This window comes from Pseudomonas sp. PB3P13 (assembly GCF_054897735.1).
Genome location: NZ_CM142702.1, coordinates 1,716,442 through 1,831,784 on the forward strand (window position 1 = coordinate 1,716,442; position 115,343 = coordinate 1,831,784).

At 51.5% G+C, this 115,343-nt stretch carries 103 protein-coding genes and 4 pseudogenes (1 of these 107 running past the window's edge); 55 read left to right on the forward strand and 52 right to left on the reverse strand.

What is annotated here, in order from left to right; genetic code table 11:
* The 13 genes and pseudogenes from ACYZT1_RS07750 to ACYZT1_RS07810 form a co-directional block, all read left to right on the forward strand.
* On the forward strand, positions 1 to 695 hold the 3' portion of the coding sequence (locus tag ACYZT1_RS07750) for an MFS transporter (protein ID WP_462018402.1). 484 nt of this gene lie to the left of the window's left edge; 695 of the gene's 1,179 nt are visible here — the last part of the coding sequence; its start codon lies beyond the left edge, outside the window; the stop codon is at positions 693 to 695.
* A gap of 37 nt (positions 696 to 732) precedes the next feature.
* On the forward strand, positions 733 to 2,124 hold the full coding sequence (locus ACYZT1_RS07755) for an NAD(P)/FAD-dependent oxidoreductase (RefSeq protein ID WP_462018403.1): 1,392 nt from the start codon (positions 733 to 735) through the stop codon (positions 2,122 to 2,124).
* Between the two features lie 57 nt (positions 2,125 to 2,181).
* Positions 2,182 to 3,621, forward strand: coding sequence for an aldehyde dehydrogenase family protein (locus tag ACYZT1_RS07760; protein WP_462018404.1), 1,440 nt, complete (start codon positions 2,182 to 2,184; stop codon positions 3,619 to 3,621).
* Between the two features lie 192 nt (positions 3,622 to 3,813).
* Positions 3,814 to 4,545, forward strand: a complete 732-nt coding sequence (locus ACYZT1_RS07765) for a TorF family putative porin (protein WP_462018405.1) — start codon at positions 3,814 to 3,816, stop codon at positions 4,543 to 4,545.
* A gap of 39 nt (positions 4,546 to 4,584) precedes the next feature.
* Complete coding sequence (speB, locus tag ACYZT1_RS07770) at positions 4,585 to 5,550, forward strand: agmatinase (protein WP_462018406.1); 966 nt, start codon at positions 4,585 to 4,587, stop codon at positions 5,548 to 5,550.
* Between the two features lie 17 nt (positions 5,551 to 5,567).
* Positions 5,568 to 5,975 (forward strand): YybH family protein, encoded by a 408-nt coding sequence (locus tag ACYZT1_RS07775; protein ID WP_462018407.1) that lies wholly within the window; start codon positions 5,568 to 5,570, stop codon positions 5,973 to 5,975.
* A 245-nt stretch (positions 5,976 to 6,220) separates the two neighbouring features.
* Positions 6,221 to 6,577, forward strand: a complete 357-nt coding sequence (locus tag ACYZT1_RS07780; RefSeq protein WP_462018408.1) for a cupin domain-containing protein — start codon at positions 6,221 to 6,223, stop codon at positions 6,575 to 6,577.
* Between the two features lie 67 nt (positions 6,578 to 6,644).
* Positions 6,645 to 7,973, forward strand: a complete 1,329-nt coding sequence (locus ACYZT1_RS07785) for an FAD-dependent oxidoreductase (RefSeq protein WP_462018409.1) — start codon at positions 6,645 to 6,647, stop codon at positions 7,971 to 7,973.
* A 589-nt stretch (positions 7,974 to 8,562) separates the two neighbouring features.
* A pseudogene (locus ACYZT1_RS07790) lies at positions 8,563 to 9,789 on the forward strand (cache domain-containing protein); the annotation flags it as partial.
* 102 nt (positions 9,790 to 9,891) lie between these two features.
* Positions 9,892 to 10,647 carry a methyl-accepting chemotaxis protein gene (locus ACYZT1_RS07795; RefSeq protein WP_462019206.1) on the forward strand — a complete coding sequence of 252 codons (756 nt, stop codon included), beginning with the start codon at positions 9,892 to 9,894 and terminating at the stop codon, positions 10,645 to 10,647.
* Positions 10,648 to 10,808: 161 nt separating this feature from the next.
* The gene (locus ACYZT1_RS07800) at positions 10,809 to 11,849 is read left to right on the forward strand and encodes a histone deacetylase family protein (RefSeq protein WP_462018410.1); all 1,041 of its coding nucleotides are present in this window, start codon (positions 10,809 to 10,811) and stop codon (positions 11,847 to 11,849) included.
* Positions 11,850 to 11,908: 59 nt separating this feature from the next.
* Entirely contained in the window at positions 11,909 to 13,327 is a 1,419-nt protein-coding gene (locus tag ACYZT1_RS07805) for an aldehyde dehydrogenase family protein (RefSeq protein ID WP_462018411.1), read from the forward strand.
* Between the two features lie 14 nt (positions 13,328 to 13,341).
* Positions 13,342 to 14,865: a class I adenylate-forming enzyme family protein gene (locus tag ACYZT1_RS07810; RefSeq protein WP_462018412.1), complete on the forward strand. Its 1,524-nt coding sequence runs from the start codon at positions 13,342 to 13,344 to the stop codon at positions 14,863 to 14,865.
* A gap of 482 nt (positions 14,866 to 15,347) precedes the next feature.
* On the opposite strand, the gene ACYZT1_RS07815 is transcribed toward ACYZT1_RS07810, so the two are convergent.
* The 3 genes from ACYZT1_RS07815 to ACYZT1_RS07825 form a co-directional block, all read right to left on the reverse strand.
* Positions 15,348 to 16,169 (reverse strand): HpcH/HpaI aldolase/citrate lyase family protein, encoded by an 822-nt coding sequence (locus ACYZT1_RS07815; RefSeq protein ID WP_462018413.1) that lies wholly within the window; start codon positions 16,167 to 16,169, stop codon positions 15,348 to 15,350.
* Positions 16,166 to 17,371 (reverse strand): CaiB/BaiF CoA transferase family protein, encoded by a 1,206-nt coding sequence (locus ACYZT1_RS07820; RefSeq protein WP_462018414.1) that lies wholly within the window; start codon positions 17,369 to 17,371, stop codon positions 16,166 to 16,168. The genes ACYZT1_RS07815 and ACYZT1_RS07820 overlap by 4 nt, the downstream gene beginning before the upstream one ends.
* A 174-nt stretch (positions 17,372 to 17,545) precedes the next feature.
* Positions 17,546 to 18,667, reverse strand: coding sequence for an aromatic ring-hydroxylating oxygenase subunit alpha (locus ACYZT1_RS07825; protein ID WP_462018415.1), 1,122 nt, complete (start codon positions 18,665 to 18,667; stop codon positions 17,546 to 17,548).
* A 589-nt stretch (positions 18,668 to 19,256) separates the two neighbouring features.
* Between ACYZT1_RS07825 and ACYZT1_RS07830 the strand changes: the two genes are divergently transcribed.
* From ACYZT1_RS07830 to ACYZT1_RS07840, 3 genes are all read left to right on the forward strand, one after another.
* On the forward strand, positions 19,257 to 20,429 hold the full coding sequence (locus ACYZT1_RS07830) for an MFS transporter (RefSeq protein WP_462018416.1): 1,173 nt from the start codon (positions 19,257 to 19,259) through the stop codon (positions 20,427 to 20,429).
* Positions 20,430 to 20,459: 30 nt separating this feature from the next.
* A complete protein-coding gene (locus tag ACYZT1_RS07835) occupies positions 20,460 to 21,851 on the forward strand; it encodes an NAD(P)/FAD-dependent oxidoreductase (protein WP_462018417.1) in 1,392 nt (463 codons plus the stop codon).
* A gap of 242 nt (positions 21,852 to 22,093) precedes the next feature.
* On the forward strand, positions 22,094 to 22,684 hold the full coding sequence (locus ACYZT1_RS07840; protein ID WP_462018418.1) for a TetR/AcrR family transcriptional regulator: 591 nt from the start codon (positions 22,094 to 22,096) through the stop codon (positions 22,682 to 22,684).
* A 117-nt stretch (positions 22,685 to 22,801) separates the two neighbouring features.
* Here ACYZT1_RS07840 and ACYZT1_RS07845 read toward each other — a convergent pair whose 3' ends face one another.
* From ACYZT1_RS07845 to ACYZT1_RS07885, 9 genes are all read right to left on the reverse strand, one after another.
* The gene (locus ACYZT1_RS07845; RefSeq protein ID WP_462018419.1) at positions 22,802 to 23,605 is read right to left on the reverse strand and encodes a coniferyl-alcohol dehydrogenase; all 804 of its coding nucleotides are present in this window, start codon (positions 23,603 to 23,605) and stop codon (positions 22,802 to 22,804) included.
* 10 nt (positions 23,606 to 23,615) lie between these two features.
* Complete coding sequence (locus ACYZT1_RS07850) at positions 23,616 to 24,845, reverse strand: cytochrome P450 (RefSeq protein ID WP_462018420.1); 1,230 nt, start codon at positions 24,843 to 24,845, stop codon at positions 23,616 to 23,618.
* Between the two features lie 27 nt (positions 24,846 to 24,872).
* Positions 24,873 to 25,823 carry an agmatinase gene (gene speB, locus ACYZT1_RS07855; RefSeq protein WP_462018421.1) on the reverse strand — a complete coding sequence of 317 codons (951 nt, stop codon included), beginning with the start codon at positions 25,821 to 25,823 and terminating at the stop codon, positions 24,873 to 24,875.
* Between the two features lie 31 nt (positions 25,824 to 25,854).
* Entirely contained in the window at positions 25,855 to 26,175 is a 321-nt protein-coding gene (locus tag ACYZT1_RS07860) for a 2Fe-2S iron-sulfur cluster-binding protein (RefSeq protein WP_462018422.1), read from the reverse strand.
* A 25-nt stretch (positions 26,176 to 26,200) separates the two neighbouring features.
* On the reverse strand, positions 26,201 to 27,472 hold the full coding sequence (locus ACYZT1_RS07865) for an aspartate aminotransferase family protein (protein ID WP_462018423.1): 1,272 nt from the start codon (positions 27,470 to 27,472) through the stop codon (positions 26,201 to 26,203).
* A 9-nt stretch (positions 27,473 to 27,481) separates the two neighbouring features.
* On the reverse strand, positions 27,482 to 28,882 hold the full coding sequence (locus ACYZT1_RS07870) for an aldehyde dehydrogenase family protein (RefSeq protein ID WP_462018424.1): 1,401 nt from the start codon (positions 28,880 to 28,882) through the stop codon (positions 27,482 to 27,484).
* A 27-nt stretch (positions 28,883 to 28,909) separates the two neighbouring features.
* Positions 28,910 to 30,136, reverse strand: a complete 1,227-nt coding sequence (locus ACYZT1_RS07875; protein WP_462018425.1) for an NAD(P)/FAD-dependent oxidoreductase — start codon at positions 30,134 to 30,136, stop codon at positions 28,910 to 28,912.
* Between the two features lie 9 nt (positions 30,137 to 30,145).
* The gene (locus ACYZT1_RS07880; RefSeq protein WP_462018426.1) at positions 30,146 to 31,630 is read right to left on the reverse strand and encodes an aldehyde dehydrogenase; all 1,485 of its coding nucleotides are present in this window, start codon (positions 31,628 to 31,630) and stop codon (positions 30,146 to 30,148) included.
* A gap of 139 nt (positions 31,631 to 31,769) precedes the next feature.
* Positions 31,770 to 33,902, reverse strand: a complete 2,133-nt coding sequence (locus ACYZT1_RS07885) for a methyl-accepting chemotaxis protein (RefSeq protein WP_462018427.1) — start codon at positions 33,900 to 33,902, stop codon at positions 31,770 to 31,772.
* 547 nt (positions 33,903 to 34,449) lie between these two features.
* Here ACYZT1_RS07885 and ACYZT1_RS07890 point away from each other — a divergent pair.
* The 5 genes from ACYZT1_RS07890 (at position 34,450) to ACYZT1_RS07910 (ending at position 40,293) form a co-directional block, all read left to right on the forward strand.
* Positions 34,450 to 35,463 (forward strand): AraC family transcriptional regulator, encoded by a 1,014-nt coding sequence (locus ACYZT1_RS07890; protein ID WP_462018428.1) that lies wholly within the window; start codon positions 34,450 to 34,452, stop codon positions 35,461 to 35,463.
* Positions 35,464 to 35,580: 117 nt separating this feature from the next.
* Positions 35,581 to 36,624, forward strand: a complete 1,044-nt coding sequence (locus ACYZT1_RS07895) for a histone deacetylase family protein (protein WP_462018429.1) — start codon at positions 35,581 to 35,583, stop codon at positions 36,622 to 36,624.
* A gap of 144 nt (positions 36,625 to 36,768) precedes the next feature.
* Complete coding sequence (locus ACYZT1_RS07900) at positions 36,769 to 37,941, forward strand: MFS transporter (RefSeq protein ID WP_462018430.1); 1,173 nt, start codon at positions 36,769 to 36,771, stop codon at positions 37,939 to 37,941.
* A gap of 90 nt (positions 37,942 to 38,031) precedes the next feature.
* Positions 38,032 to 39,465 carry an aldehyde dehydrogenase family protein gene (locus ACYZT1_RS07905; protein ID WP_462018431.1) on the forward strand — a complete coding sequence of 478 codons (1,434 nt, stop codon included), beginning with the start codon at positions 38,032 to 38,034 and terminating at the stop codon, positions 39,463 to 39,465.
* A 99-nt stretch (positions 39,466 to 39,564) separates the two neighbouring features.
* Positions 39,565 to 40,293: a TorF family putative porin gene (locus ACYZT1_RS07910; protein WP_462018432.1), complete on the forward strand. Its 729-nt coding sequence runs from the start codon at positions 39,565 to 39,567 to the stop codon at positions 40,291 to 40,293.
* A gap of 43 nt (positions 40,294 to 40,336) precedes the next feature.
* Here ACYZT1_RS07910 and ACYZT1_RS07915 read toward each other — a convergent pair whose 3' ends face one another.
* Both ACYZT1_RS07915 and ACYZT1_RS07920 read right to left on the reverse strand, forming a co-directional pair.
* On the reverse strand, positions 40,337 to 41,197 hold the full coding sequence (locus ACYZT1_RS07915; RefSeq protein WP_462018433.1) for a LysR family transcriptional regulator: 861 nt from the start codon (positions 41,195 to 41,197) through the stop codon (positions 40,337 to 40,339).
* A 117-nt stretch (positions 41,198 to 41,314) separates the two neighbouring features.
* A complete protein-coding gene (locus ACYZT1_RS07920) occupies positions 41,315 to 41,764 on the reverse strand; it encodes a PACE efflux transporter (RefSeq protein ID WP_462018434.1) in 450 nt (149 codons plus the stop codon).
* Between the two features lie 233 nt (positions 41,765 to 41,997).
* Between ACYZT1_RS07920 and ACYZT1_RS07925 the strand changes: the two genes are divergently transcribed.
* Complete coding sequence (locus ACYZT1_RS07925) at positions 41,998 to 42,366, forward strand: cupin domain-containing protein (RefSeq protein ID WP_462018435.1); 369 nt, start codon at positions 41,998 to 42,000, stop codon at positions 42,364 to 42,366.
* A gap of 527 nt (positions 42,367 to 42,893) precedes the next feature.
* Here the strand turns inward: ACYZT1_RS07925 and ACYZT1_RS07930 are convergent.
* From ACYZT1_RS07930 to ACYZT1_RS07965, 8 genes are all read right to left on the reverse strand, one after another.
* Complete coding sequence (locus ACYZT1_RS07930) at positions 42,894 to 44,075, reverse strand: YbfB/YjiJ family MFS transporter (RefSeq protein ID WP_462018436.1); 1,182 nt, start codon at positions 44,073 to 44,075, stop codon at positions 42,894 to 42,896.
* Positions 44,069 to 44,971, reverse strand: coding sequence for a LysR substrate-binding domain-containing protein (locus ACYZT1_RS07935; protein WP_462018437.1), 903 nt, complete (start codon positions 44,969 to 44,971; stop codon positions 44,069 to 44,071). Before ACYZT1_RS07935 ends, ACYZT1_RS07930 begins: the two co-directional genes overlap by 7 nt.
* A gap of 185 nt (positions 44,972 to 45,156) precedes the next feature.
* Positions 45,157 to 45,651: a hypothetical protein gene (locus ACYZT1_RS07940; protein WP_462018438.1), complete on the reverse strand. Its 495-nt coding sequence runs from the start codon at positions 45,649 to 45,651 to the stop codon at positions 45,157 to 45,159.
* Positions 45,652 to 45,876: 225 nt separating this feature from the next.
* A complete protein-coding gene (locus ACYZT1_RS07945; RefSeq protein WP_462018439.1) occupies positions 45,877 to 46,341 on the reverse strand; it encodes a nuclear transport factor 2 family protein in 465 nt (154 codons plus the stop codon).
* Positions 46,342 to 46,437: 96 nt separating this feature from the next.
* On the reverse strand, positions 46,438 to 46,827 hold the full coding sequence (locus tag ACYZT1_RS07950) for a tautomerase family protein (RefSeq protein ID WP_462018440.1): 390 nt from the start codon (positions 46,825 to 46,827) through the stop codon (positions 46,438 to 46,440).
* A gap of 24 nt (positions 46,828 to 46,851) precedes the next feature.
* Positions 46,852 to 47,922 carry an NAD(P)H-dependent flavin oxidoreductase gene (locus tag ACYZT1_RS07955; protein ID WP_462018441.1) on the reverse strand — a complete coding sequence of 357 codons (1,071 nt, stop codon included), beginning with the start codon at positions 47,920 to 47,922 and terminating at the stop codon, positions 46,852 to 46,854.
* Positions 47,923 to 48,074: 152 nt separating this feature from the next.
* A complete protein-coding gene (hmpA, locus tag ACYZT1_RS07960; protein WP_462018442.1) occupies positions 48,075 to 49,262 on the reverse strand; it encodes an NO-inducible flavohemoprotein in 1,188 nt (395 codons plus the stop codon).
* A gap of 569 nt (positions 49,263 to 49,831) precedes the next feature.
* The gene (locus tag ACYZT1_RS07965; RefSeq protein ID WP_462019207.1) at positions 49,832 to 50,737 is read right to left on the reverse strand and encodes a LysR substrate-binding domain-containing protein; all 906 of its coding nucleotides are present in this window, start codon (positions 50,735 to 50,737) and stop codon (positions 49,832 to 49,834) included.
* Between the two features lie 119 nt (positions 50,738 to 50,856).
* On the opposite strand from ACYZT1_RS07965, the gene ACYZT1_RS07970 reads away from it, so the two are divergent.
* Positions 50,857 to 52,179, forward strand: a complete 1,323-nt coding sequence (locus ACYZT1_RS07970; RefSeq protein ID WP_462018443.1) for a serine hydrolase domain-containing protein — start codon at positions 50,857 to 50,859, stop codon at positions 52,177 to 52,179.
* 110 nt (positions 52,180 to 52,289) lie between these two features.
* Here ACYZT1_RS07970 and ACYZT1_RS07975 read toward each other — a convergent pair whose 3' ends face one another.
* Both ACYZT1_RS07975 and ACYZT1_RS07980 read right to left on the reverse strand, forming a co-directional pair.
* Entirely contained in the window at positions 52,290 to 53,420 is a 1,131-nt protein-coding gene (locus tag ACYZT1_RS07975) for a sensor histidine kinase (RefSeq protein ID WP_462018444.1), read from the reverse strand.
* Between the two features lie 295 nt (positions 53,421 to 53,715).
* On the reverse strand, positions 53,716 to 53,925 hold the full coding sequence (locus ACYZT1_RS07980; protein WP_462018445.1) for a hypothetical protein: 210 nt from the start codon (positions 53,923 to 53,925) through the stop codon (positions 53,716 to 53,718).
* A 187-nt stretch (positions 53,926 to 54,112) separates the two neighbouring features.
* On the opposite strand from ACYZT1_RS07980, the gene ACYZT1_RS07985 reads away from it, so the two are divergent.
* Both ACYZT1_RS07985 and ACYZT1_RS07990 read left to right on the forward strand, forming a co-directional pair.
* On the forward strand, positions 54,113 to 54,361 hold the full coding sequence (locus ACYZT1_RS07985) for a CsbD family protein (RefSeq protein WP_462018446.1): 249 nt from the start codon (positions 54,113 to 54,115) through the stop codon (positions 54,359 to 54,361).
* Positions 54,362 to 54,439: 78 nt separating this feature from the next.
* A complete protein-coding gene (locus tag ACYZT1_RS07990) occupies positions 54,440 to 54,919 on the forward strand; it encodes a hypothetical protein (protein WP_462018447.1) in 480 nt (159 codons plus the stop codon).
* Positions 54,920 to 55,032: 113 nt separating this feature from the next.
* Here ACYZT1_RS07990 and ACYZT1_RS07995 read toward each other — a convergent pair whose 3' ends face one another.
* The 9 genes from ACYZT1_RS07995 to ACYZT1_RS08035 all read right to left on the reverse strand — a co-directional run bounded on the left by ACYZT1_RS07995 (position 55,033) and on the right by ACYZT1_RS08035 (position 65,750).
* Positions 55,033 to 55,833, reverse strand: coding sequence for a hypothetical protein (locus tag ACYZT1_RS07995; protein WP_462018448.1), 801 nt, complete (start codon positions 55,831 to 55,833; stop codon positions 55,033 to 55,035).
* Entirely contained in the window at positions 55,833 to 56,930 is a 1,098-nt protein-coding gene (locus ACYZT1_RS08000; protein ID WP_462018449.1) for an AAA family ATPase, read from the reverse strand. The genes ACYZT1_RS07995 and ACYZT1_RS08000 overlap by 1 nt, the downstream gene beginning before the upstream one ends.
* Positions 56,927 to 57,946, reverse strand: a complete 1,020-nt coding sequence (locus ACYZT1_RS08005) for a hypothetical protein (RefSeq protein ID WP_462018450.1) — start codon at positions 57,944 to 57,946, stop codon at positions 56,927 to 56,929. Before ACYZT1_RS08005 ends, ACYZT1_RS08000 begins: the two co-directional genes overlap by 4 nt.
* A gap of 480 nt (positions 57,947 to 58,426) precedes the next feature.
* Positions 58,427 to 60,367: a DUF3732 domain-containing protein gene (locus tag ACYZT1_RS08010; RefSeq protein ID WP_462018451.1), complete on the reverse strand. Its 1,941-nt coding sequence runs from the start codon at positions 60,365 to 60,367 to the stop codon at positions 58,427 to 58,429.
* Entirely contained in the window at positions 60,364 to 60,849 is a 486-nt protein-coding gene (locus ACYZT1_RS08015) for a three component ABC system middle component (RefSeq protein WP_462018452.1), read from the reverse strand. Before ACYZT1_RS08015 ends, ACYZT1_RS08010 begins: the two co-directional genes overlap by 4 nt.
* A complete protein-coding gene (locus tag ACYZT1_RS08020; RefSeq protein WP_462018453.1) occupies positions 60,846 to 62,057 on the reverse strand; it encodes an ABC-three component system protein in 1,212 nt (403 codons plus the stop codon). Before ACYZT1_RS08020 ends, ACYZT1_RS08015 begins: the two co-directional genes overlap by 4 nt.
* Positions 62,058 to 62,257: 200 nt before the next feature.
* Positions 62,258 to 63,187 carry a restriction endonuclease gene (locus tag ACYZT1_RS08025; protein WP_462018454.1) on the reverse strand — a complete coding sequence of 310 codons (930 nt, stop codon included), beginning with the start codon at positions 63,185 to 63,187 and terminating at the stop codon, positions 62,258 to 62,260.
* A gap of 472 nt (positions 63,188 to 63,659) precedes the next feature.
* On the reverse strand, positions 63,660 to 64,985 hold the full coding sequence (gene mauJ / locus ACYZT1_RS08030) for a methylamine utilization protein MauJ (RefSeq protein ID WP_462018455.1): 1,326 nt from the start codon (positions 64,983 to 64,985) through the stop codon (positions 63,660 to 63,662).
* A gap of 282 nt (positions 64,986 to 65,267) precedes the next feature.
* Positions 65,268 to 65,750 carry a hypothetical protein gene (locus tag ACYZT1_RS08035; RefSeq protein ID WP_462018456.1) on the reverse strand — a complete coding sequence of 161 codons (483 nt, stop codon included), beginning with the start codon at positions 65,748 to 65,750 and terminating at the stop codon, positions 65,268 to 65,270.
* 33 nt (positions 65,751 to 65,783) lie between these two features.
* Here ACYZT1_RS08035 and tnpA point away from each other — a divergent pair, with 33 nt between their 5' ends.
* The 4 genes from tnpA to ACYZT1_RS08055 are packed head-to-tail and all read left to right on the forward strand — an operon-like array spanning position 65,784 to position 68,625.
* Positions 65,784 to 66,158 (forward strand): IS66-like element accessory protein TnpA, encoded by a 375-nt coding sequence (gene tnpA / locus ACYZT1_RS08040; protein WP_462018457.1) that lies wholly within the window; start codon positions 65,784 to 65,786, stop codon positions 66,156 to 66,158.
* A complete protein-coding gene (gene tnpB / locus ACYZT1_RS08045; protein WP_341965725.1) occupies positions 66,155 to 66,499 on the forward strand; it encodes an IS66 family insertion sequence element accessory protein TnpB in 345 nt (114 codons plus the stop codon). Before tnpA ends, tnpB (ACYZT1_RS08045) begins: the two co-directional genes overlap by 4 nt.
* Before the next feature lie 35 nt (positions 66,500 to 66,534).
* The gene (tnpC, locus tag ACYZT1_RS08050; protein ID WP_462018458.1) at positions 66,535 to 68,040 is read left to right on the forward strand and encodes an IS66 family transposase; all 1,506 of its coding nucleotides are present in this window, start codon (positions 66,535 to 66,537) and stop codon (positions 68,038 to 68,040) included.
* A gap of 3 nt (positions 68,041 to 68,043) precedes the next feature.
* Positions 68,044 to 68,625, forward strand: coding sequence for a plasmid pRiA4b ORF-3 family protein (locus ACYZT1_RS08055; protein ID WP_462018459.1), 582 nt, complete (start codon positions 68,044 to 68,046; stop codon positions 68,623 to 68,625).
* A gap of 381 nt (positions 68,626 to 69,006) precedes the next feature.
* On the opposite strand, the gene ACYZT1_RS08060 is transcribed toward ACYZT1_RS08055, so the two are convergent.
* Positions 69,007 to 69,114 (reverse strand): DUF7693 family protein, encoded by a 108-nt coding sequence (locus tag ACYZT1_RS08060; RefSeq protein ID WP_462018460.1) that lies wholly within the window; start codon positions 69,112 to 69,114, stop codon positions 69,007 to 69,009.
* 122 nt (positions 69,115 to 69,236) lie between these two features.
* Between ACYZT1_RS08060 and ACYZT1_RS08065 the strand changes: the two genes are divergently transcribed.
* Positions 69,237 to 69,995 (forward strand): hypothetical protein, encoded by a 759-nt coding sequence (locus ACYZT1_RS08065; protein WP_462018461.1) that lies wholly within the window; start codon positions 69,237 to 69,239, stop codon positions 69,993 to 69,995.
* A gap of 9 nt (positions 69,996 to 70,004) precedes the next feature.
* On the opposite strand, the gene ACYZT1_RS08070 is transcribed toward ACYZT1_RS08065, so the two are convergent.
* From ACYZT1_RS08070 to ACYZT1_RS08090, 5 genes are all read right to left on the reverse strand, one after another.
* On the reverse strand, positions 70,005 to 70,814 hold the full coding sequence (locus ACYZT1_RS08070) for a DUF5677 domain-containing protein (protein WP_462018462.1): 810 nt from the start codon (positions 70,812 to 70,814) through the stop codon (positions 70,005 to 70,007).
* 404 nt (positions 70,815 to 71,218) lie between these two features.
* Positions 71,219 to 71,569: a hypothetical protein gene (locus ACYZT1_RS08075; RefSeq protein WP_462018463.1), complete on the reverse strand. Its 351-nt coding sequence runs from the start codon at positions 71,567 to 71,569 to the stop codon at positions 71,219 to 71,221.
* Positions 71,570 to 71,952: 383 nt separating this feature from the next.
* Positions 71,953 to 72,501 carry a hypothetical protein gene (locus ACYZT1_RS08080; RefSeq protein ID WP_462018464.1) on the reverse strand — a complete coding sequence of 183 codons (549 nt, stop codon included), beginning with the start codon at positions 72,499 to 72,501 and terminating at the stop codon, positions 71,953 to 71,955.
* An 83-nt stretch (positions 72,502 to 72,584) separates the two neighbouring features.
* The gene (locus tag ACYZT1_RS08085) at positions 72,585 to 72,719 is read right to left on the reverse strand and encodes a hypothetical protein (RefSeq protein WP_258347475.1); all 135 of its coding nucleotides are present in this window, start codon (positions 72,717 to 72,719) and stop codon (positions 72,585 to 72,587) included.
* Positions 72,720 to 72,946: 227 nt separating this feature from the next.
* Entirely contained in the window at positions 72,947 to 73,228 is a 282-nt protein-coding gene (locus ACYZT1_RS08090; protein ID WP_462018465.1) for a hypothetical protein, read from the reverse strand.
* A 268-nt stretch (positions 73,229 to 73,496) separates the two neighbouring features.
* On the opposite strand from ACYZT1_RS08090, the gene ACYZT1_RS08095 reads away from it, so the two are divergent.
* Positions 73,497 to 73,742 carry a hypothetical protein gene (locus tag ACYZT1_RS08095; RefSeq protein WP_462018466.1) on the forward strand — a complete coding sequence of 82 codons (246 nt, stop codon included), beginning with the start codon at positions 73,497 to 73,499 and terminating at the stop codon, positions 73,740 to 73,742.
* Between the two features lie 134 nt (positions 73,743 to 73,876).
* On the opposite strand, the gene ACYZT1_RS08100 is transcribed toward ACYZT1_RS08095, so the two are convergent.
* Positions 73,877 to 74,095 carry a hypothetical protein gene (locus ACYZT1_RS08100; RefSeq protein WP_462018467.1) on the reverse strand — a complete coding sequence of 73 codons (219 nt, stop codon included), beginning with the start codon at positions 74,093 to 74,095 and terminating at the stop codon, positions 73,877 to 73,879.
* A gap of 52 nt (positions 74,096 to 74,147) precedes the next feature.
* Here ACYZT1_RS08100 and ACYZT1_RS08105 point away from each other — a divergent pair, with 52 nt between their 5' ends.
* Complete coding sequence (locus tag ACYZT1_RS08105) at positions 74,148 to 74,984, forward strand: hypothetical protein (protein WP_462018468.1); 837 nt, start codon at positions 74,148 to 74,150, stop codon at positions 74,982 to 74,984.
* Positions 74,985 to 75,820: 836 nt separating this feature from the next.
* Here ACYZT1_RS08105 and ACYZT1_RS08110 read toward each other — a convergent pair.
* The gene (locus ACYZT1_RS08110; protein ID WP_462018469.1) at positions 75,821 to 76,570 is read right to left on the reverse strand and encodes a Fic family protein; all 750 of its coding nucleotides are present in this window, start codon (positions 76,568 to 76,570) and stop codon (positions 75,821 to 75,823) included.
* 1,753 nt (positions 76,571 to 78,323) lie between these two features.
* Here ACYZT1_RS08110 and ACYZT1_RS08115 point away from each other — a divergent pair.
* Positions 78,324 to 78,773, forward strand: a complete 450-nt coding sequence (locus ACYZT1_RS08115; protein ID WP_462018470.1) for an antitoxin Xre-like helix-turn-helix domain-containing protein — start codon at positions 78,324 to 78,326, stop codon at positions 78,771 to 78,773.
* Positions 78,774 to 79,115: 342 nt separating this feature from the next.
* Here the strand turns inward: ACYZT1_RS08115 and ACYZT1_RS08120 are convergent, their stop codons facing one another.
* Positions 79,116 to 79,520: a hypothetical protein gene (locus ACYZT1_RS08120; RefSeq protein WP_462018471.1), complete on the reverse strand. Its 405-nt coding sequence runs from the start codon at positions 79,518 to 79,520 to the stop codon at positions 79,116 to 79,118.
* Positions 79,521 to 80,463: 943 nt separating this feature from the next.
* Here ACYZT1_RS08120 and ACYZT1_RS08125 point away from each other — a divergent pair.
* Genes ACYZT1_RS08125 through ACYZT1_RS08145 form a run of 5 tightly spaced genes read left to right on the forward strand, consistent with a single transcriptional unit; the run spans position 80,464 to position 86,083 of the window.
* Positions 80,464 to 81,888, forward strand: a complete 1,425-nt coding sequence (locus ACYZT1_RS08125) for a tyrosine-type recombinase/integrase (protein ID WP_462018472.1) — start codon at positions 80,464 to 80,466, stop codon at positions 81,886 to 81,888.
* Positions 81,854 to 83,800, forward strand: coding sequence for a hypothetical protein (locus ACYZT1_RS08130; RefSeq protein ID WP_462018473.1), 1,947 nt, complete (start codon positions 81,854 to 81,856; stop codon positions 83,798 to 83,800). The genes ACYZT1_RS08125 and ACYZT1_RS08130 overlap by 35 nt, the downstream gene beginning before the upstream one ends.
* Before the next feature lie 9 nt (positions 83,801 to 83,809).
* Complete coding sequence (locus tag ACYZT1_RS08135; RefSeq protein WP_462018474.1) at positions 83,810 to 84,148, forward strand: hypothetical protein; 339 nt, start codon at positions 83,810 to 83,812, stop codon at positions 84,146 to 84,148.
* 11 nt (positions 84,149 to 84,159) lie between these two features.
* On the forward strand, positions 84,160 to 85,695 hold the full coding sequence (locus ACYZT1_RS08140; RefSeq protein WP_462018475.1) for a hypothetical protein: 1,536 nt from the start codon (positions 84,160 to 84,162) through the stop codon (positions 85,693 to 85,695).
* Positions 85,685 to 86,083, forward strand: a complete 399-nt coding sequence (locus ACYZT1_RS08145; protein WP_462018476.1) for a hypothetical protein — start codon at positions 85,685 to 85,687, stop codon at positions 86,081 to 86,083. The genes ACYZT1_RS08140 and ACYZT1_RS08145 overlap by 11 nt, the downstream gene beginning before the upstream one ends.
* Before the next feature lie 69 nt (positions 86,084 to 86,152).
* Here ACYZT1_RS08145 and ACYZT1_RS08150 read toward each other — a convergent pair.
* The 5 genes and pseudogenes from ACYZT1_RS08150 to ACYZT1_RS08170 all read right to left on the reverse strand — a co-directional run.
* Positions 86,153 to 86,666 (reverse strand): annotated as a pseudogene (locus ACYZT1_RS08150) (DDE-type integrase/transposase/recombinase); the annotation flags it as partial.
* Positions 86,667 to 86,722: 56 nt separating this feature from the next.
* Positions 86,723 to 88,276, reverse strand: a complete 1,554-nt coding sequence (tnpC, locus tag ACYZT1_RS08155; protein ID WP_462018477.1) for an IS66 family transposase — start codon at positions 88,274 to 88,276, stop codon at positions 86,723 to 86,725.
* Between the two features lie 17 nt (positions 88,277 to 88,293).
* Positions 88,294 to 88,653, reverse strand: coding sequence for an IS66 family insertion sequence element accessory protein TnpB (gene tnpB / locus ACYZT1_RS08160; RefSeq protein ID WP_412041168.1), 360 nt, complete (start codon positions 88,651 to 88,653; stop codon positions 88,294 to 88,296).
* 83 nt (positions 88,654 to 88,736) lie between these two features.
* A pseudogene (locus tag ACYZT1_RS08165) lies at positions 88,737 to 89,438 on the reverse strand (transposase); the annotation flags it as partial.
* Positions 89,439 to 90,477: 1,039 nt separating this feature from the next.
* Positions 90,478 to 91,182 (reverse strand): annotated as a pseudogene (locus tag ACYZT1_RS08170) (mechanosensitive ion channel family protein); the annotation flags it as partial.
* 192 nt (positions 91,183 to 91,374) lie between these two features.
* Here ACYZT1_RS08170 and ACYZT1_RS08175 point away from each other — a divergent pair.
* Positions 91,375 to 92,721 carry a DEAD/DEAH box helicase gene (locus ACYZT1_RS08175; RefSeq protein WP_462018478.1) on the forward strand — a complete coding sequence of 449 codons (1,347 nt, stop codon included), beginning with the start codon at positions 91,375 to 91,377 and terminating at the stop codon, positions 92,719 to 92,721.
* 168 nt (positions 92,722 to 92,889) lie between these two features.
* Here the strand turns inward: ACYZT1_RS08175 and ACYZT1_RS08180 are convergent, their stop codons facing one another.
* Together ACYZT1_RS08180 and ACYZT1_RS08185 are read right to left on the reverse strand one after the other, a co-directional pair.
* On the reverse strand, positions 92,890 to 93,162 hold the full coding sequence (locus ACYZT1_RS08180) for a hypothetical protein (protein WP_462018479.1): 273 nt from the start codon (positions 93,160 to 93,162) through the stop codon (positions 92,890 to 92,892).
* A gap of 417 nt (positions 93,163 to 93,579) precedes the next feature.
* On the reverse strand, positions 93,580 to 93,909 hold the full coding sequence (locus ACYZT1_RS08185) for a hypothetical protein (protein WP_462018480.1): 330 nt from the start codon (positions 93,907 to 93,909) through the stop codon (positions 93,580 to 93,582).
* Between ACYZT1_RS08185 and ACYZT1_RS08190 the strand changes: the two genes are divergently transcribed.
* Positions 93,871 to 96,894, forward strand: a complete 3,024-nt coding sequence (locus ACYZT1_RS08190) for a DUF637 domain-containing protein (RefSeq protein WP_462018481.1) — start codon at positions 93,871 to 93,873, stop codon at positions 96,892 to 96,894. The two genes, ACYZT1_RS08185 and ACYZT1_RS08190, sit on opposite strands and share 39 nt — an antisense overlap.
* On the forward strand, positions 96,895 to 97,353 hold the full coding sequence (locus ACYZT1_RS08195; RefSeq protein ID WP_462018482.1) for a hypothetical protein: 459 nt from the start codon (positions 96,895 to 96,897) through the stop codon (positions 97,351 to 97,353). It abuts the gene before it with no gap.
* Positions 97,354 to 97,787: 434 nt separating this feature from the next.
* Here the strand turns inward: ACYZT1_RS08195 and ACYZT1_RS08200 are convergent, their stop codons facing one another.
* Complete coding sequence (locus ACYZT1_RS08200) at positions 97,788 to 98,180, reverse strand: helix-turn-helix domain-containing protein (RefSeq protein WP_223472342.1); 393 nt, start codon at positions 98,178 to 98,180, stop codon at positions 97,788 to 97,790.
* 99 nt (positions 98,181 to 98,279) lie between these two features.
* Between ACYZT1_RS08200 and ACYZT1_RS08205 the strand changes: the two genes are divergently transcribed.
* A complete protein-coding gene (locus ACYZT1_RS08205) occupies positions 98,280 to 101,309 on the forward strand; it encodes a CHC2 zinc finger domain-containing protein (RefSeq protein ID WP_462018483.1) in 3,030 nt (1,009 codons plus the stop codon).
* A gap of 12 nt (positions 101,310 to 101,321) precedes the next feature.
* The gene (xerC, locus tag ACYZT1_RS08210) at positions 101,322 to 102,419 is read left to right on the forward strand and encodes a site-specific tyrosine recombinase XerC (protein WP_462018484.1); all 1,098 of its coding nucleotides are present in this window, start codon (positions 101,322 to 101,324) and stop codon (positions 102,417 to 102,419) included.
* 373 nt (positions 102,420 to 102,792) lie between these two features.
* Here the strand turns inward: xerC (ACYZT1_RS08210) and ACYZT1_RS08215 are convergent, their stop codons facing one another.
* Positions 102,793 to 103,116, reverse strand: a complete 324-nt coding sequence (locus tag ACYZT1_RS08215) for an addiction module antidote protein (RefSeq protein ID WP_462018485.1) — start codon at positions 103,114 to 103,116, stop codon at positions 102,793 to 102,795.
* Between the two features lie 162 nt (positions 103,117 to 103,278).
* Between ACYZT1_RS08215 and ACYZT1_RS08220 the strand changes: the two genes are divergently transcribed.
* Entirely contained in the window at positions 103,279 to 103,710 is a 432-nt protein-coding gene (locus ACYZT1_RS08220) for a cytidine deaminase-like fold-containing protein (protein WP_462019208.1), read from the forward strand.
* On the forward strand, positions 103,710 to 104,108 hold the full coding sequence (locus tag ACYZT1_RS08225) for a DUF6911 family protein (RefSeq protein ID WP_462018486.1): 399 nt from the start codon (positions 103,710 to 103,712) through the stop codon (positions 104,106 to 104,108). Before ACYZT1_RS08220 ends, ACYZT1_RS08225 begins: the two co-directional genes overlap by 1 nt.
* Before the next feature lie 647 nt (positions 104,109 to 104,755).
* Here the strand turns inward: ACYZT1_RS08225 and ACYZT1_RS08230 are convergent.
* A complete protein-coding gene (locus ACYZT1_RS08230) occupies positions 104,756 to 105,145 on the reverse strand; it encodes a helix-turn-helix domain-containing protein (RefSeq protein WP_462018487.1) in 390 nt (129 codons plus the stop codon).
* A gap of 99 nt (positions 105,146 to 105,244) precedes the next feature.
* Here ACYZT1_RS08230 and ACYZT1_RS08235 point away from each other — a divergent pair, with 99 nt between their 5' ends.
* The 10 genes from ACYZT1_RS08235 to tnpC (ACYZT1_RS08280) all read left to right on the forward strand — a co-directional run bounded on the left by ACYZT1_RS08235 (position 105,245) and on the right by tnpC (ACYZT1_RS08280) (position 115,069).
* On the forward strand, positions 105,245 to 108,286 hold the full coding sequence (locus tag ACYZT1_RS08235; protein ID WP_462018488.1) for a CHC2 zinc finger domain-containing protein: 3,042 nt from the start codon (positions 105,245 to 105,247) through the stop codon (positions 108,284 to 108,286).
* Between the two features lie 12 nt (positions 108,287 to 108,298).
* Positions 108,299 to 109,396 (forward strand): site-specific tyrosine recombinase XerC, encoded by a 1,098-nt coding sequence (gene xerC, locus ACYZT1_RS08240; RefSeq protein WP_462018489.1) that lies wholly within the window; start codon positions 108,299 to 108,301, stop codon positions 109,394 to 109,396.
* Positions 109,397 to 110,001: 605 nt separating this feature from the next.
* Entirely contained in the window at positions 110,002 to 110,484 is a 483-nt protein-coding gene (locus ACYZT1_RS08245) for a hypothetical protein (protein ID WP_462018490.1), read from the forward strand.
* On the forward strand, positions 110,481 to 110,750 hold the full coding sequence (locus ACYZT1_RS08250) for a DUF6966 domain-containing protein (protein WP_462018491.1): 270 nt from the start codon (positions 110,481 to 110,483) through the stop codon (positions 110,748 to 110,750). Before ACYZT1_RS08245 ends, ACYZT1_RS08250 begins: the two co-directional genes overlap by 4 nt.
* A 520-nt stretch (positions 110,751 to 111,270) precedes the next feature.
* On the forward strand, positions 111,271 to 111,756 hold the full coding sequence (locus ACYZT1_RS08255; protein WP_462018492.1) for a hypothetical protein: 486 nt from the start codon (positions 111,271 to 111,273) through the stop codon (positions 111,754 to 111,756).
* 376 nt (positions 111,757 to 112,132) lie between these two features.
* Positions 112,133 to 112,405, forward strand: coding sequence for a hypothetical protein (locus ACYZT1_RS08260; protein ID WP_098465496.1), 273 nt, complete (start codon positions 112,133 to 112,135; stop codon positions 112,403 to 112,405).
* A 23-nt stretch (positions 112,406 to 112,428) separates the two neighbouring features.
* Positions 112,429 to 112,668: a colicin E5-related ribonuclease gene (locus ACYZT1_RS08265; protein ID WP_462018493.1), complete on the forward strand. Its 240-nt coding sequence runs from the start codon at positions 112,429 to 112,431 to the stop codon at positions 112,666 to 112,668.
* Positions 112,669 to 112,672: 4 nt separating this feature from the next.
* Entirely contained in the window at positions 112,673 to 112,990 is a 318-nt protein-coding gene (locus ACYZT1_RS08270) for a hypothetical protein (RefSeq protein WP_462018494.1), read from the forward strand.
* 148 nt (positions 112,991 to 113,138) lie between these two features.
* Complete coding sequence (gene tnpB / locus ACYZT1_RS08275) at positions 113,139 to 113,498, forward strand: IS66 family insertion sequence element accessory protein TnpB (RefSeq protein ID WP_412041168.1); 360 nt, start codon at positions 113,139 to 113,141, stop codon at positions 113,496 to 113,498.
* A 17-nt stretch (positions 113,499 to 113,515) separates the two neighbouring features.
* Positions 113,516 to 115,069 (forward strand): IS66 family transposase, encoded by a 1,554-nt coding sequence (gene tnpC / locus ACYZT1_RS08280; RefSeq protein ID WP_462017779.1) that lies wholly within the window; start codon positions 113,516 to 113,518, stop codon positions 115,067 to 115,069.
* Positions 115,070 to 115,343: the final 274 nt, after the last annotated feature.

A 115,343-nucleotide genomic window follows, 5' to 3' on the forward strand; every position in this document is an offset into this window, starting at 1 on the left:
TGGGAGCAGCCTCTGTTTTCTGGGTAATGCTCGCTTTCGCAGTGGTATGTCTGCCACTTGCACCATTCATTCCCGAGTTCAAGGTTAGCGAGTCATTAGCTAAGTTAGACGCGGTTGCGTTTCTTAACGTTCGGAGTATTTCGCTGTTTTTGGTTGGTGTGCTCGCCAGTTGTGGGTCAAATACTCTTTGGTTGTATTTCGAGCAAATTGGCACGAGTAGTGGAATGTCTGTAACTGAGGTGGGACGTTTAGGATCGTTTTCGTCCATCCCTACATTGATCGTACCGCTGGTTGCAAACTTTGTATATTCTAAATCTAAGACGATTGTACCTGTGATCACCGCATGTATGATTTCAGCATTTGCATCCTACTACTATGCTAATCCTTCATCTGCATGGATGTTCTCCGCGATTGTAGTGCTAATGACTTTTGTATATATATTCATTCTTGCATTTGTACGTATGTACTCGGCGCATATTGATAGTTCTGGTCGCACAACAGCTGCTGTCGGTGGTGCCGACTCTGTCGGTATGGTAGTTGGCCCTCTGCTTGCAGCATTCATACTTAATTTGGATAGTGGCTTTCAACCACTTGGGATGTTCGGTCTAATTATGCAGTTGCTATGCTTGGTACCTTGTCTTGCTATCCTGGTTGCTAAGTTCGCCCGCCCAAAAGGCAGTATTGCGGTACGCTAAGTTCCGTAGTCTGTAAACGATATTGTCGGTGAGTTTTATGAAAGAGATTGTAGATCAAGCACTCTCTGGTGCGACGTACAGGCCATTCTGGCTGGATAGTGAAAATGCGCCAAAAGTTGAGGCTTCATTCGAAGGAAAAGCGACGGCCAATTTGGTTGTCGTCGGCGGAGGTTTTACGGGACTGTGGGCTGCAATTCTGGCCAAGGAAGAGAATCCATCACTCGATGTGGTGATCCTGGAGGCCGGAGTCGTAGGTTTTGGAGCGTCGGGCCGACCGGGCGGTATCATTTCCACCTCCGTCACCCACGGTTTGGTCAATGAAGCTCGGGTGTTCCCTGAAGATGTCGATACTTTGGAGCGCATGGGACACGAAAACCTTGAGGGCTTTAAAGAGGCTCTCGAGCGCTATGGTATCGATGCTGATGTTGAATGGAATGGTGAGATGACCGTTGCTGTCGATCCAGCTCATATTCCAGATCTTAATGAAGAGTATGAGTTGCATCTTAAGCACGGGCACAATGTTGTAATGCTTGATAGGCAACAAACTTTATCACAGCTGAAGTCGCCTAATTTCCTAGCAGCTATGTGGTCACGAGATAAGAGCGGGATTATACATCCGGCTAAATTGGTCTGGGGCCTCAAGGCGGCTGCTATCAAACTGGGCGTGCGCATCTTCGAAAATTCGAAGATGACGGATTTGTTCGAGAACGATGGTGGTATGCAGGTTTCCACTGAACGTGGAGATATTTATGCTCAAAAGGTGTTTTTAGCAACCAACGCATGGCATGCAGGTCAGAAAGACATTAAGCGAAGAATTCTCATTTTTCGCGACCATGTGTTGGCTACCGAGCCGCTGACCGATGAGCAATTGGCCAGAATCGGCTGGGAGAATCGTCAGGGTATCTACGATACGAAAACTCAGCTGAACTATATGAGATTGACGAAAGACAATCGGATTATTTTCGGCGGGAGTGTTCGCTACTACTTTAATGGAAAATTAAATCCATCAGAGGACTTTCGGCCCGCTACGTATCGTAGCTTGGTAACGACGTTCTATAGAACGTTCCCAAAACTCACTGACGTGAAAATTAGTCATTTGTGGGGAGGCCCAATTGATTACTCAATGCGCTACTCCGTGTTCTTCCGCCAGTATTTCAATAACAAAGTTGTTTACGCGGGTGGCTATTCTGGATTCGGAGTTGCAGGCACACGATTTGGTGCCTCCATTGGCCTGAAGTTGCTTGCCAATAACAACTCGCCAGAAGCAAAGCTGGCAATTGCCTCCAAACCCTCTGGGTATATTCCGCCTGAGCCATTTCGTTGGTTTGGCGCGAAAATCACCATGGCTGCGGTTGAAGGTGTGGACGAGAAGGGCGGTTGGCGCAAGGCCTGGATAGGCTTGATGAAACTTGTCGGCTTCCCTCTTTAACCTAAGAGCATTGAGTCTTAAGAGCGCTATTATCAACTCGTTTAGCTGGGGTGATTTATGTATCAGAGTACGTTCATTGATGGCAGTTGGAGCAGTGGTTCTGGTGATGTGTGGGGAGTTGTAAGTCCTGTTACAGAAGAGATCATCACCACTTTCCAACTTGCAGGCCCGGTTGATGCTTCGAGGGCGGTCGACGCTGCCAGCCGTGCCTATTCATCCTGGCGTAAAACGTCGGCGCTAGTTCGTGCTGATTTTCTTCGAGCAATCGCTGAGCGAGTTGAGGTGCATCGGGAAAAACTGATCTCGGTACAGATTCAGAACAGCGGTAAACCTCACATGGAAGCCATGCTCGATGTAGAGGCGGTGATTGGCACATTCCGTTACTACGCTGATTTACTCGGAAATTTGCCCCTCGAAGAAGAAGTCTCTGCGGGCCTGAATGTTCCTGGCTTCAAGGGCTTGATACGCAGAGATCCTGTCGGGGTTGCAGCGCTCATTGTTCCATGGAATTTTCCCATGGTCACTACTGCCTGGAAGCTGGCTCCAGCCCTAGCAGCAGGGTGCACCGTAGTTGTGAAAGCTTCTGAGTATTCTCCAATCGCCGAGATTGAGCTCATGGCGATCATAGAGGAGGTGGGACTACCAGCGGGCGTTGTGAACATGATCGTTGGCCGGGGCGAGCTGGTAGGGCCAACGCTAACCTCTGATCCAAGGGTGCGTAAGATCTCCTTCACCGGTAGTGACAGGGTTGGAAAGCTGATTCTCAAAGAATCTGCTGAAGAGGTGAAGAATGTGAGCCTTGAGCTAGGGGGTAAATCCCCGATCATAGTTTTTGAGGACGCCAATGTTGATGAAGCCGTAGAGTTAGTTATTGCGGGGGGATTCTACAATGCGGGCCAAATGTGTTCTGCGACTTCAAGGCTTTTAGTGCAATCGAGTATTCGTGAGGAGTTCATCGGAAAATTAGTTGAACGAATCAGCACTCTCAAAGTTGGGAATCCATTCGATCAAGAGGTAGAAATGGGCCCGCTGATTTCGAAGGATCATTTCAGTCGCGTTTCTGCGATGGTTGAGCGTGCAAAGGCTCACGGCCTTACGCCGATCATCGGAGGCGAGCGCCTGCATTCAGCAGGAGGTAGGGGCCTCTTCTACTCACCAACTCTGATTGAAGTACAAGACTTCAGCCTGGAGATTTGGAATCGCGAAGTATTCGGCCCAGTTCTCTGCTTCACCTGTTTCGAAGATGACGATGAAGCGCTTTCTATCGCCAATGACAGTGAATACGGCTTGGCTGCGGCCATCGTCACATCTGACGCGTCTCGTATTCAGCGCTTCACGGAGGATTTAGAAGCAGGTTACGTGACGGTCAATGCTCCCCAGATTGTCAGCCCCAACATGTCTTGGGGTGGCTACAAAGCAAGCAGTATGGGCCGTGAGCTTGGCCCTTATGGCCTGGCTGCTTTCCAAGAAGTAAAAAGCGTCGTTCTATCGGCCTGATAGAAATAGGGCCCAGAAGGTATTGATACTGGGCTCTTTTTGTATGCAACAATTTGTCGCCAATACCTGCTGCAATCTTTTGAAAGTCCTCAGCCATATCAGACCGCTAATAGAGTCTGACGGCTAGTAATAAGTGCTGCACAAAATATTTATGACTCTTTCTGCCTTAACAACAACATAAAAAGGTTTGATATGAAGCATTCGGCTTTTGTGATTTCGTCATTCAGTATCTTTGCTGTAAGTCAGTCAGCTACCGCCATTGAGCTAAGTGATGAATTCCAGTTGGTAGTAAACGCTGGAGTATTTTCGGAATATACCTCGCGAGGATTGTCGATTACCCAAAGAAAGCCTGCTGTACAGGGGTCTGTTGTACTGGCTCACTCTAGTGGTCTATACGCAGGAGTTTGGTCGTCAAACGTTGATACTGAGCTCGGTGATACGCATTACGAAACCGATTACTATGCCGGCTATCTTTGGCAGCCTATTGATGCCTTGTCACTTGATATAGGTTATCTGCAGTACACGTATCCTGGGCTTTCCAGCTTAAATCTGGCAGAGACATACGGAATTCTGAACTATAAAGGATTTAAGTTGGGAAGTTACTACTCCAGTGATAGTGGTGGAGATCAGTCAACAACCTACAACTATGTCGGATACGAGACGTCCGCCTTGCCTTATGCCGTGAAATTAGATCTTAGGTATGGTATTGCCGACTATAAAGATCCGACATTTTTCTCTAGCAGCGGAAGCGGTAAGGACTCTTATCGAGAATGGGAAGTTAAGCTGACAAAAGCATTTGTCGGTATTGATTTTTCTGCCAGCTATATCGGAACAAACTTATCAGAAAGCGAATGCTTCTCGTATTTGCTTGATAACGAGTCCTGTGGCCCTAGGTTGTTGCTCGGCGCCAGTAAGACTTTTTGATCTGTATGATATAAAACCATTTATGTGTTGAGGAGCAGTATGAGCGACCACAAAAACTTCCATCAGCCGCTTGGTGGCAACGAAATGCCACGGTTTGGCGGAATCGCCACGATGCTTCGGCTGCCACATATCCAAAGCCCGGATCAACTTGCGGAGCTTGATGTAGGTTTTGTGGGCGTCCCATTGGATATTGGTACTTCACTCCGTCCAGGTACTCGTTTTGGGCCGAGGGAAATCCGGGCGGAGTCCGTGATGATTCGCCCTTATAATATGGCAACGGGTGCTGCTCCTTTTGACTCACTAAATGTTGCCGATGTTGGCGATGTTGCAATTAATACCTTTAACTTGCTTGACGCTGTTCGCATTATCGAAGAGAAATATGATAGGTTTCTGGGTTATGGGATTTTACCTATTACACTCGGCGGCGATCATACAATTACGCTCCCGATCCTGAGAGCGATTGCGAAGAAGCATGGAAAAGTTGGGTTGGTTCACATTGATGCTCACGCGGATGTGAATGATCATATGTTCGGCGAGAAAATTGCCCACGGTACGACTTTCCGCCGAGCAGTTGAAGAAGGGCTGTTAGATTGTGATCGCGTCGTCCAGATAGGTCTGCGAGCCCAAGGGTACACCGCAGATGATTTCAATTGGAGCAGAAACCAGGGATTCCGGGTCGTACAGGCTGAGGAGTGCTGGCACAAGTCTCTAGAGCCTTTAATGGCTGAGGTTCGGGATAAGGTAGGTGGTGGGCCCGTTTACCTTTCATTTGATATCGATGGTATTGACCCTGCCTGGGCGCCAGGTACAGGTACGCCAGAAATTGGTGGCCTTACAACTATTCAAGCTATTGAGATCATTCGTGGGTGTAAAGGCCTAGATTTGATCGGCTGCGATGTAGTTGAAGTGTCTCCAGCGTATGACACTACGGGCAACACTTCCTTGCTCGCGGCTAACTTGCTGTACGAAATGCTCTGCGTGCTTCCCGGTGTAATTACTAAATAACACTAGCGGGTAAAACAATGAGTGATAATTCTGTAGTCAACGCGCTTGACGAGTTGCTTAACGGTTACCGCACTAATGAGCAATATCCCTACTTTAAATGCTTTGCTGACAATGCCACCGTTTTGCTGCACACATCTTCCGAGGTTTTTTTCAGCAAGGCTGATTTTGAGCGCGCATGGCTGAGGCTTCGTGAGGAGCACGGCTTCAAGGTTATTGACTGCCAATCCTCGAATTGTCATGTGACGATGGGTGATGGGTTTGCTGTGATAATCCACGACGTCTACACCAGCTTTTTGTACGACGGCGAAGTCGTGCTCGCTTCAGATCGCGAAACCATAGTGTTCAGGCGCGATAATGCAGAGGGGCTCTGGTTGGTTTGCCATGAGCACTTGTCGCCGATGCCTCCCCTGGTTAGCGCTGATTAATGATGCGTCTTGTCTGCTCAAAATTAGCCAACAGGTGAACTTTGAGCTAACGCGGCGATAAGGTAGGTGAAGGCAGACGTTTGGCCTTTAAGGCCCGAAGCTGGCCAGACGAGCTATACCGTTATTTTTAGACGAGCGGATAATTTTGTCTTACGGTGCTGGGCGGTCACCCTCTCCGAAAATATCTGCGACGTCTATAAACGATTCGTGGCAGGTAAGTATTTATGCCTTCAATAGGTGATGGTATGGCTATTAAGTTGCAAGATAATTTTCCATTTGAACCTTCCAATATGCTAGAAGAAATGGGTGCGAAAATTCTTGAGGGAAACCCATCTGAGCGGGCAGCGTGGGTTACTTCGAGTGCTGATGGTGCATATATTACTGGTGTATGGGAGGCTCAACCATATACCGAAGAAATCGTAGATTGCCCAGGCGAAGAAACTTGCTATGTAGTGAGTGGCGAGTTGATTATCACGCCGAAAGGGGGTGAGGAGGTTATTTTGCTTGCGGGTGACTCTTATGTCATCCCTAAAGGATTTTCCGGATTGTACTCAGTTAAGAAAACCATTGTTAAAGTTTTTCACTATAACGGTGACGTCTAGTTTGTAACTTCTGGCCGGATCAAGGCCTTGGTTATTTTAATTCTCAAATAAGAATAGCGGGTGCTATATGAAAGCAATTGTTATTGGTGGTGGCGCCGCCGGCCTTGGTGCTGCTTGGAAACTGCGTAAGCAGGGTGCCGAGGTAACTATTATCGAGCGCGAAGAAGACCTGGGCGGGCGTTGCCGAACCTTCTTTTGGGAAGGCGCCTGGCGTATTCGCGGTGCGTTCGCATTCGTAAGCAGTGAAGACAACCTCATCGCTCAAGCTAAAGAGCTTGGCGTCTACTCGAATGACACTGTAAAAGATCTCACCGCTAGCCACTCCCAGTATGTGATGCACCCACAGAAAGGATTAGTAAAGCAGGAGTCTCTGTCTCCGAAGGACATCCTCAAAAGCCCGTTGTTGGGCTGGAAAGAAAAAGCTTCGCTCGCGCTGATGCTGCCCACAATTGCGAAGCAGTTGCCACGCAACGATCCGCGTGACCTGACTTCTGCGGCTGATCTCGACACTGAAACAGCCTACGACTACATCAACGCTATTTCTCCGAGTTTCGCTGACTGGATCTTGGAGCCGACCATGCAGATGTTCTGCGGTTACGAGAAGGAGGACTACTCCAAAGCTTGGTTGGTCTGGCTGATGGCGGGCATGTCGTGGGGTGAAAGCTGGTGGTCGTTCCACGAACGCGGCGTAGGTGGCTTGAGCCATGCATTCGAAGAGAATTTCAAGAATGACCCAGGCGTAGATCTGCATCTCAACAGTTCGGTAACTCGAGTCGATTACGATGATGACGGCGTAACGGTGCAGTTTCAGAATGGTGATCAAAAGCAGGAAGTGAAGGCTGACGTGCTGGTTATGGCCATTCCTGCTCCACTGGTACCGGGTATCATGCCTGGCTTGGATAAACAGCGTTCCGAGTTCCTCTCGACCACTGGCTACGTAGGCCACCACATCGCCTACTACCTGATTGAGACCGAAGAGAAGGATCTTCCGCTCTCGCTCATGCTTCCAACTGTGGAAGGCTACGGCAAGGTATCAAACCTTCACTTCTACCCCCAGGGAGAGAATAAGTACCTGGTGACCGGCGAGCTTAAGGGTAACTTCTGCAAGGCGACTCTGGGTATGCCGGAAGAAGAGATCCTCAAGGCAGCATGGGATGATTTTGTAAAAGCTGAGCCGAAGGCCGGCAACGTCAAGTTCTTGAATCAGTACCTGCAGCGTAACGATCTGGCTATTTGCCGTCGCGAGACCGGCTTTGTTAAGCGCCTGAAAGCATTCCGGGAGCTGCCGCCGATCAAGCGTGTTGCTTTTGCTGGCGACTACCTGATCAACAGCACGGTTGGCCAAGCACATTGGTCGGGCCTGCAAGCTGCTGATGAGCTGCTTATTCGGATGTAATAAGCGGTGAGGGCGGTGGGTGGTTCAGAAACCTCTGACCACCGTCCTGCTTTCAGGCTGCAGTCGACTTCGAACGGGGCATGCCTCAGCCAAGCGCAAGCAACTGCTCGGCAACCACTGCATTAGCGTGCCCAAGGTCGCCGGCGTGCCCACACCACATCATGTTCAATACGGCGGGGGTAATTACCTCGTGCTTGCGCGTACATTGGGGCCATCCGAGTCGCAAAGGCCAAGCTTTCAGGTCATCTCAAATATGAAGCTGGAAGAAGTTAACACCATGGATGGCGAATGGATCGGTTACACCATTTGCGCAGCCCTTACTGCAACGGGCATTGCCATCCACTGGCGCCCAAGGCGCGGAGTTAAGGGTAGGGAGGACGAATAAATCATAGCTATTGGCGCGCTTTAGCGTCGTCGCTGTTGATAACCTCGTTTCTGGCCATTTAGACAATATCCGTGATCCGCACACCGTTGTAATTATCCGACGCGCCTGTAGCACCGCTAAATCAGCATGCACCATTAAATCAAAAAGGATCGGGCCGTGCGACTTCCTATAAAAATCAGAATTGTGTTGCTTGTCAGTTTCTGTATGTTAGGGCTTGTATGGATACTGCTGGGCACTTCGTTTTATCAGTTCAACAATATTGGTCAAGCCGTTTCGCGTGCTACTACTGATTTGAATAAAAAGTCTGCCGCCCAGTTGTTAAGCTCTGAAGCCAGCGCTGAAGTTATCACAGTGGAGAATTTCTTTGAGACGTCTTTGGGTTATGGGCAGAGCTTGGCACAGCAAATTGTTAAGTCAGTCAAGCTCGCTCAGGCACTTAACGCAAACCCGGATTTTGTGCGGGAAAGTCTTCATCATGAAGTGAGACAAGCGCTATCTTTGAATCCGGAGATAATCGGTCTATATTTGGTGTACGAGAAAAACTCCTTAGATGGTAAGGATTCCTCGTTCGTAGATCGATCAGAAATTGCCAGTACAGATGCGGGCCGATTTTCAAGTTATTGGGTAAGGCGTAATGGCTCAATCGAGTCTATGGCAGTGACTGAGGCGTTGATTGACGATCCTAGTCTAATGTTGGACGGAACGCCGTTCAACACATGGTTCTCTTGCCCAAAGGAAACCCTGAAACCATGCATCTCTAATCCTTACATCGAAGAGCTTAGCGGAACGCCCCATCTAATCATATCTCTCATACTTCCTTTGATAGTGGATGATAAGGTCTTGGCGGTCGTTGGACTTGACATACCACTGTCCGAGTTGCAGAACTATGCAAAAAATGATGCCAAAGCTCTTTATGATGGGAGTGGGCGGATAACCTTAGTTAGCCCTGGCGGTTTAGTGGCCTCGCGCAGTGGGGTGGACAGTGCCTTAAGCCAAAACATTGACCAAGTCTTACCGAAACAAGCCCAGCAGGTACGATCCTCACTCTCAACTAGGCGCGAGTTTGTTGACAGCAGCGATGGCGCCCTGTGGATGGTCAAAGCATTTTCACCCATTCCAGGTGCGTCCCCTTGGGCAGTTCTGGTGGAGGTGCCGGAGCGGGTTATTTATCAGCCTAGTCAACTGCTGAATAAAGAGATTTTGGCCCAGAGTCAGAATTCAAGCATTATAAATTTGTTATTAGGGTTGGGCGCCAGTGCTATAGCTCTTTTATTGGTGTGGCTCACTGCGCGTGGGGTGGTGCGTCCGATAACTCTGATCTCTGAAAGGGTGATGGACATCGCAAGTGGTGAAGGAGACCTAACTAAGCGTGTGGTTCATCAAGCTGATGACGAGTTAGGTGATTTGGTGAAAGGTTTCAACCAGTTGCTGGATAGATTGCAACCCGCTATTTCTGAAGTGAAAAGTTCGGTTCACGAGGCGACCTCGACGGCAGACCAAACAGCAAGAGATGCACAGCATACGAGTGAGGGTATGCGGGCACAATTAAAGGAAATTGCGCAGGTAGCGACAGCCTCTGTTGAGATGAGTGCTAACGCTCATGAGGTCGCCGATAATGCGGCCAAAACAGCCAACGCTGTTCAATCTGCTGAGATGGCTACTGAGCAGGCGCTTCAAAGGGTCAAGATAAGCTCTAGTACCATCGAGAATCTGGCATTGGGTACTAACTCCTCCATGGAGGAGGTCAGGCGGCTTTCCATCAATAGTGAGAAGATTGGCAGCGTGCTAGAGGTAATCCGTTCTATCGCCCAGCAGACCAATCTACTGGCGCTAAATGCCGCCATTGAAGCTGCACGGGCGGGCGAGGCTGGTAGAGGCTTCGCGGTGGTGGCCGATGAAGTTAGGGCACTCGCTCAACATACCCAAACCTCGGTAGAAGAAATTCGCACCGTCATTGAGTTGATCCAGGTTGGTACGGGATCTGTGGTCTCTGCCATGGAAAAAAATAATCTTCTGGCCCAAGGCGGCGTTGCCGAGACTAGCGAGACTGTCCAAGTGCTCCAGCGTGTGCGGGAGGCAGTGACCACAATCAATGAAATGACCTTGCAGATCGCGAGTGCAGCTGCACAACAGAGCGTGGTCTCTGAGGGTGTTAGTCGGAGTATTTCATCTATTCGTGAGGTAACCGAGGATCTAACCAATCGTGCCGATGGCTCAGCCCAGATAAGCAAAAAATTAAAGCGCCTGGCCACTGATCAACATGAGCGTATGGCTCACTTCAAGGTTTAAAGCGGGTTCGACCTAGGAAGTCCTTTTCCGGTTCTAGGTAGCGGGCTTCCATTGGCTGCGATTGGTCGTTTCGGCTCGCTTTTGGCCTTTTGAGCCCTATTTGCTGATCCTGCGCTAAAGCAGAATCGAGGCGGCGGTTCACCTAATTACAAGAGATTAATATGATCACCATCTACTCTGATGTTCATCGCGCTCATTTCGGACAATCTGAGCTAATCAATGGTCAGTTCCACCCTAGCTTCGAATGTCCATCCAGGGCTGACAAGATATTGGATAGCGTGCAGAAGAGCAATCTTGGTGAAGTGCAACCCCCAGAAGACTTTGGTTTGGAGCCTATTTTTAAAATTCAGGATCCGAAATACGTTTCTTTCTTAAAAGATGCTTGGGAGCGTTGGGTTGCTGAGGGGAATACTTTTGACTTGCTGTCATTAGTTTCGCCTATCAATCTGGATCGAAGTGTTGGCGTCGCGTCAGGAAATCTCCTTGCTCAAATGGGGTGGTACAGTTTCGATACAGTGACGCCAGTAACATCAGGAAGTTGGGATGCAGCTTATACTTCGGCGCAAATAGCACTAACTGCTCAAAAAATCGTTAAGAATGGCAGTCGTTCCGCTTTCGCACTTTGCCGTCCACCAGGCCATCACGCTGGCCGCGACTATTTGGCAGGCTTTTGTTATTTCAACAACGCTGCGATAGCTGCTCAGGCTTTTCTTGATGATGGAGCAAAGCGCGTAACTATCCTAGATGTTGATTATCATCACGGAAATGGTACGCAAGATATTTTTTACAAGCGGAGTGATGTGCAGTTTATCTCAATTCATGGTGACCCTTCCTTTGAGTACCCATTCTACACGGGTGGCTTAGAAGAACGAGGCGAGGGAGGCGGTGTAGGGTTCAACTCCAATTATCCATTGCCCGCTGGTAGCGATTGGGATGTCTGGAGTTCGGCCTTGAATAAAGCAATTCAAGAAATCAAAGCGTATTCGCCGGATGCACTTGTAGTGTCGTTAGGAGTGGATACATTTAAAGAGGATCCTATATCGCAGTTTCTTCTAGAATCAGATGATTTTACCCGTATGGGCGAAACCATCGGGAACATGGGGCTGCCTACATTGTTTGTTCAAGAGGGTGGGTATGCTGTAGGCGATATCGGATTGAATGTTGTAAATGTGTTGAAAGGTTTTGAGACAAGTTACCTCTAGATTGCGTGAATTCTGAGTATTCCAATAAAAATAACGGGCCTTAGCCCTGGGACGCGTTTATGATTTCGGTAGATTTTAAGCTGTCGATAAATGGTAAGGCTATAGCGGGTGATTTTTCGGGAGTTGCACTGAATCCAGCAACAGAAGAACCCATCACGAAATTCCCACTTGCGTCGAAATCTCAACTCGATGAGGCGGTACAGGCTGCAAAAAATGCATTTCCTGGATGGAGTGATAAGTTAATTGCAAAACGCGGGGAGTTGGTGGGGGCTCTCGGAGATTTGATAGAGCAGCATAAAGAGGAATTTATCGAATTGCTGATCTCAGAGCAAGGGAAGGCTCGAGCTGGCGCCGAATGGGAGATCGGTGGTGCAATTTACTGGTGCCACGAAATAGCTAAACAGTCGCTACAGGATGAGGTGGTTAAGCAAGATGGTGACGATGAGGTAGTCACTCGCTATACCCCAATTGGCGTGGTTGGCGGGATCACACCTTGGAATTTCCCATTGCTTTTGGCCATCTGGAAAATTGCTCCAGCTCTCCTGGCCGGCAATACCATGGTGCTTAAGCCATCTCCATTCACACCTTTATGCACGCTGCGATTTGGGGAGCTCGCCAACAAGATTCTCCCACCAGGCGTTTTGAATATCGTGTCCGGCGGTAATGAGCTTGGGCAATGGATGACGGAACACCCTGACATCGGCAAAATTACCTTCACAGGTTCAACATCAACCGGCAAGCGTGTCATGCAGAGCGCCTCTGTGAATTTGAAGCGGCTTACTCTGGAGCTTGGCGGAAATGATCCCGCCATCGTTTTACCTGACGCTGATCCCAAAGCAATTGCCAAGGATCTGTTCTGGGCATCGTTCGCGAACAGCGCTCAGTTCTGCGTTGCTTGCAAGCGACTGTACATCCATGAAGCGATCTACGACGAAGTCGCCCGTGAGCTTGTGGCGTATGCCAAAACAGTGAAGATGGGTAATGGCAAGGATTCTTCTGTCGACCTGGGGCCTTTGCAGAACAAGATGCAGTACGACAAGGTCAAAGACCTCCTGCAAGACTGCAAAGATCGTGGGCTGAACTTCCTTCTGGGTGGGGACGTGGAAAGTGCTTTGGGATATTTCATTCCCGTATCCATCATCGACAATCCACCTGATGACTCTCGTTGCGTAGTGGAAGAGGCGTTCGGGCCGGTACTTCCTCTCCTAAAATACAAAGACATCGACGAAGCCATTGCGCGCGCCAACGATACTGAGTTTGGTTTGGCTGCCTCCGTTTGGGGCAAGGATTTGGCCCTGGCGGAGAAAGTCGCACGCCGAATTGAGGCCGGTACTGTCTGGATCAATCACGCGCATCAATTCTCCCCAGCTATCGCGTTTGGCGGCCATAAAACTTCGGGTTTGGGCATCGAAAACTCGCTGCATGGCTTGGCTGAGTACAGCAACATGCAAACCGTTCTCCGCAAATCGCACGCTTGAGAAGAGGTGAAAACATGCAAACCTCCGTCGGTGCGTTGGTCTCAAATGCGGCTCGAACGTTTGGTGATAAAACCGCATTGGTTTTCGATACCAAAACCTGGACTTTCAACGATGTTGATCGCATGTCGACTCAATTGGCCGTGCAGCTACAGCAAATGGGAGTGCGCCGTGGAGATGTCGTTTCTCTCTACTCACCTAACTGCCCAGAGTGGATCATCAGCTACTACGGCATCATGAAAGCTGGAGCAGTGGCGAACCCACTTAACCTGATGCTCACGGCATCTGAGGCTGCGTTCGCCATCGGTGACTGCAAAGCTGTGGGAGTGCTGGGCGCGTCCGATAAGTTGGAAAATTTAAAGGACTTTCTGCCTGAAACTGAGCTCCGGTTCAGGGTGGCGTTCAGTGCATCTACTGATATTGAAGTCCTCAACTTTTCCGAACTGCTCGAGTCTGCTATCGGCGTTGCGAATTTCTCCATCGCCGCTGAGTTGACTCGTCAGAGCATTTCTACCATTGCTTACACGTCAGGTACGACCGGGCATCCAAAAGGTGCTGTATTGAGCCATGAGTCGATTCTGATGAACACGGCGATGACAGCAACGATGCACATGCGCACGTCGTCTGATGTCGTTGTAAGTGCACTGCCGCTATCTCATGTGTACGGCAATATTGTTATGAATGCCGCAATTGCCTATGGCATGACATTGGTGCTGCATAAAACCTTCGACGCTACACAAGTCCTTTTCAGCATCCAGGTCAACCGCGCAACAATTTTTGAAGGCGTACCCACTATGTACGCCTATTTGCTCGACCATCCTGAAATCCGCAGTTTCGATTTCTCATCGCTTACTCGATGCACTGTGGGCGGGCAGACAATGCCGGAAGCGAAGATGCGTTTAGCCGAGGAAATATTTGGCTGCCGTTTGCTTGAGCTTTGGGGGATGACAGAGATTGGCGGATTGGGTGCTACGCATTCCGTGTACGGCCCCAGTCGTTTGGGATCTATCGGTACTTCGTTGCCACATGTGAGCATGCGCGTAGCCAGCCCTGATGAACCGAGCAGAGTCATGCCTGCAGGGGAAATTGGGGAGCTGCAGATTGGTGGGGCCATTGTTATGAAGGGATACTGGGGTAGGCAAGACGCTACCTCGGAAGCAATGACCGATGATGGGTGGTTGCGTACGGGTGACCTAGCCCGGATTGATGATGATAACTTTGTCTCCATCGTGGATCGCCTGAAAGACATGATCATCACGGCGGGATTCAACATCTACCCGGCAGAGCTAGAGCGAGTCATCGCCGAACATCCATCCGTATCCATGGTGGCTGTTGGTGGGATTAATGATGATCTAAAAGGAGAGTTGGCAAAGGCCTACATTGTTCGGCGCACGGGGGCGGCTCTGAGTGCGGAGGAGATTATCGATTTTTGTCGATCTCGTCTTGCCGCCTACAAGGTTCCACGAGCGGTTCAATTTGTGAACGATCTTCCAAAGACTAGCAGTGGAAAAATCATGCGACGGAAATTGGTTGATCTGTGATTAGAGCGAACTGAGCCCTGAAAAAGGGCTTAGTTTTCAATTCAGCTTTTTTCGATGCTTAGCTGTAATGACGCTGGTGCAGCTACAGGCCTTAACGCAGGGTGCGAGGTTTGGTACTTCGTCATCGGTGCCCCGTTCCCTCGCACGTGCCTGGCACTTACTAAGGCGTCCTTAGCTGGAGACGCCGCTGAGGCAACTCAACAATCAAGCCCACTTGAACCTCTATGGTCATTGTTCAAGCAGTACGGCAGCTTAAGGGTTATCGCGAGCGCTGCCGAGATATTGGGACAAGCTCAGCGAGAGTCGCTGCCAAGACCGATTAGAGGTCTTGATCCAGTAGGGCTGGATAGACTGTCAAAGCCCTTGGAGGTTTTGAGGCTGCAATGACATGTAATAGCAGGCGTCTGTATTTGTTCGTGGTTGTAATAAAACGGTCGCCTGCCAATACGGCCAAGGAGCAGTAATGTGGTCGAATCAAATGACTACGAGGCGTAGAACTCCACGATACGAGTTGCTTCTGCGATCACGGGTGCATCAATCATTTTCCCGTCCAACCGGAATGCTCCCGGCGCACCTTGTGCGGCCTCGATCACTCGCTTGGCCCAGATGATCTCGTCTTCAGAAGGCGTAAAGACTTGGTTGATAACCTCGACTTGGCTCGGGTGGATGGCCAGCATTCCCGAGAATCCCAAATCCCTCGCATCTTGAACGAATGACGTCAGTCCGACCACGTCGGCAATGTTCGGGTAAACAGTGTCCAGCGGCTTCTCCAATCTGTTTATGGAACTGTTGACTAGAATTTCATAACGCACCTGATCAAATACCCTATAGGCAGCACTGCTGGACGCACGAATGCCTAAGTCGAGTGCCAGGTCGAGAGCGCCGAAGGTAAGGCGCTCGACTGAAAGTGCACTCGAGATATCACGCATGTTGGCTAATCCTTCCGCGCTTTCGATCAATGGCCACAATGGCTTGCCGGTTTCCGCCACGGCTAGAATTTGGCCTGACGATTCTGCTTTGGGTAACACTACGGCAGAAATACCAGCCTGCTGAGCGCAGAACTCGATGTCCCGCCGATGCATACGGTGGTCAGCTGCGTTTATGCGAACGACCACTGACGTATCTGGATTCTGAGCCAGAAACTCGCCGAGGTTTTCCTGTGCCTCTTCCTTGAGGTTCTCCTCGACTGCGTCCTCGAAGTCGACGATCACGACGTCCGAACCGGATGCGATGGCTTTGGCAAAACGCTCCGGGCGGCTACCCGGTACGAACAGCGCGCTACGAATAATTTTTGGATTACTCACACGGCACCTACCTGTTTCAGCGCGGAAATCTGTTCTGCCGAGTAACCCAGTTCGCACAAGATAGACTCGCTGTGCTGGCCAATCGCTGGGATTGCATCCATGCGTGGCTGATAAGCTCGATTGAGGCCAGGCGGGAGAAGAGCAAGAAGTTTCCCTTGAGGGGAATCAACCTCTACCCAACGTTCTCGCGCTCGAAGCTGAGGGTGATCCCACACCTGATGCATGGTATTTACGTTGGCGTTGGCGATGGATGCTCCATCTAGCCGGGTGATAACCACCTCAGTTCCCAGCTCAGCGAACTTCTCAATAATGATGTCGCGGAGTGCATCACGGTTTGTTGACCGATTGGCGTTAGAGTTAAAGCGGTTGTCCTGGATCAGCTCAGGCTTCATCAGCACTTTTTCGCAAAAAAGAGACCACTCGCGCTCGTTCTGCAAACCCAGCATGACTGTCTCGCCAGGGCTGGCGGGAAAGGGGCCGTATGGATAGATGGTCGAATGGGAGGCACCAGCTCGAGGTGGAGGAGGGGCGTTGTTGTACGAGTAGTACAGTGGATATCCCATCCATTCGACCAGGCTCTCCAGCATGCTCACGTCAACGCGACTTCCCAGGCCAGTTTTATTCCGCAGGTGAAGGGCTGACAGGACACCTGTGTAGGCATACATGCCCGCAGCGATATCAGCGATGGAGCACCCGGCTTTGGCAAGTTCATCCTCGCCGGCGCCACCTGTTACAGACAGGAAACCGCCTTCGCTTTGAATCAGCAGATCGTATGCCTTCTTCTGCTCATAGGGGCCGCCTTCCCCGTATCCAGAGATGTCGCACACAATCAGTCTGGGGAAGCGCTCATGGAGCGCTTCAAATGACAGTCCCATGCGCGCTGCGGCGCCTGGCGCCAAGTTCTGAACCAGCACATCAGCTTTTGCCAGCAGGCTCTCCACTATTGCATCAGCGCCAGGCTTTTTTGCATCGAGCGCGAGGCTCTCTTTGGATCGGTTTGTCCAGACGAAGTGCGAGGAAAGGCCGTTGGCTCGAGTGTCGTACGCCCTTGCAAAATCTCCGACTTCAGGCCGCTCTATTTTGATGACGCGAGCGCCTAAGTCAGCAAGCTGTCGGGTGCAAAAAGGCGCGGCAATGGCGTGCTCAAAACTGACAACCGTAATGCCGTCAAGCGGGCGTGGAGAGGTGGTTTGATCTGCCATGGTTATGCTCTGTAATGACTAACGCATGCCAAGATCTTCGATTGAGTCGTTAAGTCACTTGGCAGTAGATGGGCCCAACTCTCGTCCCGTGGTAACCATGAAGGGGCGAGACGTCGGGCTGACGTATATCCGGACGCTGAGCTATCAACATACCGGCAGCTTCAGACCTAGGGCTTAAAACACACGGCCTTTGATGAAGTCGTAGAGTGCAGTCAGGCCCACTTCAGTAGCATGGAGAGGCCCCCCATCAGCGAATCGGGATTTGAGGGACTTCTGCAGCCCTTGAACGATTACCAGATCTTCTCCGTTAAATTTTTCGAGGAACTCTCGAGCTGAAAGCTCCCCTGCGCGTTGCTTGTAACGTTCAACGGGCATGGAGGGGTGTCGTAGAGTCCAAAGCCGGAATACGGTCTTGTCGTGCGCTTGGGGGAAGACACCTGCCAGCAAAGCTCCCTCACCACTGACGGCGATGATCATGTTGGGGAAAATGGTAGTCGTCCCTCCAACAGCGGCTTCGGTCTCTGGAATTCGCAAAATGCCTGTTTCTCGGGTTCCGCTAAGCTCGGCGCCTGGTTCCAAGTTCACTGGCCACAAGTGGTGAGTGGAGAACCGAGAACCTGTTTCACCCATTCGAACATTTTTTGCTGGGGTGAAGGCTTCGAGGGAGTCTTTGTGCGCCCCTAGGTGGTGGTAGCTCTCGGATGCGTTTTCTACAACCACTTTCCAATTGCATTCGATGGTTTCGCTGAAAACGAGCTCTGACTCCCATTCCCCTAGACGATATGGTTCGAGTCGCTGGCCCAACTTTTTGAGCTGTTCCACCAGCGGTTGTGGATCTGCCGCGAATGTGCAGAAAATCAGGCCATTCCAGATTTCGGTCTTAATTGAAGGAAGGCGGCACGTCTTCTTGTCAAAAGAAGGAGTCTGATCCATCAACGGTGCGCCGATGAGCACACCGTCAGATTTGTAAGTCCAAGAGTGATAGGGGCAGGTAAAGGAATTCTTGTTCCCGCTACCTTCGATCACATTCAAATGGCGGTGGCGGCACACGCGTGATAGCACGCGAATTACACCATCTTTAGCGTGTGTCACAAGCAGGGGTTCGCCCGCGATATCGATGGACGAGTAATCACCTGGATTACCGACTTCACCGACGGGAGCCACGAAGAACCAATCGTCATTAAACAGTCCCTTACGCTCAAGTTCGTAGAACTGTTCGTTCACATAAAAGTGACCAGGAAGTGCTTTGCCGTCCTCAGGCCAGAGTGCTAAATGATCGGCACTAATATTATTCACGGTGAATATCTCCTATTGTAATTGATCATCGGATAACGTGAATTATTGATGTGATTGTTTACTGGATTTGTTCGCAGCTAAATTGATTTGGCAGCCTACAAACTTAGCGATAGCTCTTTGGCAATCGTGTCACACCACGGATTGTCAAAAAATATCCGAACCGGTCAGTAGCGGTCGTTTTTGGCCAATAGTCTGGTGGCGGAAGGGGGGCTTCGGCATAAAGAGTAAGGCGCTGAGTTACCCGCAACCGTCGTAAATGCGGGGCGGCCAGCCTGCCGGGTTGCGCGTGCATACACCCTCCGCGCTTAAACTGAACCCGAATTGTTTGGGGAGGGCGTCGTTTCGATTGGCCAATCTGTCCCGCTATTGGCCATGCATGCCATATGTGTGGTGGCTGTCGTGCTGCACAATCGAAAAAGCCGTTTCTGCGGGCGGTTCGCGATATGAGTAAAATTTCATATTGCTTGTCCTCCGCCGATGTACTAATGAGTTGCGTGCATACAATAATAGTCGTGAACGCTTACGCGCCCCGCTAGAATGTTTGACACTGCCATTCACTCTCTTATTACTACAAAAAAAGAGGTGCAAAATGTCAGAATCCTCAGAAGGCCTGTTCAAGGCCAGCCTTCCCCAGAAGCTTGCGGCCTTGTCCGTGCCCTGTATCGCAAGCTTGCCGATTATGGTAATGCCATTCATTTTCAGTGCCGTAATAGAACAGCAGCAGCTGGACTCATCCACGGCGACGTACGCGACAACCGCCGAAATCGGGATGATCGCTATCGCCTCACTCTTTGTTTCTCTTGTGTTGCGTTATTTGCCACCTAGGCTGACGGTTATGGTCGGGTTAGTAGTGGCGGCTATTGGGCAGATAGCTACTATTTACTCTTCAGATGTCGCAACTCTATTTGCCTCGAGGGCGTTTGTTGGTCTAGGTGAGGGTCTATGCATGGGCATTGGCTTTGCTTGCCTGGCACAGATGATAGGAGGATCCAAGTTACTGGCTTATGCGTCTGGTGTCGTTGCGGCTCTCTCACTGGTTTCCTTTTTGGTTATTCCAGCGCTTGAGCCCCACCTTGGCTATGCATCTGTATTTTGGTTCATGGTAGTCGTAACAGTTCTGTGTATTCCTCTCGCGATCTACATGCCGAAGAATAAGCTGAAACATATGGTCTCTAGCGTTTCAGTGTGGCAGGTAATCAACGTCAGAAGTGTTTCGCTATTTGCCGTTGCGTTATTAGCGAGCTCTGGTTCAAATACTCTTTGGTTGTACTTCGAGCAGGTGGGCAGAACAGTTGGCATGACGATGGTCGACATAGGAAATTTAGGCGTCATGTCGTCTGTTCCAACATTGTTGGTTCCGTTTGTAGCCAATTTCATATATGCAAGAACAAAAAGTGTGATCCCAATCATGGCTGCCTGTTTGATATCCGCCGGCGCCGCGTTTTATTACAGCAGTTCCGGATCGTGGTTAGTCTTTTCTGCTGTGGTTATGATCATGTCTTTCGCGTATGTGTTTTTGCTTGCTTATGTGCGGATGTTTGCAGCTTATTTGGATCCTACTGGTCGTACCACCGCTGCGGTCAGCGGCGCCGACTCACTCGGAATGGTCATAGGCCCGCTCGTCGCAGCCATAACGCTGAATGTCGTTGATGATTTCACTCCGCTCAGTAACTTTGGCTTGCTGGCTCAAGGGCTGTGTTTTGTTCCTTGTTTGATCATTTTGCTGATCAAGAGCTCCAAGCGGTCGGCAGTTGCAGCTTAAATTCAGAATGACTCTTGAGTGACATTAGCGATGAAAGATGTAATTGAAAGCGCGTTGAAAAACGCGAAGTTCATGCCATTTTGGCTGGACAGCCCTACCGCGCCGAATGCAGAGCCGGCTTTCGAAGGAAAAGCGGTAGCCGATCTCGTGATTGTTGGAGGAGGCTTCACTGGTCTTTGGGCGGCAATCGTGGCGAAGGAAGAGAACCCTTCCTGGAATGTCATCTTGCTGGAAGCTGGAAAGGTTGCTTATGGCGCCTCTGGTCGACCTGGCGGCATTATCTCAACCTCCATCATGCATGGCCTCGCCAACGAAGCTCGGGTCTTTCCTGATGATATCGAGACCCTGGAGCGGCTGGGCCAGAAGAACCTCGATGATTTCAAAGTAACTCTCGAACGCTACGGTATTGACGCTGACATCGAGTGGACTGGCGAGATGACCGTGGCGGTTGATGACGCTCATATCCCAGAACTCAAAGAGGAGTTGGAGCTTCACGAGCGTTATGGGCACACCGTGCAATGGCTAGACAAGGCTGGCGTACAGGGTCAACTAAAATCTCCACTATTCCAAGGGGCGATGTGGTCGAGCAACCGAAGCGGCATTGTCCATCCGGCAAAGTTGGCTTGGGGGCTCAAGGCAGCAGCGCTTCTATTGGGCGTGAAAATTTTCGAACATTCGAAGATGACCGATCTTTCCGAGAACGGTGACCGCATGGTGGTGGCAACTCACACCGGTCAAATTGATGCCGCCAAGGTCTTCCTTGCGACGAATGCATGGCACGCAGGACAGAGCGACATCAAGCGTCGAATCATTGCAGTGCGCGACCATGTACTTGCGACTGAGCCGCTCACCGACGAGCAGATGAAGCGCATTGGATGGGAAAACCGGCAGGGGATTTACGACACACGCACGCAGCTCAATTACATGCGTCTCACTGCTGACAACAGGATCATCTTCGGCGGAAGCGTGACCTATCACTTTGGCGGGAATTTCGACCCGGTAGAAGACTCGCAGGTGGAGACGTACCACGGTCTTGCAGCAGCGTTCTTCAATACGTTCCCTCAATTGCAGGATGTGCAAATCTCGCACCTCTGGGGCGGGCCGATCGACTACTCAATGCGCTTCTCCGTGTTCTTCAGACAATATTTTTCTGGCAAAGCGGTGTACGCAGGTGGCTACACCGGCTTCGGGGTCGCAGGAAGCCGATATGGTGCAGTGACGGGCTTGGGGTTGCTGACAGGTGCCGACTTACCAGAGCTGAAGTTGGACATTGCTCAAAAGCCATCAGGGTACATTCCACCGGAACCATTCCGCTGGATTGGCGCCAAAATCACCTTCGCTGCTCTTGCTGGAGTGGATGAGAAGGGAGGATGGCGCAAGCTTTGGCTTGGGTTTGTTAAGCGCCTAGGTTTCCCGTTCTGAGGAATTAGAGTTTTAGGGTAGTCCACGTTGGCAACGGAGCATACCAGGGCTTCGCCAGTACAATGTTTACCTCTTCGCCAGGCACTTAGCCTGGCTTTTTTTTGAAGGATTTCGAGCTCGTGTCGAGCGGCGTAGGAATATTGCTTTTTTGGTACACTTGTCGTGTTAAAAACGTTCCGCAGAGTGAGGCTTTACGCCGAGTGTTCCTCTGATCGTCCTGCATTACTTCTAACGAGCTAAGAATGCCGAAAATCGTAGATCATGAATCAAGACGTGCCGAAATTACCAAAGCGGTTATCCGATCTATATCCAAAGAAGGGCTGGCCAATGTCACCATTCGAGGGATCGCGCGTGAGGGGGGCTTTAGTAGCGGAACGCTTGCGCACTACTTTGATAGCAAGGAAGCGCTGATCGATTTTGCGTTTGATGAGATTTCGAAACAGGCGTTTTTTAGAATTGAAACCAGAGCCCTACGCTGTACCCAAGCGCGCGAAAAAGTTCGTGTGGTCATTGAGGAGCTGACGCCTCAGCCCAGTGATGAACATGATTCGGTGATCTCGGTTTCTTTCTGGGCGGCTGCGAGGCAGAACGAGCGTTTACGGCAAAAATTCCATGAGGTTTACGAGAACCTGAGAACCCAGCTCTGTGGGTTTATCAGTGAGGGAATTGCTAGCGGTGAGTTCAGTGTCGAGGGCGACATTGATGACGAGATAGATCTTATCGTAGCTATCACTGACGGGTTGCTGGTTTCGTTTTTGCTCGACCCCGAGCGCTTCCCTGAAAAAAAAGCGCGTTGGCTTGTCTCGGCAGCATTGGGGCGGCTGAAATCATAAAAAAGCCCCACGCTGAGTGGGGCAAACGCACTACCTAAAACGGATTGCCGGTCTCAAGGTGAATCACAATCACCTCTCAACCGGTAACGTTTAATACTGCTCTTAAGCGTGGGCCACTCAGGGAATCGCAAGAGGAGGAGTGGCGAGGTGTTCCAGGTTCATCAACACCTCCGCACCGCCATCTACAATTAGGTCTGTGCCATTGATCCAGTAGCCCTTGGGGTCAAGCATCAGAAGAATCGCATCGGCAATTTCATCAGCGTATGCATCGCGGCCACCCGCTTGGGCTTTCAGACTCTTTAAAAGCTCGTCACCCATGGTGTCATAGAAAATTTGCAGCAATGGCGTGTGGACTGCTCCTGGGCTGAGCGAGTTGACTCGCACTCCACGATGGCGTTCTTTGCTGGATGCCAGCATCGTGTAGAGGACAACTAACTCCTTCGTGAAGTCGTAAGTGGCTGGGCCTGACATCGCCAGCTTCTCAAACTCTCCTAAGCAGGAGTTCCAATCGCTGATGGTGAGCAGGCTCTCACTCAGATCTTTGCGCTTGCGCCAACTGGTCGCGGCAGTTGACGCTATGTTCACGACCGCTGCTCGATCAGTCAGCTTGGGAAGGAGCTGATTGGTCAAGTGCCGCATACCGAGGAAATTGACCTTGAACACCAAGTCAGCAGGCAGATTTCCAGGTACGCCGGCAATATTGGCAAGACCGTCGATTGGCTGCTTGATCTCGTCCACCGCTGAATCAATCGAGGCTTGGTTCGAAAGATCGCACAGGACGAATTGATCGCAGTATTCGATAGCGGGTTTCACATCCATTCCGATCACATGAGCGCCAGCTTCCTGCAGCGCTTTGGCCGTGGCCTGTCCAACGCCGGATGCAACACCGGTCACGACGATACGCTTGTCTTGGAAAACCATTATGTTGACCTCACGACGCGCTGAAGCGGATTGGAAGAGAAGATATGCCGTTGATAAAGCGCGAAGGAATCATCTGCGGCTGTCCGCTGAACTCGATATCTTTGAGTTGTTTCAAAGTCTCGCTGATAAGAATTGGGAGTTCCAAGCGTGCCAGGTGAGCACCCAGACAGGTGTGGCGACCGCCACCACCAAAGCCAAGATGCGGGTTCGGCGTGCGTAGGACATCGAACTCGTAGGGCTTGTCAAACTTGGTCTCGTCACGGTTCGCCGAGTTGTACCACATGACAACTTTGTCGCCCTCTGAGATCCGCTGGCCTGCGATCTCAGTGTCTCGGGTCACGGTACGGCGCATGTGCATTACTGGGGAAACCCAGCGAACCAGCTCCTCGAATCCTGTCACAGCAACGGATGCCGGATCCTTTGCCCAGATGCGCATCTGTTCAGGAAACTCCAAAAAGCACTTCATAGCGTGGGCGCCGACTGTCCCGGTGGTTTCCATCCCAGCCGTAACCAGCAGCTGGAAGAAGTACCCGGCCTCGACATCGTCCAGCTTTTTACCCTCCACCTCTGCGCCCAAAATCATAGAGAGAATGTCGTCACCTGGGTTTTTGCGCTTCTCTTTGGCCAGGTGGTAGCCATAATCATTGAGCTCAGCAAACGCCCCGGTGATGGCTTCCACGGCATGCTCCCCCATGGTGTCACCCGCCAGCGCTGTAACCGTAAGCTCATGCAGGCGACTACGGTTTTCTTTTGGCGCACCCAGGAAGTCGCAGACCACTTCGACAGGGAAGGGTTGAGCGACGTCTCGAGCATAATCACATTCGCCACGATGCTTCACCTCAGAGATGACTTGGGTCGCGTACTTCTTGGCGACCTCACTCATCTTCGTTACTCCTTGGGGTGAGAACGCTCTTGCAACTACCTGACGGAGCTTGAAGTGGCGAGGGGCGTCCATGTTGAGGAACCAGCCTTCTTGCTGGGCGGACTCAACGCTCTGATCACCCACGATAGTGCCTTCGCCGCTGATATAAGTTTTCGTGTCACCGCTCACCGCGACGACATCATCGTAGCGGGTAACTGCCCAGAATCCTTTGCTGCCATATTCTGGCGAACCCTTCGGAAACTCGTGCCAGGAAACAGGCTTTTCGGCTCTCAACGCAGCAAATACTTCTTCGCGATCTTGGCGCTTCCAGAAGTCCATATCCGCCAGGTTAATGCTCTCCACATCAATACGGCTCATTTGGTACGTACTCGATAATTAGATTTATTAGACGTCGTGATATTTCACGCCAGGCAACACGCAAAGCATTTCATAAAGTAAATTAGCGCCAAGTAGTGACGTGTTTCCTGACTGGTCGTAAGGGGGAGAAATCTCTACTACATCTCCGCCGATGACATTAAGGCCCTTACATCCCCGAATGATCTGTAAGCCTTGATAAGCGGTAAGCCCGCCAATTTCGGGTGTACCCGTACCCGGGGCCACGGAGGGGTCAAGCCCATCGATGTCGAATGAGATGTAGACTTTGCGATCACCGATTTTTTGTCTAATGGATTCCATCAGTGGTGCCAGGGACTGGCCGTAGCATTCATCGGCTGTGACAACCGTAAAACCTTTGCTGCGAGACCAATTGAAGTCATCTGGAGAATACCCAGTTCCCCGAAGTCCAATCTGAAAGGTGAGCTCTGGCCAGATCAAACCATCTTCAAAAGCACGTCGGAAAGTAGTGCCGTGTGCGATACGCTCTCCGAACATATGCTCACCCACATCGGCATGGGCATCGATGTGGATGAGAGCTACGGGCCCATGTTTCTCTGCAATCGACTGCAATATCGGATAAGTGATGGTGTGATCGCCGCCTAGAGTCAGCGGGGCAACGTCATTTCTTAAAATTGCATCGAAAGCGTATTTGATGCGATCAACAGCGTCTGGAAGATTAAAGGTATTGATGGCAACGTCGCCAATGTCAGCTACCTGCAAGCTTTCAAAAGGTGCAGCACCGGTAGCCAAATTGAACGGACGCAACAGGCAGGATTCCGCGCGAATGCTACGCGGGCCCATGCGTGTACCCGAACGATTTGACGTTCCAATGTCCAACGGCACGCCAACAAAGCATGCATCCAGACCGGCAGCACTTTCCGCTGATGGAAGCCGCAGCATGGTCGAAATACCGCCAAAGCGAGGCATCTGATTGCCGCCTAAGGGCTGATTGAAGCTCATGGAGTTATCTCCTTTGTAGCAATTTACTTGCTCAGCTTTGTTGGGTTGGAATCCGAACGACCAGGCCTTCCATCTCTGAAGTCACACGAACCTGGCAGGAGAGGCGACTTGAGGCTTGCGGCTCATATGCATATTCGAGCATGTCACTTTCCATAACCTCTGGAGCTTGGAGTTTTGATTGCCATTCGTCTGAGATGTAGACATGGCAAGTTGCGCATGCGCAGGCACCACCACAGTCGGCGTCAATGCCCTTAACCATGTTATTAACTGCAGCTTCCATAACAGTTCCACCCACTTTGGCATCAACGTCTACCGGGGAACCATCAGGCTGAATAAAGGTGATTTTGACCATTTTTCTATCTCAACTAAGTAATGGGTTAGGCCTTCAGCGCGCTGGCCAAGCGTGAAAGTCCTGTTTCCAATACATCGTCACTGATTGTCAGGGCGGCGGAGATACGAATGGTGTTTGCGTAATATCCACATGGAAGAAGCAATAGGCCTAGTTGCTTGGCACGCGTTGCTACCTTCTTGGTGGCGTCCGCGTCGGGAATGTTTGTCCCTTTTTCAGCCACGATTTCAAACGCGACCATCGCTCCTAGACCGCGAATGTCGCCTAAGGGAAGCAGGCCCTCTTTGCCTTTCAGATCGGACAGGAAAGCAAAGATTTTTTGTCCGACTTGCTCCGCGCGATCAAGGAGATGCTCTTCTTCGATCACATCCAAGACTGCGTTGGCTGCGGCGCAGGAGAGAGGGTTGCCTGCGAATGTCCCGCCTAGAAAGCCAGGCGGTGGCGAGTCAATGACTTCACTGCGTCCGATCAGGCCTGCCAGCGGTAGTCCGCCTCCCATTGCTTTACCAATGGCGATCAAATCTGGCTGAACGCCAGAGTGTTCAACTGCGAAGAATTTGCCTGTGCGACCAAAACCGCTTTGCACTTCATCAACAATCAAACAGATTCCGTGGTGAGTGCAGATATCACGCAACTGCTGCATGAACGCTGGAGAAGCCTGGTAAAAACCACCCTCGCCTTGAACAGGCTCGATGACGATTGCTGCGACCTGATCAGGAGCGATGGTTGCACGGAACACATGATCCAGCGCTCGCAAGCTATCGCTTTCAGTCGTTCCGTGATGAGGTATCGGAAAAGGGATCTGGTACACGCCGGCTTGTGAAGGCGTCACTCCGGTGCGCAGCGGCTGAACTTTACCTGTCATGGCCAGGGCCAGCTGAGTACGACCATGGAAGGAGCCGGTGAACGTGATGATCCCTTGGCGCGAAGTGTAGTAACGAGCGACCTTTACGGCGTTCTCAGTCGCCTCTGCACCGGTAGTGAACAAGGTGCTTTTGGCATCGTCGATTGGTGCGAGTGCATTTAACCGTTCACAGAGCCGAACATAGGGCTCGCAGGAGAGAACAGGAAATCCAATGTGGGCGTATTGCTTCAGCTGTTGTTCAACTGCCTCGACAATTCTTGGGTGAAGATTGCCTGTGTTATTCACCGCAATGCCTGAAGCAAAGTCCACATAGTGGTTGCCTTCGACGTCCCAGATTTCACTGCCCATGGCTTTTTTCACGAAGACGGGAAGTGCTGTGGCGGCGCCCCGAGGGAGAGCTTTATCGCGGCGCGCCAAGAGTTCTTTATTGTTCATATCAACCACTCAGTTCAAGACGTCCGAACGCCAGACCATCATTTTTTCAATCTGCATTTCGTGCATGGTGAAAGGGATTCCACCTACCCCATGGCCAGAGTGGCGAGCGCCTGCGAAAGGCATCCAGTCAACGCGGAACAGAGTGTTTTCATTCACCATTACTGCAGTGCCATCAAGGTGCTTGTAGCAGTGCAAGGCGGTATCCAGGTTCTGTGTGAACACTGCAGCCTGGAAGGAGAAGGGGACGGAGTTCGCTTCTTCCAGCGCTTTATCGATTTCATCAAAGCTGTAAACGCAGATGACAGGCCCAAAGACCTCTTTGCGCATGACATCGGCATCTTTAGATGGGTTAAGCAGCACAGTCGGGGCGTAGCAGCTGTCGGAGATTTTGTGGCCACCACAAATCAGCTCAGCGCCTCCTTTCACAGCATGTTGAACCCATTGGTCAATCCGATTGTTTTCTTGATGCGAGATAATTGGGCCGATATCAGTGCTTTCGAGAAGCGGGTCGCCAACGACCATTTTTCCAGCTGCTGCAGCCAAACGCGCAGCAACATCGCGCGCTATTCTACGGTCGGCGAAAACACGCTGAACCGAAACGCAGGCCTGACCGGCGTGCCAGAAACCGCCTCGAGCAAGACGAGGTGTCGCCATGTCGAGATCAGCATCATGCGCCACGATGACTGGGGCCACGCCACCATGCTCCAGTGCGCAACGTGTGCCGGGAGCGAGTTTCGATCTGAGCATCCAACCTACAGCCGCCGAGCCGATGAAGGAAAAGAATCCCACGCGGGAATCCGAGACCAGCTTCGCTACTTGATCATTGTCGTGCGGCAATACGATTTGGGCCCAATCCTTAGGGAGGCCAGCCTCATGAAGGATCTCAATGAAGGCGTATCCGCTAAGTGGGGTTTTCGCTGCGGGCTTGATGATTACAGGCGCACCCACCGCAATAGCCGGCGCGGCTTGGTGGACTACAAGGTTAAACGGGTGGTTGAAGGCGCTCACACCTACAACAACGCCAATCGGCTCCTGCTGGGTGAATGCGATGCGACCGGCCGACGTGGCATTGAGATCCATGGGGATGACAGAGCCAGCTTTCGTCCGGATTTCTTCCACGCAGATGTGAAGGCAGTCGACGCCCCGATCAACCTCAATGAGCGAGTCCTTGTAAGGTTTGCCGCACTCTTGAGCAACCAGACGAGCGAGCTCTTCCCGGCGACTGCTAATGATGGTGGCCGCTTTTTTCAGTATCTCAATCCGCTGAGCTTTCTTGAGCCAACCGCTGCGGTTCCGGTAAAGGGCGTGAGCGGTCGCAAGTGCCTGTTCAATTTGCTCGTCTGTGGACGTCGGGAGCTCGGCGAGCAAAACCCCATCGTACGGAGCATGAATTTTTATAGTTTGAGTCATGAGTATTCCAGTCATCAGATAGGTGGGTCAGCCGGCGAGAAGCGACTTGAGCTCCACGGTTGAATCGGAAACTTGGGCAGGCGAAGGGCTTACGCCGGTCGTGATGAGCTTGCGCGCTACCATATGATCGCCAGCCGAGTTGATGCTCTCTACGGCAATCAACTTGCCTTCTCGGTAGTGAAAGACGCTGAACTTCTTTTCTTTAGTCGAGCCGCGCACGACCAGCTCATCGGTTCCCAATGGCAGGCCTACCGTCTGGAGTTTTATGTCGCCTTGATCCGACCAGAACCACGGCGCGGCGTTGTAAGCCGAGCTTTTGCCGAGAATGGTCGCGGCTGCGACTTTGGCTTGGTCGATAGCGTTTTGCACCGACTCAAGACGGAACCTACCGTTGGCGAATAGGTTGGGGTGGTTTGTGCAGTCACCTGCGGACAGGATTTTTTCGTCGGAGGTGACAGCAAACTCATCAACTAGTACGCCATTGTCACAATCTAGGCCCGCCGTTTCAGCAAGCTCTACGTTGGGAAGAGCGCCCACGCCCACCAGAACGAGGTCACAGGGGATCTGCTCTCCACTGGTCAAGGCGATGCTTCTCGCTCGGTCGGTACCGACGATCTGTTCGATGCGAGCGTCAGTTACTACCTGGACGCCGATGCTCTGGTGATAGGCCTTGAAGAATTCCGAGCTTACGGTCGAGACAGCACGTCCCATCAGGCGTGGGGCGTATTCGAGTACCGTTACGGCTTTACCAAGTCCGGCGGCGCAAGCTGCAACCTCCAATCCAATGAAGCCACCGCCAATGATCACGATGTTCTGGTATTTCTGAAGGTCATCTCGAAGGTCGGACGCGTGCAAAAACGAACGCAGTGCGTGTACGCCCACTAGATCGGCGCCGGGCAGGTCGAGAGGGCGTGGGCGCGTACCAGTCGTGATCGCCAGCTTGTCGTATTCGAAACGTTTACCGCTTGCGGTGACTACTTGCTGGTTCCGACGGTCGATCTGTTCGACTTTGTCTCCGCAAATCAGCTCGATCCGGTTGTCGGCATAGAATGCTTCAGGCCGCAACTGAATGGAGCTTTCGTCTGCCAGGCTTTTAAGGTATGCCTTGGAGAGAGGAGGGCGTTGGTATGGAGCGTTGTGTTCATCTCCAATGATGGTAACGCTACCCTCAAAGCCACCCTGGCGCAAAGATGCTGCGATTTGGAAGCCAGCCTGACCTGCGCCAATGATTACTACTTTTTCAATGCTGCTCATGGCGCAACCTCAATACTTGATCCAAGTGGTTTTAAGTGACGAATATTTTTCAAAAGCGTGGAGCGAACTGTCGCGTCCGTTACCTGACTGCTTAACCCCGCCAAACGGAACCAGAGGGGAGATCATGTCGACGGCATTCACGACAACAGTGCCTGCCTGCAGAGCTTCTGATACACGGTGAGCGCGAGAAAGGTTGGAGGTAAAGACAGAGGCCATCAGCCCGTAGATCGAGTTGTTAGCTATCTCGATAGCCTCGGCCTCAGTTTTGAATTTGATGACACTCAAAACCGGGCCAAAGATCTCTTCTTTGGCAACTCGCATTTCGTTGGTGACATTGGTGAAAATTGTCGGGCGGATAAAATTCTTACTGCCGTTTATCTCTACAGATTCACCACCGTAAGCCAGGGTCGCCTCTTGCTTGCCAATTTCGATGTACTGCATAACCCGTTGAGTGTGGCCATCTTCTACCAAGGCGCCCATTAAGCCGGTAGGGTCGAGTGGATCCTTAGGTTCATAGCTTTCGGCGTACTTGATTAGCTTGGCGACGAATTCGTCGTGGATGGTCTCTTCGACCAGAAGGCGGGTTGGAGACGAGCAGACCTCGCCCTGGTTGTAGAAAATTCGCGCAGCCATTTCAGCTGCGTAATCGAGATCTTCGGTGTCTCCAAATACGATGTTCGGACTTTTACCGCCGCACTCAAGCCAGACCAATTTCATGTTGGATTCTGCGGAGTATCGAAGAAAGTATTTACCGACCTCGGTAGACCCAGTAAAGGCCAGGCACGCGACGTCCATGTGAAGACCGAGAGAGGCGCCTACGGTTTCGCCGTACCCTGTCACTACGTTGAACACGCCATCGGGGACGCCAGCGGCTTTGATGAGCTCGGCGAGCTTGATAGCAGTGAGGGAAGACTGCTCTGCTGGTTTCAGAACGACGGAGTTGCCCATCGCCAGTGCAGGAATGCATTTCCAGATGGCCATATCGAGGGGGAAATTCCAAGGTACGACGCAAGCCACTACACCTAAAGCTTCTCGGCGGATAAGAGCTAGATCACCAGGGCCCGTTGGGGCGACTTCGTCGTACAGCTTGTCGACTGCTTCAGCCACCCACTGTACGTAAGCCGCGACTTCGGGCATTTCGTAGGTGAACGACACCTCAACTGGCTTACCCATATCCGACGATTCGAGAAGAGCCAGCTCTTCCATGTTCTGGTGGATAAGCTTGGCCAAAGCCAGCAAAACGTTCTTTCGCTCCGTGGGGGAGCGCTTAGACCAGACGCCGCTTTCGAAGCGTTCCTTGGCGACAGAGACAGCAAGGTCGACATCGTCACGATCACACTCGGCAATCTGTGAAATGACCTGATTCGTCGCTGGGTTCAAGCAGGCGAAAGTTTTGCCGGAGATGGAGCTTACGTACTTCCCATCGATGAAGGCCCGTCCTTCCGGCGCCAGGCTTTCACTCTTCACTTGCCAGTATTGCAGTGAGCGACTCATCGATTCTTACCTCCAAATTTTGTTGGTGCTCCACCTTTACACTGTCCGACGCGTTGAACAGGACAGCGGTGGATCGTTTTCAAACTTTATAGCACGACAGTTGTGTTAAAAAAAGAACTCTTGGTCGGTCTTTGATGGCTCATGCCTTGAACCCCGCCATCAACGACTGCTGTTCGTCGGCAAGGGCATTGAGCGCTTGGCTTACCTTCGCGGATTCGCCTGCCTGAGCGGTGAGTATTTCCGTCACTACCTTCACGTTAGAGACATTACGACTGACTTCCTCGGCGACAGCGCTTTGCTGCTCGGCTGCAGTCGCGATCTGCAAGTTCATATCGTTGATGACCCGGACGGCGTCACCGATTTTAGTCAAGGCCTCTAGAGCAGTAGAGGCGTGCTCCGCGACAGCATGGACTTGATCGTGACTTTGGCTCATCGACCCCACGACATCACGGGTTCCGGCCTGGAGGTTCTCAATGACCCCACGGATCTGGGTTACAGATTCCTGAGTTTTTCGAGCTAGATGACGTACCTCGTCGGCCACAACCGCGAATCCCCTTCCCGCTTCGCCGGCACGAGCGGCTTCGATAGCGGCGTTCAAGGCTAGAAGGTTTGTCTGGTCTGCTATCGACCTAATCACTTCAAGAACGGAGCCAATTTGTTCACTGCGATCTGCCAACGCTTGAACATCAGTCATAGCGTCAGTCATCTCGCGGGCCAGGGTGGTGATACACGCAGCCGTCGTATCAATGACGTGTAGGCCATGGCTTGCTGCCGCTTCGGCGTCACCAGCGGCTTGGGCTGCTCGTGCCGCGTTTTTTGCAACATCATGTGCAGTAGCGCTCATCTCCTGAGAAGCAGTTGCTACTTGATCAATCTCACGATACTGATCGTCCATGCCTGAACTAGTGCTTGCGGCAATCTCTGAGGATCGGTGCGCGGTGTCTCTTGTTTTGCTAGTGGTGGCTTTGACCTGAGAGATGACCGGCTGCAGCTTGTCGAGAAATAGGTTGAACCAGGATGTCAGTTCACCCAACTCATCGCGTGAACGGTGAGTGAGTCGCTGAGTCAAATCTCCATCTCCGGTCGCAATGCTTTTCAACATTTTGGACACCATGGCCAGCGGCTTGAAGGCTCGATGGGCCGCGACCCATAGTAAAAGCAGCCCAACCAGAGCTGCAGCAATGCCCAGGTAGAGATTGTCTAATCGTGCTATCTCGGCTTGTTTGTCGAGCTCGCTTTCAAGTGTCCTGGATGATTCAAAAAGTAAGGAGGCAGGAACTTCGATCATTACAAGCCAAGGCTTGGCATCAGGGATAGGTGAAAACCTTTTAACGATTCGTAAAGTGTCATTTGTTTTGAAGGTGACTGGTTTATCAGAATCAAAGGCAGTCTTAATGCCTTCAGCGTCAGCACTGAATGCTTCATTAATGGGCTTCGCTAGCATTGTCTCGCACCCACTACAGGCAGCAATCAGGCCGCCAGAGCTAATGATGCTGATCTTTGCCCGCCCGTCGAATAGTGTTTTAATGCCAGCGTCAGCGAACTCTTGAAGAGTCTGAAGTCCAATATCTAGTCCAAAAACCGCTTCAGTTTTTCCATCTTTAATGATTGGGAATGTAATTGAAGTTATTAGATTTTTTGATCCGTTAAGCTCATCAAGGTACGGATTTAGAATGCACGGTTTACTTGTAGTAGACGGGCATGTATACCAAGAATTAAACGGGGTGCCGTCTTGCATGGGAGAAGAATTAGCGAGGATCTCTTCGGTGACAGCGAATGTGGAGACCTGCCCATTCCTGTTCGTCCAGTAACTGGCAAATCTGCCGCTGTCCGTGCTGGCAATGTCAGAGCGGTTTAAAAAGCGAGAGTCCTCCCCATCCAGCGAGTTGCGTTCGTAGACCACATATAGGGCGAGCAGAAAGGGATTGTTTTGAATTGAATTTTTAACTTTATCATTCAGAGTTGTTCGAAGCTGCTCGCTGCTGGATGAGAGTTGTGAGTGCGTGATTTTTATATCTTCGATTGAAGACACAAGTCCGCTTCCTGATAAATAGGTGCGACTGAAGTAGGATTGAATTCTCAGCGCTTGGTTCTCGCTGTAGGCTTTCATCGTATCTACGGCGGCTTCTTCTAAAAGTTTCGATGTCTTGTCTTTGACAAACTCAATGCTCTTTTTTGATTGTGAGAACGAACTTGTTAATAGAACTAAGACTATTGTTAGTAGGCAAAGCCCGGCCAGCACAATAATTTTATTTTTGATTGAGATATGCACTATGGCACCTATTGTTCTATTTTGGCGGTGTGCTGGTCAGTCTCGTAGACGACGGTATTAATTTTGCCCCACCAGTTGGGGCTGGAATATGTCCAAAAGGGACAAAGGCGTTCCCAGATGGCCATTTTTTAGGTCTAGGGTTGACGTGTCGGTCTAGGCGGGTAAAAAACTCACCTTTGTATTAGGGAGGTGTCAATCATGATAATTATTGAAAAGATATGGCTTTGGTGGAATCTAGAGCTAGAAAAATCTACAACTTTTATGAATGAACAGGCATCTAGATGTTATGTGAGTCCTTACATGTTCTTACGTTAGATCTGTGCGCGGTATCGCACCCTGTCGAGAAAATTTCCTGTCTTAACGTGGAAGGTATGCAACGAGGAAGGGCCTGCGTAACGGTCGTCAGAACTGTCGGGTTAGAGCCCGTCTGGAGTCCTGTACCGTCGCTTGGCGCCTTTCATTTGACCTGGGCAATCGATAGGAGAGAGGATGGCAGGCTAGGGCCTTCGAGCGTCGAGCGTCGAGCGTTGATTGGGTGAGGGTAGTAATGACAATTCACAGCAAGAAATACGCTTCACTGACGCCCCTGCACTTGTGCGATTGTATTGCAAGGCAGTTAGAGCGCAATGGAATACCTTTAGAAGAGACAATAGCAGGGAGCGGCCTTAAGCCGGATGACTTTAAAATTTCATCGCGGATGCTGGATCTGCAGCAAGAGCAACATATCATCAGGAATGCGTTACGGCTCAGTGATGACCCACTTTTAGGTTTAGACCTTGGTCGATCTGCAAGAATTTCAGCTTATGGGCTGTTGGGATATGCCATGCTTACCGCAGCAACGTTGCGTGAAGGATTAGATATACCGATACGCCTCCCTGCTTTACTAGGTACGTATTTTCAGTTGGGTATTTGCCAAGCAGATGGAAGAGTCCAGATCAAAGTTGAGAATTGCAGAGCGCCTACCGATCTCGAACCAATCCTAACCGAGTTATGTTTAGCATCTTTCAAGACTTTGATAGAGGATATGCTTCTTCGTCCTGTACAGCTTTTGAGTGTGGGTTTGAGATATGACTTGGCTGATAAAGGACATATCTATGAAAGCGTATTCGGTTGCAATGTAGTGACTGACCCGAACAGCTCGTTTATTACGCTCGATGCTGACATTCTTGAGGAAATTCTGCCGCTATCAAATGAACTGTGTCATCAAAAGGTGTTGAATCTTTGTCAACTTCAAAATCGTGAACTGGTATCCAATCGCGAGTGGTTGGAGCGCCTTCGAAATATCCTTTCTGAGAGTCTGCTTGATCCTCCTGATCTTGAAGCCTTAGCAGTGAAGATGCATTGCTCGCCACGAACCCTTAGGCGGCAACTTCAGGATCAAAATACGAGTTACAGGCAGCTCTTAGATGAGTTGCGATTCGCTAAAGCCAAGAGCTTGCTTGCGTCGCATTCGGGCACAGTGGATCAGATCGCTGAGGAGCTCGGTTTCAGCGACGGTGCCGGACTGCGGCGAGCCTTTCGTCGTTGGTGCGGTATGTCGCCGAATGCTTTCAGAGCTTGAATGGCCAATGGATTGGCCATTTCGGCCCTCTCTTGACCTCAGGCGCCCTACAGTGCGGCGCTAGTGAGGTGCAGAATCGCTTTAAAAATAGGCGTTACTCTGCAGCAGAGGCTTTTAATGATAACAATATACAGCGAAGCTCACGGCGAGCATTTCGGTAAATCAGAACTCATCGACGGGGTGTTCCATCCAAGTTTTGAGTGTCCTGAGCGAGCAAATCAAATTGTCGCCAGTCTGCGTGAGCGTTCCTTGGGCTCCATCATCGCTCCGGATGACTATGGTCTAGCTGCACTCGCCAGCTTGCACGATCCTAAATATATAGACTTTCTACAAGGTGCTTGGCAGCGTTGGGTTGCGGAAGGTAATACCTTCGACATGCTATCTATGGTATCGGCGAGTGAGGTCGGTCGAGGTCATGTTCCTCGGTCGAACAACATTTTCGCCCAGATGGGTTTCTACAGTATTGATATGGTAACGCCCGTCACGGCGGGTACTTGGAATGCAGCTTATGGCGCAGCTCAAGCCGCGCTCACCGCCCAAAACCGAATGGCTGCCGGTGCACAATCCGCATATGCTCTCTGCCGTCCCCCGGGGCATCATGCTGGCGCTGACTATATGGCCGGCTTTTGCTACTTCAATAATGCCGCAGTTGCTGCTCAAGCTTTTCTGCGTGATGGCGCCTCTCGAGTAAGCATCTTAGATGTGGATTACCACCATGGGAACGGTACCCAGGGTATTTTCTACAACCGCTCTGATGTCCAATTTTTGTCAATTCATGCAGACCCCTCCTTTGACTATCCGTTCTACGTTGGCTTCGCCGACGAAACAGGTGCTGGGAAAGGGGACGGCCAAAACTTCAATTATCCTTTGCCAGAGAATACAGCCTGGTCGCGTTGGAGTGACGCACTGACAGAGGCTCTCAAAGAGATCAAAAAATATTCGCCTGACGTTTTGATAGTTTCACTTGGAGTAGATACATTCAAAGGCGATCCAATGACTAAGTTCTTGCTTGAGAATGATGACTTTAAGCGCATGGGAGAGTCCATCGGTTCTTCGTCTCTGCCAACTCTATTCGTTCAGGAAGGGGGTTACGATACTCAAAACATCGGTGTGAACGTATCGAATGTTTTGGCTGGATATATGGAATCCGTTAAGGTCTGACCCATCTTTGGAAGTGAGGCTTTAGGCTTTGTTAGCTTTGGCCTCGTTTAAATAAAATAAAATTGAAGTTTGCCCGTTGGGTGAAGTTGTACTTGCGTGTGCTTTGTTGCTGCCATTCATAAAATAATATATAGGCGTGATGCAATGAAAGAGAATACCGAAAATCTATTTCTAGCCAGAGCGATGGAAAAGGCTGCGGCGTTGATACTCCCGTGCTTGGCCAGTCTACCTATAATGGTGATGCCATTTATATTTGGTGCGGTAATCGATGCTCTAAAGGTCGACGCCGCAAGCGCAACGTTTGCGACAAGCGCAGAGATTTCGATGATCGCGCTAGCATCGCTTTTTGTTTCATTTGTGCTCAAATTTCTGCCTCCGCGCCTAACCGCGCTAGTAGGCCTAATAGCGGCTTCAATTGGGCATTTCCTTTCAATATCGAGCAGCAGTTTGGAGTTGATGTTCCTTGCTCGAGGTCTCGCGGGCTTGGGCGAAGGCTTGTGCATGGGAATTGGGTTCGCGACATTGGCTCAAATTGCTGGAGGTACAAGACTACTTGCATACTCATCTGGGGTTGTCGCCGCATTGTCTCTCTGCTCGTTTCAGCTAGTTCCTGTGTTGCAGCCATTCTTAGGCCCGGTAGCCGTGTTCTGGTTCATGCTTGCCGTTACAGTGTTGTGCATACCTCTTGTTTTATGGATGCCGAAGAGAAAACTTCGTCAAATGCAAGTGTCCAATGGGGGTGGATCGATTTTCAATGTTCGAAGTCTTTCGTTATTTAGTATAGCTTTTTTGGCAAGCGCAGGGTCTAACACCTTGTGGCTCTATTTTGAGCAGGCCGGTAGTTCAGTTGGTTTTGATTTAAAAGCTATTGGTCAGTTAGGGTCGGTGATTCTCGTACCAACTCTGCTCGTTCCGTTTGCAGTTAATTTTATATTCAATCGTACAAAAACAATTACTCCCATACTTGTGGCATGTTTGCTCTCCGGGATATCTGCTTTCTACTACGCGAAATACGGCTCGCAACTGCTCTTTGCCGTAGTTGTGATTAGCATGGCGTTTCTATACGTGTTCCTTCTAGCTTACGTTCGTGTCTACTCCGCACATGTGGATCATACCGGGCGCACAACGGCGGCCGTAGGCGGGGCTGATTCGCTTGGCATGGTCATAGGGCCATTGGTTGCAGCATTCACTCTAAATTTAACCGCTAGCTTCGCTCCTTTAAGCACCCTAGGTCTCCTTCTTAACCTTCTGTGCATCGTTCCATGCGCGCTATTTTTCTTTACACGCTCGACTGAATTTCAACGTCGTGTGAGTTAGTAAAACTCCTTGTCTCGGTGTGATTGCACCAATTGATTGGCCCTTTGGGCTTGCTTATACAATCCGTATTATAATGTTGGTGGTTTCAATATGTTTGATAAAATTTATATAGACGGGCAGTGGGTTGATGGTGGTGGCGATGTGTGGGACGTTGTATGTCCTGTTACAGAGGAAGTAATCCAGCGCCTCAGGCTTGGAAGCGAGACGGATATGGAGAATGCCATAGAGGCCGCCTCCAAAGCATTTCCGCTCTGGGCGAGTTTGCAACCTGTGGAAAGGGCAAATTATCTTCGAAAGATAGCTCAAGGAGTAGAGGATAACAAAGGCCTTTTAATTGATCTTCAAATGCGAAACAGCGGCAAGCCTTTCGCCGAAGCAGAGATCGATGTTAACGCGGTGATCGAAACTTTTACCTACTACTCCAAATTAATCAGTGCTAATCCATCGTCTCAGATCGTAGACATTGGTGTTCCAGGCTTCAGTGGTGAAATCACACAGGAGCCTATCGGGGTGGCTGGCTTAATTTCACCATGGAACTTTCCTATGGTGACCACCTCTTGGAAGCTTGCTCCGGCGTTAGCCGCTGGGTGTACGGTTGTCGTCAAACCATCCGAATTTACCCCTCTCGCCGAGATGGCCTTGGCTTCCATTATCGATAAGGTCGGCCTGCCACGTGGAGTCGTGAATTATGTGCCCGGGCTAGGAGATGTTGTCGGGAAGAAACTCGTCGAAGATGTTCGGGTGAAAAAAATTTCCTTTACCGGTAGTGGCGCGGTTGGAAAAGAGATTATGCGCAGTGCTGCCGATACAGTAAAAAAAATCAGCTTAGAATTGGGGGGGAAGTCTCCAATCCTTGTGTTTGAGGACGCGGACGTTGAGGAAGCGATTGAGCTGGTGATTGCTGGTATATTTTACAACGCCGGTCAAATTTGTTCTGCCACTTCTCGTCTACTCATTGCCGAGACCATTAGCCATGAATTCATCGAAAGACTTCTGGTGCGGTGTGGACAAATAACTGTCGGTGCACCATCTGAGGAAGCACAGATGGGCCCCTTGGTATCGAAAGCACATTTCGACCGAGTTCGAAACGCAGTTGAACATGGACTAGGTTTACCAGGAGCTTTTGTACGGGCTGGCGGTAAACCCGTAGGTAATAACTCAGGCCGGGGGTATTTCTATCAGCCGACCGTTATTGAAATAAATGATCCAAAACATGTGTTATGGCGCGAAGAGATTTTTGGGCCGGTTCTCTGCTTCATGAAGTTTTCTTCTGAAGAAGAAGGCATAGCTTTGGCGAATGACAGTGTTTACGGGCTCGCCGCGACAGTTGCTACTAGCTGCGCTAATCGGGCACGGAGGGTGGCGAGAAAGTTAGAGGCTGGTTTTGTAACTGTAAATTCGCCTCAAATTGTAAGTCCTCGCCTTTCTTGGGGAGGTTACAAGGAAAGCAGTTTAGGGAGAGAGTTGGGGGTCTACGGGTTGTCTTCCTTTCAAGAAGTAAAGTCAACTCTGTTTAAAATATGATCTAGATCAAAAAAATAAAAATCTAAAGGTAGCTTTGATATTCGTTATCTGCCTTTAAGCGCCTCGCGTGCGCAATAATATACAAGAATGAGGCTTTATATGAAATATGCTCTAATCGGCGGCCTAGCGGCTGTGTGCTTGCCATTTGTCAACGCTAATGCGGTCGAGTTGTCAGAAGACTTCAGCTTGATTGGTAACGTAGGGCTGTTCTCTGAATATAATAGCAGGGGGCTCTCTCAAACTCAGCATGATCCGTCCCTTCAGTTGTACGCCATGTTGCTGCATTCAAGTGGGTTTTATGTGGCGTCTTGGAGCTCTAATGTTGACTTTGGTCGTGGTTCCAAAGCTCGGTATGAGACAGACTATATTGGCGGGTATCTCTGGCAGCCAGCTGAAAAGGTAATTGTTGATGTGGGCTATCTCAAATACACTTATCCAAAGCAAAGTAACCTTAACGTTAGTGAGAAATACCTAACTCTTGATGCTTATGGATTTCTCTTTGGAGCGTATTACTCTGATGATAACTACGGTGATCAAACAGCGCTTTACAGCTACGTTGGTTATAAAACGATGTTGCCATTTGACGTTGGGGCTCAACTGAAGTACGGTAGAAGTGACTTCAAAGACCCAACATTCTTCAACTCAAGGGGGCAGTCAAAAGAGTCATATCGTTCTTGGGAGTTTCAACTGTCAAAGTCATACCTTGATCTAAATTGGACGGCTACCTTGGTTGGTACTGACCTGTCGAAATCAGAATGCTCATCTTACCTCGGTTATGAGGACGTCTGCTCTAATCAGGTGGTATTTGGCGTCAGCAAAGACTTCTGATCTGGGTTCATAGAGAACGGCACTTAGGTGCCGTTTTCGCCATTTAGTCAGCCTTTAATAGTTGAGCCAAAAACCACTGCCCAGCGGGGCCGAGAGCAGGGCGGCGCTTCCAGACAATATCGACATCTACGTATCTTGGGTAGCCCTGAACCTGCAGCTCCACCAACTCTTCGCTGCCGAAACGTGTAACCAGCTGCTTAGGCAGCTCAGCCCACCCGAAGCCCCTAACAGCGAACTCAAGAAGCATAAGGTGATCAGGTGCAGACCACATTTTACCCAGGCGCTTTCCCGCCTCGGGAGCGTAGGTCTTGAGGCACAACTGCCGGCACTCACTCAAATGCTTTTGGGTAAGATTTTTAGCGAACGCGAGTTCATGGTATCTGCTGATGTAGACGCCCACTTCAGTTCGCAGGCCCAACCTTGAGGCGCTGATATCCTGAGGATAGGGGTCTTGAGCTATGAGCATTCCAATGTGAGCATGACCGTTTTGCAGCAAGCTGATGACGTCTGCCCCCTCCGCAGGCCCGCATTGGAGTTCTGTATGCGGAAACTGGCTCTCATACCGATTAAGCAGGTCATCTTGGAATAGTGGGTCATAAATATCAGACACAACTACTGATAGAAACGGCTCGATATCGTTCGATAGACGCACCGCCAATGCGTCAAGCCCGTCACTAGCCTCCAAAATAGCTTTCACCTGGGCAAAGACCAGATGCCCGGCATCGTTCAGTATAGGCTGTCGACCGCCTCGATCGAATAACTGACAGCCAATGTCAGATTCTAAATTAGCGATTGAGATACTGATAGTGGATTGGCTTTTCTTCAGCTTTCTGGCTGCTGCTGAAAAAGATCCAAGTGCCGCAGCCTCAGTGAAGGCAATGAGAGATTCGGGTGAATACCGCATGATTTGCTGCCGATGTGACCCTCGAGCCCGTAAAGCTAATAGCAATTCTTGCGTTCGTCTAGGATTTTGACTGGAACCTCACATAGAACCTAGGCCTCGGTTCCTTAAACAGATAAATCAGCTGATTGTTGCTTTTGTTGACTTGCGTAATTTTGAAGCAACTTTGACTTTCTCAAATGCCCAGTTGTAGAAAATTGTATATGGAAGCACGAATGCAAAAAATCCAGCCTCGAGCAGGAACGCTTCTAATAGGGTAATGTCCAGCATCCACATTCCAATGGGTAGACAAACCGTGATTATCCCTAACTCGAAACCGATTCCGTGCAGTATGCGAGTTTTGAAAGTCCAAGCCGAACGTTCTGCTTTGCACCACTTGTCAAAAAATGTGTTGTAAATAGCATTCCAAAGCATTGCGAATAATGAAAGGCTAAGGGCCAGCGCACCAGTGCTTGCCAATGGCTTGTTGAATATCAACGTGAGCACTGGGGCGCAGATGCCAGCAGCAATGAGTTCGTAACCGACAGCATGCAGGATGCGTTCTTTGATGGAGATTTTTTGCTTTATCATGCGTTGCCTCAAATGCTGGATAAATTATTGGTTCATTATCTCGAGCCTCTGGACGGTTAGCAAAATAGCAGCCATCGACTTCCTCAATACCTTAAAGGTGGAATGGTGAGTGAAGGTGATAAATTGTCCATACTTTCCCGAACATGGCCATTTCGGCCCTAGCTTTGCTGGTGCGTCATATTTAAGTTGATTGTCTTTTACAGTTGCCCTGGATTTATTTTGGAGCGTTTCTGATGAGTACTATGAGTTGTATCAAGCTTGGGTTTGATTTTCCGTTTGAATCGTCGACCTTCCTGCAGGATGGCGGATCAAATATTGTGGAGGGTGATCCTTGTGAACGCGCTGCACTTATTACTGCAAGTGCTAACGGTTTAATCGGTTCCGGTGTGTGGGAAGCTCAACCTTACACAGAAATCATCGCCGAATACCCCGCCGAAGAAACTTGCTACATTATTCGCGGAGAGGTTTCAATTACTCCGCTTGGCGAGCCAGAAGTTTTTCTTAAGGCTGGGGACTCATACCATATTCCTAAAGGGTTTTCGGGCACGTTCTCAGTTCGAAAAACCTTAGTTAAGGTGTTCCAGTATAATGCTGAAGTATAATCTTTAGCTTCGTATTGGAGTGTTTGTGCAATTGGCTTAGCCGCTGTCACCGGCAGCATTGAGTGTGTCTAAACCTTTTCCAACGGGTAGGGGTTGCCACCTTAGAATGCGATAAGGATTTTTCTCACGAAAACACGGTTTTAGCTGTAGAGATATCCGCACAAGAAACGTGTCACCTGCTCGTGTATGCCGTGCTGCCATGTCTGTCGGGAGCGGGAGTGCACTCTGTGAAAGGGGCTGGCTAATCTCGTGTTGCTAGCGGCCACACGCTGAACACGAAGAGGTAGTTGATCGCTAACCATGCGGCAGCTAGATTGCAGCTACGGTTGACTTCGACTTTGAGGTGTTTAAGGGCTACGGCGCCCCGATCGCCCGCAAGAATCCGATTTCCCGCTACCGTAAACTTTCGATTGTTCAAGCGTTCGCTGGTCTGACGAACAGGATTGCCATACGTCTCCTCCGGTCGCTAGAAATCTCCATTGCGAGTTCGATCGGGGGTGAAGCTAGTGCACCTGGTTCACCTTTGATTAATGCCTGCTACTGAGGATAGAAGTCCGCAGTGTAAAGACCATTGATAGCAACAATGCGCACCCTGCTGCGACCAGTGAAGACGCGAAAGTACCGCTGTTTGAATAAAGGTAGCTCGCTAATAGGGGGCCCAGTATCTGGCCAATGCCATAAGCTGCAGTCATGATCGCGATCAGGTTAAATTTGATGGTGTGTGACACCAGCTTTGCTGCAGGCATGGCGATGGTGACAGTACCCATAAAGGTGCCACCAACAATGAGTGCGCTGCCGATGTATCCAAGAGCGTTCGGTAGTAACACTGGTAGAACTACCCCAACTGCTTGTACAAGCAGATTGGCACGCAGCGCTGCGTGGGTTCCATAGCGAAGGTGTAGCCTGTGCCAGAAATAACATGAGGGTGCAGCGCCGAGGCCGAAGACTGCCCATACATGTATTGGGTTAATTGAACCCAAGCTATCTTTGACGAGGAGAGGCAGATACGTGGCGGTGATGATGTATCCAAAACCTGCGAGCCCGTAGGCAATGATGAGCGGCCACGCGCCTAGGGGCAGTCGATTACTTCCAGAATCAGTAGCCGCGTGTTGAGGGATTTGCCCGGGTAGCCGATCCAACTTGATGAGTGCAATGAGCCCCAGTACCGCGCTGCTCAGTCCTAACACCCACCACAATCCAGCGCTGTTCATTCCGAGCCACTCAGCTATTGCCAAGATTTCGGCCGATAAAAAGATACCCACCCCTACACCCGCGAACAGAATCGGCGCACCTTTGTGGTGACCCTTGTGCTGGAGGAGCCATAACGACGCGCAGATCATGGAGAGAGCACTAAATATGCCGGCGATACCGCGAATTGCAATGATTAACCAGGGCGTTGAAGTTAACGCTAGAGCTATGAGACAAAGCACGCTTGCAATGACAGATGCTAAGACCCACGAAAAGGATTGCTGACTACCCAAGCGTGCCGCGAGGAGCGCACCTAAAAGATAACCCGCGTAATTAGCCGATGCCGCCAGAGTGCCGTCATGCACGGTCAGCAGACCTTCATGCACCATGATGGGGTAAACACCAGTGAAGGCGAACCGTCCAAATCCCATCCCAATAGCCATCACCAGTGCGGCAGCTGCAGCAGACCATAGCAATGCACGCTTACGTCTGATTTGCTGGTCATCTGCACCAATTAGCATTTTATGGTCTCCGAATAGCTGTCCTGAAGAATGCCCTTAAATGCCCTAAAAGCAGCTGTTGAATATCCGGCGCGCCAGACAAGCCATGTTGTGTTCTTAATAGATGAGCAGACCTGGACGCTGCCAAGATCTGAACACAAGTCCAACACGCTCTGCGGGACAATGCTGAAATTTTGCCCTGCGGCTACGCATGCCATCATGACATGGTAGGAACCTACCTCATTGACAGTTAGCGAACTGGCAGGGCCTTGATGAGATGCGAACCACTCGCTACCGATAGAACGATAACTGCATCCCTTCTGGAATGCCGCTAACGGGAGTGACGGGACTTGAGAAACCAAGTCTTCCTCGGTGTAACCCTTAGGCATTACGATTCGCAGTGTTTCTTCATAGGCCGCTTCACCTTCGAAACCAAGTGTGTCTAAGAATTCTGTTTGCACGCAGTCTACTTCGCCAGGAGGAGCTAACAGGGCGCAATCAATCTCGCCCCGCTCTAAAAGCTCGACGAGCTTTTGTGTGGCACCGGTGGTGACGTGCATGTTCACGGAAGGAAATGTTTGGTGAAATCTGCACAAAGGGGATGGCAAGTGGCTTGCGGCCGTGCTCTCCATCGAGCCAACACGCAATATCCCCTGCGGCAACTGAGGATGCATGGCTTGGCGGGCCTCATTGGCAAGAGCCAGCATTCGATTTGTATACTGAAGGAACAGCGCACCTTGCTCGGTAAGGCGGAGTTTCTTTTCTTCCCTATTGAACAATTCCACTTCCAACTCAAGCTCTAAGTTTTGAATGCGAGTGGTCACGTTAGATTGCACGCGTTTCAATAAAACTGCAGCCTTGGTGATGCTAAGCTCGCTGGCCACCGTTTTGAATATTTCAAGTGTTACTGTGTCCATGCACGGCCTCAGAGAAAATTGGGCAAACATTGCAGTCATCTATCGGAGCATTTGAAATGCCCTGTTGTCTGCGCTAGCGTACTGCCTATGGCTTTGGCAAGTTAGTGTCAAAAGTTTTTCAGTTGGTGAGTTATAATTGACGGCCACTGCCGCACTAAAAGATAGTGGCCGCTGATATGTCTCAACTACAAGAGAGCCGCCTTAATGTCACCGAGGGGGACTTCTATCCTCATCTTCAGCGTAGTAGGCTCTAACTCTGCCTCGGACAGGCAATTCAGCCATGCCTGAGTAGGCGTTGCACGGTAAAACCGCTTAACGCCGCCTTCCAAAAAATTTTCGAGATTAATTTCTGTATCTGGATATAGAAGGCGGAATGCTTTAGAGGCCTCGGCGCGATCATCCACTTCGCTCGCTTCACACTGCAGGTAAAGGCACATCATGTTATTTGTGCCTCTCACCCTGGTTGAATCGTAAAACGTCAGAAAGGCTGCACCGTTCTGGTCGATATTTTTCGAATGCACAGCTTTGACCCATGATGACCAGTAGAAGTTGAGGTCTGAATCAGGGATCGCAGTGGCGGGCGTGTTCCATGGAACGTCCGATGCGGTTGTAGCAATGTTCGCGTACAAGCACTTTTTGAGCAGCTCAGCAGAGCGGTTGCCCAGATCAACGTCATTCATATCTTCACCGCCTGATCTTCATTTGGGAATGATAGTGTTATTACGTTCTCACAAAGAGATTGTCACGCCGGGGTCGGAATGCAAGCGTGTCCGATGGAAGGATGGGTTAGGAATGCAGTATGCGGCGCGCAGAAGCTCGCTGCGGGTGAGGCCGGCTGGTGTCAGAGGCGGTTTCTTCTAGATGCGGGGGAGGCGGGCTGGCGGCGAGCAGGCGGGTTCTGACCCTTAGGAGGGGATTGTAGCCGTACCGCCATGCAAATGTATGTTTCCCCAACTTTGAAGTTTTAATTGCTTAATACTCGTAATTTTCCATTCGTCGCCGAATTTATCCAACTCGAATACATATTCGCCACATGAATGAAAGAAGTTTTCATCCTGTTTTGGATTTCGCAAGTCGAATCGCAATATCAGATAATTGCAAGATGCGCGGACGCTTTGTACATCTGCATCACAGTTGATGTAAAGATTGGAAAAACTGTGTTGCTTTGTCAAGTTGTCCAACGCAGTCGCTCTCCGTTGCACGAATTCCTCACCACTCATTATTCCCGGCGCCTCGCGACCGGAGGATGAGTAGTCGATAAAAACCTCCGACGCCAAGCAATCGTTCATGGAAGTCCAATTGCGCTTGTCGAAAGCCGCGAAGAACCGGCATAAAACCTCGTGGACTCCCATGAATACAGGGCTATGCATCTTAGAGTTCCTTTTTCGTAGATAATATAATTAATCTTAGTGGGATTTCTATGAAACCGTTTGGCTTTGACCCGCCTGCCTGCGGGCCGTTGCACTTCAGAGATCGCCAGTCAAAAATTGCGCTCGACCCAAGCCAAAACTCCAATCTTCGTCGCCATTGATGACGATTGAAATCATCACGTCCTGAGGCGCGATACCACAGTTCTGTTCTAAACCCTGGGCAACAAGCGTATAAAATTTCTGCTTCATTTCTGCCGACCTTGGCCGGCTTACCGCCGTGATCACGACTACATTGTCCGTCCTGGTGAACCCAAGGCCTGTGTCCTGAATAACCAATCGTGAAGATTGATGTTCAGTCAAAATCTGATAGCGATCCCTTACAGGAACTTCAAATGCCTCAACCATGGCGTTATGAACAGTGTCCAGAAGAGTTGTTAAGGCCTCCTCAGAGCGCCCTTTAATTACATCAATTTTCAACAGTGGCATATTAGAAACCTTTCAAATGAATGATCACAATGATGCTGTGCGCATCTCTTCCACGAGCGTTTGTATCAGGACTCTTGCAGGTAGCTCTCTCGCCAAAGGAGCTCCTTGCCCTGCCCACTGAGCCGCGAAATCATGGCAGCCTTTAGCACTCGCAGCCGAATGCAAGGCTTTAGCAACGTCGTACGCCAATGGGTATTCCGCCGGTGCCGGAATTTTTCCGATTTGGGACTCTAGGTATAGGCGATTGGAAATGCCGCGAGCGGGCCGTCCCGAGACATAACTGGTGATTTGCGTTTCATGGGCTTTGGCAGTTTTAAGGATTTCTCGGTGCTCCCGGGTCGCAGATGATTCGGGGCATAAGATAAACGCTGTACCCAGCTGGCTAGCGCTTGCGCCAAGGGCCAATGCGGCATTTATGCCGGCGCCATCCATGATTCCTCCAGCAGCAATAAGCGGGAGATCAACACTCATGCTTAGGATGCGCAAAAGCGCGAAAAGACCCAGTTGATGATCTTGCCCAGGGGTATCTTCAAACACGCCACGATGACCGCCCGCTTCATGGCCCTGTGCAACAATTGCCTGGATGCCAATTGACTCGAGCAATCGGGCTTCGTGCAAGGTTGTAGCGCACCCTATCGTAAAAATACCTGCCGCCTTAAGTTCCGATAACCATTCCGGTGGCGGCGCACCAAAATGAAAGCTCACTACCGCTGGCCGTTCTTCCAGCAGCATTTCAAGCATCTCCCGGTCATCTACAAAGCTTTTATATATTTCCCGAAGAGTCCCCGGTGGGATGGCGTCAAACTCCGCAAACGTGTGGGCTATATGCTCAAGCCATGCGTTATTTCTCGCATGATCAAACGTGGCCGGACGATGGCAGAACATGTTGACGTTAAAGGGGTTGTCGGTGAGGGCTCTTGTTTGTCTGATCAGGTCTCGCCCCTGATTCGGATCACTCGCACCTAAGCCAATGGAACCCAGCGCACCGGCATTGGAAACTGCCGCAGCCAATTTGGGGTTAGAAACCCCCACCATGGGCGCTTGAATAATTGAATGATCAATGCCGAGTCTCGACGATAGGTCTGCTTTTGACATGGTTAGCCACCTTTTGCGTTGCGAATACCGGAATGCACATGGCCGGGCTTTCAAACTTGTAGCTGTGGGTTTAGCTCATCCTTCCAGCCAATGAGGGAGATATTTGGGCGCATGGGAGGTCGCTATAAGCGACCTTTCACAGCGCTTGATCGTTAAGTCAACGCTTCCTCTGGGCCGAAGAATTCGTAATGCGTCTGGACAGCGGGGACGCCCAGCTCATCAAGAGAACGCCTCATGAATTTCATAAAAGGCCTGGGCCCGATGAAGTACGCCTCAACATTCCTATCTTGAGGCAACCACTGCGTCAGATGCTCCATTGCGGGCATGCCTGTAGCGGTCGGAAGGTGTTCAGCATCGGCGCTAGCTTCGCTGTGTACTGTGTATAGCTTGAACAGGGGGTAGCGTTGCTGCCATCGATCCAATGTTGCCTGAAATGATTGTGCCCTAGCACTGCGAGCGTAGTGGATGAATACGACTTCACGCTTGCCCGCTTTGAGAGCTGTTTCGGCCATCGCCAGCGTTGGCGTAATCCCGGCCCCGCCACTGATAAGTACCAGCGGCTTGGTTCCCTCGACCAGAATGAAATTCCCTAGCGGTGGAAATAATTCCAGCACAGACCCAGCAGTAATCTCGTCGTGCAAATAATTGGATGCAACGCCACCTGCCTCGCGTTTGACGCTTATGCGCAAACCTGAACCGGACGTGGGAGCCGACAGCGAGTAATTCCTACGAATTTCAGTGCCATCTATCTCTAAACGTAAACCGATATATTGGCCTGGCTTATGGGCGATTACTGCTTTGCCATCTACAGGCTCCAGGTAGAACGAGGAAATTTCGCTGCTCTCCGGCACTTTGCAAGAAACGCGGAACAACCTTCCTCCGCGCCAACCGCCGGGAGCGTGGGCAATATTGTAGTAAACCTCTTCTTCGGCATTTATCAAGATATCGGCCAGCTGCTGGTAGGCAACGGCCCAAGCATCTATCACGGCATCTGTTGCAATCTCTTCTCCTAACACTTCCCTGATCGCGCGAAGGAGGCACGCTCCCACGATCGGATAGTGCTGTGGAAGTATCTGCAGGGCGACATGCTTGTTTACGATCTGGCTTGCGAGGGGCCCCAAATTTTCAAGCCGATCAATATTTTTGGCATACATCAGCACCCCGTTCGCGAGCGCGCGTGGTTGCGCTCCGTTGGCTTGATGCGCTTGGTTGAAGAGTGGTCGGACTTCGGGATGTCCAGCAAGCATGATTTTGTAAAAGTGCGTAGCGAGCGCTTCGCCACCGGTTTCCAAAATGGGAACGGTTGCCTTGATAATTTCACGCTGCGATTGGGTGAGCATATTGAATCCAGTTATCGTCGATGCAACAGACGAAGCAACCGCTATGCCAGGTATCGAGTCTCAGGAAATCAGAGGCTTATCGTTGATGTAGTCAGTATGACAATGGTCTTAAAGACTATGAGCGTTCAAAATTGGTCATTTTGACCGGGTTGTCGCTTCATCCAATTCCAACCATTTACCTGCATGAATCTCTACTGAGGTTTTTCTTCTGCATGAGATTGGAAGTGGGCTGCTGGGGCAGACACGCCTTCTTGGCGTGCATATGTGTCTAAGAAGAGAAGCAGTCGAGTTGACCGTAAAATTCCCAGCGGGGTCAGTGACCGTGGTGAGCGCTTTGGAGTGTTTTCAGCTGCCCGACCGACTGCTTGCATGGTGCACACTGGCGGTAATCGCTGTGCACGTCCGCCGTCCACACCTGACGATCCTAGCCAATAAGGGCGATGCCGTCCGCATATTTGAGGAAACCTTCGCCTCAAGCGTCAGGAAAGGTGTGATGCCCGGACGTTTACGAATTTCGTAGCCTCCTAGCTGACTGCTTTTTCCACCTTGGAATGCAGGCTGAGCATAACTTAAGTATCGCTCTCTCCATTCCGATAGCTACGCCGTAAGCTTTCTCCAAGCCACTTGATGAACCATAACGCATCTTCGCTTGGCGTTTGCGACGGTGTAAGAACTTGATAGCTCTCCAGCGGCGCGCCCTGAGCGACACATCTCACAAGGCTTCCTTCGTTCAGCTCTCTTTCCACTAATACCTCGGTGGCCAGTGCGATCCCGTGCCCTTCTCTAGCCAAGTTCAGCACGACGTCGTTACTGATATGTGAGGCGTCAGCCTTGACCCGCTTACGAATTCCTTGGGCTGCGAACCAGCTACTCCACCAGCTCCCGTCATCGACATGAATCAGCTTGCAATCCGGCAGGTCTGTCACCTCTATTTGCGCGGGCAGTTCGGCCCTGAAGCTTGGAGAGCACACCGCGAAGACTTCTGGGCGAATAAGCACCTCATGCACGTCGGAGAATTCGCCGGGAAGGCCATAGGCTATTGCTAGGTCTGCCTTACGGGCGTCGACCTTAGTAAAGGTGGCGTTTGGCTCAATGGCGATTTTCACGTCGGGCCTGGTACTACGCAGCGCTTCAATGCGTGGCGTTAGCCAGCGCGATGCGAATGCAGGCACGCACAGGATCCGTAACCAGCGCTCAGGACTACGGCGGCTAATGACCGTCCCGGCTTCTGCCAGAATCTTGAATGACTCGGACGCCGACTGATAGTAGTAGGCACCTTCCGGCGTCAGGCTCACACCACGTGGCGAGCGGTTAAGCAGGCGCACGCCCAGCCATTCCTCAAGGATCTTCACATGCCTACCGATGGCCGGCTGGGTGACGTGCAACGCTTGGGCGGCGGCCACGTAGCTGCCCAAACGAGCAGCTGCCTCGAAGGCACGGATGGCGTTCAGCGGAGGGAGCCGATCAATCGTCATGGAAAACCTGCCGGTGTTAGTTTTTTTAATAATGACTGTAACTTTATTGTTCTTTTCCGTACCACACAAGTTATCCAGACTGCCCTGCGCGTACTTTCACGCCATACGAGGAGCCGCAGATGCTGGCGATATCAAGAATAAAAAAATCGTTCACTTTATTGTCTGTAGTGGCAGCATTGGCTGGCTCTGTACAAGCCCAGGATACCGAGGCGCCTTGTGGCGTGCCTGGGCTTCAGGTATGCCCTCAGCCTTTCGACAAAACCCTGCCTAACGCCAAGGATATGCTTGGTTGGGATCAGGAAACGCGCGTAGTTGGTTTCCGAAACACATACCGGATGTATGGCGGCGATGTCTTCCGTACCCACGGGATCAAGCCGTATCCACTACCCGAAGCCGATCACAAGCTCAATGAAGTGCGCTACATGCTAAATGGCATGCCTCATGGTATGGACGATTACTTGCGAAACCAAAACGTGACGGGCCTGTTGGTGCTTAAGGATGGCAAGGTGGCCTACGAGCACTATGACAAGGGCAACACGGCGCAGACGTTGTGGACGTCCCGCTCGGTAGCAAAGTCAGTGGTCAGTGTACTGGTGGGCGTTGCGGTCAAGGAGGGCAAGATTAAGTCGGTGGACGACAAGATCACTCAATACATCCCTGAGCTCGAAGGCAGCGCTTGGCAGGACGTGACTCTGCACCAGTTGCTTCAGCACACATCAGGTGTGATCTGGGACGAGAACTATGCCTCGAAGGATTCCGACTTTTCGCATATGACCCAGTGCGAAGCGCAGCCTGATCCTTACACGTGCGTGCTGAACCTCGTGAAATCGGTGAAGCGTAAGCCTGGAGTTAAGCCTGGCGAAGTGTGGTCTTACAACACTGGCGGTGCTTGGTTGGTGGGTCGGGTGTTGGAGAACGCTACAGGCCAGACCATTGCCAAATACATGGAAACGCAGATCTGGAGCCGCTACGGCATGCAGCAGGACGGCGTATGGCATGCGCTGGTGCCAGGCAAAGTCGACATGGGTGGTCATGGCTTTAACGCGACTCTGAGGGACTGGGGGCGGTTTGGTCAGTTCGTGCTGAGCGGCGGGCAATTGCCAGGGGGCGAAAAGCTGTTGCCAGATGACTGGATTAAACGCTCTACCGACTGGACGCAGGCCAAGGGCTCCGTGACCGCTGTCGCGCCAAAGGGTCAGTATGGCTACCAGTGGTGGTACAACGCACCGGCGGCGGATGCCAGCACTCAATCGAAAGGGACTATCAGTCAGGATCAGACATTTTGGGCGCTAGGTATTTACGGACAAGCCATTGCGATCAATCCCGCTGAGCGGCTGGTAGTAGTGCAGTGGTCGACATGGAAGAATGCAGAGTCACCGAACTCCCTTTATGAGGAGCAAGCGGCATTCGTCAGTGCTGTGGCCAAAGCGTTAAGGAACTGAAGGCAAAGTGAGTGCACATGGCTTCAGCTCATCGAAGTCATGTGCCGGGCATGCTCTAGAAAATCTGAGGTTAACCCCCACAGCGCAGTCCGAGCGAGAACTCGTCCCACCTAGGCGACGATCAATGGGAGCTTGACGGTGAAAGTGGTACCAGTTTCAGCTTCAGAATAAACGTCGATATGTCCATGATGGGCATTCACAATGGATGATGCGATATAGAGTCCTAACCCTAAACCCGCCTCAGGGCCGTACTCGACATCCCCGTTTGGCAATTGTCGAATCAATGGATTGAAAAGGGCTGCCCTGTCACTTTCCTCTATGGGAGTTCCGGCATTGTGAACGGTCACCATGGCATAACCTGCTTCCGCTTTTAGAGTGACGGTGACGGGGGTCTCGGTTGCCCCGTGCTGAATCGCGTTGCCGATTAGATTGGTGATTACCTGTTCCATCCTGGATTTATCAAAGCGCCAATGCAGAGTGTATTCGGACTCCAGATTTATCTGCCGGTCTGGGTGATACGCCCTCGCTTCCTCAACCATCCCCCTGCATGTCTGAGCCAAGTCTTCCAGTTCAATGCGAACTGGGATTCCCGATCCTAATTGAGTGCGTGTGAAATCTAAGAGATCACCTACAATTTTGATTGACCGCTTAACACTGGTGTAAATACGAGACACGTTCTTGGTAGGTTTTGGCGGAAGATCCCCGGCACGTAAGAGAACTTCAGCACTAAGTGCTATAGCTCCGAGCGGACTTCTTAAATCATGACCGAGCACACCCAGGAATACATTGCGCGCGCTGTCCACGGCGGTCGTGTACGTTACTACCGACTCAGCAAGGGCTTGATCAATAGCTTCGTTAAAGCGGATTACGTCATGAACTTCATTATCCTTGGACACGTGGTTAGGTGGTAGCCACAAGGCAAGCACACTGGTGCGCAGAGCCCTGTACTCAGCAATCATCTGTCCAATGGTGAAGCCCGAGGCGTGTCGAAGATCAGCATGAGTTTCTGACGAGGCGATGCCGTCTGATCGAGGCGCATTTCCGTGGGATTTCAGAATCCGTGCTGCATGGCTTTGAGGCATTTGAAGGTCAGCGGCAATCGTCCGCAGCATATCCTCCGCGTGATCTCGCAACGCTAGTGTGTCCATCCCCTCCGCAGCCGGGGTTAGCGTCTTGGCGAAGTCCTCCCACTGCTGAAGGATGGGCTCCATATTTTGTATGATGAATTCAGCCAAGCGCATAGGTTGCTCCGCGATAGAAAATGGACGGGTTGGCCGGATAGCGCTAAGCCGTGGGAGAAGTGCCGAAGAGTATGACCACGAGACATCATGCGTGGATCGGGCCTTAGTCGCGACCGGTTTTTCACCTCATAGCCTTCGCTAGCACGTTCGCCTGCCCCCGAATCCCGGTCGAAGTAGGACGGGAAATGCCATCCGTCAGTGGTGCTTTCAGGGTGCGGGAAATTGATAGCAGCTTTCCCAGTAATGTAATGCTCAAGAGAAACGCGTTTGAGATCAAACTCAAATAGCGGCGGGATCATGGGAGCTTGCTGAGGCGGGCTAGACCTTGCTTGATATGTCCAGCGTTCTCGCTGATGGTGTCAAGGGCGCCACGGACGTTGTCGCCGACTTCCGCATGTCCTTGACCTTCCACCTGGAGGGTTAGCTCCATTAGAGCAGCCTCGAGCGCTAGCTGGTTTTGGTACATCCTCTCCAGCACATCCGACAACGAGTATTCTCTGGGCATTCGTGGACTCCTTAAGGGAAGCTCAGCATAGCGCAGCATTGGGAAGGCACTGACGCTTTGTGAATCGCTTCTGAGCCTCCTCAACTTTGAACTTATTATAAAGCTCATGCCCCTAAGCCTTTGCAGATAACCTCTAGCTCAGGTCGATGCCTGAGCGTCCCCCTTACACACGAAGGCTTGGTGAATCATGAAAAGCGAACAGGTTGAAGGCGCTGTAGAAAAAGTTGCTGGCAAAGCGCAAAGCGCAGTCGGGAAACTTTTTGGTGATTCGAAGCTGGAAGCTGAAGGTGCTGGGCGCCAAGCTGTTGGTCAGCTGACACAAACCTATGGCGACGCACTGGACAGCGTATCTACATTCGTTAAAGAAAAACCAGTTGCTGCAATCGCGATTGGTGCAGTTGCTCTGTTGGTTCTAGACCGCCTTTTTCGTCGCTGAGTGAGCAATAAGGGACGTTCCGGCAGGGGCGTTCCCTTTCGTGTTTATCATGCCTCGCATACCTTAGGACTGCACATCATGAGCTTCGGGCGCGCGGGCAGCGAAGGCGGCACGCCCCAACCACTGCCCAGCCTTGAAAAGGAGGCTGAAATGAACTTCGATGAAGTTTGCGAGCTTGAGAGAACTCGGCGAAAGACACTTTGGTCTCTTGCCAGCCTCCTTCCTGGCGATCCGAATGCATTCGAGCTCGTCTTCATCCTCGATAGCCTCGACACCCAAGAGCGAGACAGCAGACCTTCCACGGATAAGGCACTTGAACTGAGTGAGGTGCGTGACGTCGTCTCGGTGAAGCGTCATAAGTCCGGTATCGATATTGTCTTGGAGCTTGATATCCCTCAGCCGTGGCGGGAGCGCTTCCTTCAAGCAAACGTAGGGTCGACCAGGTTAGTAGATGGGTTTTACGCCTGCGACTGGGGTAAATTCCTGGATGGTTGGAACGCAGAGATGCTGCACCTAAAGCTGCATAGAGCTGCTAGATACAAACCCGGAACAGACTGAGCGGATGACGGGAATGGGACACGACGACGATGGCACGGTGTAATGCGATATTCAGATGCCGCTAGCTTATGGGAAAGCGTTATTCTGAGGTAGTTGACCTCTGGTGTTAGTAATTAAAGAAATACCTGTCCACAGTCGTTTTTGAATCCAAGTGCAGTCATTTTTTTAAGCACCAAGCAATGGTCTCGGTCGTTTTCGCTTAGCGTTACTTTAAATCCGTGATATTTATTTTCATGGTGGCAATGATACTGGTACCAGCTACCATCAACGAATCCATAAATTTTAGAATTTATTTTTATCCCATTAGTCAAAGTTTTTTGCGCTTTCTCATTAGCTAGATTCATTTCGCTAATTATAACTCCGGCGACCTGACGAGGCTTACTTCCATGCTTCGGATTGTGCTCAAAAAACCAAGTTAAATTGTCGAGCATTTCCTCGGTGTAGATGTTGTATGAGGTGATATTGCCGTATATCGAACTTTTGTAACTGATACTTTCATCTATATATGCGTGGTGGTTTTCTGCAGAGATCATGAGTGATCCGGAGATGGACTCTGCTGCATCGTCGAAGCATGAGCTTTTAAGGCAGGTTCCTGTTTCGTCATGGATGGTGTCGTCTTCACCCAAATGTCGATCATCAGTGTGTGGGCGAGACATTAACGTCATCAGGGTGAATTTTCTTGCGAGTTCTTCACTAGCTGACTGCCTTGCTACTGCCTTAACTAATACGGATTTAACTGTCACTCCGTTAATGATTTCTCTATCTAAAAAACATTTTGTTCTAAAGGACTTGCTTTCGAAGGCTATTGATTTAGATTTCGATACCACTTTGGCAAGCGTGGTCAATATGGACATCGCCTCTTGATGATCTTTTGCCTGGCGATCAATTGAGCGGTCATTGATATAAATTTTCATCAGAACAGCCTCAACAAGTCTTTTTCGGCCTGGTCAAAAAAACCGGTGTCCATGTCGCTCAAGCCGCCATCGTTCTCAATTAAAATTTTTGTAATCAACCTGGCTCCGTTGTCGGACTTTACCGAGTTAATTGTTACAAAGCCGGAGTTAATATTGTTTTCTTTAACGTGGGCGCGAATACCATTAATTATGTGATCGCTATGTGTTTCTAGGATTACTTGAATTCCGCATGTCGAAGCCATCGTTAGAAGTTCGGCAAGCATTGATTGAGCAGCGGGGTGTAAATGTACTTCGGGGTTTTCAACAAGCAAATACCCTCCTTCGGAGGTGCAAAGCATTGCTAGCACTATCGGTATAACGTAGCTAATTCCGAATCCTGTATTAACAGGTCTAACTTCATTTATAGATTTTCCTCCAGTTGGAAAAGTGTTAGAAACCCTATCTAGATTCTTATGGTCAGTTAGATTGATCTCAAATCCTGGAGTTATTTTTTTCATTGCCTCTCTAAATGCGATTTCCAGTTTGACTTGCCGGTCATCATCTTGAGTCAAGAGGTGTGCACATATTTTTTTTGCTAGCTTCTGATTTGGTGAAGGTGAGTCCTTATATCGAACCAATTCAGAAATTGCATACTGGCCATAGATCCCTATATCTATAACGGAAGTATTGAAATTCGTATCATAGCTGTTTTGAGGGCAAAGTCTGTAAGCGCTGAGATAATGGAAGCTAGAGGTGTAAAAGTTGTGGTTCAATTTTGGCGATGATTGTAACGTCAAATAATAGTCATCTGCGTTGAGAGCTTTTACGTTGCTTGAAAATATTTCCTTGTCCAAGGTAATTGTAATACTATCACCCAGCGCGTCATGGCTGAAGATATCTTTGACGTGGCCGAATGAAAAGTATTCTCCAGCTAAGCTGAGATTTCCATTAAGGAGGCTACCATTATTGTGACTTTGCTTAATTAGTAATAGCGCTTGGAGTGCCGTAGACTTTCCTGCGGAGTTCGAGCCACAAAAAACTGTGAGCGGTGTAAATTCAAATTCTGCACTTACAAAGCACTTGAAGTTTTCTATCTTTAGTGACTTTATTATGCTCACCTAAATAACCTTCTGTAATATGAGGAAGCAACGCGGGTAGGTGCTCTCGGAGAACTTTCTAATATTTCATGTACGTCATTCAACGATCTGATTTGATCTCTCAAAGAGTAGATGTACAGGTGGACAATTTGGTTTTGCGTAAGCAAAAAGTTGCTATCGATAGTATCTCGTCGAAGCCTACGACTGAACGCAACATGTGGATCAAAAAAAATTGTATTTCCAGTATGTATGTAAATCGATCTGAGATTGGCTCTAATGTCGCGCTTAAGGATGTCTGTGTCAAAGTTTGAGAAATGAATTTGCATCGCTGCTTCATCTAACAAGGCTTGTGTTGTATCCTCATTGGGTCGCATGACTTTGTTGAATGTCAATGTTAATGCTGCTAACAATAAATATAGTTCGTCAAAACTCGCAGCGTGCAAGTATTCATTTTTATTTGAAAGTGTTGAGCCTGAACTTGATGGTTCTAGATATCTTGAGCAAGCCCGCTGCGTGCTCCTGATAAATAAAAAATGATCCCTGAAGGCAAAGTTTCTGGCTGCTTGGACTGGGAAGCGATAAGAGTCGGAGTTGATTCTTTTGAAAAATTCAAACTTTAATGCAGGGTGTGTGTCGTAACTGATTGTTGTGAAGTATAGCTCCGCTCGATTTGATAACGTTGATGCGTAACGAGATGGTAGCTCGGAGTAGTGTAAGTTTTCAAGATTGGGTAAAAGTTTTAAGTCTTGTAGAGAGAACTCGTCATTGCAGAAGTCAAGTAAGCATTGAACGCGTTGCGTGCCATCTAGCACTGAAATTGCGCCATAGTTATCTTCCTCGCACCAAAACTCTGTTGTTGGCATTCCGAGAAGAATACTTTCAACAAACGTGGACTTCCCGCGTTTGCTCCATGATTTGCTGTAGATGTGATCGGGATAGAGGAAAATCCGCTCATCATGATACCTATCGATCATTCCAGCGACTGTGAATACATTTTTCTTAAATCTGAAGCCGAGGTCATATTCGGTGAGCCGCATGGCACTTGTTCCTAAACTCTAGAAGCAAAAGATAGCAGTTTTCGAATCGGTTGTCTGATGCTACCGAGCTCAGGCTTGGCTTCTAAAGGTGGCATCCGTCATAGGCAGGTGCCATTGATCCCTCGGCTCTGCTCAAGATCGGCATCGCCCCTGTATCTAAAACGACGGTTTAAATTGCAGATCGATCCGCTCGTAAGATATTGCATCGAGAATTTGGCCTTTCACGTCTAATGCTTGCCAAAGGGGGCGTGATGCGGGTATTCGCCATGCATCTTCCTACGGCTGCAGAATTACTCCAGTCGTTGTGAGGTAGCTTCCCGCACAACATGTCTAAGCCGTTCACCCTCTCTAGATTCGTTTCTGATGGTTCTGCGCCAAGTGTGCCTTGATCGACCAGGCCCGACGGTCTTCCTTCCCTTCATCGTGCTCCGTTAGACACTCCTATACACAACACGACAGGAACCCGACAGGGAACTGTGATCACTGCTCAGATCGCTGCGGCCAATCCATAGGGATCAATGCATTCCCAGAGGTACGAGTCCATCGTTCCCTTGTCGCACTCACATAGCGGGGATCATCAGCGAAGTAGGCGTGTTCGATCAGCAGTACCTGGAGATCCTTCTGAGCCGCCGATTCATTGAATAAAAAATTGATGTGCTTGCGCATTGCGAGAATCTCTTCATCTTCACCTGTGAGGAAGGTTTCATCTTCACCACGAGTCGGGTAGTAGGGGCGGCTTATCTGATCGAAAGCCAGGAAGCCAGGTACTGGCGCTCCAACGTCCTTGAAGAACGATTGCAAGGCAAAGGTGAGGGCAACATGAATAGCCAGACAGTTTTCATCAGAACCTAGGTCTATCATTCGCAGGACGGCATTCTGTCCACGTTCGATGACCGCTACCTCGGGTGGACGAGCGTAAAATTCAATGTCCACATCAACGCATGGCTCTTTGGTCGGCAGATAAACGATTGATTTCGTCATTCTCTCCGAGACCTTGCGTTGAGCCCTATCCAATAGCACCTTCCTGGCAGCATGGTCGACTTTCGCTTCCAGCTCCTCAATCTGAGTGCGCAGCACATCAAGGCTAACTGCGGCTGGCCGTTCAGCAGGGCTGAGCTCAAGAAATAGTGAGACTTTTCCTAGCAGATTCGCCCGATAAGTCGAAGCCGACTCAAACCTTTTATTTTCTTCGTTTTGCCGCACCCATGTTGCAATCCGCTCGTTCACTGCCTTGAGATCGGCATTGATGCCTTTGAGCTCGTCATGAAGCACTTGGTCATGCTCCACGAGTCGTGGCTTTACGCTTTCCACAGCAACACTTTCTGAGCGGATGATCTGGAGGGTGGCCTGCAAAGCACCTGCTATTGACCGTCCCTTCTGAGAAGGCGAGTCGCAAACAGGGCACACATCGCCGATCTTCCGCATGTGTTCTGAAATCTCCAACTTTTCATATTGGCGCTGTACTGTGCCCCTAAATTCCTCCATTTCAGTTAGCGCGGTCTGAGTTGCACGTACTCTGCGACGTTGATAATCCAACAGGCTCAGCAGCCTTTTCCGCTCAGCGTATAACGCTGGCAGTTCATTTTCGTCAGGATTGACCGAGCCACTGGCTGAGCTTCTGCGAGCTGCAACAAGGGCGGCCTTGAGTTCTTCATCCGTAGCTTGACTGTCCGGGCGAGCACTGATCATGCCGCATCGCTGAGCATCCATCAAAAGCCGCATTGCCACTGTCCTGAACTCACTGTCGGACGCTTTCTGGGTGCGTTGACGGCGCTCTTCCCGGTCATACCGTTGGCGCAGCTCACGGAGCTTCCGTTCATGGATCACGGATTCTTCGTTCACTACACGGAGAAAATAAGGCATCGTTTCAATGATGCCCTTTGCTTCGTCTGCCTGATCTAGGCCGTGGAGTAATGCCTTCTCGTTGTTGATGACTTCTTTGGTCACAAACATATAAGCAGTGGCGTGGCGCACTGAGGCTCGCCAGCGCTGCACACCAGCTTCATGCGAGTCTCCAGCAAGATCCCCAATTCCAAACGCTCGCTCAATGAGTGCCCTCGCTGACTTGAGCGTGGTAGCTCCTTCGAACTCACTGATCGTCCGAGGGAGTGGTAGGTCTCTGCCGGTGCTGACAAACATACTCCCACTACTCTTCTGAGTGAGTGGTGGAATGATGCGTCCCGTGATCATTTCAGCGCTATCGGAGATCCATTTGACTCCAACCGCGATGCTGTGACGACGCACATACGCCGCGAGCTCGCACTCGCTCGATCCCAAGCAGTAGTCGATGGCCTTGATCAGCGTCGATTTTCCAGTGCCGGAGGCGCCAGTGATGATGTTCACACCTGGCTCTAGTGTGATTGTTCTCAGTCGACCTTTTTCCCCAAGGAAGAAGATGCTCGCAATGTTCCAGCGATTCATACGGTCAACCCCATCATGTTGAGTGTCGTGCGGGTGCTTCCCGCCATTGCCATCCAATATCCCAGTGAGCGGGCACGTTTGAAGGCATTCAAATTAGGAGAGCTGAGCCGATTGATCGCGCTCTTATTCGTGGACTTCGGCCCTGCTGACAAAAGGCCTTGCTCATTGATACTCAAGAGCTTCGAAAAACAGCCGTATTGGATGGCTTCAGTAACGATGTCTGCCGAGCTATCGATGCGTTCGCGGAGGTCAATCTGGACGACCGGATTTCTCTGTAGCCACTCGAGAAGCCCGGTCAGGCGGTTAGTCCCAAGAAACGTTTTTTCCAGATCTCCTGACAGCGCAATCGGCAATGCTGCATAGCAGAGCAACATCTCCGGACTACTAGATTTTTCCTCTTCGTAGGCCGATGTGAAGGTCGCGAGGATATAGGCACAGAACGCAGGATTCGTTTCAGCGTAGAGGTCGTGAGCGACTATCAAGACTCATCCTCCAGAAGGTTAATGTAGTCAGGGTGCCAACCCACTCGACGGTCTATCGAGAGAGTTTGGTAAGTGCCTCGGATGTAGAAGTGGCGACTCGGCGTAGAGATCGGTTCCACGTTCTTAGGCGCCTCGTCATAAGCCCACCTCAGGAGCTGGAGGCCACTCTCTCGCTTGATCGCTTCATCTTTATCTTCGCAGTCCAATGCCATCTGTTCATGCAGGTCAGACCAGTATTCGATCAGTCGGGAGTCATATTTGGCGACCTTGAGCTTCATGCTTGGGTTATCGGAAACCCAGCTCGAGCGCTGTCCATGGGCTCGCCATTGATCTCGAGTGCAGCGTTTCAGGTCGACCTTACTGCCATTGACCAAGGCAATTTGCCGTTCAAGCATGCGGTGGGGCGAATGACCTGGGGGAAACATCGCGTCCTCAAATTCCCACGACAAGTTGTCCTCGACCAGATCGCTTTCGATCTCCATTAACATGTGCTGCAGTTCGGTAAACGAAATTGCCCGGTCTCTCATACCGCATAGCGAATGTACGACCTGAAGGCTCCACCATTCGACAAGTCGCTTTGTGACACTGGGACGGTACTCGACAGGTGTCAATTTCAGCTGCTGCGCTATCAAGGCTTCGATCTGGGTGATGTCAGGGCTGTTCGGGAATATCTCGATTTGCCTTAGCAAATTCAAACGACCTGAATCACTCAACGCCAAGAAGGCTTCACATCCTGGCGCCCGATCCGCATAGGGGAGGGGCGTTTTGGTGGAGGTGGCACGTCGGTCGACGACTCGTTTTGCTTCTTCTGTCATTGCCATGAGAAGCGAGTGTCGATCAGTGTTTCCTTCAAGCAACGAAAGCAGCGGAGATCCGTCCGGTATGGCCCCAACAGCGATCAAATGGAATCTGGTCGACGCAAGAGACACACTCGGCAGCGTATCGATCCACGCTTTGATCGTCTTCCATAGCGCCGTTGAGCTGAGTGAAATGGGAGGTGGCCGTTTAGAGAGAGAATGCTTGAGCTGAATGAGCAGGTGCTGGCCATTCACTTCCAGCTGCACGTCATCGAGGCGTTCGATGGAAACTGCTGAATCATCCGTGGAATGTCGCAACAGCGACAGCAAGGCGTAGTGGGCTTGGTAATAAAAGCCTAACGCGGAAGCGCCGGCTTCGTGCCCCGTTGAACCACTTGATAAATCGGCCACCGTTCCTTGGCTCCTGTTGTATTCAGTGGGGTCGTTACAGACGTTCACCGCGCATGGTAACAGAATGCCACTATTTTGGGGCTGAAGGGATTCAACGTTGCCGTCAAGGTGTTCGATCCCCTTGGCGCTTTCGAAGCTATCCCGAGCGTCGCGATGTAGGGCGCGATGTCGATAGGATCATGGCACGTTTCGGGATGTGACTAGACAGCCCCAGAGGCAACCATCTGGTAGTAACTGAGATAAATTTGCCCGGTCTGCGCGGCGTGGCGCTTTTTCCTGAGCAGCAAACTTACAAAGTCGATTCGTTCCTCAAGCACGGCCATTAGGTCTCCTCCGTCAACCAGAAATATTGACGCTCCTCCAGCCTGGTGTGCAGCAACTCCATCCGGGGAAAAGCCATTTATGGATAGAAATATCCCTAACGTGTTGTCCAGCTTGGTTCTCACCTTGTCGGTGAAAATTGCGAGATCACCTTTGTTGACCGAGTCTTTCTGCCATTTGGCCTCGAACAGATATTCAGTTCCGTCCAAGGAAAAGGCACCGTCGATTTGCTCTCCCTTATTTTTAAACGAGGCCTTGGGGTCAAGGTCGAATAGTTCAAACACTTCATACATTACGCGCTCCAGTTCGAAGCCGCGAGTTTGTGCATTGTCAGAGCCAATCAGAGCCAGATAGCGTGTGTTTATGGCTTGGAGTTTCTGCCGTACAGCAGCGTTTTCACGGAGCTTTTTGGCGGCGACTTCTTGCCTGCGCTTAATCTCGTCCTGTTCTTTTTTGACGTCCTGATGTGGCTCTACCAGTGATCTGAGCTGGTTGACTGCACTTCTAGCTTTTTCCACTTTCTGGTGGCCATCTTCCAACCGTTGAAGGTGAGAGAAGTCGGTAATCCTACAAAGCTCATAACAAATCTTCGTCAGATCACCCAGATGGGGTTCAGCATTAGCACACAAATAATCGACCACGTCCGAGGCAATCTGGCGCTTGTAATTCTCCCAGTTAAACCGGTTAAGGATGGCTGGCGTGGAAAGACAGAGCTGTAAAAATCCCCTGAGCTCCGACTTATACCAATACACCGAACATAGCGACTCTTTGAGCGCCATCACCCCAGCAGGGGAAAGCTGTTTTGCCATGTGCTTCACCTGGTAATGTAGATAGTTTATGTTTTCTTGCAGCCTTAAATCCGGCTGACAGGTGTTATCCGCAAGCTTAGCCGATGTATTTGGTCATGGCGCGACGCACTTGCAGCAGGGGGAGGCGCAAAATTTGAGAGTCAACTTCCGACAATCTTGGCTTTGGTCATGATGGGATGGAGTTCGCGCTGACGGTCGCAAGCGGAGCGCACGGCGTGTGGGATGGAAGCTTGTAGGGCCGAGACGCAGGCTTGGCCAAGGCTCGGTTCACGACAGCCATTCCCCGCAGGGGCTCGCATAAAAAATGCCCTTGTGGGGCGCGGCAGCAGACGGATAGGTTGAGTGGAGAACTCCGATGGGCATGACAGACGATGACGACACAGTGCATTGCGACGTTCAAATGCCCTTAGCGCAGGGCAGGGAGCTGCTGCAACTGAGGGAGTCGCATAACTTCACCGCCTCCACGGAACAGTTAGCCCTCTTCAGGGGGAATTCTATCCAAGGCGGCTTTGAGCTCGTCGATGATCTGCCGATGCCCAGCCAAGTCTGGCATGGCATTCTCCAGTATGAAAGGCTCTGATTTACCTAATCGCTGTTGAAGGTTTGAAGACCAGATTTCCACCGACGCATTACAGTACAAGGCGAATTTGAACTCCTGTAGAGAGAGCTCCGACTGGATGTCACTTCTGCTATCACGCCGTTCATTTAGTAAGCCACAGCCCGCTAGAGGATCTATTAGGAGACGCTCGTTTCTGAAATCCATCCAGAAAATAAACGCCACTCGACCGTTTGCCGACTCCAGACGGACACCTACCTTCCCGTCATCCATGCCTGCGGATGTAAGGCGCATGTTTCCAAGGGGAGTGCATGATTTTCCTTTGCGTGCGAGTACGTAAAACTCATCAGGAATTTCGTATTGCCGGTTAGGGGCGAGCTCACCCCGCGTTAGCCCGTCCAACTGCTCTTGGTCAAGCAGAGCACGAAATCCTTCGAGCTCATACAGGTGCTCCCGTTCATATGCCCAACGTGCTGGCACCCCAAGACGCTCCTCCATAGCGAGCTCAGCAAGATGTCTCATCAGTGGCTTGTCCATGTGAATCCGCTCGTGGTCATCCGGATCATCTGGATCTACGATATCGTCGCGTTCGGCATGGGCGATAGCATGGCGGCCTTGTGTTGCTAGGTAGTCGGAAATTTCGGTGCCAAGAGCCTGCAACTCATCACGACGGGCAATTGAATCTCTGTCCGTTAATACCGGGAGGGCCTGCTGGATCCACGGCCCTCGTTCTCGGCCAACAGGCAAAGAGCGGGCAAACGCTTTGTAGAATCCGAGAAACGAGTAGAAGGGATTGCTGAGTGACAGCCCTTCGCGATAGTAGGCCATTGCTTTGCGGGCTTCATCGCTTTGAGGGGAGTGGAGGTTCTCGTCAGAAAAATACTCGGTAAAGGCATTGTTGCGAAGCATGCCTACTCGATGTGGATGGCTACCACCACCCCATATGACGATCTCTACTTTCGCATCCTCACGCCAGGCAATTGCAGTGGCCAGGCGCATCACTGCAGCTCGCCCTTCATTGACAGTCATGCCTTGACCATTAACTCGAAGCGCGATTGCAGGGAGGCTCCGATGCTGCCCTTCGGATATAGCTGGTTGCAGCAGAAACTCAAGCGCCTCAAAGTTTATCAGCTGAGCCCTATTCGGCCAGAAAACCTGGGTTTCTAGCCCGCCAACCACCCATTCACCTCGCTGGGCCTGATATTGCTCTGCTCGTTCGAATGGATCATCGGTCGCCAGCATTGTGAAGCTCCTAGGGTTTGGCGGTTATAGGGTTCAACCTCAGTTTATATTGGTTGCCGATGTGAGAGTGACCTGAAGGCCTATCCATTTAAGACCGGCTCCTGCAGAACATTCGATCATGCCGGCCTATGAGAAGATGGAAGCCTCTTAGCCAAGATGCATCTGAGGGAGAGCACCTGGGGGCTTTTAAGACGCGCCCCTTTTTGGCTTAATCGGCCACGTGGTGGGGCATCGAAGTGAACGTTAGCGCCTGATCGCCCGCCCAGGCTGACATCGCAACCATCACCCTTTACCATCTACTAGAGCGATGTCACACGTGCTCGAGACTGTTTCGCTGATGGCTGAAACTTCTCTAATCAACTTAAGCATGGAGGAGACCACCAGCTCTCTCACCTGATCAATAGGATGCGATTCGATTGATGCAGTCACCACATCCTGTAGCTTGGCCTGTAGCTCTTGCGCTTGCTCCAAGGAAAAACCTCCAGGGAAGCACATCACTTTTCCCTCGGTTAGCGCGCATAAGGATTCGGCGCTGTGATGCTGGTGGAAGTAAACGAACCGAGTAATCGCCTGATCATTTACCACAGTCGGATATGTGAACATCCATGAGGTCTCGGCTAGATCTGCTTGAAGACGAGCGCTTTTGGCATGGAGTTCTGAGAACGAGTGGCGGGTACGCAGGATCAAGTCCAAGACATCATCAGGGCTGTTGAAACGTAACCGTCCGGTCAGCACCCACTCCTTACCGTTCTCCAAATTAACCAAGATAGTGGACACCATTTTTTAGTGGACACTATCTTGGATATAACTCCCACTCGTCGCTCCGGTCGCCGCCCGAACTTCCCATCCGCATTCAAGCGCAAAGTCGTCGAAGCCTCATATCAACCCGGCGCCTCAGTGTCGATGATCGCTCGCGAGCATGACGTCAATGCCAACATGGTTTTTCGCTGGCGGCAGCAATACCAGGACGGCGCATTCGGCCCGGTCAGCCTGAGCGCAACGTTCTTGCCCGTCGAGGTGATCAAAGCACCCATCGACTTGCAGTCAGCAGCGCCGCTGCCGCAAAAACCCCACTCCGAGATCGTTATAGAAGCAGGAAAAGCCAAGCTACGCATCACCGGCTCACCTGACCCGCAGACCTTGCAACTCACCTTGCAGCAGTTGCTGCGATGATTGCGCCTCCCGCTGGAACCCGTATCTGGATCGCCGCTGGCGTCACCGACATGCGCCGTGGCTTCGACGGATTGGCAGCATTGGTACAAACACAGCTGGAAGCCGATCCCTTCTGCGGCCAGATCTTTGCCTTTCGCGGACGACGCGGTGATCGGATCAAATTGCTGTGGTGGGACGGCGACGGTTTGTGCCTGTTCTGCAAACGCCTGGAGCAAGGTCGCTTCGTCTGGCCGCAAGCAACCAGCGGCAGCGTGTCGCTGACGGCGGCGCAGTTGTCGATGCTGTTGGAAGGCATTGATTGGCGCAGGCCAATTCGTACAGCACCCGTCCTCGCGGTCTGACTTTACGCGCTGAAAGATCTTAGTAATATTCGGCCATGAATCTCGTGACCGATTCCCTGCCGAATGATCTTCATGCCTTGAAGGCCCTGGTCTCTGCTCAGCGAGCAGAGATTGAACGCCTGAAAATGATGATCGCCAAGCTACGGCGTACGCAGTTCGGTCGTCGCTCCGAGCAGTTGGACGCGATGATCGATCAGCTCCAGTTGAGCCTTGAAGAGCTGGAGGTCAGCCAAGCCGAAGTGATACCGGTCGCTGAGCCAGCACCTCGTACAACTTCCCGCCGCAAGCCATTGCCGGACTATCTCCCACGCGAAATTCATATTCATCAGCCTGAGTCGCAATGTTCCGGCTGTGGTGGGGCGCTTCGCCAGCTGGGCGAGGATGTGTCTGAGGTGCTGGAGTACGTTCCGGCACGCTTTAAAGTGATTCGCCATGTTCGCCCCAAGCTGGTTTGCCGTTGCTGCGAACACATAGCGCAAGTACCTGCACCGAGTCGTCCGATAGCTCGCGGCCTTGCAGGCCCGGGGTTACTGGCCCATGTATTGGTCTCCAAATTTGTCGATCATCTTCCGCTGTATCGGCAGTCCGAGATCTATGCCCGTGAAGGTGTGGATCTGGAACGCTCAACCCTGGCCGACTGGGTTGGGCAGAGCAGCCAGCTGCTCAGGCCGCTGATCAACGCGCTTGAGCGCCATGTGATGAGCGGCCATAAAGTCCACGCCGACGACACGCCGATTGGCGTGCTTGCACCGGGCACCGGCAAAACAAAAACGGCACGCCTGTGGACGTACGTGCGCGATGACCGACCCGCCGGCTACACGACGCCGGCGGCGGTCTGGTTTGCTTACTCGCCGGATCGCAAGGGGCAACATCCCCGTGCTCATCTCAAAAACTTCAGCGGGATCTTGCAGGCCGATGGCTACGCCGGTTTTGCTCAGTTGTATAGCTCGGGTAGTGTTCAAGAAGCTGCCTGCTGGGCTCACGCCCGGCGTAAGTTTTACGACGTTTATAAAGACCAGTCCTCACCACTTGCCGCCGAAGTGCTGCAACGTATCGCGGCCTTATATGCCATCGAAAGCGAGATTCGAGGCCAACCACCCGACCTGCGAAAAGCCGCTCGGCAAAGCCGGGCAAGCCCGCTGCTGGAACAGCTGCACGCGTGGCTTAACCAGACGCTGACGCAACTGTCGAGAAAATCGGCATTAGGCGGTGCGATTTTCTATGCCCTCAACCGGTGGCAGGCCTTGGTGTGCTACTGCGATGACGGACGGATCGAAATCGACAACAACGCTGCCGAACGCGCGCTGCGCGCCGTCGCTTTGGGTCGCAAAAATTATCTGTTCGTGGGTTCCGATGCCGGTGGAGAGCGAGCCGCTGCAATTTACAGCCTGGTAGGCTCGGCCAAACTGAACGACCTGAACCCGCAAGCCTATTTGACCCATGTGCTGGAGCGAATCGCCGACCATCCCGTCAATCGGGTGGACGAACTACTACCCTGGAACGTTTCTCTTAACCCTTTCGAACGCTGCGAGGCTGCTTGATCAATGCCAAAAACATCTCATCTCTCCGTGGTTGAAACCGACCGTGTGCTGATACTGCACATGGAATTTAAATGGATAAAACCTTCGATCTGGCGCCGGGTGGCAGTGCCTGAAAGCATCACCTTGAGCAAGTTGCATCGCGTGATCCAGGTCGTTTTCGGCTGGAGCGATACGCACCTGCACGAGTTTGAAATTGATGGTGAAAGTTATGGCGTGCCGGACCCGGAATGGGGCCCGCCAGTGATTTCGGAGCAGCGCAAAAAGCTGATGAGCGTGTTGTACGGGAAGAAGACGTTTCGCTATGTCTATGACTTCGGCGACAACTGGGAACTGCGAATTAAAGTCGAGAAAACGTTGCCCGCGATTATTTTCCCGCAAGTGCCGTGTTGCATCGAAGGAGCCAATGCTCGCCCGCCGGAGGACATCGGTGGCGCCCCAGGGTACGAAGATTTTCTGGCGGCGTTGGCGGATCCGAATCACCCTGAGCACGAGGCAATGTCGGAGTGGTATGGGGATGATGGGTTCGATCCGACGGCGTTTGATTGCGAGTGGGTCAATCAATGGTTGAAGCAGGCGAAGGTCTGATCAGCTAGAGGGGGTTGGGCGTACGCTTACGTTGAAACCGTGGTCTCGAACAAACGATTTAACTGGATCCAGCATCTTCAATGAGCCCGCCCCGGTGATGACGCCAACTTAAGTCCTAACGATCTTTTCCTCGTTGTCACCGTGAGGGATTTTCACGCCGTCTTGGGTGATTTGGGTGACACGCTTGTCAGCCGCGATGATGACCTCATCGCCTAGATGGGCAACCAAAAAAGAGGTCATGAATTCCCTCTCTATTTATGTGAGCCAGGCCGGCGAAGCCGAAGGCGTGAATGTTGAAGCTTCTCGGGTCAAGACATGGCTTGCTTAACTACAGCCAACCCAGCACGGCGTTCACCATTGGATATGGTTTTCAGAGCGCATTCAGCAGGTCTCAAGCATCTGCTGCTCCCATACAGATAGCAGCGCAATGGGATTTGTGCCAAACCGATCTCCGGAGTTGAATGACCAGCGGCGTGCATCCGGGCTCACACACGTTTAGCAGTAGTCCGCTAATCACAGTCGTTGAAGATCATAATGCTCTACCTGATAGCCACATTGGTGTCCTCGATGCCCTGGTGTAGTCTGAACAGTCCAGAGGGAGTCCCAATTTTATGATTGAACAGCTCTTCAAAGCGCTACATCACCACTACGAAGCATACCGCGAACTGATCAACGAAAAAGCGATGCGGCACACGCCTGATCACGGCGACTTCGAGGTCTTTATTCAATCTGCGCTCAAGCTTACAAAGCCTGAAGACTGGGGCTTCATTTGCTCATCGATGGACATTATCAACGACAGCCTTTTAGGCATTGAGCATTTTTGCAAGTATGGCCTTGATGGCCCCACGAAGTATGACGACTTCGGGGAAAAATACATCCGCTTGTATGGCGTCTTGAACGCCACGTACATCCAGCAACAAGCCCTGCTCAACCTACACCGGATTGCAAACGTCATGAACCTTCGTGACATTGAGAGCAAAGTGGCAAACCTTCAGGTACGTGAAGTCAGGAATAAACTTGGCGCGCATAGTGTCGATTATGCTAATCGCGAGGCTGGAAACACTGAAAGCTTTGTTCCAGTTCGATTTACCCTTTCAGGTATGCGCTGTGATTACTACAACAATACAACGCTACAACACACCGAAGTAGATCTAAGAGTAATTCTCGGTGAGCATATCGAACTGATGAATGATATGTATGACGCCATATATCGAAAGTCAGTTAGCGCAATATATAAATCCAACAAAGATAAAATTGAAGAGCTTCTGGAGAAAATCGACGATGCCAAGGTACTACGAAATGGCGGCATCGTCATGAGAACACCGGACGGGAATAGAATCTTTATTACAGCATTCGAGTCAGATAAATAGGACTAAAGTTCACAATCGCTTAGACGTAATAGCGGTAAACCTATCCAGGAGAAGGGTTAGCTCTCCATCATGTGATGTATCTTCTGTCGCCTCCAAGAATCCAACCATGATTGCTAGAGTAGGCTGCGTACAAAAGTTAGCTGCACTAAACACCTCGTCTTTAGTGCCAGGCCCAAACCTGTAGCCACTCCACGTGTTATTTTCCTTGTCGGAAACTATATAGCGCTTAAGAGAAGATGCTGAATAGTGCATGGCATCGTCGGAAAGATGCTTGTACATTAGGTAATGGTTAGAGAGCGACGACATTTCGGCAATGTCTTTCCAGTTAAGATGGCGGCCCTTTTCCCCAGATATTCGTTCATCCATAGCGGCTTCAACGTCAGCAGTTAGGGAATAACTGCCATTTTTTAAAGCTACCGCCTGACCCCGTTTGGCTGCTAGGTTGTCGTGCTTCAGTAATGGGATGAACTTATCCGGATTGTCTGTCAGGGCACCGATACAAAATGAATTCTCATATAGACACCTAGCCATGATTCTTGCTTCTACTACCATGCCGCGCTCAAGATTCATGACTGCCGACTGAAAATTGCTCAGTGACCTAATGGCAGAGAACATGGTTAGCACCTTTACATCCATGGTTTTACCGTGATGCTTTTCAAATCCTGAGATGACTATCTTTTGCAGGAGCTGGTTGATATCCCTGAGCAGAGAAAACCACTCAGGATTTTCACCAGTAACATGATCAATGGTTTCTTGTATGTCGCCAGTCAGAAATCCATGGATATTAAATCCGGTATGTCCTGTCGCTTCGGTGCTCAAATCGATCTCCTTTCCTGATGATTGTATAATCAGCTTAGGGTAGCAAAAGCTAAGGAATGCGTGGCCTGCATTCAAGCATTACCAGGCAGGTGCTCCATTCTTCCTGCGGATCAAGCGCAATGTCGGAACCTAGCCCCCCGGTTGAGCCGGGGGGGGCGGATTAACAGTGGGGATAGGTGATGAGGATGAACGGGATTGGTTGAGTTGTTGGCACGGTAGGTGGAACGATGGCTACAGTGATGTTAACGGCCAGAAGAATGGCATTAAGAAGGCCGGTGATAGAGTTGATGAATTTGGACATTGTTTTTTCTCATGGTTGTCCTTTATTTAGCGTCCCTATCACAGAGCTGACCATTAAATTGAGACTTTTTTGAAAATAAATTTACCATCCGTCTATAATCGGCTCAGAAGAATTTTGGTACAGCTTTCGACGCTTCGAATTTGCGATACACATCCTGTGCCACAGCATAATTTATAATATGCCAACTGTGCGCAGTGGGATAAATAAAGCTCTTAATCTCAACTGGGGTAAAGGTGAAGTTTTCAGGCAAGCGTAGCTTTTTCTTTGCAGAGGAATCTGCGGAGTTACACTGCTCACAAATTATTACCGGGGCAAATCTTGCGGGTGCAACTCCTTGCAAGGTATACATGCCACCATAGGCGTCGCTGGCATGATCGTGATGTGTATGCAGACCAACAACCCAGCCTTCAAACCGTGATGGGCTTTTAGGAAATCGCATAGTCCAGCGGAGCATCTGAAATTTGGTACGGTTGCAGCATGGGCACCGCCAATCCTCGGTTAATGATTTATATTTCTGCTTGAAGTGACCACCATCAAATTTCTAAATACTCAATTTGTGTTGGGAGCTTTCTGTCTCGATTACGGAGAATAGTCGCTTCCCGATCTTTATTGCGTATCTTGCTACCATCGCAAGCTATGCAAAACTGATTTATTAGGAAGTCTAGATGACAACTGCAAGTAGCGTCGATAGAACTCATATCGTCTCCATTGACCACATAGCCCGATTGCTATGTGGTCAAATTGTAGATCAGCATGGCATATCGTTCTGGGGGCCTCCATCTCGCGTCTCCACACCTTTTCCGGCGACAATAGTATCTCACCTGGCGCGGCCATGGATCATGCCGGGATTTCTCTGACAATGTCCCCCTTGATCACGTATTGGTTTTTCACGTACTCACCATCATCACCAGGGGCTTTATCTACAACGATCATGCCGTGCGTAGCGAGGATCGATAAGCCGTCTCGTAGAGAAGTCCACTGCACAGCAGCCCTATTTCTCAAGTTCTCGACATTGATGCTCGAGATCCTTGCTTGATTCGGTCGGACGATCAGTAGCACGGCGTAGATCTTAAGCGCCGCAAGCGCCTTCTCCCCTCGGCGAGAGATCTTCGGAAGGTTCTTAACAACCTCTCTGTTTGGGATTTTGTAGTAGTAGCCGTCCTTTTCTGCCTCGAAATGTGGGCATGCCAGCGTGTACTCGGACTTGAGCTTGCCTCCACCAGGCTTGTGTCGAATCCACCCTCGCGCTTCCACGTCAACCAAGGCCTGGCGAACCATTGGCCGACTTAATCCTGTGCGCTCCATCAGCTCGCTGACAGAGGAGACGACTGTGTATGTCTTCGCCGTAGGGGTCATTGTCGCCAGCGCGAAGACGACACGAAGCATCGCCTGAGACCGACCTGCATGAGCCCCTCCTCGAAGGAGCGCAATCTCATCAGACCACCATGCCGGCACTTTCGACCAGGGCCTCATTCCTTGTCCTTCTTTTTCACTGATTCCAGCACAGATAGAGCTTTCCAAGCTACGCCGAATGCTGCGAATGCCAGCAAGGCGATAACTCCCGAAGGCCCGCTACTTACAATCTCTTTAGCTAATTCCAACATGGTTGCTAACCCTGCTTACTCTACGTTGGCTCCTTTGTACTTCAAGGCGCGGGGTCGCTTCTAGAGAGGCCTATAGTTTCGCGCTACAGAAAATACTTTGTATATCATGTGGTTAAAAGATTATTTGGAGCTTTTCAGGGGGCAATGAGAGGTATACGAATTACCCCTAATTTACTCCTCATTACCCCGTTGAGCGACCCGTGAATGCCAAAACTGGTTTTACTATGTCACTCCAAATCACTCTCGCTCATCGCGCCGTCCTTGCTCAAAACTTTTAGCAACGGCGTTGAGTTCCTCCTGCAGAGTGATCGGCGTGGACGTCTCATACAGAGCCAAAAAAGCTTCCTGAGCTCCAAGACTCGTTTGATTTTGCGCTGCTGTTCGGTCTCGCGTCTTTTTTTCAGAAAATCAAACATCTTCAGTACCTCGTCATGTGAGAGGTAATCATAGGCCGTAGAAAATGGGCCTTTTTGGGCGGGTTTCCCAAAATAAAAGAAGATCTTGGGCATCTATACATCGATGCGATAATTCGGCCATCAAGCACGCCTTGGATCTGTGACATCGCTTTCGTCGGCATAGAGTTGATCGCGGATCCATGCGATCAATGCCTATCGTCCACCAGGGTAACCATCATGCGCCGCCCGAAGATGGCATCGCGCAGCACCTGGCAAACCTCCCTTGCTGCGAGCGCAGGCGCAGGTTCTTCACGACAATCGGTTAAAGTCATAAAAGAAACCAGCCGGCTTTGATCGTTTTACCAAAGGTGCACAGGCGGGCATGAACCAGGTACTAACAGGGGAGGAGGGGATGAAGCTATTTTTGGACTGCGAATTCACCCGGCTCAACCGAGACACGAAGTTGATTTCGCTGGCACTGGTCTCAGAGGCCGGCGCCGAGTTTTATGTAGAGCTGACGGATACCTACCAGGTTGCGGACTGCAGTCACTTCGTAATCCAGAACCTTTTGCCGCAGCTGGATCACCCTCTTTATAGGATGTCACTCGTTGAAGCCAGGCTGCGCTGAGGGTTTTTCTCGTCAGTATTGGATGCCCACTGGAGGTCTGCTCGGATGCGCCAGACTGGGACTGGGATTTTTTCTGCCCGCTCGCCTACCTGGATCATGAATGGCCAAGCCATGTCGCAAACTTGCCCACCAACCTAATTCATTTGTTCAGGCGTTTTGAAGCCGACGACATCGGTGATATTGCGCTTCCCGAACTTCCGCATCACGCCTTGCTCGATGCCCGCCTCCTCGCTGACCTTCACAAGCGTTTCGCAGGGGCTTGCAAGCAGGCTGGAGATTGGTTGCGAAGAGTCATGACGAATAGCTCGAGATCGAGAGATTGCTGGGCGAATGGCTAGCGGGCGATTGATCATCTCTGTCCAGATAGTACTACCATCGAATTTTCAAATGCTTAGGAGAATCAGGATGTCAGCTTCAGAAGACCTCGCTAAAGACAAGTTTTTCTCGATGTTGGAGAGCGCTGGAAAGGTTAAATTTTTCCTTTTGATTGCCAGCTTTATGCTTCTTTTCGACTCGATGATGGTGCACTTCTCGGGCGCAGGCATTGTTGGGTTACAGCAAATGGAGCTCAAAACTGATCTCGTTTTGGGTATCAAGCTGCTGGTTGCGTTCGTATGCTTTTCCGGCCTTCTCTCGCTAGTTTTCACGTTCTTGTATCCCCTAACAGTGTCGGTTTACGAAGCAGCGATTGAGATCCTAAAAAATCTCGAAGCGAGGCTCGCACGCGCGATAAGCCCTTCAAAGCCAGACCAGGCCCAAGTGAGATGGACTCGACGTACTGACTGCGTGCGGCCATGGGAAATCCGGGAGGAGGCTCACGAAACCCAAAGCGAGTTCCTTATTGGAATCTACGACCGCTATCAACAGGAAAGAGCTGCGCAGAATGCCGAGCTGTACAGGGTTCAGCTTTACGCTTTCAGTGCCTTAGTTCTCGCTGGCCTAAATTTTTACTGGTCGGGAATCGGGGATGCGATGTCGATTGTCGGCTGGATTGAAGAGCAGTGGTCAAGCACTCCGGTGTGGCTGGCTTTGAGCGTATTCTTCGTGTTGATGGTGGCTCCACTTCATCGTAATCCGTCTGACAGTGAATGGATTTACTGTCCCGTTCTGCATCGCCGGTTAGAAAAGGCGTCCAAGGAAGAATATGACAGGGCCCAAGCATTTAGCGAGAGGATGAGACGGGAAGCCCAGATACACCGAGCGATTCGTGAAACTCAACAAACTCCAAAAGAACGTGCTTAGCTTCCTTTACGAAAAATATTTATCTCGACGTTAAAGAATGCTCTTGAGCTATCCGATTAGACGTTTAAGAACATAGTGATGGTTACGTTTATGAATAAAGCTAAGGTGCAACCAGCAGCGTTTTTTGCCGAGCGTGAATTTGTATGTTGGCGAGGGCGTGAGGATGATGAAAAGTTTCGTGCCAGGTATCCAGACAGGGAGATCACTACGTCAGTGTTAATTTAGACCTAATGCCTGTTAGGTTCGTCGATGCCGTAGCAGAGGATATCGCGCGCTGTCTTTACGATGCTGTGCTCATTACCGCAGGAAATCTCGCAGGGTTTGTGCCAACGCCAGCAGATCGCGAATGTATGCTTGAGAGGACATATCGTAAAAGAGTGTCCGGAGAGTGGAGTTACTGCGCCAATGGCAGATTTAACTGCCACGAGACAGAAGATGAAATCTATGTTGTTGAGCTTGCGATAGATGAGAGCGACAAGACTGAGCGGGTGAGGGTCTACACGGTTAAGGACGGTGGAGTAGAGCTTGTTTTCGATTTCATGTGCTATTCGTTCAGCATGCACGACGCAGTGTGGCTTTCTAACGCTTTGATGGAGGCCATGGGGCGTGAGCCTTTGGATACTTTGGAGACAACAAGCAAAAGCTGCAGGCCGATGGCTGGTTTCTATCCGGCTGAACTCTGTTTGAATGGTAGGTAGTCCACTAGGATCCTAGCTAGGCCACCCATGCGCTGTTGTGGATCGACCTGCTGAATACGCGGCGGGTGCGAAGGTCGCCGCTTCGGGCCTAATAGGCCCGGCTCAATGAGGCTTCTTCTTGGCTATGAGCTGACAACGCTACTGCAAACCCGAAAAAAACTCCTGAGCAAACCAAACAGGTAAACCAATCTCCAGCCCATGGAGGTTAGATGGTGGGCTCACTATGACGCCAATGATGATCAGCTTGCTGAGCTGATCGCTTGCTGCTTCAGCTGGAAGACCGGTAAAGGATACGAACTCGCTGCGAGGCAATGCACCTTGGATGAGCAGCGCTAACAACGCCGGCATCGTTTCTGGTCGAATGCCTGAGTCCTTCAAACGCGAGTTTGTTTTGTAGGCACGAGTGATGGACTCACGAAGCCTGCGACGATTCAGGGCGGTAGTCACGTAATCCACCTCCTCATGACAGACATCAAGCATGAAGTCGATGAAAGCGAGCTGCTCTCTGTCTGTGAGTTGTTGAGCACCCTCAAGCCCATCTGTCTGCATGGGATCATTCATAGCGGTAGCGGACTGATACTCGTCGAGCCTTTGGCCCAGGCCTCGCGAAAGAGACCACAGATGTGGGTGAAGTCCAAGCAGTGCGAAATGCTCGAACGTAAGAGCCCGCGCAAAAGCTCTGATGCCATTACGGGATGTTCGCCTATGGAGAACCTGGTGGTGCTGGCAAAAGACCGCAACGATACGTCGACGAAGCTCCGGGATGTCAACGAAGGTGCTCTGATGTAGCTCAAGTACGAATTCACGCTCCAGCATTTCTGGCTCAGAAGGGTTCCCATCAATCACACTTGAGTAATGAGCGATGGCGCCTCTCAGCAGTTCGCTCAAGCATGCAGCAGTCTCTGGTGCTACCAGGCCAGCGAGGAAGGCAGTCTTCCTTGCAAGCTCATCTGCTCGAGCCAGAGTCGATGTAGGAATCGAGTCGGGGAGGGTGGGGTGGAGCCAATGCTGAGTAGTCATCTGTGTGAAGATACGTAGTGCGGCATCGCTTAAATCCAGTAGCCTGTTGCCAGTGATTGTATCGACTCATGAGTCTCAGGGATGCATCCAAGAACACTAGTTGGCCACTACGTTGTAGTCAGGGGTAAGACTACGGTGAGCTGGATCATAGGTTTTTGGAGTCTTTTGCACTTGGTGCCAATGAAGTAGTCCTCATTCCTGCAGGCCACGTAAACCAGGCCGTACACCAAATTCTGGTGGCTGCTTCGGCCAGCAAGCGCTCACCAAACTCCGGTCGGCGTACACAGGATTCCGGTGCTTTGTGTCGGTATATCTTGGTTTGTTGCACGCCGATGCTGCTGATGGAGGGTGGGAGATAAAACCCCCGATATTCGACTCCGGTCGGCTGCAGACCACGTAATCCGGGTCGCACACCAAATTCCGGTCGGCGTACACAGGATTCCAGTGCCCTATGTCGAGCCGGTGCCAGAGATGCTGCTGATGGAGGGCGGGAGATAAAACCCCTGATATTCGACTTCGGTCGGCTGCAGGCCACGTAATCCGGGCCGTACACCAAATTACGGTGGTTGCTTCGGCCAGGAAGCGCTCACCAAACTCCGGTCGGCATACACAGGATTCCAGTGCTCTGTGACGGTATATCTTGGTTTGTTGCACGCCGATGCTGCTGATGGACGGCGGGAGATAAAACCCCCGATATTCGACTCCGGTCGGCTGCAGACCACGTAATCCGGGTCGCACACCAAATTCCGGTCGGCGTACACAGGATTCCAGTGCCCTATGTCGATCCGGTGCCAGAGATGCTGCTGATGGAGGGCGGGAGATAAAACCCCTGATATTCGACTTCGGTCGGCTGCAGGCCACGTAATCCGGGCCGTACACCAAATTACGGTGGTTGCTTCGGCCAGGAAGCGCTCACCAAACTCCGGTCGGCGTACACAGGATTCCAGTGCTCTGTGACGGTATATCTTGGTTTGTTGCACGCCGATGCTGCTGATGGACGGCGGGAGATAAAACCCCCGATATTCGACTCCAGTCGGCTGCAGACCACGTAATCCGGGTCGCACGCCAAATTCCGGTCGGCGTACACAGGATTCCAGTGCCCTATGTCGATTCGGTGCCAGAGATGCTGCTGATGGAGGGCAGGAGATAAAACCCCTGATATTCGACTCCAGTCGGCTGCAGGCCAAGTAATCCGGGCCGACACCAAATTCCGGTGCCCCTATTTCGATCCGGTGCCAGAGATGTTGCTGATGGAGGCCGGGAGATAAACCCCCCGATATTCGATTCCGTTCGGCTACAGGCCACGTAAACCAGGCCGCACACCAAACCCCGGTGGTTGCTTAGGCCAGGAAGCGCTCACCAAATTCAGGTAAACGTACGCAGGATTACGGTGCATTGTGCCGGGATATATCCGTGCTTGAAGCGCTTTGCATACGCCCAGTTTAGATTTCGAAACAGGCTATGAGGTGGATATCATTTCGTGAAGGGCCAGGATGATTTTGCTACCTTCGATATCTCGTCTTCTCGGGTCTGACTGGCCTACGCGACGGGCGATTGGAGATGTCGCTGGTTCGGGCCTAGTGGCCCGGCTTGGTGGTATGTTTTTTAGATGGAGGTGAAAGTGCTGTTATCAGTCAAGGAATACCAACCAGGGCTCCAGATCCCACAGAACGTTTGGATGACCCTAGGGCTGCCGTCACGCGGCACCAGGCTTCATGACCTAGTTCACGAAGGTCTGCCTCTCGAATACCTCGCGCGGATAGCGAGCTTAATGCAGGTGCCGCCCGGGGTTATCTCGAATGCTATTAGCATTGCACCCTCGACGTTGGCACGTAGAGCGAAAACAGGGCGGTTCAACACCGTAGAAAGCGACCGCCTAGTTGCATTAATAGTTGTCTTTGAGGATGCACTTTCTCTCTTCGAGAACGATGTCGCCGTTGCAACGGAATGGATGAGCTCACCAGTTCGAGGACTCGGATCGAAGTGTCCACTCGACATGCTGGGGACGAGAGTGGAGGCGAAAGCTGTCTTCGATCTTATCGGTCGATTGGAGAGAGGAATTCTCGTGTGAGACTCACAAGACGTTCTAGTGGGCTGGAGAGCTGTAGCAATTTTTGCTATCGCTCCCTCGGGCGTAAGCCCGGCTCGACGCGTGAGGGCCGGGTGTCTGAAAAAATGTTTGACGGAAATATGTGTATAAGTATACAGTGTTCTTGCTGTGTTGACGTGCCGCTCCTGATTAGCTGCCAGATGTTTTGGGCGTCAGCGATGATCGTCATACAGTGAAGCCAGAGCCCCTTAAATGGGGCCTTTTTTTGCCTGAGCTAAAGAAGCCGAGGGCGAGCTGGTTGATTGGCTGCATCACCCTGACACCCTCTGACAATCGAGACTCACGAATACCCCCCATCAGGTTCTAACGCCTCTCCCTATGCGCCGCGAGGTGCTGCATCTCGGCTGTCCATAGTCGTAAAAATCGACGCCAATCTCTCGCATAGCTACCCTGGCGCAATCGAGTAGACCCGGTGCTCGCTTCTTCAAAACGCGTCTTCCACGGTTCTGGTATGTGCTCGTCAAGCACGACGACAAAATGGGATCCGCTGACACCCACGATTTCAGTTTCTGGAACGCACTCTCGTAACTCCTCAATCGACATGGCGACTGCATCGCCAATGGGATCATCTCGATCTTGGCGCTCAATTTCTTCAAGAATCGCAAGGTGCTGAATCGCTCGATCAGATCCAGGCTGCAGTTGTTCTAAATTCCATATTGCGTAGCGCCGTTTGCGTTCGCGCTGCCAGAGACGATTCGCGTCAATCATCACTATTTCCCACTATTCCAGGCCCCCGTGAGCTCGTTTATTCGATCCACGATTTAGCGTGCAACTGTTCGAGCTGATCATGCCCCCTAAGTACATAGTAGGTCGACTGGATCAGCTCCGTCGCGCTGCGTGGACTCATGAGGCGGCCTACAGGGCAGGAGAGCTGAAGCTATTTAAGGACGTCGTGATTTCGGGCCCTTGGGCCCGGCTTGCGGTCACTTGTTACCAAATCCCAAAGCACAGTTTGGCCATACTGTCAGTGCTCAATTCTTTAGGTGTTGCCATGGCTACCGCAACGGTATTCGAGGTAACCGCTTTGGTCTATGAGACTGTCGATTTTTTTTGAGGTGGTGGGCGTGTGCGGAGAGTACTGAGTGGTGATGTGTTCAAATCATTCTGGGCTCATTCCAAGTGAAGTGAACAAGGATACTTCCGTCTGTCGGATACTGGATGGATAGCTCGGTGTATCTTTAAGGAAAGTTAACTTCTAGAGTTTGACAGTTCTACCCAATGGCCCAATAAACATTGCGTTTGGGATGTCACTAGGGTTGATGTAGTGCACAGCCTCTAGGCTGTTGTAATTGAAGAGTTCTATGGTTAGAATCATTTTGCCGCTAGTCTAGGTTAAAAGTGTCAATATATATTAATTGTTTTACGTTCTCCTAAAAAATCAGTCTTTCATCAAAAAAAACTTGCAAAAGATTATTCTCGGCGATAGTGTTTCAAGCCATCTTGTATGAACATCTTGAGAGGCGGGTGATTTTCATGTCGTCAAACGCGGGCAGTCAAACTAAGTAAATAAAAATATCGGCTTGTATAGTTGATAGTATTTATTTGTGTTTTTGTCGTCTTTTGATTTTATTGAAGGTTTGACTTGAGCTGTACAGCTCAGGTGAGTTCGGCTGTGCGTGGCTCTTAACTTTGCGATTTGGAAGTGCTTCAGATGGAGAATGATATTGTGGTGGAAAGCACAGAAAGATTTAAAAAAGTAGTTCTCACATCACCGCAACTCGTTGAGACTTTACCGGTACTCTCATGGCCAGCAGAAAATGCAAGCGATCTAAAGGTGTCGGATTATGAAACATTACTTACCCCAATGGGCGGCGTATATGTTGAAAACTTACCAAAAATAACAATAATTTTGAATCCTGATGGTTCCATCTGGATGCATGGATCGCTTTACCTGCTATCAAGAGCACTGGATTATAAATCAATTGAGCCTGAGGCTATAGATTCTATTGCTCGTGATTTGGTTGCTTTCAGAAATACTTTGCTTGCGCATGGTCTGGATTATCAAGTTTTCCCTATTAATTTGTTGAAAAGGCCAACTTACGCTTATAGTTCGATATTGAATGAAAAGGTAAAACAAAAACCATCTTCGTCAGTTGAAAAGCGAAAACTTTCTTCCATGCGGGGATTCTATCGCTGGATGAAAAGAAATGATCCTTCTTTTCGCCCTGAATATCCGATGTGGGTTGATGAGGTCAAGTATGTCAGTTTCGAAGACTCTGATGGAAATACAATATGGAAAGAAGTAATCACTAGTGATTTGAGTATTAAGCACGCTGCCCAGGATGATCTTGAAAGCATCGACGATGGAGGCAAGCTTCGCCCGTTACGACCGGATGAGCTTGAGCAGGTGCTTCGAGCCCTTTGTGAAGAGGGAAATACTGAAATGATGCTTATTTTCGCTATCGCTTTAACCAGCGGCGCGCGTATTCAGACAGTTCTCACGCTCCGGCTAGGTGATATATGCACGCGAGAGCATCAACCTGACCGATTAATCGCTACGAAGTGTGGCGGTGGTAGACGTGTTAAGACCAAAAACAATAAAGCGCTAACGATCTTCATACCTTATTGGGTTCATAAAAAACTATCCATATATGTCAAATCCCAAAGATACCTTGATCGGCTGTCACGAAGTGGCTATGCCGACAACGACGAAAGCTATGTGTTTTTGACAAGCGCCGCGAAGCCATATTACATGGCTCGGTCAGATCCCAACTATGCCCTAACGCCGAAAACCATCAACGGTGGAGCAGTAAGAACTTTTCTTTCGCGTCTTAAGCGCAAAATGCTCATTGAACACGGCCAATATGTTGATTTTCGTTTTCACGATTTGCGTGCAACTTTTGGAATGAATCTGTTTAATGAATTGATGCAACAGGTGAATAGTGGGAAGCGAAGTTTGTCTTCAGCACTAAATTACCTTCGAAAACGAATGTCGCATAGCTCGCTGGAGACAACTATGCGGTACTTTAGATATTATGAGGATGTAGATGTGGCATACGAAGCTCAAGCGAGTTTCGAAAAGAAAATTGCAGACTTGATGCATGGAGCAGAACAGGGCATTGATCGTGCTGCGTGATCCATTATTCTTTGATTTACAAGAGTTCAATGTAGATAATGTTTACGACAAGATAGAATCGATTCCGATTTCCCGTCTAGTGCTTGTCGTAGCCAGTCAATCCTTAGATCTTGGATCACTTGCGTATCGCGTTAGGGATAAGCTACCAGGCAAGGCAGTTCGCGTTGTCGATGTGAAAACTTATGAACCTGAGAGAGGGCGGGCCATTTCAGGCTGGCTTGTTAAAAACGTGGAGGTTTACTTATCTGGAAGAAGTCTCAAAACTTTTGCTAGCAAATTTCGTGCGCTCGTCAAAATGGTAGATAAGTTTGATGAGTTGTGCAGTGATTCCTTCATTTCATGTGATAATCTGAATAAATCGTACGAAAGTTATCGACGGTTTTTACATGGTATGAAACATTCTGATGGCACGCTTTATCAAACTATCGATACTCGCCTCGGTGTCGCTTCAGATATCATGGATACTTTTTGCAAGGCACTTAATTATCGGAAATATCCCGTAAAGAAAATTCAGAATGAAACGGGTCGCGCAAAAACCGCTCCAACGCTCTCACCTCAGCAGGATTTAGTAGAGGAGTCTCTCGCACTGTCTTTCAGCCTGTTTTCTGGGATATCTCAATTACTCTCGACAAATGCAGCATATCCTATCGAATTGGAACTCCCAAAGGAAAAAGTCTGGCTCTTTCCTATAAGGCAATTTTGCGCGTCTAAAGAGTTGCTTGAATCAGGTAAGCCTACTCTTGAGCGAAATATATTGTGGAATTATCGAGAGGGCAGAGTCAATACGCCTGAGGAGATGGAAAAAAGGTCAGTCTACAAAACAGTGGATATTTCGAAAAAACGGTATTTCTTGCGCAGTGAATACCAAAAAGCTTTAGAGAATATCGACAGATGTAACGCCGATTCTAATTGTATCCCGCGTCGTCGGCTCATGAAGATTGCCCAAGAGGCTTACATAGTAATATTTGTAGCCGTCACTGGCATGAACGAATCAGTACTTCGTGAATTAGAATTTCAACCAGAGTGGGGTGATGAAAATTTTGAAGGCGAAAGAGGTGAGATAGGTTTTCGGGGCTTGAAAGCCAGAGCAGGAAATAAGTGGGTGGGCTTTAAGATAACCACTGATCATATCAAGTATTTTAAACGATTTATAAAGTTGCGGGATTTGATTTGTAATGAAGGCAACTATCGCCATTTGTTCGTAGCAATGGATTCGGACGGGGCATGTTTGGATGAGCCCATTATCGAAAACACTATACTTGATTATTATAGGCGGATCAGGTCTTTTCTCTATCCTAGTATGCGGGCGATATCATATCGCCAATGGAGAAAGTATAAGTTCGATGATGTTAACCAGTCTGAGGGTCTCTCGGTTGCAGCGAATTCACTTCAGCACACTATAGGCGCTGCTACTTCGAGCTATATGGAGCAAGCTCCTGATGATGCTATGCTGGAAATATCCAGTTTTATACGACAATACGACGAGGGTTTGCAAGGGCACGGAAGGTTAAACGCCTTTGTAGAAACTCCAGCGGGAGCGTGTGAGGAAACTGGTGTTCCAAAAATGATTGAGGCCACGGGTGTTTTTGAACCGGATTGTAAAAGTTTTCTCGGTTGTTTGTTCTGTGAGCATTTTTTACTACATACAACCGAGGCTGATGTCAGAAAGCTGCTAAGCATGAAGTATTTTTTGGAGAAGATTCTGCCGCTGTCGAGATCGGTCAGTGGATTTGAATTGACTGCCGGAAAAACCCTACATAGAATCGATGAGTTTGTTGAGGCGATTAAGCAAGCCTCCTCTGAAATCAATAGTGTTGTAGAAAGGGTGCTCCTTGAGGTCTATAAGTCTCAAGCTTTAAGTCCCTACTGGCAAAGCAAGCTATATTTTTTGTCTAGACTTGATTTGATTTGAGGTGCCCACATGCAAGCCCTTGCTCCAGACTTTAAAGGAAGTGCAGAGATTGTTTCATATAATAGCGCGGGCAATCCATTGTCGCGCAAGGAAGATGACGTTTGGTATTTGGAGCATCTACGAGTCAGGTTAAGTGAGCGGGTTACCTTCTACATGGCAAGGATTTTCCGCGAAGATAAATTTTATGAGGAAAATGTTAGTCAGGGTAAAGATGTCATGCAAGTGATTGTAGAAGGCCAGCATAAGGGAAAGCCGCTTCGCATTGGTACACTGAGAACATATTACAAGCTTCTAAAGGATATGGTGGGTTTTGCTCTGGTCAGGGAGTTTCATTTCACGAGTTGTTGAGTACCCCACAGTTGTTGTTCAGCTACGCTAGGGGAGGGAAAAAAAGTGTTTCTCAAGCTTTGAGCGGTCTTCTGCTTCGACTGCAGGAAGCACAACGCTTAAACCTTCCCTATGAGCTAGTTGGTACTTTGCGGGTTATTGTATCAAACTTCGAAAATACTCAGACTTTAGCTATTCCGCCGCGAATATTGAGTATAATAACTTTTCAATTTGAAGAGTTGCTTGATATATTTGTCAGGCACTGTAGAGATATATCTCGCTTTTCGCGACGGGTAGGAGCAAGTCATATATATGGACGAAGTCGAGAGCGACAGGAAATTCTGGTGGGCTCGCGGGCAGCTATTGAGCCCAATTTCTACGAGGCAGTAAGAGAGTGTGGGCTGGAGGAGTTGCAGAAAAAATTCGGTTTTGATCAAGTTCCGAATTTCTCCCTTTTTTTGACTTTGGTGCAGTACGCAGCAAAATCTTTAATACATTTATTTACAGCTGCTCGCCATTCTGAAATCTTGGAGCTCCGGCATGGATGCTTGGGGAAGATGCGTGTGCGTGGTATGGAAATTCCTACAGTTACCGGTGCGCCTGCAAAAAAGGATAACGTTTTTCCCGTTGTTTGGGTCACTTCCGATCTTGGGGTGAAAGCGGCCAAGGTTGCTCGGATTCTTTCCAAGATGATTTATCGTGCGCAGGGAGTGAAAACCTCTGAAGCGTCATTTTTGTTTATTTCGGTTACGTATTCACCCTTCTCCAATAAGCGCCCAAAAGGAAAATTTCCTCAATTATCTGGCCGGCTTGATTCAGGTTTAGGTCGACACCTTAATCCCGTTGAGTTCAAGCAATCCGACTATGATGACTTAAGATATCTGTTGCCATTGGGTGAGGTAGATAATCATCCTGGCTTGATTGTGGGGGAGCCTTGGAAATTATCTTCTCATCAGTTTCGCCGATCTTTTGGTATTTATGCTACAGCGTCTGGTTTGGCAAGGTTCCCTGCACTCAAATCTCAATATCACCATTTTAAGGTCACGACCTCTATTGCGTATGGTGAAGGAGGAGGGGCTAAGGTTGAGTTTGGTGGGGATGGGGGTGGAGATCATATACGTCTGAAATATGATGAAGAAAGTTTGGCCATGGATGCGTGCTTGTACGTTCAAGAAGTACTGTTTTCCTCCGAGAAGCTTTATGGGCCTAAAGGTAGATATATTGAGAAGGTTGTCAAACCCACCCTCGGTGAAAATATAAGGCTTATTTACAAAGAAACTGCAGCTTCAGTAAAGAAAGGTACAATGGCTTACGCTCAAACAATACTAGGCGGCTGTATGACAACTGAACCCTGCATGAAAAAAGCCCACGGTTCAGTGGTTGTATGCACGGACTGTGCGAAAGGGGTAATCAAAAAAAGCAAATTGATTTCTGTGATCGATGAGCAAAGAGAATTGGTATTAACTCTTTCTCCTGATTCGGTGGAGTTTAGGACTGAGCAACAGCAACTTGAAGAGTTGGAGTCGTTCTTGGCGAAAATTCAAGAAAGCGAGGCTGATGATGAATGAATACTTTATGGCGCTACAGCGTATGATTGAGGGGAGACCAATACGTGTAGCCAAGGGGAGTGAAATTAATCGTAAAAATGTTGCCTTGGAGGCCGGAAAAGATGCAAGTGCAATCAAGGCCGGTCGTGAGGTATTTCAGCACCTGATAAAAGACATTGAATTGGCTCGAGTTCAGCAGAAATCGACCAAAAAGGCTTCAGTAGACAGGATGGCGCGTTTAAAAGACGCATTGGGTCAATCAAAGACTGAGGTCGATCAACTAAAGGCCCTTTTGGAAGAGAGCCGTAAGCAGTGTTTGATGCTTATGCACGAGTTGTTTGTAAGGAAGAAAGAAGAGTCTCATCTCCAGTCAGTTAAACCCGATATATCACCTAATGGCAGGCGTTGATTAAGGTCTGTGCGTGCTTATTAGTGGCTGCCTGGACTTGCCCCTACAAAACCGGACACCAACTCCCTGTTAAATTGATGCAGCTGCCAAGCGCCTGAATTCCCTCGGCGAGCGATAGTTTAAGGCGCTGTGAGGATGCTGCTCGTTGTAGTGTTCGACGGCAATCGCCAGGTTACGCAGCGCCGTTTCGCGATCCCGCTTAGGCATGTGCGCCACGTAGTCACGCTTGATCGTCTTCACGAAACTCTCGGCCATGCCGTTGCTCTGCGGGCTGCGCACTGGGGTGGTCACCGGCTGCAAGCCAATCTGCCGAGCAAATAGGCGTGTCTGTTCGGCGGTATACGCCGAGCCGTTATCGCTGAGCCATTGCACCGGTGTGGCGGGTAGTTGATCACCGAAGCGCTTCCACGCTTTTCAGCATCAAGTCGCGAATATCTTCGCCGCTGTACCCGGTCGGGCTCGCGACCCAGCCGATGGCCTCGCGATCACAGCAGTCCAGAGCGAAGGTCACACTCAGTTTGGCGCCGTCCTCGCAACGGAACTCAAAGCCGTCCGAGCACCAACGTGTATCGCTGGTTTGCACGCAATTCGGCCGTATCCGATCCATGAAGCACACCTATCGCCAGGTGGGCCCCTCGTTTACCGTGGCATTTCCGGTGAGCAGTTCCACGGCAGCATGGCTTCGTAGTCTTCCACCGACGAGGCATGCGGCAAGCGCTCAAGTACGTGGCGCAGCCACGTATAGGGCTCTTGGCCGTTGACTTTGGCGGTCTCGACCAAGCTATAGATCTGCGCACTGGCGATGGCGCCTTTGGGTGTATCGCTGAACAGCCAGGCCTTGCGCCCGATCACAAACGGCTTTATTGCACGCTCCGCCGCGTTGTTGTCGATAGGTAAAAAACCAGCTTCAACGTAACGCTCCAGCCGAAGCCAGTTGCTCGCCAGATAATTAACCGCTTTACCCAACACGCTTTGCGGTGTCACTTGGGACTGCGTTTTATCCAGCCAACTTTTCAACTGGGCGAGGATCGGCAAGCTCTTTTCCTGCCGACCGATAAATCGCTGCTCGTCGCTGACGTCTTTCAGCTCACGCTCGATGCCATACAGCTTGTTGATCATCGTCAGCGCGATATCGGCACGCCCGGTCTTGCCCTTGGGCTGCACTTTCTGTGCTTCCACGAATTTGCGACGTACATGAGCCATGCACGCCAGACGTTCCACGCCCGGTTGCAACGCCAGCGCGTTATAGCCTGCGTAATCGTCGGTCATGACATAGCCGCGATAACTTTCCAACAGACGCAGCGGTACGTCCTGCGCACGGCTGGAGGTGTAGTCGAACAGCACGACTTTGCGATCCGGCGGGCCGCTTGCTTGCACCCACATCCAGGATTGGCTGGTCGGGTCTCGATCCGGCTCTTTGAGTACCTGGACGCGGGTTTCATCGCAGTGGATGACCGGACTTTCCAGCAACCGCTCGCGCATCAGATTCAATAACGGTTGCAGATGTTCGCCGCACTGGATAATCCAGCGGGCCAGCGTTTGGCGCGGGATTTCTATGCCATGTCGGCTTAGCACCGTTTCAAAACGATGCAGCGGCAAGCCATCGACATACTTGGTGGTCAGCAGCATCGCCAACACGCTTGGACTGGCCATGCTCTTTTCGATTAATTGAGCGGGCTTGTCGGCGGTGACCGGCGCTGTTTCACAGCCACGGCAGCCGTAAACCTTGCGGATATGTTTGATCACGCGGATCTGCATCGGCACGATGTCCAGCTGTTCGCTGGTTTCTTCACTGATCACATGCTTGCGGCAACCGCAGGCACAGGTCAGTTCGTGTTCGGGCAGTTCGTGGATGACTTCGATACGCGGAAGATCAGCCGACAAGGGTTTGCGCTTACCACGGCGTAGAGTCGGAGCAACGACTTCTTCGTCAGCGTCGCCGACTGAAGGCATCGGCTCGCTTTCGGGCTCGTTGAACAGTGCCAGTTGCGGCGTGTTGAGCTCGACCGTCTGCTCGGACTTGCGCCCGAAGATACGGTCACGCAACAGCTTGATCTGTTCTTTCAGATCAACAATGTGGGTGGCGTAAGCGTCTTTGACTTCCTGCTCGCGCGAGCGTGCTTCGTAACTCTCAAGCAGCATCTGTTTGAGCAGTACGGGATCGTCAGGAAGGTTTTCGGGCAATGGTCGCATGCCCTGGATTATACCCGTCAGGCAACAAACCTTGGAGTCAAAACCTTGTGCGGGCGGTTGCGCCAGAGGTCAAACCCATCCAGTAACCAGTTCAGTTCTTGCACCGTCAGCACGATGGCCTCATCCAGTTCATCGGGTGAAGTTTTGAACCGCTCGGACTCCAGACGCTTGAGCCAAAGGCAGAAGCCGTTGCGCTCCCAATACAACACCTTGACGCGGTTGCGGTGGCGATTCAGAAAAACGAAAAGCACGGGGTCAAACACCGCGACTTTGATATCCAGTTCGACCAGCGCAGCCAGGCCGTCGATGGACTTTCGAAAGTCCACCGGTTTGGGGTAGAGGTACACTTTTTCAACACTGGCATTGGGACGCATCATGGTGATGGGCTCCTGATGGAAATCGGGAGCACAGCATCCGTTGTCAGCTATTCGCTTGGAATGTGGGGTTCGTGGAGCGGATACATTCGGCCTTCGTGCCGAAGTGGCACAACTTGCTGTTTGAGGCGGCGCTCAAGCAGCAAGTTGTGATCACGCATGACCCGGTAGACCCGCTTCACGCTGATCGCGGGCAGCGACTGCTTTTCACGAGCGCGACGCAGCAATCCCCAGACATGGCGGTAGCCATAGCTGGGCAGTTCACTGACCTGTTGCTGGATTTCAACCATCAGCTCAGCGTCGTTCATAGGTCTGCTTCGCCGTGCTTTGGGCAAAACCGATTGCTTGATTCGAACCGTTAATTGCGAGCGCGCCACACCGAGACATTCGCTGACCAGCTTCACTGGTCGCCCCCCGGCAACAAGGTTGAGTGCGCAATCCATTTTCGCGACCGCGCGATTTCCACGGCCTCTTTGAGGACTTCTGCTTCCATCGTTTTCTTACCCAGCATCCGTTGCAACTCACGGATCTGCTTGAGCGCGTCGCTCAGTTCTGAGGCAGGTACCACGGCTGCGCCAGCACTGACCGCCGACAGGCTGCCGTCCTGGTAAAGTTTGCACCAAAGGAACATCTGGTTGGCATTGATGCCGTTACGCCGGGCCACTACCGAAACGCTTTGTCCTGGCTCAAGACTCTCGCGAACCATGGCCAGTTTTTTGCTCTGGGCTGCAGCGGCGCCGCCGCTCCTGGCCCAAAAGCTCTCCACTCTTATCGTTGCTGTTAGTCATAAACATAACCGTTTGCCTATCCCTTATCGTAAGGGGGAAACGGTGTCCTGTCTTTCATGGGGCTCGTTCACTGCCCCATCTGGATTCAGCCCGCGATCTATCTGAAGCACAAGCATGTGCAGATCTACGAATCAGATTGTGTAGCACATCATCCTTGCTAGAAGGATCTCCATCTTTGCCACCACGGCCAGAGTGCCTGAGATCGGTTATCAGGTTTCTGATTGCCAAAGGAATTGTCCCTGGCCCGGCTGAACCGAAGTGATGTTAGTAAGTACATAAGCGCGTTTCTGAGGCGGGCTAAGCGCTTGAGCAGTCCAACTCATGGGGGCTTTCACCATTTCCTAATTTTGCCCGCTCAACATTGGATGTACGGTTTCAAGACATTTGAATCCATCATCATGCAACGACCGAGCTTTCAAGGCATCGGGGCCAATTAGGTAGCGATTCTATCCTTGGGTAGATTCCCACCACTTTGGCTGGCACGTCTACGCACCTCAACCATGGATTAACAAGCAGCCTCCGATCTTCCAGTAGTAGGCATGATCGAATCCTAGGCCTTATCTCGATCCTAGCGAAGGTTACTGCTGACGGTGGTGATTGTGGATTACTAGGTGATTCCTAGGGTAGTGCTGGCCTCCCCACAGGGTTACCCGCTGGCATTGGAAATCATGGAAAGGCTAGACGCGGAAATGCTGCTTCTGTCGCATCCTAACCTCACATTAGGCCTTGACTAGGAGAGCTCTCGTTCGAAGACGTCAAGGGCTGATTCGCTTTCAGTTCGATTTATCCAAGGAACTGTACCGACGCGCAAAGCCCCTTCAATTGCAGGTAGTCGAATGAGAACGATGCGTACAAATTGACTATCTGGCTGCACCAACGCTGTCGCACCTATGGTTCTGAGCATGGTCGCTTTAAACATTAGAATCCAACGCTAGAAGGCTCCAATCGACTAAGCAACGGACTTTGTCGATGCCTAGCACTACGTATCTGTCCATCTTAGATTTTGTAACAGGTAGAGTTTTTAGGCTGTATGTAACAGGTAGTTCTGCACCTTCACCGTGTGCAACGTGATGTCGACCACGTCGCCATCGGCGCCGACCTGTGGCATCTCGATCCAGTCGCCGACCCGCAACATGTCGTTGCTGGTCAGCTGCACGCTGGCCACGAACGACAGCAGCGTGTCCTTGTAGACCAACAGAATCACCGCCGACATTGCGCCCAGGCCTGACAGCAGCAGCAGCGGTGAACGATCAATCAACGTGGCGACGATGATGATTGCGCCGAACACGTACAAGACCATTTTCGCCAGTTGCACGTAGCCTTTGATCGAGCGCGTGCGGGCGTGTTCTGTGCGTGCATAAATGTCGAGCAGGGCGCTGAGCAGCGCGCTGATCGCGAGCACCATGAACAGAATGGTGAACGCCATCGCCACGTTGCCAAGAAAAATCAGGCTGGTCTTGCCGAGCGCCGGCACCAGTTGCAGACCGAACTGGATCACCAGCGATGGCGTCATCTGCGCCAGTCGATGAAACACCTTGTTATGACGAAAGTCGTTGATCCAGTGCAGCGCCGGCTGGCGGCCGAGCAGCTTGGTCGCATGCAGAATCAGGTAGCGCGCCACTCGTCCGAGCATCAGCGCGACTAACAGCAAGAACAGCAGTCCCAGACTGGAATGCAGGAGCGGGTGCTGATCGAGCGCTCCCCAGAGGTCTTGCGCATTGAGCCAAAGCTGTTTGATATCCATAAATGAAACCGTTCTTCTATAGGACGCGACGGGGCGATTAGAGCATTTAAGACACGTTGCGTGACGGTTGGAGAAAAATCAGGCAATAAAAACACCATTGTTTGCAGCCGTTTGTATAAAGAAACTCGGCCTTCGCGCTCGAAACCGGTACCCTATGCAGCTGTTTTTTTGTATTTCTTCGAGGTAGCACCCGTGTTTTCCCAATTCGCCCTGCACGAACGCCTGCTCAAAGCCGTGGCCGAGCTTAAATTTGTCGAGCCAACGCCTGTGCAAGCAGCGGCCATTCCGCTGGCGCTCCAAGGGCGTGACCTGCGGGTGACTGCGCAAACCGGTAGCGGCAAAACCGCGGCCTTCGTTTTGCCGATCCTCAACCGCTTGATCGGCCCGGCGAAGGTCCGCGTCAGCATCAAGACCCTGATTCTGCTGCCGACCCGCGAGCTGGCGCAGCAGACCATCAAGGAAGTCGAGCGCTTCGCCCAATTCACCTTCATCAAATCCGGCCTGATCACCGGCGGTGAAGATTTCAAGGTCCAGGCCGCCATGCTGCGCAAGGTGCCGGACATCCTGATCGGTACGCCGGGGCGGATGATCGAGCAACTCAACGCGGGCAACCTCGACTTGAAAGAAGTCGAAGTGCTGGTCCTCGACGAAGCCGACCGTATGCTCGACATGGGCTTTGCCGAAGACGTGCAGCGTCTCGTGGAAGAATGCAGCAACCGTCAGCAAACCATGCTGTTCTCGGCCACCACCGGTGGTTCTGGCCTGCGCGAAATGGTCGCCAAGGTCCTGAACAACCCTGAGCACCTGCAGCTGAACAACGTCAGCGACCTGAACGCGACCACTCGCCAACAGATCATCACCGCGGACCACAATCAGCACAAAGAACAGATCGTCAACTGGCTGCTGGCCAACGAGACCTACCAGAAGGCCATCGTGTTCACCAACACCCGGGCCATGGCCGACCGTATCTACGGCCGCCTGGTGGCGCAGGAATACAAGGCATTCGTGCTGCACGGTGACAAGGACCAGAAAGACCGCAAACTGGCGATCGATCGCCTGAAGCAGGGCGGCGTGAAAATACTCGTCGCGACCGACGTTGCTGCTCGCGGTCTCGACGTCGACGGCCTCGATCTGGTGATCAACTTCGACATGCCCCGCAGCGGCGACGAATACGTTCACCGTATCGGCCGCACCGGTCGCGCCGGCAACGATGGCCTGGCCATCTCGCTGATCTGCCACGGCGACTGGAACCTGATGTCCAGCGTCGAGCGCTACCTCAAGCAAAGCTTCGAGCGACGCACCATCAAGGAAGTCAAAGGCACCTACGGCGGACCGAAAAAGGTCAAGGCCTCGGGCAAAGCCGTCGGTGTGAAAAAGAAAAAAGTCGACGCCAAAGGCGACAAGAAGAAAACCGGTGCCAAGGCACCGACCAAGCGCAAGATCGCCAACCGCCCGAAAACCGACGCCCTGTCGCTGGTGAGCAAGGACGGCATGGCGCCACTCAAGCGTCGCAAGCCGGAAACGCCGGCTGCCGAGTAACGCTTTCTTCGCTCAATAAAAAACCCGGACATGCATTGTCCGGGTTTTTTTATCACCGAAATCAGGCTATCCCATCCCTGCGCAGGACCTGGCGAAGCCTGCAATCATTTGGGCAACTCCGCACCCGTAGCAGCGTCGAGCCTGTGAGGCTGCGCAGCATCTATCGGCTCAGCTGGCCTTCTCCTCCGCCGCACCCAACTCCTTCAATCGCTTATCAATCAGCTGGCACTTGTCCGGCACGTCCTTGCTGGCAGTGTCCAGGTCCATCTTCTGCAGTTCATCGTTGATCTCTTTGGCCTTGGCCGGATTCTGCTGCGTGAGCTCGGTCACTCTTTTGGCCAGTTGCTCGCGCTTGATCGTGGCATCTTCGGGCGTGCACGCCCATGCGGGCAGGGCGCAGGCGAGGGTGGCGACGAGCGTGAGCTTGAGAAGAGTTTTCATGGAATGGCCTCAGATCCGTTTTGGGCGGGTGATTGGTTGAGGGCGGTCGTGGGGGGAAAGTTCCGTTTGGTGGCGGGTTAGAGGCTTGTTGAGAAGCGTCCTGGCTGCAAGCGATTCTTCCTGCATGTGTACAGGAACGTGATTGGCGAAACCGCTGTCACTGCGGTTGAGCGCATTGCGCAGGTCCAAACGGGCGTCACTCCGGTCGGTAATGCGGCTGGCGTGCCAGCGGGCCCCACTGCGGTAGTTGCTGGTACCAGCGTGCAAACAGGTGTGGCCCCGGTCAACAGGCCGGTACCACCCGGTGTCGTCGTGCTTCCCGGGCAAAACGCCGTGCAGGCCGTCACCTCGCCAGCAATCACCCAGGTCGCCCCGACCGCCGCGCAAACCCTCACGCGGGTTCAGGGCGTCCCGAGTTCAAGTACTCAACCCAATAGCCACAAATACCTGATCGAAACCAACCCGGTACTCACCGACCTTAAGCAATTCATGAGTTCGGATTACCTGCTCGCGGGCTTGGGCTACGACCCCGATATCAGTGCCAAACGCCTGGGTGATGGCCTGTACGAACAGCGCCTCATCCAGCAAGCCGTCACCGCACGCACCGGTCAGGCGTTCATCGATGGACAGACCTCCAACCAGGATCAGTTCAAGTACCTGATGAACAACGCCATCGCCAGCAAAGACGCGCTGAACCTGGCGGTGGGCGTGACCCTCACGTCGCAGCAAATCGCGGCGCTGACCCACGACATCGTCTGGCTCGAAGAGCACGAAGTGAATGGCGAAAAAGTTTTGGTGCCGGTGCTGTACCTGGCCCAGGCCGACAACCGCCTCGGACCGAATGGTGCCCTGATTGCCGGTAAAGACGTCAGCCTGATCGCCGGCCAAAACCTCGACAACGTCGGCACCCTGCGCGCCACCAACAACCTGTCGGCCCAGGCCGGCAATGACCTGGTCAACAGCGGACTGATCGAAGCGGGCAATCGCCTCGACCTGCTGGCCGGCAACGACATCATCAACAAGGCCGGCGGCATCATCAAAGGCCGTGACGTGAATCTCACCGCGATCAATGGCGACATCGTCAACGAACGCACCATGACCTCGCAGGACAACAACCTCGCTGGGCAGCGCCACACCGACTATGCCGACAACGCTGCCCGCATCGAAGCCGCCAACGACATGAGCGCCTCGGCCGGACGCGACATCAACAACCTTGGCAGCGTCCTGCAAAGCGGTCGCGACCTGACCCTGAAAGCCGGGCGCGACGTCAATATCGTCCCCACCCAAATCAGCAACAGCGTGGTCCTGGACAGCAGGCACACCAACAGCGACATCACCCAACTCGGCAGCACCGTCACGGCCGGCCGGGATCTGTACGCCGAGGCCGGGCGCGACATCAACATCATCGCCAGCCAGATCGATGCAAAGCGCGACATTGCCATGGCCGCCACGGAAAACCTGACCATCGGCACCGCCGCGGACGAGGAACACTCCCTGTCCAAGAGCAAACGGCTGACGGTACAGGAAGACCACGTCAGCCAGGTCATGTCCGGCGTCACGGCCGGTGGCGATGTGGCGTTGAGTGCCGGGCAAAACCTGGCGGTCATCTCCAGCCGCATCACGGCTGGCGATGAAGCGTATCTGGTGGCGGGCGACCGTCTCGACATTCTTGCAGCGCAAGACAGCGATTATTCGCTGTACGACAAGAAGAAAAAGGGCTCTTTCGGCGCGATGAAAACCAAGCGTGACGAAGTGACCGATGTGAAAAACATCGGCAGTGAAATTACCGCGGGTGGGGACGTGACGCTGGTTAGCGGCGGGGATCAGCGGTATCAGGTGGCGAAGCTCAGCAGTGGCAAGGACATCGTTATCGACAGTGGGGGCTCCATCCTCTTCGAAGGTGTCAAGGACCTTCATGATGAAAGCCATACCAAAAGTGATAACGACGCGTTCTGGAACTCTTCCAAAGGCAAAGGCACTACCGATGAAACCTTGCGCCAGACCCAAATGAACGCAAAAGGCGACATCGTCATCAAGGCGGTCGACGGTCTGCAGATCGACATCAAGGAGGTCAACCAACAAACCGTCAGCCAGACCATCGATGCGATGGTCCAGGCCGAGCCTCAATTGGCCTGGCTCAAACAGGCCGAAGCTCGCGGCGATGTGGACTGGCGTCAAGTCAAGGAAATTCACGAGTCGTTCAAGTACAGCAACTCGGGATTAGGCCCGGCGGCGCAGTTGATTATTGCGATTGCATTGGCTGCGGTCATGGGCCCGATGATGGCCGGGATGAATGCGATGTTGCAGGCCGTGGCGGTAACCGCTGCGACAAAGGCAACTGTCAGCACCATCGACAACCGCGGCAATCTCGGCAAAGTGGTTAAAGACGTCACTTCAACAGACAGTCTCAAAAGCTACGCGACCGCCGCCGCAACAGCGGGCGTCATGCAAGGGCTCAACTACGATCCGGGCACGGTTCGGCTGGATGCCGCAAGCATGCAAAAGGTCGCAGTCAAGATCACCGCCGATGCGCTGATCAAAACCGCGGTCTATGGCGGCAGCCTGAAGGACAATCTCGCCCTTTCCGCTGCGAGCGTGGCCGCCGCTATTGGAGGTGCGGCTGGCGCGGACGCCATTGGCGATCTGCCGTTGGCAGAGGGCGACCTGAGCAAGATTCTGCTGCACGCAGGCTTGGGCGGATTGCTGGCTGAAGCGATGGGTGGCGATTTCCGCACCGGAGCCATTGCCGGCGGCGCCAATGAAGCGCTGGTGGGGATGTTGGGAGACAGGCTGTTACCGTCGAGCCTCGTTCCGGGCTCGAAGGAATACAACCAGGCAAGTGCCAATTTGCTGGCGTTGTCGCAGATCGTGGGTGTGCTGGGTGCTGCGGCTTCGGGTGGTGACTTAGATATTGCGGCGGCGGTCGCGGCTAATGCTACGCAGTATAATTTGATGGGGCACCAAGAGCTGGACGAGTTCGAGAGGAAAGCTCGTGACTGTGAGACTGTCGGGAATTGCGAGAAGATCAGGCAGGAATTCAGAGATCAGAGTGTCAGGGACGACGATGCGCTTGCTGGATTATGTTCTGCCACCCCGTCGCTGTGCGTGGAGCTTTACGGTGATCTACTGCACGAGAGGAACTCGCTGCAGGAACGCTTGGGTAAGATGTATTTCGATGACAGCATTCCGTCGATGTTCAAAGCTGACCTGCATCGTTACCAGTTGCAGAATACAAGCGCGATAGGTACGTTGAGTAAGGCGGTGATCCAGTCGTCACTTGAGATGAACGGCACGCCACCTGAGACCGCTGAGAGGGACAGTACACTCCTTGCAGCCATTGGTGGATTTTTCGTTGGGAAAGGTGTTGGTGCAGGTGCAAAAGGCGCAGGTGAGGTTGCCTCTTTTGGCGGAAAGACCTGTGTTTATAACTGCGTTGTTGATGGCGTGACTCGTTATGTTGGAATAACCGACGACATAGTTAAACGCGGTCAAGCTCACCTCAGAGAAAAAGGCATCACGATTGACAGAATAGAGGGTTTACAGAACCTTTCACGTGCTGACGCACGGGCAGTCGAGCAAACACTGATCGATTACCATGGCCTTGGTAAAGATGGCGGCACGTTAATCAATAAGATCAACTCTATATCGTCTGTCAAAAACCCGACTAAGTATGAGCAGGGTTTAATTCGTGGCGCCGAGCTGCTGAAAAAAGCTGGATATGAAGGATTTTAAATGGCTAAGAAGGTAAAACTGGGCGACATTTTGCAGGTGTTAACCTCGCAGGGTGTCGCATATGCGCAAGTTACTCATAAGCATCCTGAATTTGGTTTTTTAATTCGTGTTTTCCCCGGATTTCATAATGAACAACCAAAAGATTTTTCGGTTGTTGTTGATGGTGAGCCACAATTTTCCGCATTTTTTGTTGTTCAAAGTGCGGTAAATCAAGGCCTTCTATCCGTTGTGGCAAATGTTCCGGTTCCCGAAAGGTTACAAGTGTTTCCTACGTTCCGTTCCAGGAATGGCGGGCCGGGAGGCTCTATTTGGCTGTGGAATGGAAGCGAAGCACTTCGGCTGGAGAGAGAGATTAGCTCGGAAGAGCTGAAGCATTCCACAAGAGGAATTATCAGTGCGCCATTGCTTGTTGAGCGTATTGAAAAGAATTACAGAGCCGATACCCATGAGGTTTGGTGAGTTGTAGAAGTTTCAACTTGATCTGACACTTTCGACACCGGCCTTGCGCCGGTGTTTTTTGCACCCTATCTGCACCCTTTTTGCCGCCTTCTTGCATCCTATTTGCATCCTTTCTGCAGTCAAGTTGCATCCCTTTTGCACCCACCCTGACGACCTACGGTCTAGCTCCTCAATACGCCCTTTTTGAGCATGATTTTTCGCTCCTTAACGGGAGCAAAATCTCAATACACAACACGCACCTCTTGCGAGGGGGGTATTTTCTATATGTATCAATTGGTTATCCGGTTTATGTCTTCTAGGTGCTGCTATACACTTGTAATACGAAATGCAGGTTTCACCCAATAAACACTGACGTATGGCGTATAGCTTTTGCTATACGCAGCAGCGAAGTATGGGGGGCCGGTTTACTCTTTCAGATCGGCCTTTTTTTCTGGTTATGCACTGGGTGGTCGGCTGCTGTTATCCGCCCCCATGATTTTTGATGCCTGGTACTTGAGAATCATCCCATCAAGCAGTGCCTTGATTACCGACTTCTCAGCTTCGGGCATATGACTGACGGCCTCGAAACGTAGGCGCAAATCGTCGGACGGCCCGCGTTCCCCTTCTGCGAACACCAAATCATCCAGACTGACGTGCAGCGCTTGAGCAAGCCGGATAAGGGCTTCTAAGGTTGGTTGTGCCGTCCCTGCCTCATAACGCCGAATCTGATTAACGTGCACTGACGCGGTGTCAGCCAGAGTTTGCTGGGTGAGATCGGCGGCTTTGCGCAGCTGAATCAAGCGTGTGGGGAAATGCATGGGTAGGAACCAGATCGTTTCGGATTCCATAACTGTATGCCCTGTCTCTGATAAGGTTTGACTTTGACACATTATAAGGTATTAAAATAAAACCTCAAACGAGCGTTGACGTATTTTGGAGAAAACCCGATGGCCCGCATCCCCGAAGCCGAACTGGAACGCCTCAAGCGTGAGGTGTCACTGGTTCGGCTGATCCAGTCGCAGGGCCATGAGCTGAAAAAGCGCGGCAAGGATTGGGTGATGCACTGCGTGTTCCATGATGAAAGCACACCCAGCCTGTCGGTCTCCGAGGAGAAAAATCTCTATCACTGCTTTGGCTGCGGGGCCGCAGGTTCGGTGATCGATTGGGTGATGAAAACCCAAGGCGTGTCGTTGCCGCACGCGGTCCAATTGCTGCGTAACGACGCACCACTGGAGAGCGCGGAAAAAGTCGGTGTGTCGCGCAGCCAAACCCGACACCTCCCTTCTTTAGCGGCGGGCTCTTCTGATCTTGAAGCCGCAGCGCTGCTGCGCTCGGTGGCCGAGTTCTATCACGCTAATTTCAAACAGTCCCCCGAAGCACTGGCCTATCTGGCGTCTCGCGGCCTGAACCATCCCGAGCTGATCGAGCATTTTCAACTCGGCTATGCCAATAAAACCCTGACCTATCGTTTGCCTGCCGGATATACCCAGGCAGGCCGCCAGATGCGTGAGCAGTTGCAGGCCTTGGGTGTTTTGCGTTCTACCGGACACGAACATTTAAACGGTTGTCTGGTCGTGCCGGTGTTGGGTCTGGAAAACGGCGCGCAGCCGGAGCAATCCGGGCGAGTGATGCAGCTTTACGGACGGGGGATGCAGCCGAACAATAAAATTCCGGCTAACCAATCTCGGCATTTGTACTTGGCCACGCCGTTGCGCGGAGTCTGGAACGAAGCGGCGTTGTTGGCCAATCTGGAAATTATTCTCTGTGAATCGCTAATCGACGCAATGACCTTTTGGTGTGCGGGTTTTCGCAACGTCATCAGCGCTTATGGCGTGAACGGTTTTTCTCAAGATCACTGGCAGGCCCTGAAACACCATGGCACCCAGCGGGTGGTGATTGCTTTTGACCGTGATTCAGCGGGAGACACAGCGGCAGAAAAGTTGGCCGAGGAATTACGTTCTGCCGGCATCGAAGTGTTTCGTTTGTTGTTCCCGCAAGGCATGGACGCCAACGCTTTCGCCTTGCAGGTGGAAAACCCGGGCCAGGCGCTGGGCGAGTTGTTGCAACAGGCGCTGTGGCAGGGCAAAGGCACGCCGGTTTCGATCAAGCCAGAAACCATTTTTCCTTTAGCCGCTGCGCCGCAGGCAACCGCCGAGTTGCCACCGGTGCCGGGTGTTTCCGATTCGGAAACTTTGACGGTAGCGGGGCCAGTTTCCGAATCGGAAACTTTTAGCGAAAACACCCAGGGCGATCTTTTGTTGGCCGTGGCCGACCGCCGATGGCGGGTGCGTGGTTGGAAAAAGAACCTCGGCCCGGAGCAAATGCGGGTCAATGTTCAAGTGCGCCGCGAGGTCGCCGAAGAGCACGCAATGGGCCGCGAAGCGGCCTATTACGTGGACAGTTTTGATTTGTATGCGGCCAAAGCCCGGTATAGCTATTTGAAACAGGCGAGCATCGAGCTGGGCGTGCCGGAAGAAATTATCAAGCGCGACCTGGGCAAGTTGTTGCTCAAGCGAGAAGGTTTGCAGGAAGCCTCAATCCATGCGGCACTGGCCCCGAAAAATCCCACACCAACACTGAGCGCGGAGGACGAGCTGGCCGCATTAAACCTGTTGCGTGCGCCCAATCTGATCGAGCGCATCGAGGCGGACTTGACCCGTTGCGGTGTCGTCGGTGAATCCTACAACCTGCTGGCCGGGTACTTGGCTGCTGTTTCCCGAAAACTGGATCAGCCATTGGCGGTGTTGATTCAGTCATCGAGCGCGGCGGGCAAAAGCTCGCTGATGGACGCTGTACTCAACCTAATGCCGGAAGAAGAACGCATCCAGTACAGCGCCATGACCGGCCAGAGTCTTTTTTACCTCGGCGAAACGGACCTGCAACACAAGATCCTGGCCATCGCCGAAGAGGAGGGCGTACGCCAAGCAGCTTATGCCCTAAAACTGCTGCAATCGGACGGCGAATTGACCATCGCCAGCACCGGCAAGGACGAAGCCACCGGCAACTTGATCACCAAACAATACACGGTCAAAGGCCCGGTGATGCTGATGCTCACCACCACGGCGATCGACGTGGACGAAGAACTGCTCAACCGCTGTTTGGTGCTGACCATCAACGAAAGCCGCGAGCAAACCGAAGCCATTCACGCAGCCCAACGTAAAAAACAAACCCTCGACGGCCTGCTGGCCGACGCCGAAAAACAGGCCATTACCCGGCTGCATCAGAACGCCCAGCGGCTGATCAAAACCGTGGCGGTGGTCAATCCGTTTGCTGACCAACTGACCTTTCTTTCGGACAAAACCCGTACCCGGCGCGACCACATGAAGTACCTGACGCTGATTCGCTGCATTGCCTTGCTGCATCAGCATCAACGCCCGATCAAACACGTCGAGCATCGCGGAAAATCTTTGGCATACATCGAGGTCACGAAGGGCGACATTGTGTTGGCCAACCGGCTGGCCCACGACATTCTTGGGCGCACCCTGGACGAACTGCCACCGCAAACACGCCGGTTGCTGGAGCTTTTGCAAGGCTGGGTCGAGGCCCGAAGTCAGGCGCAGGGACTCAAAGAAAAAGAGTTTCGGTTCGGTCGCAAGGACGTGCGCGAGGCCACTGGCTGGGGGGATACCCAGTTGAAAATCCACTTGGGCCGACTGACCGAACTGGAATACCTGCTGCTGCACCGCAAGGGGTTAGCCCATGAATACACCCTCACGTATGACGGCAAAAGTGGCAACCAACCGCACCTGATGGGCTTGATCGATGCCGACCAACTCGACAATAAATCCGCCCGGTCGGGGGATTCAGAAGAACGGTCGGACTCAGGTCGGGCCATGGTCGGTACTCAGTCGGACACCCTGAACCACGCGCAAAGCCACGCCGTTCCTGGCCTTGAGCCGAAAGCGGTCGGTCTGAACGAAAAACCACTGACCCTGTCGCCACAAAAAAACCACTCCGCGTTGTCCAGCGCCGTCTAAGTCGAGGTGGTTATGCCGAAAAAAGGCGAGAGCAAAAAGCAGCGTGTTTCGGAACAAATCATCGGCCCGCTGGGCGACCCCGGCAGCCTGTATTTTCAGATGAAACAGTTCCTGCAATACCAGCGTGAACGGGGTTATTCCGAGCGCACCGTGGGCAACCGCGAAAGCCTGCTGATTGCGTTTATCCGCTGGTGTGACGAACGAGGTCTGACCCGGCCACAAGAAATAACCCGACCGATTTTAGAGCGCTACCAGCGTCATCTTTTTTTGTATCGAAAAGCCGACGGCGAAGCGTTGTCAGCGCGCAGCCAAACGGTGCGTATCACGCCGATTCGAGTCTGGTTCAAGTGGCTGACCAAAACCAATCGCATCTTGTACAACCCGGCTTCCGATCTCGATCTACCGAGGATGGAGCAGCGCTTACCAAAGCATATTCTCAGCGGTGACGAAGCCGAACGTATCCTCAATGTACCGGACACCCAAACCTCGACCGGTATCCGTGACCGGGCGATGCTGGAAACCCTCTACAGCACCGGCATGCGCCGCATGGAGTTGATTGGCCTGAGCTGGAGCGCCATCGATTACGAGCGCGGTACGGTGATGATTCGCCAGGGCAAGGGCAAAAAAGACCGGATGATTCCCATTGGTGAACGGGCTCTGGCCTGGATCACCAAATACCGCGATGACGTCCGGCCCCATTTTGTTTTGGGCCAGGACGATGGCACGTTGTTTTTGACCCAGCAGGGCGAAGGATTCAGCCCCAATCGACTGACGCAATTGGTGCGCGAACACATCGAAAGAGCCAACATCGGCAAGCGTGGCAGTTGCCATTTGTTCCGTCACACCATGGCCACGCTGATGCTGGAGAACGGCGCCGATATTCGTTTCATCCAGGCCATGCTTGGACATGTCAGCCTGAACACCACGCAGATTTATACCCAGGTCAGTATCCGGGCGCTCAAGGAGATTCACACCGCGACCCATCCGGCACGGTTGCAACGACAGAACACGGCCAGCGAAGCCATGGTTGAAACCTTGCCAGATGACCCCGTCGAAGCTCTGTTAACCGCTCTGGACGCCGAAGCGGAAGAAGAGAGCAATCAGGCCTGACAAACGCCTGACAAGCATCAAGAACCATGACAAATGCCTGACAACCTCCCTACAAATACCTGACAGCCCCACAGGCCGCGCAGCGGCCTCAATCAACGGCAAAAAATACAGGCACGCCAGGGATGTATACATCCGGTGCCAAAGGTGTGTCCTTTGAAACCCCAAAGCCGCCTCTACGAGTCGATAAACCTGAGTGATCTTTTGGACAGGAAATGTTTTGTGGCCACCGCCTGCACGCAGTCGGTCTCCCCAAAACCCCGATCAGGGCAGCGCCCCGATACCCCTTAGATCCAAAGCCTAACGCGCTGCGCTTGTTGGCCCCAGCCGACACGGCGGCTACGCCACCGCATCGTCAGGGGCTACCGAACGGGCATCAGCCAGGTACTTCGCCACTGCATGCAGGCTCATCAGAGTCGATAGGGCAGAAGGTCAGCTTCACGCCGAGCGCATGCACGATCACCAGCAGCGTGTCCAAGCGCAGGGTGTCACCGGCGCTGAAAAAACCTTCCAACTGATCGTGTGTAAGCCCTGTTGCTTCGGCGATTACACCGATGCCCTTGGCGTGTGCCGCCATGCCTAATACCTTGCCGACATAACCTGCATCACCCGTCTGAAGCGCATCCGTGAGAAAGATGGCCACCGCTTGCGGGTCGGTCATGGCGTGCGCTGGATCGTATGGCATAAGTAGCTCGGGCATGGGAAATGGCTCGTGTGACAGAAATTTAAAATAGCGTATTGAGCGTGTTGAAACGGATTCAAAACCCGCGTCGGGGTGGTTTTGTGGGGTGACAGCGCGCCACCTGATCCGACCGGTGTGCAGGCCGCGCCACGTCTGGCGTTGCGCGTGTAGACAACGAAAATCGCGTCGGGTGATACTGTTGGTGCAAAAGCTACTGCTCCGAAAGTAACGGCGGAAGGTAAGATTGGTGGTCAGGCGTTCACTGATGTTAACCAGACGGCGAGGCCCGGCTCTCAAGCAAAAGCTGGGACACTAATAGCTGATCGTGTAAATACAAAAATAGAGTCATCTGGTAAACCTTTGCCAAATGCAAATATGGTAACTGCACATGCTGAAATTGGAGTCATACAGCAAGCTTATAATGCTGGGAAAACCCAAGGGGCGGCTATGACTCTCAAAGTTGAGGGGCAGGCTGTTTGCGGTTATTGCCGAGGGGATATTGCAGCAGCGGCGGAAAAAGCTGGCTTAAAGTCTCTTGAAATTAATGAAGTTGCTACGGGCAAAACTCTGTATTGGAAGCCCGGCATGCGTTCTATTAAAGAGTTGGATTGATGAAAAATTATTCTTTGTCGTGGGTGGTTGGCGTCGGTGATCAGGCTAATGGTGGGAATAAAAAATTCCCAGTTTGGCAAGATGTTGACTGCTATCTCGATAAAGTTAAGAGGGGGAAAGGTTCTCTAACCTTAGGTATTGTAGGTGGTCCAGATACAGGTCCACAGTTCCTGCAAGTTTTTTCGGATGAAGGTAAGTATATTTTATCCCTCGGTGAAGATGATGGAACGGATTATGTTGTACGTTCCTATTTAAACCCAGAGCTAAAGAATAGTGAGTATGAGATTTTAGGTGATATTTGGAGCGGTGAGCTGGTCTGCTTAGATTTCTCTATTGTAAAAGAGGCATTTGAGGAGTTTTTCCTTATAGGTAATGTTAGCTTGGAACTATTGAGTTGAACCACCTAGGTTGCCCCCTATATATTTTTTGCAATACTTGATGGAGTAATTACGATAGACCAGAAACACTCCCTTTGAATACTCAACACCGCCCTTGCAGCGGTGTTGTTTTACCTGCGGTCAGCGCCAGGCGGTAACTGCCTGTTGCTTTTCGGTTGTCAGGTGTTCTCTTTCTGTTGTCTCGTGTTGTTTTTCTGTTCTTTTTCAGTTGCTGATGTGTTGCTTTTGAGTTGCTTGAAGGCGACTGTGCATCACGCCGTCCGAACTGCTTCTTTTGTGCTATCTGGCTGCTATCTATCGGATATCTGTTGCTATCTCTCTGCTATCGAGTTGCTTTCTTTCTGCTACTTCTCGGCTACCGCTGCCAGCGGTCAAGCCGCTGGCGAAGGAATTGACCCTCTGGCCGGTGTTTGCCCTTAAACCGGTGCGGTTTTCGAGGTATTGGGCCGCCCTTGAACCCCGGCCATTTTGCTATACACCATACGCACCCTACGGGTGAACGTAATGTACTGATCTATATGGGCTTAATCCAATCTCTGGATTTTTTATTGTATTGCCAAGCGACTACAGCTTTGGCTGTAGGCCACGCCATTCCTGTGTTTGAGCGACTACAGCTTGTATACGGTGGCTGTAGCTGTGTTTTTTCTTTAGCTGTTGGCTCTATTACCGCTGTCCGTCCCCATGATTCGCGATGCCTGGTACTTGAGAATCATCCCATCAAGCAGTGCCTTGATTACCGACTTCTCAGCTTCGGGCATATGACTGACGGCCTCGAAACGTAGGCGCAAATCGTCGGACGGCCCGCGTTCCCCTTCTGCGAACACCAAATCATCCAGACTGACGTGCAGCGCTTGAGCAAGCCGGATAAGGGCTTCTAAGGTTGGTTGCGCCGTCCCTGCCTCATAACGCCGAATCTGATTGACGTGTACTGACGCGGTGTCAGCCAGAGTTTGCTGGGTGAGATCGGCAGCCTTACGCAGCTGAATCAGGCGTGTTGGGAAATGCATGGGTAGGAACCAGATCGTTTCGGATTCCATAACTGTATGCCCTGTCTCTGATAAGGTTTGACTTTGACACAGTATAAGGTATTAAAATAAAACCTCAAACGAGCGTTGACGTATTTTGGAGAAAACCCGATGGCCCGCCTCCCCGAAGCCGAACTGGAACGCCTCAAACGTGAGGTGTCGCTGGTTCGGCTGATCCAGTCGCAGGGTCATGAGTTGAAAAAGCGCGGGAAGGACTGGGTGGTGTGCTGCGTGTTTCATGACGAAAGCACACCCAGCCTGTCAGTCTCCGAGGAGAAAAATCTCTATCACTGCTTTGGCTGCGGGGCCGCAGGTTCGGTGCTCGATTGGGTGATGAAAACCCAAGGCGTGTCGTTGCCGCACGCAGTCCAACTGCTGCGCAACGACGCGCCGCTGGAGAACACGGAAAAAGTCGGTGTGACACGCAGCCACGCTCGACACCTCCCTTCTTTAGCGGCGGGCTCTTCTGATCTTGAAGCCGCGGCGCTGCTGCGTTCGGTGGCCGAGTTCTATCACGCCAATTTCAAGCAATCGCCCGAAGCGCTGGCCTATCTGGAGTCTCGCGGTCTTAACCATCCCGAGCTGATCGAACATTTTCAACTCGGCTATGCCAATAAAACCCTGACGTATCGCTTGCCCGCAGGGCATACCCAGGCGGGTCGGCAGGTGCGACAGCACCTGCAAGATTTAGGGGTTTTGCGTTCTACCGGACACGAACATTTGAACGGTTGTCTGGTCGTGCCGGTGCTGGGTCTGGAGGACGGCGCGCAGCCGGAGCAGGCAGGGCGAGTGATGCAGCTTTACGGACGGCGGATGCAGCCGAACAATAAAATTCCGGCTAACCAATCTCGGCATTTGTACTTGGCCACGCCGTTGCGCGGAGTCTGGAACGAAGCGGCGTTGTTGGCCAGCCTGGAAATCATTCTCTGTGAGTCGCTGATCGACGCCATGACCTTTTGGTGTGCAGGTTTTCGCAATGTGATCAGCGCCTATGGCGTGAATGGTTTTTCTCAAGACCACTGGCAGGCCCTGAAACACCACGGCACCCAGCGGGTAATCATTGCTTTCGACCGTGATCCTGCGGGAGACGCAGCGGCAGAAAAACTGGCCGAGGAATTACGCGCTGCCGGCATCGAAGTGTTTCGTGTGTTGTTTCCGCAAGGCATGGACGCTAACGCTTTCGCCTTGCAGGTGGAAAATCCGGCCCAGGCGTTGGGCGAACTGCTGCAACAGGCGCTGTGGCAGGGCAAAGGCACGCCGGTTTCGGTCGAGTCAGAAACCTCTTTTTCTTTAGCCGCTGCGCCGCAGGCAACCGCCGAGTTGCCACCGATACCGGGCGTTTCCGATTCGGAAACCTTGGTTGTTGGTGGGCCAATTCCCGAGTCGGAAACGCAGGCTGATCAGTTTTCGGAAAACGCCCAGGGCGATCTGTTGTTGGCCGTGGCCGACCGCCGATGGCGGGTACGTGGCTGGAAAAAGAACCTCGGCCCGGAGCAAATGCGGGTCAATGTGCAGGTGCGCCGCGAGGTCGCCGAAGAGCACGTAATGGGCCGCGAAGCGGCCTATTACGTGGACAGTTTTGATTTGTATGCGGCCAAAGCCCGGTATAGCTATTTGAAACAGGCCAGCATCGAGCTGGGCGTGCCGGAAGAAATTATCAAGCGCGACCTGGGCAAGTTGTTGCTCAAGCTGGAAGGTTTGCAGGAAGCGACAATCCAGGCGGCACTGGCTCCGAAAAATCCCACGCCGACGCTGAGCGCGGAGGATGAACTGGCCGCGTTGAACCTGTTGCGTGCGCCGAACCTGATCGAGCGCATCGAAGCCGATTTGACCCGTTGCGGTGTCGTCGGTGAATCCTACAACCTGCTGGCCGGGTACTTGGCCGCCGTTTCCCGAAAACTGGATCAGCCGTTGGCTGTCTTAATTCAGTCATCGAGCGCGGCCGGTAAATCAAGCCTGATGGACGCGGTTCTAAATCTGATGCCGGAAGAAGAACGTATCCAGTACAGCGCCATGACCGGCCAGAGTCTTTTTTATCTTGGCGAAACGGATCTGCAACACAAGATCCTGGCCATCGCCGAAGAAGAGGGTGTGCGACAAGCGGCCTATGCCCTGAAACTGCTGCAATCGGACGGCGAATTGACCATTGCCAGCACCGGTAAGGACGAAGCCACCGGCAACTTGATCACCAAGCAATACACGGTCAAAGGCCCGGTGATGCTGATGCTTACCACCACCGCGATCGACGTGGACGAAGAGTTGCTCAACCGCTGTTTGGTGCTGACCATCAACGAAAGCCGCGAACAAACCGAAGCCATTCACGCAGCCCAACGTAAAAAACAAACCCTCGACGGCCTGCTGGCTGACGCTGAAAAACAGGCGATTACTCGCCTGCATCAAAACGCCCAGCGTCTGATTAAAACCGTGGCCGTGGTCAATCCGTTCGCCGATCAGTTGACCTTTCTTTCGGACAAAACCCGCACCCGGCGTGACCACATGAAATACCTGACGTTGATTCGCTGCATTGCCTTGCTGCATCAGCATCAACGCCCGGTCAAACACATCGAGCACCGAGGCAAGTCGTTGGCTTACATCGAGGTCACGAAGGGCGACATCGTGTTGGCCAATCGGCTGGCCCACGACATTCTTGGGCGCACCCTGGACGAACTACCGCCGCAAACGCGGCGGTTGCTGGAGCTTTTGCAAGGCTGGGTCGAGGCCCGAAGTCAGGCGCAGGGACTCAAAGAAAAAGAGTTTCGCTTTGGCCGCAAGGACGTGCGCGAGGCCACTGGCTGGGGTGATACCCAGTTAAAAATCCATTTGGGCCGACTGACCGAACTGGAATACCTGCTGCTGCACCGCAAGGGGTTAGCCCATGAATACACCCTCACGTATGACGGCAAAAGTGGCAACCAACCGCACCTGATGGGCTTGATCGATGCCGACCAACTCGACAACACATCCGCTCGGTCGGGGGATTCAGAAAAACGGTCGGACTCAGGCCGGGCCATGGTCGGTAGTCAGTCGGACACCCTGAACCACGCGCAAAGCCACGCCGTTTCTGGCCTTGAGCCGAAAGCGGTCGGCCTGAATCAAAAACCACTGATCCAGCCGCCACAAAAAAACCACTCCGCGTTGTCCAGCGCCGTCTAAGTCGAGGTGGTTATGCCGAAAAAAGGCGAGAGCAAAAAACAGCGTGTTTCGGAACAAATCATCGGCCCGCTGGGCGACCCCGGCAGCCTGTATTTTCAGATGAAACAGTTCCTGCAATACCAGCGTGAACGGGGTTATTCCGAGCGCACCGTGGGCAACCGCGAAAGCCTGCTGATTGCGTTTATCCGCTGGTGTGATGAACGAGGTTTGACCCGTCCCCAGGAAATCACCCGACCGATTCTGGAGCGCTACCAGCGTCATCTGTTTTTATACCGAAAGGCCGATGGTGAAGCTTTGTCGGCTCGTAGTCAGACGGTGCGCATCACGCCGATTCGGGTCTGGTTTAAGTGGCTGACCAAAACCAATCGAATCCTGTACAACCCGGCCTCTGACCTTGATCTACCGAGGATGGAACAGCGCTTGCCGAAACACATCCTCAGCAGCGATGAAGCCGAACGTATCCTCAATGTGCCAGACACCCAAACCTCGACCGGCATCCGCGACCGAGCGATGCTCGAAACCCTCTACAGCACCGGCATGCGCCGCATGGAGCTGATTGGCCTGAGCTGGAGCGCCATCGATTACGAGCGCGGTACGGTGATGATTCGCCAGGGCAAGGGCAAAAAAGACCGGATGATTCCCATTGGTGAACGGGCTCTGGCCTGGATCACCAAATACCGCGATGACGTCCGGCCCCATTTTGTTTTGGGCCAGGACGATGGCACGTTGTTTTTGACCCAGCAGGGCGAAGGATTCAGCCCCAATCGACTGACGCAATTGGTGCGCGAACACATCGAAAGAGCCAACATCGGCAAGCGTGGCAGTTGCCATTTGTTCCGTCACACCATGGCCACGCTGATGCTGGAGAACGGCGCCGATATTCGTTTCATCCAGGCCATGCTTGGACATGTCAGCCTGAACACCACGCAGATTTATACCCAGGTCAGTATCCGGGCGCTCAAGGAGATTCACACCGCGACCCATCCGGCACGGTTGCAACGACAGAACACGGCCAGCGAAGCCATGGTTGAAACCTTGCCAGATGACCCCGTCGAAGCCCTGTTAACTGCCCTGGACGAAGAAGCGGACGAAGAGAGCGATCAGGCCTGACAAACATCTTGCGGGTCGAGTGATAAACCCGAGTCATCTTTAGGACAGGAAATGTTTTGTGGCCACCGCCTGCACGCAGTCGGTGCCCCCAAAACCCTGATCAGGGCTGCGCCCCGATACCCCGTTGGATTAGTGCAAATTAGAGAGACTTAGAGCAAATCAGATCAATTTAGAGCGACTTAGATCGATTTAGAGCAACGCAGAGCAACTCAGAGCAATTTCCCTCCGGGGTAGAGTCCACAGGCATTTTGGAGAGGCACGTTACCGACTGTTTACAAATGAGCTGCGCCATTCGTAACCAATCGACCGTACCAAAGGGGAAACCCCTTTGAACCCCGAAGCCTAACGCGCTGCGCTTGTTGGCCCCTGGCCGTCCGATGGCTTCGCCACCGAACTGCCAGGGGCTTTTTGTCGTCGGCTGGTTGGGGTCGTCCAGGGTGTGCTGTGACGGGCTCAAAACCCGCGTCGGGGTTGTTTTATTCAGCGAGCGCGCATCACCTGAGCCGACCGGCGCGCAGGCCTTGCCACGTCTGGCGTTGCGCGTATAGACAACGAAAATCGCGTCGGGTGATACTGTTGGTGCAAAAGGATCGATACCAAACAACTTGAATTCGAGCAGCCACCTGACGGACGCTGAAGCTGGGGCTTTAGTCGATAGAAATGTCATACGGCCAACTTTAGGAATTCCTCACGGCGAGTACTCAGCCGTAAAACCTGGCCCACTTGCCGATGACCTAGCAGGAACGTTCTCCGGTGGGGCTTATAAAGAGGTAGTGCTGCAAAATGATACTGTTCTGTACCGTGCAGGTACTGCTGACAGACCGTTAGGGCAATTTTTTAGCCAAGAAAAACCTGACGGCATTATACAAACTCGTATTGATAAAGCAGTGTTACCTGTATGGCCGGGCGGTGCAAAGTCTCCGATTGACACTTCATTTGCGGTTAAAATTCCAGCTGGGACGAAAGTTTATGTGGGTAAGGTAGGTGTTCAGGAAGGCTTTTATGTCGGTGGAACGGAACAGATCGTGGTAGTCAAACCTTGGGCGATTGAAGGGGTAAATGTCTTGGAAGCGAGGCCGTTAAAATGAATCAGTATGAGAGTGCTGTGTTGATCCTTGAGGAAATGGCAACCCTGCTCGATATGGCCGGCATTCGGGACTGGGCTGAAGGCTTGCGCCGAGTCGGTAGCTATGCTGAGTCCGAAGCGTCTGTTTTATATAGTACGGTGCTACGAATGTATGGTGGTAGTGGTTCCTTGAGCGATATTGTGCTCTATCACAATGGAGAGCTTTTAAAGGAGGAGAATAAGAAGTTTGATGAGTTGCGGTCTGAGTTGTATATAATCTGTCGATGAGTAGGTGCAAAAGCTACTGTCTCTAAAAATCCCAATGCAACTAGTGCGCTGACTGACTCAGATGCAGGCACGCTGGTTGAAAGGAATGTTTTGGAGACGAGCCCCAAAGTAATAAATCAGGCCGAGCCAGAAGTTCTTGCAAAGGTTAATAACGGACGCAGCCCATATTCTGAGTTAAACGGTGCAATTGGGGAGGCTCGTGGCTGGAGTCAGGCTATTGAATCGGGGCAAACACCAATTTCCGGACCTGGGAAAGCGTCACTCCCAGGTGCAGATTACATTACGTATGATCCATCATCGCGATCGGTGATCGTCTGGGACGCCAAGTATCGTGCTCCCGGCGGAAGCTATCCGACGTCCTTGCCAGATTCAAAGTTACAGGCCTGGCAGTCAGAGATCATAAACTCTGTTAAAAATATGCCGGAGGGATCGGCCAAAGCAGCCGCAGAGAGTGCGCTTAAGGCTGGCAGGGTCGAAGGCCGAATATTCAAATGGCCACAATAGGCTTGAGGTATTTAAGATGAAAGAATGGTCATCGCTGTGCAAGTCAAAGGTTGGGGACGCCGTTGATGTACGGGAGCAATGCGTTATCGCTATGGACGACGGCGCATACAAAATTTCAGACGATCAGTATTTTTTAGCTGACGCTTTTTCTGATGAGGGAGAGGAAAAACTTCGTTTGCTATCCCTCTACTGGGCTTGCAGTGAGCCTGCATTTAGAAGAGCCTACTACAGGGATGTTGAACATGATGACATGGCCGTATGCCGGCCGCCGCCTGAGTTGCTTCCGGTTGGGGCGGGGGGGACCTATAGTCAGATTAAAAATGCTCTTAGCTCTCTTGGTTCTGAGAAGTTTATGGAGTACGCGTCTTATCGTGTTATGTCTGATGGTGCATTTGTTCATAAGGGCTTAGAAAGTTCATTGGCTGTTTATTATTTTCGCTTGCATGATATTGTTGATGATGAGCTGCCTTACGCGATACTGTGGAAGCTTTCTAGTGTGTGATTATAAGAGGCAACGTCCTGTTGCTGGGTTGAAGCGGTGCAAAAGCAACTGGTTCTGTAGATAAGCTTCCACCTCTACGGCAAGCATATGTCGATGAAGTTAATAGTTTGTCAGAGATTAGTCTCAGTATGCGCGCAGCAGGTGCAACGCCAGAGCAAGTCGCTCGTCAACTCCATCAGATACGCCGTGAGTTAGGCGTTCAATATAAGGATCTAACACCACCTGATAAGCTTGCAGGGATTTATGAGCGAAACTTGCGAGTATATGGGGACAAGCTTGGGCCATCTATTGATTGGCTGAGAGCTAAAGGCAAAAGCTGGGAGCAGATAACTGAGTCTGCAAGTCGTTCAGGCGGGAAGGATTTAGGTTTTTAAATATGACTGATGAATTTGCTTCAATAGTACTGGGTGATGAATACGATGCGGTGTTGCGTAACGCCCTGCACATTGTTTTAGTCAGGCTTGGTGCTGTAGGGCTTGATAAGTCCTGGGCGGTTGGAGGCTCTCAAGAAATTGAGGTCGCAGAGGTTGAATTGATGGGCGAGAAAGTTAAAATTGAGTCAGAAACATTCGTGGGTCTTACTATATTTGGACCTGGGTTTATTATTGATGAGGTAGCCGAGAAAGTGCGTCAGGAACTTGCTCTCTAAGCGTTTAAACTAGTGGTAGTGTTGTGTCTTGCAGCTGCAAAGCTTTTCTGTCGGCTGGCCACCTGTTTCATGCTCTGTCTTACCATGGAGACATAGGCGGTTGGCGGGAGGCAGTTGTAGCAGGAGCAAACGCGCGGCTCAACGACCCTGCAACGGGTTATGTGGCAAAAGATGGTTCTTATGTCGTGCGAAACGACCGCACGGGTGCAATCGTTCAGGTTTCAGATAAAAATGATAAAAATTGGGTCGCGCCTTGGGACTAGTCCAATGAATGAGTTTGTATTTCTAGGTTATGGTCCTGAACCTACTAGGGTTTGGGGAAGTACGCCTTTGTTTAACTTAAGCGATGGCCGCAAGCTGCTGGATTATTGCGACAAGCACAATGCGGCCGTTCTGGGAATTGAAGGGTTTAAGATTGCAGGAGATAAAAGAACCCCAGACTTAAATTGTATTGCGGATTTTTCTGCCTTGGCGGTGATTGCTGGCGAGGAATTTCCAGCATTGTCTAGAGAGTCGGCTAGGCACTTCCTTGACTCGATTTCAAACGGCAATACATTCCTAGAATTTGTTTTAGTTACCATCTGATGATGCATAAATTTAGGCAGTGGATTTGTAATTTTACTGGTGCGCCCTTGTCATCAGCTGTAGGGTATCCGCTCCACGAACCCCACATTCCAAGCGAATAGCTGACAACGGATGCTGTGCTCCCGATTTCCATCAGGAGCCCATCACCATGATGCGTCCCAATGCCAGTGTTGAAAAAGTGTACCTCTACCCCAAACCGGTGGACTTTCGAAAGTCCATCGACGGCCTGGCTGCGCTGGTCGAACTGGATATCAAAGTCGCGGTGTTTGACCCCGTGCTTTTCGTTTTTCTGAATCGCCACCGCAACCGCGTCAAGGTGTTGTATTGGGAGCGCAACGGCTTCTGCCTTTGGCTCAAGCGTCTGGAGTCCGAGCGGTTCAAAACTTCACCCGATGAACTGGATGAGGCCATCGTGCTGACGGTGCAAGAACTGAACTGGTTACTGGATGGGTTTGACCTCTGGCGCAACCGCCCGCACAAGGTTTTGACTCCAAGGTTTGTTGCCTGACGGGTATAATCCAGGGCATGCGACCATTGCCCGAAAACCTTCCTGACGATCCCGTACTGCTCAAACAGATGCTGCTTGAGAGTTACGAAGCACGCTCGCGCGAGCAGGAAGTCAAAGACGCTTACGCCACCCACATTGTTGATCTGAAAGAACAGATCAAGCTGTTGCGTGACCGTATCTTCGGGCGCAAGTCCGAGCAGACGGTCGAGCTCAACACGCCGCAACTGGCACTGTTCAACGAGCCCGAAAGCGAGCCGATGCCTTCAGTCGGCGACGCTGACGAAGAAGTCGTTGCTCCGACTCTACGCCGTGGTAAGCGCAAACCCTTGTCGGCTGATCTTCCGCGTATCGAAGTCATCCACGAACTGCCCGAACACGAACTGACCTGTGCCTGCGGTTGCCGCAAGCATGTGATCAGTGAAGAAACCAGCGAACAGCTGGACATCGTGCCGATGCAGATCCGCGTGATCAAACATATCCGCAAGGTTTACGGCTGCCGTGGCTGTGAAACAGCGCCGGTCACCGCCGACAAGCCCGCTCAATTAATCGAAAAGAGCATGGCCAGTCCAAGCGTGTTGGCGATGCTGCTGACCACCAAGTATGTCGATGGCTTGCCGCTGCATCGTTTTGAAACGGTGCTAAGCCGACATGGCATAGAAATCCCGCGCCAAACGCTGGCCCGCTGGATTATCCAGTGCGGCGAACATCTGCAACCGTTATTGAATCTGATGCGCGAGCGGTTGCTGGAAAGTCCGGTCATCCACTGCGATGAAACCCGCGTCCAGGTACTCAAAGAGCCGGATCGAGACCCGACCAGCCAATCCTGGATGTGGGTGCAAGCAAGCGGCCCGCCGGATCGCAAAGTCGTGCTGTTCGACTACACCTCCAGCCGTGCGCAGGACGTACCGCTGCGTCTGTTGGAAAGTTATCGCGGCTATGTCATGACCGACGATTACGCAGGCTATAACGCGCTGGCGTTGCAACCGGGCGTGGAACGTCTGGCGTGCATGGCTCATGTACGTCGCAAATTCGTGGAAGCACAGAAAGTGCAGCCCAAGGGCAAGACCGGGCGTGCCGATATCGCACTGACGATGATCAACAAGCTGTATGGCATCGAGCGTGAGCTGAAAGACGTCAGCGACGAGCAGCGATTTATCGGTCGGCAGGAAAAGAGCTTGCCGATCCTCGCCCAGTTGAAAAGTTGGCTGGATAAAACGCAGTCCCAAGTGACACCGCAAAGCGTGTTGGGTAAAGCGGTTAATTATCTGGCGAGCAACTGGCTTCGGCTGGAGCGTTACGTTGAAGCTGGTTTTTTACCTATCGACAACAACGCGGCGGAGCGTGCAATAAAGCCGTTTGTGATCGGGCGCAAGGCCTGGCTGTTCAGCGATACACCCAAAGGCGCCATCGCCAGTGCGCAGATCTATAGCTTGGTCGAGACCGCCAAAGTCAACGGCCAAGAGCCCTATACGTGGCTGCGCCACGTACTTGAGCGCTTGCCGCATGCCTCGTCGGTGGAAGACTACGAAGCCTTGCTGCCGTGGAACTGCTCACCGGAAATGCCACGGTAAACGAGGGGCCCACCTGGCGATAGGTGTGCTTCATGGATCGGATACGCTGTAGGCATCGCTCATGCTCTTTAAAAAATGAAAACCTACTTTGGACGGTCATAATGGTGGGGCGTGGAAAATCAGTAGCCTTGATAAAGACTTGCATAGTTAGTTTCTATTCTGACTATGTGGGCCGGACTGCTTTTCCTAGGCTCTCACTTGCAATAAGCCTGAGTAGGGTGCTGCAAGCCTGCTCCCGCAGATTTCTAGTCTACGCACAGAATTGGTCCGGCTG

Bases quoted from the DNA above. Each gene is read 5' to 3' on its own strand.
- ACYZT1_RS07755 (WP_462018403.1), top strand. From the start codon at position 733: ATGAAAGAGATTGTAGATCAAGCACTCTCTGGTGCGACGTACAGGCCA.
- ACYZT1_RS07760 (WP_462018404.1), top strand. From the start codon at position 2,182: ATGTATCAGAGTACGTTCATTGATGGCAGTTGGAGCAGTGGTTCTGGT.
- ACYZT1_RS07765 (WP_462018405.1), top strand. From the start codon at position 3,814: ATGAAGCATTCGGCTTTTGTGATTTCGTCATTCAGTATCTTTGCTGTA.
- speB (WP_462018406.1), top strand. From the start codon at position 4,585: ATGAGCGACCACAAAAACTTCCATCAGCCGCTTGGTGGCAACGAAATG.
- ACYZT1_RS07775 (WP_462018407.1), top strand. From the start codon at position 5,568: ATGAGTGATAATTCTGTAGTCAACGCGCTTGACGAGTTGCTTAACGGT.
- ACYZT1_RS07780 (WP_462018408.1), top strand. From the start codon at position 6,221: ATGGCTATTAAGTTGCAAGATAATTTTCCATTTGAACCTTCCAATATG.
- ACYZT1_RS07785 (WP_462018409.1), top strand. From the start codon at position 6,645: ATGAAAGCAATTGTTATTGGTGGTGGCGCCGCCGGCCTTGGTGCTGCT.
- ACYZT1_RS07795 (WP_462019206.1), top strand. From the start codon at position 9,892: ATGCGGGCACAATTAAAGGAAATTGCGCAGGTAGCGACAGCCTCTGTT.
- ACYZT1_RS07800 (WP_462018410.1), top strand. From the start codon at position 10,809: ATGATCACCATCTACTCTGATGTTCATCGCGCTCATTTCGGACAATCT.
- ACYZT1_RS07805 (WP_462018411.1), top strand. From the start codon at position 11,909: ATGATTTCGGTAGATTTTAAGCTGTCGATAAATGGTAAGGCTATAGCG.
- ACYZT1_RS07810 (WP_462018412.1), top strand. From the start codon at position 13,342: ATGCAAACCTCCGTCGGTGCGTTGGTCTCAAATGCGGCTCGAACGTTT.
- ACYZT1_RS07820 (WP_462018414.1), bottom strand. From the start codon at position 17,371: ATGGCAGATCAAACCACCTCTCCACGCCCGCTTGACGGCATTACGGTT.
- ACYZT1_RS07830 (WP_462018416.1), top strand. From the start codon at position 19,257: ATGTCAGAATCCTCAGAAGGCCTGTTCAAGGCCAGCCTTCCCCAGAAG.
- ACYZT1_RS07835 (WP_462018417.1), top strand. From the start codon at position 20,460: ATGAAAGATGTAATTGAAAGCGCGTTGAAAAACGCGAAGTTCATGCCA.
- ACYZT1_RS07840 (WP_462018418.1), top strand. From the start codon at position 22,094: ATGCCGAAAATCGTAGATCATGAATCAAGACGTGCCGAAATTACCAAA.
- ACYZT1_RS07845 (WP_462018419.1), bottom strand. From the start codon at position 23,605: ATGGTTTTCCAAGACAAGCGTATCGTCGTGACCGGTGTTGCATCCGGC.
- ACYZT1_RS07850 (WP_462018420.1), bottom strand. From the start codon at position 24,845: ATGAGCCGTATTGATGTGGAGAGCATTAACCTGGCGGATATGGACTTC.
- speB (WP_462018421.1), bottom strand. From the start codon at position 25,823: ATGAGCTTCAATCAGCCCTTAGGCGGCAATCAGATGCCTCGCTTTGGC.
- ACYZT1_RS07860 (WP_462018422.1), bottom strand. From the start codon at position 26,175: ATGGTCAAAATCACCTTTATTCAGCCTGATGGTTCCCCGGTAGACGTT.
- ACYZT1_RS07865 (WP_462018423.1), bottom strand. From the start codon at position 27,472: ATGAACAATAAAGAACTCTTGGCGCGCCGCGATAAAGCTCTCCCTCGG.
- ACYZT1_RS07870 (WP_462018424.1), bottom strand. From the start codon at position 28,882: ATGACTCAAACTATAAAAATTCATGCTCCGTACGATGGGGTTTTGCTC.
- ACYZT1_RS07875 (WP_462018425.1), bottom strand. From the start codon at position 30,136: ATGAGCAGCATTGAAAAAGTAGTAATCATTGGCGCAGGTCAGGCTGGC.
- ACYZT1_RS07880 (WP_462018426.1), bottom strand. From the start codon at position 31,630: ATGAGTCGCTCACTGCAATACTGGCAAGTGAAGAGTGAAAGCCTGGCG.
- ACYZT1_RS07890 (WP_462018428.1), top strand. From the start codon at position 34,450: ATGACAATTCACAGCAAGAAATACGCTTCACTGACGCCCCTGCACTTG.
- ACYZT1_RS07895 (WP_462018429.1), top strand. From the start codon at position 35,581: ATGATAACAATATACAGCGAAGCTCACGGCGAGCATTTCGGTAAATCA.
- ACYZT1_RS07900 (WP_462018430.1), top strand. From the start codon at position 36,769: ATGAAAGAGAATACCGAAAATCTATTTCTAGCCAGAGCGATGGAAAAG.
- ACYZT1_RS07905 (WP_462018431.1), top strand. From the start codon at position 38,032: ATGTTTGATAAAATTTATATAGACGGGCAGTGGGTTGATGGTGGTGGC.
- ACYZT1_RS07910 (WP_462018432.1), top strand. From the start codon at position 39,565: ATGAAATATGCTCTAATCGGCGGCCTAGCGGCTGTGTGCTTGCCATTT.
- ACYZT1_RS07915 (WP_462018433.1), bottom strand. From the start codon at position 41,197: ATGCGGTATTCACCCGAATCTCTCATTGCCTTCACTGAGGCTGCGGCA.
- ACYZT1_RS07920 (WP_462018434.1), bottom strand. From the start codon at position 41,764: ATGATAAAGCAAAAAATCTCCATCAAAGAACGCATCCTGCATGCTGTC.
- ACYZT1_RS07925 (WP_462018435.1), top strand. From the start codon at position 41,998: ATGAGTACTATGAGTTGTATCAAGCTTGGGTTTGATTTTCCGTTTGAA.
- ACYZT1_RS07930 (WP_462018436.1), bottom strand. From the start codon at position 44,075: ATGCTAATTGGTGCAGATGACCAGCAAATCAGACGTAAGCGTGCATTG.
- ACYZT1_RS07935 (WP_462018437.1), bottom strand. From the start codon at position 44,971: ATGGACACAGTAACACTTGAAATATTCAAAACGGTGGCCAGCGAGCTT.
- ACYZT1_RS07940 (WP_462018438.1), bottom strand. From the start codon at position 45,651: ATGAATGACGTTGATCTGGGCAACCGCTCTGCTGAGCTGCTCAAAAAG.
- ACYZT1_RS07945 (WP_462018439.1), bottom strand. From the start codon at position 46,341: ATGCATAGCCCTGTATTCATGGGAGTCCACGAGGTTTTATGCCGGTTC.
- ACYZT1_RS07950 (WP_462018440.1), bottom strand. From the start codon at position 46,827: ATGCCACTGTTGAAAATTGATGTAATTAAAGGGCGCTCTGAGGAGGCC.
- ACYZT1_RS07955 (WP_462018441.1), bottom strand. From the start codon at position 47,922: ATGTCAAAAGCAGACCTATCGTCGAGACTCGGCATTGATCATTCAATT.
- hmpA (WP_462018442.1), bottom strand. From the start codon at position 49,262: ATGCTCACCCAATCGCAGCGTGAAATTATCAAGGCAACCGTTCCCATT.
- ACYZT1_RS07965 (WP_462019207.1), bottom strand. From the start codon at position 50,737: ATGACGATTGATCGGCTCCCTCCGCTGAACGCCATCCGTGCCTTCGAG.
- ACYZT1_RS07970 (WP_462018443.1), top strand. From the start codon at position 50,857: ATGCTGGCGATATCAAGAATAAAAAAATCGTTCACTTTATTGTCTGTA.
- ACYZT1_RS07975 (WP_462018444.1), bottom strand. From the start codon at position 53,420: ATGCGCTTGGCTGAATTCATCATACAAAATATGGAGCCCATCCTTCAG.
- ACYZT1_RS07980 (WP_462018445.1), bottom strand. From the start codon at position 53,925: ATGCCCAGAGAATACTCGTTGTCGGATGTGCTGGAGAGGATGTACCAA.
- ACYZT1_RS07985 (WP_462018446.1), top strand. From the start codon at position 54,113: ATGAAAAGCGAACAGGTTGAAGGCGCTGTAGAAAAAGTTGCTGGCAAA.
- ACYZT1_RS07990 (WP_462018447.1), top strand. From the start codon at position 54,440: ATGAGCTTCGGGCGCGCGGGCAGCGAAGGCGGCACGCCCCAACCACTG.
- ACYZT1_RS07995 (WP_462018448.1), bottom strand. From the start codon at position 55,833: ATGAAAATTTATATCAATGACCGCTCAATTGATCGCCAGGCAAAAGAT.
- ACYZT1_RS08005 (WP_462018450.1), bottom strand. From the start codon at position 57,946: ATGCGGCTCACCGAATATGACCTCGGCTTCAGATTTAAGAAAAATGTA.
- ACYZT1_RS08010 (WP_462018451.1), bottom strand. From the start codon at position 60,367: ATGAATCGCTGGAACATTGCGAGCATCTTCTTCCTTGGGGAAAAAGGT.
- ACYZT1_RS08025 (WP_462018454.1), bottom strand. From the start codon at position 63,187: ATGGCAAAACAGCTTTCCCCTGCTGGGGTGATGGCGCTCAAAGAGTCG.
- mauJ (WP_462018455.1), bottom strand. From the start codon at position 64,985: ATGCTGGCGACCGATGATCCATTCGAACGAGCAGAGCAATATCAGGCC.
- tnpB (WP_341965725.1), top strand. From the start codon at position 66,155: ATGATTGCGCCTCCCGCTGGAACCCGTATCTGGATCGCCGCTGGCGTC.
- tnpC (WP_462018458.1), top strand. From the start codon at position 66,535: ATGAATCTCGTGACCGATTCCCTGCCGAATGATCTTCATGCCTTGAAG.
- ACYZT1_RS08055 (WP_462018459.1), top strand. From the start codon at position 68,044: ATGCCAAAAACATCTCATCTCTCCGTGGTTGAAACCGACCGTGTGCTG.
- ACYZT1_RS08065 (WP_462018461.1), top strand. From the start codon at position 69,237: ATGATTGAACAGCTCTTCAAAGCGCTACATCACCACTACGAAGCATAC.
- ACYZT1_RS08075 (WP_462018463.1), bottom strand. From the start codon at position 71,569: ATGCTCCGCTGGACTATGCGATTTCCTAAAAGCCCATCACGGTTTGAA.
- ACYZT1_RS08080 (WP_462018464.1), bottom strand. From the start codon at position 72,501: ATGCTTCGTGTCGTCTTCGCGCTGGCGACAATGACCCCTACGGCGAAG.
- ACYZT1_RS08085 (WP_258347475.1), bottom strand. From the start codon at position 72,719: ATGTTGGAATTAGCTAAAGAGATTGTAAGTAGCGGGCCTTCGGGAGTT.
- ACYZT1_RS08090 (WP_462018465.1), bottom strand. From the start codon at position 73,228: ATGCCCAAGATCTTCTTTTATTTTGGGAAACCCGCCCAAAAAGGCCCA.
- ACYZT1_RS08095 (WP_462018466.1), top strand. From the start codon at position 73,497: ATGAACCAGGTACTAACAGGGGAGGAGGGGATGAAGCTATTTTTGGAC.
- ACYZT1_RS08100 (WP_462018467.1), bottom strand. From the start codon at position 74,095: ATGATCAATCGCCCGCTAGCCATTCGCCCAGCAATCTCTCGATCTCGA.
- ACYZT1_RS08105 (WP_462018468.1), top strand. From the start codon at position 74,148: ATGTCAGCTTCAGAAGACCTCGCTAAAGACAAGTTTTTCTCGATGTTG.
- ACYZT1_RS08120 (WP_462018471.1), bottom strand. From the start codon at position 79,520: ATGATTGACGCGAATCGTCTCTGGCAGCGCGAACGCAAACGGCGCTAC.
- ACYZT1_RS08125 (WP_462018472.1), top strand. From the start codon at position 80,464: ATGGAGAATGATATTGTGGTGGAAAGCACAGAAAGATTTAAAAAAGTA.
- ACYZT1_RS08130 (WP_462018473.1), top strand. From the start codon at position 81,854: ATGGAGCAGAACAGGGCATTGATCGTGCTGCGTGATCCATTATTCTTT.
- ACYZT1_RS08135 (WP_462018474.1), top strand. From the start codon at position 83,810: ATGCAAGCCCTTGCTCCAGACTTTAAAGGAAGTGCAGAGATTGTTTCA.
- ACYZT1_RS08145 (WP_462018476.1), top strand. From the start codon at position 85,685: ATGATGAATGAATACTTTATGGCGCTACAGCGTATGATTGAGGGGAGA.
- tnpC (WP_462018477.1), bottom strand. From the start codon at position 88,276: ATGCGACCATTGCCCGAAAACCTTCCTGACGATCCCGTACTGCTCAAA.
- tnpB (WP_412041168.1), bottom strand. From the start codon at position 88,653: ATGATGCGTCCCAATGCCAGTGTTGAAAAAGTGTACCTCTACCCCAAA.
- ACYZT1_RS08180 (WP_462018479.1), bottom strand. From the start codon at position 93,162: ATGAAAACTCTTCTCAAGCTCACGCTCGTCGCCACCCTCGCCTGCGCC.
- ACYZT1_RS08195 (WP_462018482.1), top strand. From the start codon at position 96,895: ATGGCTAAGAAGGTAAAACTGGGCGACATTTTGCAGGTGTTAACCTCG.
- ACYZT1_RS08200 (WP_223472342.1), bottom strand. From the start codon at position 98,180: ATGGAATCCGAAACGATCTGGTTCCTACCCATGCATTTCCCCACACGC.
- ACYZT1_RS08205 (WP_462018483.1), top strand. From the start codon at position 98,280: ATGGCCCGCATCCCCGAAGCCGAACTGGAACGCCTCAAGCGTGAGGTG.
- xerC (WP_462018484.1), top strand. From the start codon at position 101,322: ATGCCGAAAAAAGGCGAGAGCAAAAAGCAGCGTGTTTCGGAACAAATC.
- ACYZT1_RS08215 (WP_462018485.1), bottom strand. From the start codon at position 103,116: ATGCCCGAGCTACTTATGCCATACGATCCAGCGCACGCCATGACCGAC.
- ACYZT1_RS08225 (WP_462018486.1), top strand. From the start codon at position 103,710: ATGAAAAATTATTCTTTGTCGTGGGTGGTTGGCGTCGGTGATCAGGCT.
- ACYZT1_RS08230 (WP_462018487.1), bottom strand. From the start codon at position 105,145: ATGGAATCCGAAACGATCTGGTTCCTACCCATGCATTTCCCAACACGC.
- ACYZT1_RS08235 (WP_462018488.1), top strand. From the start codon at position 105,245: ATGGCCCGCCTCCCCGAAGCCGAACTGGAACGCCTCAAACGTGAGGTG.
- xerC (WP_462018489.1), top strand. From the start codon at position 108,299: ATGCCGAAAAAAGGCGAGAGCAAAAAACAGCGTGTTTCGGAACAAATC.
- ACYZT1_RS08250 (WP_462018491.1), top strand. From the start codon at position 110,481: ATGAATCAGTATGAGAGTGCTGTGTTGATCCTTGAGGAAATGGCAACC.
- ACYZT1_RS08255 (WP_462018492.1), top strand. From the start codon at position 111,271: ATGAAAGAATGGTCATCGCTGTGCAAGTCAAAGGTTGGGGACGCCGTT.
- ACYZT1_RS08260 (WP_098465496.1), top strand. From the start codon at position 112,133: ATGACTGATGAATTTGCTTCAATAGTACTGGGTGATGAATACGATGCG.
- ACYZT1_RS08270 (WP_462018494.1), top strand. From the start codon at position 112,673: ATGAATGAGTTTGTATTTCTAGGTTATGGTCCTGAACCTACTAGGGTT.
- tnpB (WP_412041168.1), top strand. From the start codon at position 113,139: ATGATGCGTCCCAATGCCAGTGTTGAAAAAGTGTACCTCTACCCCAAA.
- tnpC (WP_462017779.1), top strand. From the start codon at position 113,516: ATGCGACCATTGCCCGAAAACCTTCCTGACGATCCCGTACTGCTCAAA.